This is a genomic window from Pseudoalteromonas phenolica, assembly GCF_005876835.1.
Classification (GTDB): domain Bacteria; phylum Pseudomonadota; class Gammaproteobacteria; order Enterobacterales; family Alteromonadaceae; genus Pseudoalteromonas; species Pseudoalteromonas phenolica_B.
Window position 1 is genome coordinate 1 of the sequence record NZ_PPSW01000007.1, and the last position, 115,343, is coordinate 115,343.

General features: G+C 41.0%; 84 protein-coding genes and 2 pseudogenes (1 of these 86 running past the window's edge). 41 read left to right on the forward strand and 45 right to left on the reverse strand.

Translation table 11 applies throughout. The features are described from left to right. Positions 1-178: 178 nt before the first annotated feature. Together C1E24_RS03900 and C1E24_RS03905 are read right to left on the reverse strand one after the other, a co-directional pair. Positions 179-1,759: an EAL domain-containing protein gene (locus tag C1E24_RS03900; protein ID WP_138478933.1), complete on the reverse strand. Its 1,581-nt coding sequence runs from the start codon at positions 1,757-1,759 to the stop codon at positions 179-181. A 125-nt stretch (positions 1,760-1,884) separates the two neighbouring features. Further along, on the reverse strand, positions 1,885-2,424 hold the full coding sequence (locus C1E24_RS03905) for a GNAT family N-acetyltransferase (RefSeq protein ID WP_240721934.1): 540 nt from the start codon (positions 2,422-2,424) through the stop codon (positions 1,885-1,887). 215 nt (positions 2,425-2,639) lie between these two features. Between C1E24_RS03905 and C1E24_RS03910 the strand changes: the two genes are divergently transcribed. After that, on the forward strand, positions 2,640-3,203 hold the full coding sequence (locus tag C1E24_RS03910; RefSeq protein ID WP_138478935.1) for a carbohydrate binding domain-containing protein: 564 nt from the start codon (positions 2,640-2,642) through the stop codon (positions 3,201-3,203). A gap of 78 nt (positions 3,204-3,281) precedes the next feature. After that, positions 3,282-4,565, forward strand: a complete 1,284-nt coding sequence (locus C1E24_RS03915) for an oligosaccharide flippase family protein (protein ID WP_138478937.1) — start codon at positions 3,282-3,284, stop codon at positions 4,563-4,565. 54 nt (positions 4,566-4,619) lie between these two features. Here C1E24_RS03915 and C1E24_RS03920 read toward each other — a convergent pair whose 3' ends face one another. From C1E24_RS03920 to C1E24_RS03930, 3 genes are all read right to left on the reverse strand, one after another. After that, positions 4,620-6,749, reverse strand: coding sequence for a cation:dicarboxylate symporter family transporter (locus C1E24_RS03920; RefSeq protein WP_138479619.1), 2,130 nt, complete (start codon positions 6,747-6,749; stop codon positions 4,620-4,622). A gap of 272 nt (positions 6,750-7,021) precedes the next feature. Further along, complete coding sequence (locus C1E24_RS03925; RefSeq protein ID WP_138478939.1) at positions 7,022-7,666, reverse strand: biosynthetic peptidoglycan transglycosylase; 645 nt, start codon at positions 7,664-7,666, stop codon at positions 7,022-7,024. Positions 7,667-7,932: 266 nt separating this feature from the next. Next, positions 7,933-9,312 carry a M28 family metallopeptidase gene (locus tag C1E24_RS03930; protein ID WP_138478941.1) on the reverse strand — a complete coding sequence of 460 codons (1,380 nt, stop codon included), beginning with the start codon at positions 9,310-9,312 and terminating at the stop codon, positions 7,933-7,935. A 615-nt stretch (positions 9,313-9,927) separates the two neighbouring features. Here C1E24_RS03930 and C1E24_RS03935 point away from each other — a divergent pair. Beyond that, a complete protein-coding gene (locus C1E24_RS03935) occupies positions 9,928-10,533 on the forward strand; it encodes an arylesterase (RefSeq protein WP_138478943.1) in 606 nt (201 codons plus the stop codon). 83 nt (positions 10,534-10,616) lie between these two features. On the opposite strand, the gene C1E24_RS03940 is transcribed toward C1E24_RS03935, so the two are convergent. Beyond that, positions 10,617-12,479 carry a DUF885 domain-containing protein gene (locus C1E24_RS03940; RefSeq protein ID WP_138478945.1) on the reverse strand — a complete coding sequence of 621 codons (1,863 nt, stop codon included), beginning with the start codon at positions 12,477-12,479 and terminating at the stop codon, positions 10,617-10,619. Between the two features lie 373 nt (positions 12,480-12,852). Between C1E24_RS03940 and C1E24_RS03945 the strand changes: the two genes are divergently transcribed. The 6 genes from C1E24_RS03945 to C1E24_RS03970 all read left to right on the forward strand — a co-directional run bounded on the left by C1E24_RS03945 (position 12,853) and on the right by C1E24_RS03970 (position 19,061). Beyond that, complete coding sequence (locus C1E24_RS03945; RefSeq protein ID WP_083496681.1) at positions 12,853-13,020, forward strand: DUF2986 domain-containing protein; 168 nt, start codon at positions 12,853-12,855, stop codon at positions 13,018-13,020. Positions 13,021-13,088: 68 nt separating this feature from the next. Continuing rightward, positions 13,089-14,189, forward strand: coding sequence for a hypothetical protein (locus C1E24_RS03950; protein WP_138478947.1), 1,101 nt, complete (start codon positions 13,089-13,091; stop codon positions 14,187-14,189). Between the two features lie 115 nt (positions 14,190-14,304). Continuing rightward, on the forward strand, positions 14,305-14,934 hold the full coding sequence (locus C1E24_RS03955) for a hypothetical protein (RefSeq protein WP_138478949.1): 630 nt from the start codon (positions 14,305-14,307) through the stop codon (positions 14,932-14,934). A gap of 1 nt (position 14,935) precedes the next feature. Next, entirely contained in the window at positions 14,936-15,679 is a 744-nt protein-coding gene (locus C1E24_RS03960) for a DUF3307 domain-containing protein (RefSeq protein ID WP_138478951.1), read from the forward strand. A gap of 188 nt (positions 15,680-15,867) precedes the next feature. Further along, a complete protein-coding gene (locus C1E24_RS03965) occupies positions 15,868-16,554 on the forward strand; it encodes a substrate-binding periplasmic protein (protein WP_171040763.1) in 687 nt (228 codons plus the stop codon). Between the two features lie 188 nt (positions 16,555-16,742). After that, the gene (locus tag C1E24_RS03970) at positions 16,743-19,061 is read left to right on the forward strand and encodes a collagenase (RefSeq protein ID WP_171040764.1); all 2,319 of its coding nucleotides are present in this window, start codon (positions 16,743-16,745) and stop codon (positions 19,059-19,061) included. A 121-nt stretch (positions 19,062-19,182) separates the two neighbouring features. On the opposite strand, the gene zapE is transcribed toward C1E24_RS03970, so the two are convergent. Together zapE and pulA are read right to left on the reverse strand one after the other, a co-directional pair. After that, positions 19,183-20,262 (reverse strand): cell division protein ZapE, encoded by a 1,080-nt coding sequence (gene zapE, locus C1E24_RS03975; RefSeq protein ID WP_138478956.1) that lies wholly within the window; start codon positions 20,260-20,262, stop codon positions 19,183-19,185. A gap of 210 nt (positions 20,263-20,472) precedes the next feature. Continuing rightward, positions 20,473-23,271: a pullulanase-type alpha-1,6-glucosidase gene (gene pulA / locus C1E24_RS03980; RefSeq protein WP_138478958.1), complete on the reverse strand. Its 2,799-nt coding sequence runs from the start codon at positions 23,269-23,271 to the stop codon at positions 20,473-20,475. 288 nt (positions 23,272-23,559) lie between these two features. On the opposite strand from pulA, the gene C1E24_RS03985 reads away from it, so the two are divergent. From C1E24_RS03985 to C1E24_RS04000, 4 genes are all read left to right on the forward strand, one after another. After that, positions 23,560-26,352 carry a TonB-dependent receptor gene (locus C1E24_RS03985; RefSeq protein ID WP_138478960.1) on the forward strand — a complete coding sequence of 931 codons (2,793 nt, stop codon included), beginning with the start codon at positions 23,560-23,562 and terminating at the stop codon, positions 26,350-26,352. 163 nt (positions 26,353-26,515) lie between these two features. After that, on the forward strand, positions 26,516-28,015 hold the full coding sequence (locus tag C1E24_RS03990) for a tryptophan halogenase family protein (RefSeq protein ID WP_138478962.1): 1,500 nt from the start codon (positions 26,516-26,518) through the stop codon (positions 28,013-28,015). A gap of 579 nt (positions 28,016-28,594) precedes the next feature. After that, the gene (proB, locus tag C1E24_RS03995) at positions 28,595-29,695 is read left to right on the forward strand and encodes a glutamate 5-kinase (RefSeq protein ID WP_138478964.1); all 1,101 of its coding nucleotides are present in this window, start codon (positions 28,595-28,597) and stop codon (positions 29,693-29,695) included. Beyond that, positions 29,692-30,939 carry a glutamate-5-semialdehyde dehydrogenase gene (locus C1E24_RS04000; protein WP_138478965.1) on the forward strand — a complete coding sequence of 416 codons (1,248 nt, stop codon included), beginning with the start codon at positions 29,692-29,694 and terminating at the stop codon, positions 30,937-30,939. The genes proB and C1E24_RS04000 overlap by 4 nt, the downstream gene beginning before the upstream one ends. Before the next feature lie 145 nt (positions 30,940-31,084). Here C1E24_RS04000 and C1E24_RS04005 read toward each other — a convergent pair whose 3' ends face one another. From C1E24_RS04005 to C1E24_RS04045, 9 genes are all read right to left on the reverse strand, one after another. Continuing rightward, a complete protein-coding gene (locus tag C1E24_RS04005; RefSeq protein WP_171040765.1) occupies positions 31,085-31,963 on the reverse strand; it encodes an AraC family transcriptional regulator in 879 nt (292 codons plus the stop codon). 515 nt (positions 31,964-32,478) lie between these two features. After that, entirely contained in the window at positions 32,479-38,286 is a 5,808-nt protein-coding gene (locus C1E24_RS04010) for a DNA repair ATPase (protein ID WP_138478969.1), read from the reverse strand. 216 nt (positions 38,287-38,502) lie between these two features. Continuing rightward, positions 38,503-40,665, reverse strand: a complete 2,163-nt coding sequence (locus C1E24_RS04015; protein WP_138478971.1) for a flotillin family protein — start codon at positions 40,663-40,665, stop codon at positions 38,503-38,505. A gap of 84 nt (positions 40,666-40,749) precedes the next feature. Further along, entirely contained in the window at positions 40,750-41,352 is a 603-nt protein-coding gene (locus C1E24_RS04020) for a DUF1449 domain-containing protein (RefSeq protein ID WP_138478973.1), read from the reverse strand. 32 nt (positions 41,353-41,384) lie between these two features. Further along, the gene (locus C1E24_RS04025; RefSeq protein WP_138478975.1) at positions 41,385-41,723 is read right to left on the reverse strand and encodes a hypothetical protein; all 339 of its coding nucleotides are present in this window, start codon (positions 41,721-41,723) and stop codon (positions 41,385-41,387) included. A gap of 5 nt (positions 41,724-41,728) precedes the next feature. Then, a complete protein-coding gene (locus C1E24_RS04030) occupies positions 41,729-42,415 on the reverse strand; it encodes a PspA/IM30 family protein (RefSeq protein ID WP_058031981.1) in 687 nt (228 codons plus the stop codon). Positions 42,416-42,429: 14 nt separating this feature from the next. Continuing rightward, complete coding sequence (locus C1E24_RS04035; RefSeq protein ID WP_138478977.1) at positions 42,430-42,840, reverse strand: DUF2170 family protein; 411 nt, start codon at positions 42,838-42,840, stop codon at positions 42,430-42,432. Between the two features lie 198 nt (positions 42,841-43,038). After that, a complete protein-coding gene (locus tag C1E24_RS04040; RefSeq protein WP_138478979.1) occupies positions 43,039-43,512 on the reverse strand; it encodes an NYN domain-containing protein in 474 nt (157 codons plus the stop codon). A 98-nt stretch (positions 43,513-43,610) separates the two neighbouring features. Continuing rightward, positions 43,611-43,817, reverse strand: a complete 207-nt coding sequence (locus tag C1E24_RS04045) for a hypothetical protein (RefSeq protein WP_138478981.1) — start codon at positions 43,815-43,817, stop codon at positions 43,611-43,613. A 257-nt stretch (positions 43,818-44,074) separates the two neighbouring features. On the opposite strand from C1E24_RS04045, the gene C1E24_RS04050 reads away from it, so the two are divergent. Further along, positions 44,075-44,590 (forward strand): RNA methyltransferase, encoded by a 516-nt coding sequence (locus C1E24_RS04050; protein ID WP_138478983.1) that lies wholly within the window; start codon positions 44,075-44,077, stop codon positions 44,588-44,590. An 11-nt stretch (positions 44,591-44,601) separates the two neighbouring features. Here the strand turns inward: C1E24_RS04050 and C1E24_RS04055 are convergent, their stop codons facing one another. Next, positions 44,602-45,135, reverse strand: coding sequence for a DUF6436 domain-containing protein (locus tag C1E24_RS04055; RefSeq protein ID WP_138478985.1), 534 nt, complete (start codon positions 45,133-45,135; stop codon positions 44,602-44,604). Further along, positions 45,125-46,606 (reverse strand): methyl-accepting chemotaxis protein, encoded by a 1,482-nt coding sequence (locus tag C1E24_RS04060; RefSeq protein WP_138478987.1) that lies wholly within the window; start codon positions 46,604-46,606, stop codon positions 45,125-45,127. Before C1E24_RS04060 ends, C1E24_RS04055 begins: the two co-directional genes overlap by 11 nt. A gap of 344 nt (positions 46,607-46,950) precedes the next feature. Between C1E24_RS04060 and C1E24_RS04065 the strand changes: the two genes are divergently transcribed. After that, a complete protein-coding gene (locus C1E24_RS04065) occupies positions 46,951-49,755 on the forward strand; it encodes a hypothetical protein (RefSeq protein WP_138478988.1) in 2,805 nt (934 codons plus the stop codon). Between the two features lie 39 nt (positions 49,756-49,794). Here C1E24_RS04065 and C1E24_RS04070 read toward each other — a convergent pair whose 3' ends face one another. Further along, positions 49,795-50,583, reverse strand: a complete 789-nt coding sequence (locus C1E24_RS04070) for a thioesterase family protein (RefSeq protein WP_138478990.1) — start codon at positions 50,581-50,583, stop codon at positions 49,795-49,797. Between the two features lie 879 nt (positions 50,584-51,462). Between C1E24_RS04070 and C1E24_RS04075 the strand changes: the two genes are divergently transcribed. Both C1E24_RS04075 and C1E24_RS04080 read left to right on the forward strand, forming a co-directional pair. Beyond that, positions 51,463-52,899, forward strand: a complete 1,437-nt coding sequence (locus tag C1E24_RS04075; protein WP_138478992.1) for a chitinase — start codon at positions 51,463-51,465, stop codon at positions 52,897-52,899. 261 nt (positions 52,900-53,160) lie between these two features. Continuing rightward, complete coding sequence (locus C1E24_RS04080) at positions 53,161-54,984, forward strand: PKD domain-containing protein (RefSeq protein ID WP_138478994.1); 1,824 nt, start codon at positions 53,161-53,163, stop codon at positions 54,982-54,984. 70 nt (positions 54,985-55,054) lie between these two features. Here the strand turns inward: C1E24_RS04080 and C1E24_RS04085 are convergent, their stop codons facing one another. The 3 genes from C1E24_RS04085 to C1E24_RS04095 all read right to left on the reverse strand — a co-directional run bounded on the left by C1E24_RS04085 (position 55,055) and on the right by C1E24_RS04095 (position 60,601). Then, positions 55,055-57,157 (reverse strand): cache domain-containing protein, encoded by a 2,103-nt coding sequence (locus C1E24_RS04085; RefSeq protein ID WP_240721936.1) that lies wholly within the window; start codon positions 57,155-57,157, stop codon positions 55,055-55,057. A 277-nt stretch (positions 57,158-57,434) separates the two neighbouring features. Next, entirely contained in the window at positions 57,435-59,297 is a 1,863-nt protein-coding gene (locus C1E24_RS04090; protein ID WP_138478996.1) for a S8 family peptidase, read from the reverse strand. A 203-nt stretch (positions 59,298-59,500) separates the two neighbouring features. After that, complete coding sequence (locus tag C1E24_RS04095; protein WP_138478998.1) at positions 59,501-60,601, reverse strand: MBL fold metallo-hydrolase; 1,101 nt, start codon at positions 60,599-60,601, stop codon at positions 59,501-59,503. 121 nt (positions 60,602-60,722) lie between these two features. On the opposite strand from C1E24_RS04095, the gene C1E24_RS04100 reads away from it, so the two are divergent. From C1E24_RS04100 to C1E24_RS21205, 3 genes are read left to right on the forward strand one after another with little or no spacing between them, the layout of a single operon-like run. Beyond that, positions 60,723-61,319 carry a TetR/AcrR family transcriptional regulator gene (locus C1E24_RS04100; protein WP_138479000.1) on the forward strand — a complete coding sequence of 199 codons (597 nt, stop codon included), beginning with the start codon at positions 60,723-60,725 and terminating at the stop codon, positions 61,317-61,319. Between the two features lie 8 nt (positions 61,320-61,327). Beyond that, complete coding sequence (locus C1E24_RS21200) at positions 61,328-61,546, forward strand: hypothetical protein (protein WP_346765667.1); 219 nt, start codon at positions 61,328-61,330, stop codon at positions 61,544-61,546. Positions 61,547-61,567: 21 nt separating this feature from the next. Further along, a complete protein-coding gene (locus tag C1E24_RS21205; protein WP_346765668.1) occupies positions 61,568-61,816 on the forward strand; it encodes a GNAT family N-acetyltransferase in 249 nt (82 codons plus the stop codon). A gap of 14 nt (positions 61,817-61,830) precedes the next feature. Here C1E24_RS21205 and C1E24_RS04110 read toward each other — a convergent pair whose 3' ends face one another. Next, positions 61,831-63,708: a methyl-accepting chemotaxis protein gene (locus C1E24_RS04110; protein ID WP_138479002.1), complete on the reverse strand. Its 1,878-nt coding sequence runs from the start codon at positions 63,706-63,708 to the stop codon at positions 61,831-61,833. Positions 63,709-63,802: 94 nt separating this feature from the next. Between C1E24_RS04110 and C1E24_RS04115 the strand changes: the two genes are divergently transcribed. Together C1E24_RS04115 and C1E24_RS04120 are read left to right on the forward strand one after the other, a co-directional pair. Further along, positions 63,803-64,933 (forward strand): porin, encoded by a 1,131-nt coding sequence (locus tag C1E24_RS04115; RefSeq protein ID WP_138479004.1) that lies wholly within the window; start codon positions 63,803-63,805, stop codon positions 64,931-64,933. Next, entirely contained in the window at positions 64,926-65,723 is a 798-nt protein-coding gene (locus tag C1E24_RS04120; RefSeq protein ID WP_138479006.1) for a substrate-binding periplasmic protein, read from the forward strand. Before C1E24_RS04115 ends, C1E24_RS04120 begins: the two co-directional genes overlap by 8 nt. A gap of 36 nt (positions 65,724-65,759) precedes the next feature. On the opposite strand, the gene C1E24_RS04125 is transcribed toward C1E24_RS04120, so the two are convergent. After that, positions 65,760-68,981 carry a S41 family peptidase gene (locus tag C1E24_RS04125; RefSeq protein WP_138479007.1) on the reverse strand — a complete coding sequence of 1,074 codons (3,222 nt, stop codon included), beginning with the start codon at positions 68,979-68,981 and terminating at the stop codon, positions 65,760-65,762. 292 nt (positions 68,982-69,273) lie between these two features. On the opposite strand from C1E24_RS04125, the gene C1E24_RS04130 reads away from it, so the two are divergent. Next, positions 69,274-70,251: an ABC transporter substrate-binding protein gene (locus tag C1E24_RS04130; RefSeq protein ID WP_171040767.1), complete on the forward strand. Its 978-nt coding sequence runs from the start codon at positions 69,274-69,276 to the stop codon at positions 70,249-70,251. A gap of 106 nt (positions 70,252-70,357) precedes the next feature. Here C1E24_RS04130 and C1E24_RS04135 read toward each other — a convergent pair whose 3' ends face one another. From C1E24_RS04135 to C1E24_RS04155, 5 genes are all read right to left on the reverse strand, one after another. Beyond that, positions 70,358-71,221 carry a hypothetical protein gene (locus C1E24_RS04135; protein WP_138479011.1) on the reverse strand — a complete coding sequence of 288 codons (864 nt, stop codon included), beginning with the start codon at positions 71,219-71,221 and terminating at the stop codon, positions 70,358-70,360. Between the two features lie 85 nt (positions 71,222-71,306). After that, positions 71,307-71,510 carry a hypothetical protein gene (locus tag C1E24_RS20895; protein WP_171040769.1) on the reverse strand — a complete coding sequence of 68 codons (204 nt, stop codon included), beginning with the start codon at positions 71,508-71,510 and terminating at the stop codon, positions 71,307-71,309. 283 nt (positions 71,511-71,793) lie between these two features. Further along, positions 71,794-72,273 (reverse strand): ribonuclease E activity regulator RraA, encoded by a 480-nt coding sequence (gene rraA / locus C1E24_RS04145; protein ID WP_138479015.1) that lies wholly within the window; start codon positions 72,271-72,273, stop codon positions 71,794-71,796. Positions 72,274-72,372: 99 nt separating this feature from the next. After that, positions 72,373-73,176 carry a substrate-binding periplasmic protein gene (locus tag C1E24_RS04150; RefSeq protein ID WP_138479016.1) on the reverse strand — a complete coding sequence of 268 codons (804 nt, stop codon included), beginning with the start codon at positions 73,174-73,176 and terminating at the stop codon, positions 72,373-72,375. A 144-nt stretch (positions 73,177-73,320) separates the two neighbouring features. Further along, positions 73,321-73,995: a TorF family putative porin gene (locus C1E24_RS04155; RefSeq protein WP_138479018.1), complete on the reverse strand. Its 675-nt coding sequence runs from the start codon at positions 73,993-73,995 to the stop codon at positions 73,321-73,323. Positions 73,996-74,374: 379 nt separating this feature from the next. Here C1E24_RS04155 and C1E24_RS04160 point away from each other — a divergent pair, with 379 nt between their 5' ends. From C1E24_RS04160 to C1E24_RS04190, 7 genes and pseudogenes are all read left to right on the forward strand, one after another. Next, the gene (locus tag C1E24_RS04160) at positions 74,375-76,426 is read left to right on the forward strand and encodes an FG-GAP repeat domain-containing protein (protein ID WP_138479020.1); all 2,052 of its coding nucleotides are present in this window, start codon (positions 74,375-74,377) and stop codon (positions 76,424-76,426) included. A gap of 225 nt (positions 76,427-76,651) precedes the next feature. Next, positions 76,652-77,602, forward strand: a complete 951-nt coding sequence (locus C1E24_RS04165) for a GlxA family transcriptional regulator (protein ID WP_138479022.1) — start codon at positions 76,652-76,654, stop codon at positions 77,600-77,602. Next, positions 77,599-78,834, forward strand: a complete 1,236-nt coding sequence (locus C1E24_RS04170) for a S41 family peptidase (RefSeq protein WP_138479023.1) — start codon at positions 77,599-77,601, stop codon at positions 78,832-78,834. The genes C1E24_RS04165 and C1E24_RS04170 overlap by 4 nt, the downstream gene beginning before the upstream one ends. Before the next feature lie 52 nt (positions 78,835-78,886). Then, a pseudogene (locus C1E24_RS21210) lies at positions 78,887-79,033 on the forward strand (DUF1272 domain-containing protein); the annotation flags it as partial. Positions 79,034-79,190: 157 nt separating this feature from the next. Continuing rightward, on the forward strand, positions 79,191-80,495 hold the full coding sequence (locus tag C1E24_RS04180) for a DUF2252 family protein (RefSeq protein WP_138479025.1): 1,305 nt from the start codon (positions 79,191-79,193) through the stop codon (positions 80,493-80,495). A gap of 266 nt (positions 80,496-80,761) precedes the next feature. Further along, entirely contained in the window at positions 80,762-81,346 is a 585-nt protein-coding gene (locus C1E24_RS04185) for an outer membrane beta-barrel protein (protein ID WP_138479027.1), read from the forward strand. A 240-nt stretch (positions 81,347-81,586) separates the two neighbouring features. Continuing rightward, the gene (locus C1E24_RS04190; RefSeq protein WP_276609845.1) at positions 81,587-81,886 is read left to right on the forward strand and encodes a BLUF domain-containing protein; all 300 of its coding nucleotides are present in this window, start codon (positions 81,587-81,589) and stop codon (positions 81,884-81,886) included. A 251-nt stretch (positions 81,887-82,137) separates the two neighbouring features. Here the strand turns inward: C1E24_RS04190 and C1E24_RS04195 are convergent, their stop codons facing one another. From C1E24_RS04195 to C1E24_RS04225, 6 genes and pseudogenes are all read right to left on the reverse strand, one after another. After that, positions 82,138-84,102, reverse strand: a complete 1,965-nt coding sequence (locus C1E24_RS04195) for a tetratricopeptide repeat-containing sulfotransferase family protein (protein WP_138479031.1) — start codon at positions 84,100-84,102, stop codon at positions 82,138-82,140. A gap of 107 nt (positions 84,103-84,209) precedes the next feature. Further along, complete coding sequence (locus C1E24_RS04200; protein ID WP_138479033.1) at positions 84,210-86,870, reverse strand: TonB-dependent receptor; 2,661 nt, start codon at positions 86,868-86,870, stop codon at positions 84,210-84,212. A gap of 424 nt (positions 86,871-87,294) precedes the next feature. After that, entirely contained in the window at positions 87,295-88,821 is a 1,527-nt protein-coding gene (locus C1E24_RS04205) for an LruC domain-containing protein (protein ID WP_138479035.1), read from the reverse strand. Beyond that, positions 88,818-89,216, reverse strand: a complete 399-nt coding sequence (locus C1E24_RS04210; protein ID WP_138479037.1) for a hypothetical protein — start codon at positions 89,214-89,216, stop codon at positions 88,818-88,820. The genes C1E24_RS04205 and C1E24_RS04210 overlap by 4 nt, the downstream gene beginning before the upstream one ends. A gap of 214 nt (positions 89,217-89,430) precedes the next feature. After that, positions 89,431-91,059 (reverse strand): annotated as a pseudogene (locus tag C1E24_RS04220) (sensor domain-containing diguanylate cyclase). 173 nt (positions 91,060-91,232) lie between these two features. Next, complete coding sequence (locus C1E24_RS04225; protein ID WP_138479043.1) at positions 91,233-93,047, reverse strand: cytochrome c peroxidase; 1,815 nt, start codon at positions 93,045-93,047, stop codon at positions 91,233-91,235. A gap of 430 nt (positions 93,048-93,477) precedes the next feature. Here C1E24_RS04225 and C1E24_RS04230 point away from each other — a divergent pair, with 430 nt between their 5' ends. From C1E24_RS04230 to C1E24_RS04265, 8 genes are all read left to right on the forward strand, one after another. Continuing rightward, a complete protein-coding gene (locus tag C1E24_RS04230) occupies positions 93,478-94,356 on the forward strand; it encodes a helix-turn-helix domain-containing protein (RefSeq protein ID WP_138479045.1) in 879 nt (292 codons plus the stop codon). Positions 94,357-94,437: 81 nt separating this feature from the next. Further along, positions 94,438-95,832: a S41 family peptidase gene (locus C1E24_RS04235; RefSeq protein WP_138479047.1), complete on the forward strand. Its 1,395-nt coding sequence runs from the start codon at positions 94,438-94,440 to the stop codon at positions 95,830-95,832. A gap of 151 nt (positions 95,833-95,983) precedes the next feature. Beyond that, positions 95,984-96,457 (forward strand): hypothetical protein, encoded by a 474-nt coding sequence (locus C1E24_RS04240; RefSeq protein ID WP_138479049.1) that lies wholly within the window; start codon positions 95,984-95,986, stop codon positions 96,455-96,457. A gap of 225 nt (positions 96,458-96,682) precedes the next feature. Beyond that, positions 96,683-97,810, forward strand: a complete 1,128-nt coding sequence (locus C1E24_RS04245) for a serine hydrolase domain-containing protein (RefSeq protein ID WP_171040773.1) — start codon at positions 96,683-96,685, stop codon at positions 97,808-97,810. A gap of 463 nt (positions 97,811-98,273) precedes the next feature. Further along, positions 98,274-99,977 carry an ATP-dependent nuclease gene (locus C1E24_RS04250; RefSeq protein WP_138479053.1) on the forward strand — a complete coding sequence of 568 codons (1,704 nt, stop codon included), beginning with the start codon at positions 98,274-98,276 and terminating at the stop codon, positions 99,975-99,977. 620 nt (positions 99,978-100,597) lie between these two features. Continuing rightward, complete coding sequence (locus tag C1E24_RS04255; RefSeq protein ID WP_138479055.1) at positions 100,598-101,323, forward strand: TetR/AcrR family transcriptional regulator; 726 nt, start codon at positions 100,598-100,600, stop codon at positions 101,321-101,323. Between the two features lie 12 nt (positions 101,324-101,335). Then, a complete protein-coding gene (locus C1E24_RS04260; protein ID WP_138479057.1) occupies positions 101,336-102,451 on the forward strand; it encodes an efflux RND transporter periplasmic adaptor subunit in 1,116 nt (371 codons plus the stop codon). Next, entirely contained in the window at positions 102,451-105,549 is a 3,099-nt protein-coding gene (locus C1E24_RS04265; protein WP_138479059.1) for an efflux RND transporter permease subunit, read from the forward strand. Before C1E24_RS04260 ends, C1E24_RS04265 begins: the two co-directional genes overlap by 1 nt. A gap of 611 nt (positions 105,550-106,160) precedes the next feature. Here the strand turns inward: C1E24_RS04265 and C1E24_RS04270 are convergent. From C1E24_RS04270 to C1E24_RS04300, 7 genes are all read right to left on the reverse strand, one after another. Continuing rightward, a complete protein-coding gene (locus tag C1E24_RS04270; RefSeq protein WP_138479061.1) occupies positions 106,161-106,877 on the reverse strand; it encodes an SIMPL domain-containing protein in 717 nt (238 codons plus the stop codon). A 98-nt stretch (positions 106,878-106,975) separates the two neighbouring features. Next, positions 106,976-107,845, reverse strand: a complete 870-nt coding sequence (locus tag C1E24_RS04275) for an NAD-dependent epimerase/dehydratase family protein (RefSeq protein ID WP_138479063.1) — start codon at positions 107,843-107,845, stop codon at positions 106,976-106,978. A 25-nt stretch (positions 107,846-107,870) separates the two neighbouring features. Further along, positions 107,871-108,431 (reverse strand): hypothetical protein, encoded by a 561-nt coding sequence (locus C1E24_RS04280; protein WP_138479065.1) that lies wholly within the window; start codon positions 108,429-108,431, stop codon positions 107,871-107,873. Beyond that, positions 108,432-109,133 carry an aspartate/glutamate racemase family protein gene (locus C1E24_RS04285; protein ID WP_138479067.1) on the reverse strand — a complete coding sequence of 234 codons (702 nt, stop codon included), beginning with the start codon at positions 109,131-109,133 and terminating at the stop codon, positions 108,432-108,434. Between the two features lie 123 nt (positions 109,134-109,256). Continuing rightward, entirely contained in the window at positions 109,257-109,853 is a 597-nt protein-coding gene (locus C1E24_RS04290) for a class I SAM-dependent DNA methyltransferase (RefSeq protein WP_138479069.1), read from the reverse strand. 9 nt (positions 109,854-109,862) lie between these two features. Beyond that, positions 109,863-110,261, reverse strand: coding sequence for an ACT domain-containing protein (locus tag C1E24_RS04295; protein ID WP_138479071.1), 399 nt, complete (start codon positions 110,259-110,261; stop codon positions 109,863-109,865). Between the two features lie 25 nt (positions 110,262-110,286). Then, positions 110,287-110,739 carry a GNAT family N-acetyltransferase gene (locus C1E24_RS04300; RefSeq protein ID WP_138479073.1) on the reverse strand — a complete coding sequence of 151 codons (453 nt, stop codon included), beginning with the start codon at positions 110,737-110,739 and terminating at the stop codon, positions 110,287-110,289. 138 nt (positions 110,740-110,877) lie between these two features. Between C1E24_RS04300 and C1E24_RS04305 the strand changes: the two genes are divergently transcribed. Further along, complete coding sequence (locus tag C1E24_RS04305; protein WP_138479075.1) at positions 110,878-111,555, forward strand: tRNA (adenine(22)-N(1))-methyltransferase; 678 nt, start codon at positions 110,878-110,880, stop codon at positions 111,553-111,555. A 22-nt stretch (positions 111,556-111,577) separates the two neighbouring features. On the opposite strand, the gene C1E24_RS04310 is transcribed toward C1E24_RS04305, so the two are convergent. Together C1E24_RS04310 and C1E24_RS04315 are read right to left on the reverse strand one after the other, a co-directional pair. Continuing rightward, positions 111,578-112,198, reverse strand: coding sequence for a hypothetical protein (locus tag C1E24_RS04310; RefSeq protein WP_138479077.1), 621 nt, complete (start codon positions 112,196-112,198; stop codon positions 111,578-111,580). 12 nt (positions 112,199-112,210) lie between these two features. Beyond that, entirely contained in the window at positions 112,211-113,611 is a 1,401-nt protein-coding gene (locus tag C1E24_RS04315) for a DUF1566 domain-containing protein (RefSeq protein WP_138479079.1), read from the reverse strand. 224 nt (positions 113,612-113,835) lie between these two features. Here C1E24_RS04315 and C1E24_RS04320 point away from each other — a divergent pair, with 224 nt between their 5' ends. Together C1E24_RS04320 and C1E24_RS04325 are read left to right on the forward strand one after the other, a co-directional pair. Continuing rightward, complete coding sequence (locus C1E24_RS04320; protein WP_138479081.1) at positions 113,836-114,561, forward strand: DUF4956 domain-containing protein; 726 nt, start codon at positions 113,836-113,838, stop codon at positions 114,559-114,561. A gap of 2 nt (positions 114,562-114,563) precedes the next feature. Beyond that, on the forward strand, positions 114,564-115,343 hold the start of the coding sequence (locus C1E24_RS04325) for a hypothetical protein (RefSeq protein ID WP_138479083.1). 1,857 nt of this gene lie beyond the right edge of the window; only the first 780 of its 2,637 coding nucleotides appear in the window; its start codon is at positions 114,564-114,566; the stop codon falls past the right edge of the window.

Here is a 115,343-nt window from a genome sequence, read left to right on the forward strand (position 1 = left end):
ATTGAGTATTATTGAGGATTGGTATTGTTTGCTTAACGAAGATGACATAAAACGCTGGCACCAAGACAGCCAACATGCCGTTGCGCAGCAATTGGGTCGTGATAAATGGTATAAATCTTATGTCGTCGAGGTTGTTGAGATTAAAAGACGTTATAGCTTTGACTAAACTATAAACCAATTATCGAATGGAAATATCACTCAGCAAACAAGCTTTGTGGTATTTCCAACCTTGATGTAAATACACGCCTTTATCGATCAAGTAATCGGCTTGTGCTTGAGTCTCAACGCCTTCTGCCACCACATCAATTTTAAAGGTTTTAGCAAGTTCTATCAGGGCATCTAACATAGTCGCAAGTTGAGATTCGGTGCCAATAGCCGCCACATAACTTTGATCAATTTTGATAATATCTAGTGGTAACGACTTTAAATACTGTAAGCCCGCATAGCCTGTACCAAAGTCATCTATCGCCAATAAAATTCCTTCTGCTTTAAAGTCTTGAATGGTTTGCATCACTTGTTGATTATCAAACTCTAACAGCTCATTTTCGGTCAACTCCAGTACTAACAAGGGAATAAGCTGATTTAACTCTAGTATCAGAGCTTTAGAATGCGCATCTTTTAAATGCTCGCCAGTGATATTGATATTTACTTTTTTAATTTTATGCTGCTGAGTGAGTACTTCGGCGTCTTTTATCAGTGTTTTGATGATTTCATAGGTCATCTCTTTGAGTAGATTATTGGCTTCAATGTCTGCCAAAAACAAGTTAGGGGTCAATATGCCTTCAATCGGATCATTTAAGCGTACTAAGGTTTCTGCACCGATAAAACCACGGGTTCTGGTATCCCAAATGAGCTGATAAAAATTAGTCACTTGCCCTTGGGCAATGGCATCTTTGAGCTGACTTTTACGACTTTGATAATATTTTTGATAGTTTTTAACTAATAAAAACAACAACAAAAATGTCACCCCATAAATGACTAAGCTGATAGTAGATGGCTGATAGACTTTTTTATAAAGCGCATCTTCATTGATGGCTAACAACAACGACAAGGATGATAAGTTTGCAAGAGGAGATGCCACAAGCACGTGCGACTGGCCATCATCAAACAGGCTATTTTCGAACGTAATTGGCTCATTTATAGGAAATAGCTGATTGTCTACGGGCAAGCTGTAAGCGCCCACTTTAAAAATCGGCACACCCGATTTTGAGTCGGCAATCACAATGTAGTTATAAGGTCTATCTAAGTCATCCAAGTGGCGATTTAATATAGATTGCGGTAACAGTGCGTTTATCTCATAGCCATCGGTACGGGTTTTCGCGATAACCAGCGCAGCCTCACCAATAAAGCTAGTGTGAATTGGCCCAAAGAAACGTAACTCTGCCGAACGAGCCGGCTTTGGCCCCGCGGTTTTAAGAGGGGTATCGAGCTTGCTCCAACTGGTACAAATTAATTCACCGTTTGGGTTCACTATGCCCATTTCGGCAATATTTGGAATTTTAAAGTGCGCACGGCGAAGCTCATACAAGGTTTGATCAGTGCAAGCCGCGTCTAAGTCGTCATGCTCTGTAAAGAAGTGATTAAGTTGTTCGAGCTGTTGGTTTAAATCTCGTAATAACCAATTAAAGTCAGACTGTACCTGAGTGAGCAAAGCTTGCTTTTTATTGGCTATTTCTCTTGGGTAAAGTATTGCGATGACGATCAGCATCCCTGCCAGCGCAATACTGAATGCTTTGAATTTATATCTGAATTTCGGCACTTTACCCTAACCTGACTTTGCCGCCACCTCAGCAAGCTTATTGATAACTTGCTATAACTTTGAAGGCACTGACATTACTACAGATTTATTTCAAATATATTACATTTAGGTACAGATATTTCTTGTTAGAGGATCAAAGTCATAAAACACGAGTGTGGATCAACCTCATAATCACCAAATTGGCCACATGGTTCAAAGCCATTTTGAGCATACAATTTGCGAGCAGGGGCAAAGAAATCCATGGTGCCGGTTTCTAGACTCAAACGTTTTACACCGTTGAGTTTGGCATACTGAATAACATGCTCGAGCAATTGACGACCCACTCCTGTGCCTCTATCTTTATTACTGGTGCGCATTGATTTTATTTCACAGTGATAAGGTGATAAATATTTAATCGCGACACATCCTACGGCTTCATCACCGCGCCACGCACTCCAAAATTTAATGGTCTCACTTTGTAGTGCATTAATATTTAGAGTATGCACGCACTCTTCTGGTGAGGTTGCATACATATCAATGATATGCTCTTTCAAAAGCTTGATCACTTGTCGCTCTTCAAGCCCACCTATGCGTATTTGAGCTGGTAAAAAATGAAGGGAAGCTGTGTTTTGGTAACATAATGCCGCTGTCATAATAAAGTCACTTTTAAATTTATCCGACAACATACAAGCAACTCCTAGACCATATTTTTCGCTCTGATTTTATTGAAAAAAATTCACTGCTATTTTTATATTGCACCAACTTAGTATTTTTAACTGGCTATAACAGTGCAATGGCTTTCAAAACCTTCATATATGTACTTTTCAGCCTGTCGGATTCTTTTGCTTTTTATATCACCTCACCTTTATCGTGACGTTATCAATAATAAAGGGACACTCTCATGAATAAGTTAGCTCTCGGCATAGGCGCCATACTCTCTGTTGTTTTACTTGGCTGCCAAGTTACAGACTCAACCAAACTGGATGAAACGCAATGGCGTTATGCAACCGATCCTCACGGTAGCCAAGCTATTTTGAATGGCTCACTCGTCACCACAGAGCGTGTAGAAATTGCTTTTAAACGAGTTCCTCGAGTAGACAAGCTAAACAACTCTTGGGTTGAGCTAATTTACGATTTACCAAACAAGCAGTTGCCGGAGCAGGCAAGCATTACTCTGACCTACCAAAGTGATAAAGACATGGTCATCAAGTTATCGCAAAAAGACTATGGGGGAGAAGGCGATAAAACATATGCTCATTACCAAACTGTTTTACCTGCAGCCAGTACTTGGACGACTCAGACGGTCACCCTAAATGACTTTCAACGACCGAGTTGGACACCCGCTTCTTCAATCGATAAAGGCATTATTACAAATCATGTCTCTGCGCTGTATTTTGTCCCAGACTTAACCGATGCTAAAGGTGGTGAGGCTTACATCAAAATACAAAGCGTGAGTGTTAAATAATACCTCAGGCTGACTACTTCCACATTCTATTCAAAGTTTAGTGATAATTTATTAAAAAACGCGAATTAGGGTAAGAATGTGGAAGACCAAAAAAACTATTTAAGCCGAGGTACCTGGCTACTCGTTTTCTCAATCATTTTTGGTTATGCAGCTGATTATTGGTTCAATGTCACATTAAGTCAGCATTTAGAAGCACATCAATATGGTGACTATAAAGTCGCATACAGTATCACTATGCTTGCATCAGTATTGGTTTTACTTGGTGGTGACAGACTCGCCCCTCGAATTTTATCTAAGCATATCGCTAATAAAGATAACTCAGCGGTATCAGCGTATTTAGCTTGCTATATAAAACGTGCGTTTATCATTTCAATTTTTATTATCTCACTGATTTGGTTTTTAAGTTATTTCCATGTCATTCATTTCGATGCTGATGGCCACCATGCCCTATCTTTAATGATTGTTGCAGTCCCTATTATTGCGCTGGGTGCTCTACTAAGTCGAGTACTGCAAAGCGCCAAACTACTGGCTTTTTCTAATTTACCATGGCGTGTTGCTCTCCCTCTTTTAAAAACATGCGCAGTCCTAGCGTTAGCGTACTTTTATATTGATATCAGTGTTGAGCTTGTCATTTTTGCGGGGATCATGATCGTGATTGTCATTGTGGTATGGCAAATATGGTTATTATTTCAAAAGAATATCATTACTCTCACGCCTTTTGAGCCCGCCACCTTAGATAAAACATTGCTTAAACAATCAATTCCTATGATGTTAGCTATGCTGGTAACGCTGATGTTAAATCAAACTGATTTATTAATGCTTGAATGGTTGTCAAATGAGCACGATGTTGGGCATTTTTCTGCAGCCAATACCCTTGCGCATATCATTCCTGTAACGCAGGTTACAATTGCCAGTTTATTTCTACCACTTATTGGCAGGCAACTTGATAGTAATCCAGATTTAGCTAGCAAACTTTTTGGAAAAGCACGGTTTATTACCCTAGTCATGACCACTGTAGTCGGTTCATTACTTTGGTTTATCTCTGATGACTTATTGAAGCTGTTCGGTACTGGCTATTCTGATGCGAAAAATGCCCTACTGATTTTAATTCCAAGTTATGCGATAACGGCTGTTGCGGCGATCACTGCCACTTGGCTGCAATATACAGGGCAAGGTAAGCAAGTGGTTGAGTTTGGTGTGATTGCAGTTGCGATTAATGTGATTGCCAATATGTTATTTATTCCTAAATTTGGTTTAACTGGTGCTGCACTTGCCACGGCCCTCTCATTATCTGCATGGAGCTTGGCTGTTCTTTTGCATCACCGCTTAGATAATAATTTGCTCAGTTCCGTTGAGAGCTAAGCTAAAAAGAGCACGGAATTAACTCGTGCTCTCTCTAATATTTATGGTGCTTCGCTACTCTTTCTTATCTGACTCTATCACATCATCAAGTACTGACCAGCGGGTTTCTTTTGACTGGGTTCCCTGCCCTAAAATCCAATAATTGTAGGCATTATCAATGCTGCCATTGGTTTGTTGAATAGCCAGCCAAGCATCGACATAACTCAATAAATCTAGATTGCGTTTTGCAACGGCAAAACCAACCGGGTACTTTTGCATTCCGCCTGCAGGCACAACGACACCATATTCAGGGTAGAACATGCTCCATGCAAACCCTGCTTCAGCACTAATGACTAAACCATCAAACTGCTCTGATGATTTAAAGTAATCTTGCAAAGTCGTCAGCTGTTTAAACTGAATTGAGCTGGTGCGCTGGCTCACCTGCTTTAACAAAGGGCCATATTCCATATGCGCAAAGTTTAAATCACCTGAGCTTCTAATTTGCTCAATACTTTTAAAACGCGCTAGCTCATAGTCTTTCACTAAAATTGCCAATTGCAGCTCTAACACCTTATGGCTGAAACGCACTTTTGTTAAGTCGGCTACATTTATCTCGAGGCCCGACATCGCAATATCGAAATATCCTTTATTAAGATATTCGCTCAATTGGTATTTCTTAAATGGAATAAATTCGACTTCAACATCTAAGTCACTGGCTAATTTATGGGCCAGGCTAATGTCAAAGCCTACAAGTTCATTTTTCTGATTGAAATAACTAAACGGTACGTTATCGACTACATAGCCAATACGTAGTAAGTTGCGCCTCTTAATGACGTCAATATTAGTTAAAGATAACTCACCGCTTTGGTAGGCTTTTGGTACATGGTTTAACACATGTGCTGGCACTTTGTCTGACACCACCATGTTCGCTATGACTTCATTCGCCGCTTTGCTGCTCGCAGCCAGTTGAGTATTAAAAGTAAAACTGGCCAGCATAAAAGCAGGCAATAGCGCCGATGGCAAAATCACATAATAAGCCGCTCTTAACCTTTTAAAATGCAGCTGTTTTCGACAATAAAAAATACTCAATAGTACAAAGGAAAAGATATAAACCACTGTGGTTGGCGAGACAACTTTGGCACTCAATACCGACATTGACAGGTAAAGCTGGTAGCTATCTGCAGGAATGCGCAGCGTATCAAGCATAAATGGAATAGCAATGTGCACATTGGCAAAATAACTGAGCATAGCCGACAAAGTCACGTTAGGAATATCAGTAAAGCTCACGGGGTTACCCGTTAGCCAAGCAGCGAACATCACAAACATTAAGGTGGTTAACTTACCAAGACTTGGGAAAGTATAAGCAATCGGCACTAAGACTTCGGCAATATGATCCGCTTGCTCATCAGCTCGACCAATTTTGCGTAAATGCGCTTTAATGCCTTCTGTGATAACGGGCAAAACAATAAACACGTTGCCGGTACTAAACGCCGTGATCCACGCATTGCGCATCACATAAATAAGATCTCGATATTTAACGGGGGTTGCAGCGGCCACCAGCATGGGCATAAGCACTAACATTAAATACAAACCCAAACATAATACCAGCACCCAGTAGACTTGTAAGTTATGTAGCTGCTCGACACTCAGCGTACCCGCCGTGCTGGCAGTCATAGCAAAAATACCAATCGGGAAAATCGCGATAACCTTTTTAGAGATCACCGTTAAGCCTTGCCCAACCACTTCTAAAAAGTCGAGTACCTGTCCTTTACGCTTGTTGGCAATCAGTGACATACCGAGCGCAATACAAAATATCACGATGGCTGGCACGTTACCTTCGGCCAAAGAGGCAAATGGATTATCGGGAATATATTGCTCAACAAAGTCGATTGGCCCTGCTGGAGATATCAGTGCAGGTGAAAAAAACGTGCCCGCATCATGCTGGGGCAATGTAAAAGCAAAGCACCAAATTGCAGCCAAACCTAGCACCCACAGCATGACCATGACTGTCGCTGCTTTAATTAAAATGCTGCGAACTTGCTCGGGATTAAACTTACCTAAACCAACAATTAAACTGACCACAATATAAGGAAAAATCGTGATCTGCATCAGCTTAACAAAGCCAGTGCCTATCGGTTGTAAAAATGCCACCCGCTCACCAAAAATAAGTCCCGTTGCCACGCCTAGCAACAGCGCCCAAAGCATCCAATTTCGGTTACCTAAAAAAGCCCATAAGGTTTTCACAATATCGCTCACCACTTATTATTCTTTAAATAGTTATTTAAATTTAGAAAAGGGCGGGATTATAGGAAAGTAAACTGACTTAAGAATGAATACGTGTGACCACTTTGTGTAATAAACAGAGCTTTAATGACATACGGGTATTGAATTAACAAACTTTTAAGCCTTCAGCCGTTAGCGGTTGATATTTTCTGGCATCTTGGCCGCTCACAAAGGTAAATAAGACGACATTTTCTCTATCTATCGTAAAATATATCTGTGAGATCTTTTGGAACATATAAGCCATCCAGTACCATTTCGATCCGCTTCACTCTTTGAGCATTTTTTTCTGGGGATTTTTTTATATGTAATGCATTTGGTGCCACTAACATTGCAACAAGTGAAAGATATTGCTCATCACTTAAATTAATCAGATCGGTACCAAAATATACTTCTGAAGCTTTCTGAAACCCTCTTATTCCTTTGCCTTCAAAGCCCCCCAAATAGGCGTGATTTAAGAATATAGACAACTGCTCATCTTTCGTGAACTGCTTGTCTAAAACAAATTTAGCTATCAATGTCTGCTCGATCTTTTTAAAGCCAGGGCGAAAATCATCAAAGTACATGAACTTAGTCAACCCTTGCGTGATTGTTGTTAGGCCAGCACCCGGTGTTTGAAAGTCAACCCCATCATGATTGTAAAAATTTGGATCTTCAACTTTCAGCAACATCTCTAGCCTATGTTTTGGCATGTCACTCCATATGACCTCGTGCCCGTTTAAAAAACGCTCTCTGATCTCAGGGGTTTTATCCTGCGCTTGCTTTAATAAATAAGATTCATATATGCACAAAGAAACAAACAATAAAATGATAATGGACATCCCATACTTCAATACCCTCATACCTTATCCTTAACTTAATCATTAATCTAACGCAGGAAAAAGAGCTAAGCCCTTTAAGTAAAGCTGAGTTAATTAATAGTATTATTATGCTGAACGTTCCCTTAAAGGATTCGATATGCTGAAAAAATGCATAATAAGCTATTTATAGATACCGAGTTTTTAACTGAGACAAACTTTTTGATCAAACATGAAAACATTGAATGCCTTAAGAGTATGTAATGTGGAAAAATTAAAACCTGAAGCAGATCCTCTTCAGGTTTTTTAATTTAGTCTCCAAAATCACCAGCGTGACCTGGGAACACCACTGGGCTTTCAAATCCGTCTTTGCTGACACTAGCAACACCAAAGAAGTAGTTATCAATCACCACATTTTTCAGCGTATAGCTATCAACTTTGCCAACGAACTTGCTGTATTGCCATTGCGGTGCATCAGTTAATCGCCAATAAATTTTATAACCTGCTAGCTGTGGGTTTTCTTTGTTATCTGCGAGTTGCCACGACAGTGTGGTGTCGGGCGAAACAGCCCCTTTAATACTGACTTGTGCTGGTGGCGTCGGCGCCCAAGCCATACCAGCAAGTGAGACGGCATTGAGCGCGGTTAATTTAGCAGCATAATCGAAGTTGACGCCATCAATGGTGTCACCATAGACAATACCGTTTTCGGTGCGTAAATCTTGATGTTGTCGGTTGTAGTTCTCGTTGGTTTCCATAATACGCACACCTGGAAAGCCTAAATCGTTAAATGGACGATGGTGTCCGCCACGGCGGAATCTATCTAAACGATACACCACCATGGTATCTAAATTTGGAATGTAACGGTCGGCCATCCAATCTATGTAACGGGCCAAATTGCGACTTGGTGAGTCAACTTCGCCACCACGAAAACGACGGTTGCGAATATCGTCTTCGCTTTCTGTTTGTCGGGTACCTTCGGCGAATATGCGCGCTGTAGTGTTGTTGATCACCCCATTCACGCCTTCAATGTTGCCGATCATGTCGTTATTCAATACCGCCTTTAATCGCCAGCCGTCTGCCTTTGCTTGCTTAGCCATAATCTTGCCACCGAACAAGCCTTGCTCTTCGCCCGCGAGCGCCGCATAGATAATACTGCCATTAAACTTGTATTTGCTCAGAACACGCGCGGCCTCTAGCGTGCCAGCCAAACCCGATGCATTATCGTTTGCACCCGGTGCATCATCGGTGAAGTTCATCACATCCGTGATACGAGAATCTATGTCACCCGACATCATCACATAGCGATTGGGGTCTGTTTGTCCACGCTGTACAGCGATAACACTCACCACTTCAGTTGGGTTAGGTATGCGCTTTTCACCACTGATAACATCTGATTGGTAATACACCTCTAAGCAGCCACCACAGGCTTTTGAAATAGCTTCAAACTCAGCCTTTATCCAGCGCCTAGCCGCGCCAATACCTCGAGTATCCGACTTTGTTTCTGACAACGTATGGCGCGTGCCAAAGCTGACAAGTTTGTTGATGTCTTTTTCAATATTCGCCGCCGATATGGCTTTATTGATGTCATGAAGTTTTTGTTGATCGATGTATTCTATTTGCGTGTTTGCATTCACTGTTGTCGCAACCAGACTGAATAACGATGACAGTGCAATGGGTATGAAGCTCTTCATATATTGTCGCCTTTTTTATTGTTCTAACGTTTAAGTTATGCCTTTAAGACAAGTCTCACAAGTAAAGTTACCTTGCTATACGGTAGGTTCATCCCGTTCGTTTTCAAAGTGGAAACATTTTATCGATGCACTGTCTGCATCATTTAAAGTTAATAATAAAGGATGTTTTTATATGTATTCTAACGACAATAGTTGCAAGTTCTAAAAATTAGGTGCAGATTTAGGAACTTGATAATGATTCTTAATAAACTTTTTGATAGGGCGTTTCTTTTAAATGGCAAAGCAAGTCTTTAAACCAAGCTCATATTTTTTAGCTGCGTTTTGTTTTTTGGCTTTATTGGTATTCAATATGATTGAAGATAACATTTATAGTGTAATGTTGTTTTTCTGCTTATTTTTCCTTTCTTTGCTCTTTGGTATTAACCAACGTTTTAACCTACTTAAATTTAAAGAGCAGAAAACGAAAAAGCCCACTACGTTTAACACCTTTCAATAGGTGAATAACGTAATCCTAATTGTTGCTTCTTAAAGCAGTCCTTTATATTCTTTTCAATCGTTTACTTGATGTTGCTTATATCTTGTTTAAAGCAATTTTCTCACAGCTAAGGTTTAAGCATGCCATTTTTGAAAATATTCAGCTTACTTTTCATTTTCTTTTTAACAGGATGCAGTGATGCTCCCAAGCTAACCCGTTTACAGCAGCATGATGTTATTCTGGCCTTTGGTGACAGCTTAACGCAAGGTGTTGGGGTGTCTAAGCAATATAGTTATCCAAGCGTGCTTGAGACACTCTCTGGTGTGAAAGTAATCAACGCGGGAATATCTGGAGAAACAACCAGTGAGGGACTAAATCGATTTGCCGATGTCATTGAGCAACATGCACCTGCTATTGTCATTTTATTAGAAGGCGGCAATGATATTTTGCAAAATAAGAGCCTCGATGAAACCCAAGCAAATCTCAATCACATGATAGACATAGCGAAAAGCTACGGCGTTGAAGTTGTGCTCATTGGTGTGCCTCAAAAAAGTCTTTTTTCGAGCTCCGCGCCGCTTTATCAAGCTCTAGCAGATAAACATCAAATTGTATTTGAGCCCACATTAATCGCTAAGCTAATGAAAAAGCCATCCATGAAATCTGATTACATTCACTTCAATAGGGCTGGTTATGAAACGATGGCTGAATCAATTCATCAACTTCTAAAAGACAATGGGGCGTTGTAGCCACTAGCTTTTAAACCTGCCGGATTCTAAAAACGACAATAAAAAAGGAAGCTTATCGCTCCCTTTAATGGCTGGATTTTGACTTAACTTTTTTGTGCTGTTATCCAAACATCAACATCACTTTCAACAATGGCCAGTGGGCGTGCACCTTTAAGCAAAATCAAATCATGAAACGCTTTAATATCAAACTTGTCACCAAGCTCTGTTTTTGCTTTATCGCGCAATTCAACAAACTTAATCATGCCTAGCTTATAACCTAGTGCCTGACCCGGCCATGCGATATAACGATCTATTGCCGACACCACATCACTCATCGCTGAGCCCGTCGCTTGGGCGAAGTATTCGATTGCTTGCTGACGCGTCCATCTTTTGTGGTGCAAACCAGTATCAACCACTAAACGCGCCGCTCGGTAAGCTTCTGCTTGAAGGCGACCTAAGTCACCAAATGGGTCGTTTTCGTACATGCCCATCTCGTAAGCGACTAGTTCAGAATACAGAGCCCAGCCCTCAATAAAGCCGTTAAATGATGCATTCTGACGCATTAGACCAATATCTGTTTGCAGCATATTTAACGCTATTTGGAAGTGATGACCAGGTACAGCCTCATGATAAGTCAGTGTTTTTAAGCCAAAACTTGGGACAGCTTTCATGTCTTTTAGATTAATCGCAAAAATACCCGGGCGACTACCGTCCAGTGATGGGGCATTGTAGTAACCTCCTGGCGCACCGGCTTCAACAGCTTTAGGAATGCGTTTTACTTCAACCGCTTGAGGAGGCAAAGATGAGAATAGATTGAGCGCTTTCTCTTCTATGGTTTTAATTTCACCACGTAAAAACGCTAGTAACTCTTCACGGCCTTCATCGCTGTCAGCAAATAAGAAGCGCGGTTCTTCGCTTAGTTTTTGCATGCGCTCGCCAACTGAGCCTTCTGCATAGCCGTTCGCTATTAAAATCGCATCCATCTGCTCTGAAATCCGTTTCACTTCAGCTAAACCCACATTATGGATTTCTTCTGCTGTCATAGTTGAGTCGGCTAAATAAGTGATCTCATGTTGATAAAACGCTTCACCGTTTGGCTGTGCCCAAATGCCTACTTTTGTCGGCGCAGTTGCCTCAAGGGCTTGCATATCTTTACTTACTTTAGCAAAAGCAGGATAAATCTCAGACTCAACAATATTTGCCGCTTTTTTAACTAAAACTGCTTTGGTTTTATCATCAAGCGTATTGAGCTCATTAAGTTTCTCAGCAAAACTACTCACCAATGGGTGTTCAGATGCATCTGGCGCTGTGAAATTATTTAAATATCCTAAGGTGTTTGGGAAAAGTGGTTTAGGTAAGATAATGCCTTTGCTAGCATCATCTGCCACCTTGCTGCGTACTTGCTCTGTTAGAATTGCAAACGCAGATAAACGCTTAAGATAATCCGTGGCATCTTTTTCTGACGTAACACCATGCTGATCTTTTAGTATATTTGGAATATCAATTAATGGGCCTGAGATTTGATTTACCACATACGGTAAATGCCCGCCCCACGTATCAATATAACCACCACTGAACTGCTTTTCACCCGCATAATAACGAGCTATCACTTCATTTACGGCAACATGTAAGCGGTCTTTCTCAGAGAGGTTTTTACTCTGTAATGCGTTAAGTTGCTCCGCCGCTTTGTCCATATCAATTTGCAGGGCTTGCATGCCTGCCAATGAGTAATTTGGTAAACGATTTGCGTACTGACCAAACTCAGCACTATCAAGTTTTAAAGACGTTGCTAAAGCAGGTTGATGATTGATGAAGTTTTTCGTGTAGGTATTAACCACGCTGTCAACTTCAGCTCGACTTACTTGAGCTTGTTGCGCCGCTACTGACTTTGTTTTTTGTGTTGTTTCAGTAGAGCAACCGGCGAGTACCGCACAAACGGCAAGTGCAGTTAGGGTTTGTTTGATCATATTTGGCTCCAAGGTATTCTCATCAATATCCAGATTTTATTTGCCTGTGAATATTGGTCATTTTTATTATTTAGCTCACTTTGCACATTGTATACAATTAAAGTCGTTGTGCTAGTACAATAAGAAAGTACTTGTTGCTTTTTTGCCTATTGAAAAACAGTTATACCAGCCCTCTTAATTAAGCGCTCTTTTTGAGGCAAGGAAAACTGCTCGATAGCACGGCTAAGATTTTGCTGTTTAGTTGTTCTAAATAAAAAATTTTTAACAAAGCTAGCGTCAGTTTTAGTCCCTCAAAATGATTGAGTATTATTGAGGGTTGGTATTAAAATAGCGCTCTATCAACTTAACGAGATTGGCTACATACGCCCCAACTATGAATAGACGTAAAAAAATCTACGAAAAGCTAAAGAAGAAAGACAAAAAAGCAAATGAAAAATTGCATAAGAGCAATAAACCAAAGTACATTTCTAAAGCTGAACGTGCCAAGTTAGAAGCCGAACAACAAGCTCAAACTGACAGTTCAACAGAAATTTGCGATTAGCAGTCATTCCTGTTTAATATGCCCTAATCAAAATACGTTTTATGCTGCTTTTAAGGATGAATAGCACAATGAAGTTTAGCCTCTTTTCTTTTACTTTTTTACTTATCACACTTGCATCTACCTCAGGGTGTAACAGTACTTTAGGGCTAAAAAAACAACAAACTAATCGTGCGCCTCACTGGTTTATCAAACCAGTTCATAATCAAATCATCGGATTTATTGGTGCAGCAGCAAAGTATGACAGCCTAGGTAGAATTAATATCTCTGGCAGCAGAAAAGCAGCCTTAGTCAAATTACAAAGCCATCATCAATTCGCTCTAACAGAGATAGACGCTAAGCAACTTGCAAATACCGCTAAGCTCCTATTACCTTCAGGAAACACAGTGCGGTTTATGCCTGAGTTTTTCTATCAAGGGGTTATTTATAGTTACGCAACATTAGAGCAAGATGCTTTTGCCTTGAGCCAACAACAGACCCTCACAAATTTATCCATGTGCCAATTTAAGCAATGTAATCCAACATGGCTATGTGATGAGCAAGCAAACACCATTACTGGCGTAAGTTTTTATACCAGCTCACCCCATCAGCAGCTTTCAATGGCGCAACAAAATGCCAACTTAATCGCTAATTTACTAAGCAATAGCCAAGTACGTGCAACTGAATTTATCAGCCAATCTTCGGACTCTAACTCAAATCGACACACTGTCAGTTTCAATCAGCAAAGTGATGTGAAAGCAAAGGTGGACCAGCATCATGGTATGATTTTAAATGAACTCTGTGAGTATCATGGCACGCTGATCGGTAATTTTGTATTGCCCATTAATTCAATTGAACTAGAAGAGAATTGGCAATCTCAAGCTATTTACCAAGACCGTAGTTTGATCCAAGGCAGCTTTGGTCATGATGGCGCTATCTCGTCAGATTTTTTACTCAGTACAGCCATAGAGTTAGCGATTAAAGACGCCTTAATAGAGTTAGCTAAAATCAAAGGGATCGCCATTGAAAATAACAGCAGCTTGTCATTTAGCGATGGATTTTATTTTCTCTCGAAAAGTAAAATGACAGTCAATGAGCAGGTCTCAGGGCAACTCCTCGATATCAAAATCAGCTATAAAAAAGAGAACCCTATTGTGAACGTATGGGTACTTGAAGCGAATAAGCAACTTTAAACTCAGTGTAGTGCCAGCTAAATTGCACACCAAAATGTAACTAAAGTCGGTTACATTTGAACAAGTAACCAAATTAAGTTACATTAAATCAAGTTACTCATTTTGGTTACTTCTCATGCCGATTTCACAAGAAAACTATATGGGTGTGATCACCGCCGACATTGTGAACTCACAATCACTCTGTCAAAGTGATTATGAGCAATTGCTTGTTCAATTAAAGTATTACCTGAGCGCTTTAAGAGCTGAATTTTCCGCCGAGTTTCATATTTTCCGTGGTGATAGCTTTCAAATAGCCCTGCCAAAAGCAAAAGCCTTATTCAAACAGGCCATTGCGGTAAGGCTATTCTTTATACAACAAGGTTTAGATGTAAAAGTGAGCCTCGCTCAAGGACAAATTAAGTTATCACAAGGTGGGCTTGCCACCGCAACGGGTGAAGCATTGGTAAAAGCAGGTCATGGTCTTGATAACATCAAACATCAACGTTTGGTCTATAACAATACCTGCAACGAAAGCTTTTTACTGAATATTCAATTTATTGACTTATTGCTGAGTAAATTAAGCCGTAAACAAGCCCAAGCACTACTTTTATATCTACAACAAGATAAACCTGAACATGCGCAGCTTGCTGGTCAACTCAGTACTAGCCGGGCAAATGTGACAAAATTGCTTAATTTAGCTAACTACACCTTAATTGATGCGTTTATCACCTTGAGCGAGTCTTATATTTTCAGCAAGGAGACGTAATATGGCTGAATGGCAAACACTTTTATTATGGCTAGTCATTGGCCATGTTATCGCCGACTTTTATCTACAACCCATGAGCTGGGTACATGACAGAAATAATCGGCACTTTAAATCTACTAAAGTCGTTTGGCACAGTTTAGTGCATGGTGTACTTGCATTTATTGCACTGGCAATATGGCAACACAACTATGACTTTGGGGTCGGTAGTGCAGCTTTTGGTTATGCGACGCTTGTGACTATTAGCCACTATTTAATTGATATCGGTAAATCATATTCGAGTAAGGGAGTGATACCGTTTTTACTCGACCAACTCGCGCATTTATTAGTCATTTTACTCATAACTTTTAATTTATCTGAGCCATTCCATATAAGTGAGCAGTTACTCTCATTCATTAGCACACCGAGTAATCTCATCATTGGGCTTGGCTATTTATTGGTCCTGACACCAGCCTCTGTGATGATCAGAATGCTACTTGAGCGCTGGGCATACATGGGGAATGAAGAAGAAAGCTTACCGCAAGCGGGTAATTTAATCGGGCAACTTGAGCGAGTGCTTTTATTAACTTGTATTCTGATTGATAGCTGGGCGGCTGTTGGCTTTATTTTAGCGGCTAAATCAGTATTTCGTTTTGGCGATCTAACCGCAAGTAAAGACAGAAAGCTCACTGAATATGTGATGCTAGGTACCCTCGTAAGTATATTGGTTACCTTGAGCGTGGCAGGATTAATAACAACTTTCTTATAGTCTTATAACCTAGCTCAAAGAATAATGTGAAAAAAACAAAAAGCAGACGAAGTAAACGTTTTAATAAACTATGATTAAACAAATTATAGTAAGGCTACTCTATGCTTGTAAGAATTTTCACTTTTTGTTTTTTTCTAATAGGAATACACGCTCACGTTAATGCCAAACCGAACTGCCAAAGCATCACCATGTCGGCGCATCCAAATTACCCTCCTTTTCATTGGCGCAGTGGCAACACCCTAACAGGTGCATCTATTGAACTAAGTGAACATATATTTTCAGAATTAGGCGTAAAGGCACATGTTGTTTATATGGGGCCTTGGAAAAGGGTTCTAAAAAGCGCCAAAGATGACAAAATAGACTTTATACCCGCTCTGAAAAAAACGTCTGAAAGAAGGGCATATTTAGAATTTACAGAAGAGAGCTTTGCGGCTAACCCAGTTGCTGTGTTTACTCGAAAAGGAGAAATAGCGCAACTCAATGGTCTGTGGCAACTATCGAATAGTCACGGCAGCATAAATGCAGGGGATAGACATGGTGAACAGATAGATACTTTTCTAAAACAACAACACAATATTCAGCAGATCCATGGTATTACTCAGAACTTTCAAATGTTAAAGATGAAACGAGTTGATTATGTGCTCACAGGTTTACTATCTGCCCAAAGTTATTTAAAAAGCAACGCGTTAGAAAATCAATTTGATGTTGTATTAAAGCTAAATAACTATGATGTACACAATGCCTTTACTCTACACTTTTCAAAAAAATGCCCGGAAGTAGTAAAACAGTTCAACTTACGCCTTCGTGAATTAAAACAACAAAACAAGATCACACCAGTACTGCAAGATTATCAACAGGTATGGTTATCTCTCTGATAAAAATCAGCGTTCTACCTCTTAATTTAATCCCAAATTTACTATCTAAAAACACTGAAACCCTTTGCTTTCAGAGCATTGCCTTATAATAAAAACACAACAACTGTATACAATATATATTATTCATGTTAAAAATTTACCCCTCTTTAACATCAAGCACTAAAAAACAACAAAAAAGAGAGCTAAAAATGAATAAGAAAAGATTACTAAGCTTATGTATCGCTTTAGCATTAACAGGGTGTAATGGCAGTGATAATGAGCAACCAGAGATACATAAAGTCGAAGAGCAATCTGATTCGGGATCAAATTCTGGTAACTCAGGATCAGATAGTGAAAACTCAAGTGAAAGCAGCTTTCCATACGCTGAAGAGCCGATCTTAACCTTAGATATTGTTAAGAAAGGCCTTTCAACATCAGAGCCTATTGGCTATTACATCGATCTTGAAGAAGCTGCACCAACCTTATTAGTTAGTTTAAGTCGCGGCGAAGAAAGTTTAGAACTGGGCGATCCTGATATTTACATTAAATACGAAAGCTTTCCTGAGGCAGGTGATGTCCCTGTATTTGATTGTGTGTCTTTTAATAGCCCAAATAGCCACGAAACTTGCATAATCGATAACCCTCAACCTGGTCGATACAATATTCTCATAGACGCCTATGAGGACTCGGCAGTAAATGATGCAACACTCTTTGCTACTACATCATTATTTGCTAGCAGCGAATTATGTGCTGATATGGTACAAGTGCGTATTCAAGAAACTATGAATGAAGAAGCAAGAAAGCGTATTTGTGACACCTTGATAGAAACCAAAGCTCGCTTCGAAACAGTACTTAACGACAAGCTCTCAGAGGATACTGGCGTACCTGTACCGAATGACTTAAACGAGATCACCAATATAAATATCTTTGCGAGTCTATCGAATCATATGAGCTGGGTTGAACACTTATGGGACTCAGATAACAGCAGTGGTATTTATTTTGAAACTGCGCCGACTAAATGGTATCACGACTCAACCATCCTTACTTTTAACGCCTTAGAGTGGAGCGGCGGCCGTTCAGTTGTGCGGTCACTCGCTCATGAGTATGTACACGCGCTTGATGGCCGATATAACAAAGAAGGTGGTTATAACGGCGACTTAGGGTGGTGGACCGAAGGGTTAGCTGAATATGTAGGGACCTATTACCAGCGCCCATATCAAATGTTACTCGATGCTAATCAAGAAACAAGTTACTCGCTCAGCGATATCACAACCCCTACCATTAGCTACAGCTCTTTTTATGATTGGGGCACTTTAGCCGTCGCTTACATGATTGAGCAGCACCCTGGAGAAGTTAAAACTCTCATTACGAATATGCGTGCTGGCGAATGGGAAACGGTGAGTACACAGTTAGCAGAGTTTTCAACTGCCTACGAAGAAAGCTTTAAAACATGGCGCACAACGACCTTAGTTGAGAACTTCAAAGCAAGCGCGCAGCCAATAACTTTAGGTGAAGCAATGCCTATTAACGGGCGTGGTGGCTGGGTATATAGTGTCACTCTATCAGAAGAGACACCCGCGTTAACCTTCAAAACGTCTGGTGGCTCGACCAACGTAGACCTTTGGGTGAGCAAAGACTCACCTGCACACCCAGCTATAGATCAGGCTGTGCTTTGCAGCTCAACCACAGAGTCATCCAATGAAGAATCTTGTTCGCTTGAAACACCAGAACAAGGCACTTACTTTGTCACAGTTGGCTCTGATTTTGCTGGCGCAGATATTTTAGACCTATATTTAACGGCATGTACAGGCACTGACTGTACTGTAGATTTACCAGCACCTATGCCACTGATCACACCTGTCGAACCATACCTACCTCACTGGCCAGAAAAAGGCACATTGGACAGCTGTAATTTGGTTGAAACCTATGGCCGCAGCCGCCAGCAGATTGAAGGCTTCACAGTCAATAATAGCTCTGACAAAGATATTCAGCTTTATTGGATCAACAACTACTCGGGTACTCAGCCAAGCTCTGCATTCCAAACATTAGCAGCAGGTGAGACATTCAGCGCGGATAATTGGGTGGTTGGCGATCGTATGATGTTAGGCGATGCTGCGGGTAACTGTTTAGGGGTTGCCATCGTCAACGATACTGATAATAGCTTTGAAGTAGATGCTGAGTTTGTAAAAGATGCCGTTAGCGAAGCCCCTATTCCAGTTGCAACGGCTGACATTGGCAGCTGCGAATTACTCACTACCTATTCTCGACAAAATAACTATGCGCCTGAGTTTGCAGTACATAATCAGTCTGAAACACCTGTAACACTAGCGTGGGTTAACAACAGTGATGGGTCTTTATATTATGGTAATTATGGCACGCTAGAATTTGGCGACAGTTATGCTAATAGCAACTGGGTTGTGGGCGACCGCATGGCACTGATGGGCAGTGATGGCCAATGCTACGGCGTGCTCGATCTCAATGACAGCAGTAACATTTATGTGATTGATGAAAGCTTATTTAAAGATTAACGCTTTTAAAGCACAGACCTACTTTGAGTCACCTGCAAATAGGTGACTCACACACATCAAAAGAAACAAGGATGTTATTTTATGGCAAAGCCCCATTGCAGTTCCACACCGCTGAACAGATTTAAAAAAAAGACCAGCTCTGCATTTCGACTAAACGGCTTTTGGTTCGCTCAAACGCAAACGCCAGTTGCTCTCCTACATATAACTCTGTTAGGTCACATTCAGCATCAATCACTAATAAACAATGCTGTTCATAGCACTCATCAACCAGTGCAATAAAACGTCGCGCTTCGTCATCGAATCGGGCATTTTGAATACTTGAATGTGCGCGCTGGTAACCGTCTTCGATACCTTGAGTAACGCGCTTCTCATCGGGCTGTGCGCCCATTTTTGGCACTTTGCTGACAAATATAATTCGGTGATTTTTCGCCAGCTCGATATAATCTGCAGTTGCTCTTGGGGTTGAGCACAAGGCCATAAAATCAAACAAGTAACCGTGTTCACTTTTACCTAATACTTCGACTTCTCTGCGGCATATCTCGATTTGTTTCGTTTCTAACACACCATGAGCGCGTTCAAATTGAGTTAAAAAACCAGCCTGATCCTGCACAAAGTAATGGGTGTAGTTCGCACCATGAGCAAAACGGTGATCAACCTCGCCTGCAACGTTAATCACGTCGCACTTTGCTAATAATAACGCGATGGTCGGTAAAAACCGCTCTCGTGCTAAGCCATTATGGTAAAGCTGCTCAGGATGCGCGTTTGAGGTCGTTACCAACACAACGCCTTCTTTAAATAAGGCGTCGAACAGTCTTGCCATGATCATGGCATCACCAATATCAGTGACAAAAAACTCATCAAAACACAGTACCTTGGCTTTACTTTCCCAGTCTTTCGCAACTTGCTGTAAAGGGTTAAGCGTGCCTTGAAGTGCGTTAAGTGCTTGATGCACTTGCGCCATAAAGTGATGAAAATGAAGTCTTTGCTTAGTCACCCCCGACAAATGCGCAAAGAACAAATCCATCAGCATGGTTTTGCCTCGCCCAACTGGGCCATATAAATATAAGCTTTGACATGACTTGCCCTGCTCAAGTGCATTCGCCAACGTATCTAAGGCATTCAACGCGATAATTTGGGCAGGATCTTGAGTCAGCTTTTGAGAATGAATTTGCGAAAAGTAACTGTCAGAGAGAGTTGTCATACTAGAGCGAAACAGAATAAAGATAGTCTATCGTGTATTTTACAGGTTTTGCTAAGAAGATAAGACTATTTTGACTTATTAAAAAGAAAAAAGCGCCGGGGGCAGCCGGCGCTTTTAGATTCGTATTCAAGGGGAATTGAATACCTTTACTCTCAGTAATTTAACCAGTATAGATGAAATCACTAAAAGTCCAGTAAAGTATAGGTCGTTTTACTTATACTTGACTAAGACCACTGTGCTCAGTGCCGGTACATCAATTCCCTCTGCTGTAATTTTTGTCTCTTTGACCACAGGGTCATGACCCTGTTTTAGCACTGGATGTAACTGGTAATCTTGACTTTCGACAACTTTGAATGAATTTTGTTCATTATTAGCGTTGAAGATCACCAAAATACGCGAAAATTTGTTATCTACAGCCTCACCCTGAGTATCATCTAACTGCATAACAATTAGACCTGATTGATGATTTTTATCATTCACTGATTTTTGCGTATTTAAAAATTGGACTTTTTGCTGAACTTGATCTGCGGTTGCAAGACGGAATAACTCAGAACTATTTCTGATTTTCAGCATATCGATGAACATGCCTTTTGCCAATTGAATATCTGCTGAACTCACATCATCGCGGTCTTGGTGACCTGCAAGTACCGTTTTGATTAAAGGCCAGTTATCTTTGTCTTTATCGGCTGGAGGTAGACCTACATCATAGTTATTGTTTTGCCCCGCAAAGTCTGTAGCATTAAACCAGTCGCCATAATCATAGCTATCTCGTAAAAATGACTTTGAACGTAATAGCTCAGATCCCATAGGAATAAATGGAATACCTTGACCATACATCACATAACTCATGCTTTGCGTATGTAAACGCACACGCTCAGCGGCGGTTAAATCAAACGCAAGACGGTACTGGCTGTTATCCCATAGTGTTTGGTTATCATGCTTAGACACATAGTTAATGGTGTCTGCCGGGTCTAACGCATAACCTGTAGGTTGGTCGCCATAAGGCACGTCTTTACCTAAACGCTTATCTAACCCATTGTATTTATTTGCTAAGTTATATTCAGCGAGATTACCCGCCATACCGATGCGCACTTGATCCATCGCCACAAAATAACGTTGTTTGCTTTGTGCGTCAGTTTGTAACTCGTTAGGTAATGTTAGCAGACCATTACCCACACCTTGCGTGTCACGGGTATTGTTGCCAGGGCCTCGAACTGCATCACGAAGACGATCGCTAAATGTGCCAATCTCAGTGCCACCCAATTCTAACTGACTGGCCTGCACAAATTGTGCATTATTGGCTACTTCACCGAAGTTCCAGCCTTCACCGTAAAAGTAAGTATCTGGATCAACTTCACGAACTAGCTCTCGCGCTTGTAGCATTTCAGCTTTTGGCTGATGCCCCATTAAGTCGAATCTAAAACCATCAATCTTGTAATCACGGGCCCAAGTCACCAATGAGTCATTCATCAGCTTTGCCATCATGGTACGCTCAGTTGCAGTATTACCGCAGGTGTAACAAGTTGATTGCTCAACAATACCTGTTGTTGGATTTAAACGGTGGTAGTATCCCGGCACAATTTTATCGAGCACGGAATTTTTTGCCAAACCGAACTGATGGGTGTGGTTATACACCACGTCCATGATCACACGAAAACCCATTGAATGAAGGTGTTGTACCATTTCTCTAAATTCAACAATACGCGTTACGCCCATCGAATTTGTCGCATAGCTGCCTTCTGGCACTGTGTAATGGAATGGATCATATCCCCAGTTGTAGTTATCAAATTGACGTAGCACACTGACAAGCTTTTGCGCTTTAGCTGAGTCTGTTGGATAACTTTTTAATACATCGACTACTCGTGTGCCTTTTTCCCAAGTATTTTGACACTCGTCTAATTTGGGCAGCTGCTTACACACAAATTGCATACTTGACGTATGTTCAATGACCGTTTCAGCATCTTCGTTGATACTGCCTAAATCATAAGTCGGCAGTAGATGAATGTTATTTAAGCCGGCATCTCTTAGCGCCGTTAAATGCTTCATGCCATCTGAGTTCATATCGGTAAAAGCTAGATATTTACCACGCCATGCACTGTTGCTCAGCGCTTTATCACTGGCACTAAAATCGCGAATATGGGTTTCGTATAACACATTATCTTCAGGTTTATTGATACTCGGCACTGAATGACTTCCCCATCCCGTAGGCTGCGTGGCTTTATCATTTAAGTCAACAACTTGGGCATGGCTACTGTTTGTCGATAAACTCAATGCATATGGGTCAGTTGTAATTATTGTTTCGACTTTTTTCGTTTCTGGATGATATACGGTGATTTCATACTGGTAATAATCAAGTGCAGCGACATTGTTAGCCTTTACTTGCCAAACGCCGGTGTTTTTATCTTCCTGCATCGGTATTTTATTAGCCGGATTATGAAGACTATTACCAAACGCTAGTAAAGATACCTTTTGTGCTGTAGGTGCCCACAGCTTAAATTGCACAGAATCTGCCAGTACGGTGGCACCTAGATCAGACACTTCATTGGCATCATTCGCAGTTAAAGTATAAAGCGAATCTAATAGCTCACCTTGCTGTACAAAGCTCACAAGTGCGCCTTTACTATCAACCACACTGACCTGCCCTTTCGCCCAGCTTTTAGCTTGTTGATTGGTAAGCGCAACTTTATACGCTTTAAAATCAGCTAAATGTGGATAGCTAGCCGCAACCCAAGCCGGTAATTCAACCTTAGCGAGTGCAACTTGTTGTGACATTTGTCCTTCAATTAAGGCGCTTTTTAGCTGTAAGTTAGATTGTGCAACTGAAGGCGTCAGTAATAGTAATTCTGAGGTTAACCAGTGCGCGCCATAAGTCGCTTGTGTTGCGATTTGCTCGGCTTGTTGTTCAAAAGCTTGCTGTGTGTTTACCAGTTGGCAAGCACTTAAAGATGCCACAAGCGGGATTATTGTCATTTTCGTAATTAAACCCAAAGACTTTGTTACTTTGCGCATTGGCGAGTCCCATTATTTTAAAAGTATTTTCAACTAGGTCATACGTTACTGAATGCCCTATATTTGACACAACCAAATGAATAGCTTTTGCATACGTATTCAACGCACCTAGTCTAAACTGGTAACTATGAATACGTATGCATTAACTATTCATCAACACAACACGGCTATATATTAAGCTCCGACAACCCATAACATGTTGGCATGACCGAACGATTACATAAGTTACTATAAAGTTTGGCATGTTAACGGTATAACCGAACACCTATGGCAACGGGGATAAAACAAATGCAAAAACTAAAACCAAGCAAAGTGACCTTGGCACTTTTAGCAAGTGGCTTTGCTGCAATGAGTGCACCAATGTTTGCAGCTGCGCAAGATGCAGAGCAAAAAGCACAAAAAGACGTTGAAGTTATCGAAGTAAAAGGCTTCCGCCGCTCGCTAGTTGAATCTATCAACGCTAAACGTTTTTCTACCAGCGTAGTTGAAACCATTTCAGCTGAAGACATCGGTAAACTACCTGACTCTTCAATCGCAGAATCTTTATCTCGCCTGCCTGGTCTTGCTACACAGCGCTTAGATGGCCGTGCAAGTAAGATCTCTATCCGTGGTTTCGGTGAAAATGAAAGCGGCACAACATTAAATGGCCGTGAACAAGTTTCTATCAGCGACAACCGCGGCGCTGAATTCGACCTTTACCCTTCTGAAATCATGAGCGGCGTAACCGTTTATAAAACACCAGATGCAAGCATCGAAGGTGAAGGTATTGCAGGTACAGTTAACCTACAAACAATCAAGCCATTAGACCAAGATGGTCGTATTATTCAAGTTAATGGCGTTATCGAAAAAACCAGCTTTGAAAAGCTAAACCCAGACGGTGAAGACCAAGGCCACAAGGCAACATTCTTCTACCTAGACAAATTCGCTGATGACACAATCGGTGTGGCATTTGCACTTAACACCATGAGCTCTCCAAACCAAGAAAAACGTTGGAATGCATGGGGTTACCCTGAGTTTGAACAAGATGGTAAAAAGTACTCTATCTTAGGTGGTGCTAAGCCATACGTTCGCTCTTCTGAGCTTGAACGTGACTCTATGATGTTCGTACTAGAAGCGGCACCGCGTGATGACGTACGTATGACCTTCGATGCACTATATGTAGATTTCTTAGACAAGCAGCGCCTGCGTGGTATTGAAATTCCATTTGCATGGGGCCAAGGTACTGTAAGCGCAAATTCAGTAGATGATGCGTCAGGCTTTATTACTTCTGGCACAACTATGGGTCAACGTGTTGTAGTGCGTAATGATTACAACGAGCGTGATGCTGAGATGAAATCGTTAGGTTTCAATACAAAGTGGGATGTTAATACTGACTTAACTTTAGACTTTGACGTAAGCTACTCAAAAGTAGAAAAGAAAATCGTTGGTATTGAAAGCTACGCAGGTACAGGTCGAGGCAATGACCGTGGTGAAGCTGACACACTAAGCTATACACTTGACGGTGGTAACACGGGCGCAAAATTCAATCACAACCTTAACTATGCAGACTACGACCTAATTCAATTAGGCGGTCCTTTAAGCTGGGGTTGGAGTGGCGCGTTAAATGATGCGTTCAACGTAACAGGTACTGATTTTGAAAACCAACTACAAGATGGTTTCATTAATACTCCTGAAGTTGAAGACGAACTTAAATCTCTGAAATTTGCAGCTACACAAGCAATCGAGAATGACTTTATCTCATCAGTTTCTGCGGGTATTTCATACCGTGACCGCGAAAAAGCGAAGTTATCAGAAGGTTACTTCTTAACGCTTTCAAGCTTCAAGTACCCAAGTAACACTGGCATGATGGTAGTACCTGAGCAATATCGTCTGGGTACAGCTAATCTAGATTTCATTGGCATGGGCGAAATGATTGCTTATGACGTGAACGGCCTTGTTCGTGACGGTTATTACTATGGTCTGCAAGAAAGCTTAACTAATTCATCTCACGCAACTAAGTCTTGGACTGTACGTGAAAAAGTAACTTCTTTATTTGTAAAAGCAGATATCGACACTGAAGTCGCTGACATGCCATTAAGTGGTAACATGGGTTTACGTTATGTGCGCTCTGAGCAGTCATCAAAAGGTAATGCGTTTAACACCGTGGATGGTAAGGTAGTTACTTCACCTACTGACATCAGCCATGACTATAACCATTTATTACCTAGCTTAAATTTAACGTTAAAGCTAGACGACGACCAGTCAATGCGTTTTGGTGCAGCGAAAACCATTTCACGTGCTCGTCTGGATGAAATGAATGCGTCTTTTAGTGCAACATACAATCAGCAACCTGATTCTAATGGTAACAACTGGTCAATCGGCGGTGGTAACCCAGAGCTTGAGCCAAAAGAAGCATTTGGCCTAGACTTAACTTACGAAAACTACTTCAGCAGCGAAGGCTACTTTGCAGTCGCACTATTCCATAAAGACATTACTAACTGGCACTTCGACGGTCAATATGCGGTTGATATGACAGGTGTTGCAGATCCTGCAACTGGCGCTATCCCTGCGAACCCAAATGGTACAGGTAGTGGTAAAGTAAATGGTGGTGAAGGTACGCTTTGGGGTTATGAACTGTCTGGTACATTACCTCTTAACGTGTTCTCTGAGGCATTAGACGGCTTCGGTATTATTGCAAGCTACACAGGTGTTGAGTCTGACCTTAAGAACCCTGAAGGCGCTGAATACAAGATACCGGGTCTTTCAGAAAGTATTTCAACATTCACTTTCTACTATGAAAATCACGGTTTCTCAGCTCGTGCAAGCATGCGTAAACGTGATGACTTCAAAGGTGACGTAAACGGTATCGGTTACACAGCGACTCAAGTAGACATCATGGGTGAAACAATTTGGGATGCACAAATTGGCTATGACTTTGGTGAAGGTGGCTTCAAAGACCTTGAAGGCCTATCTGTATTCCTACAGGGTTACAACTTGACTGAAGAGCCTTTCACTACGCTAAGCGGTGACAATGCGTTACAGGTACGTGATTACCAAGATTACGGCCGTAACTACTCGTTAGGCTTCGCATATAAGTTCTAAACGAGCGTGATAAAGCTAAGTTAGTTATGATAGCCCTTGCGATGAAAATCCAAGGGCTTTTTAATATGCTTAGTTTCAATGGTAAATATTAAAGCGACTCGGTAGCACCGACTTTATGTCGGGTCTAAAGCGCAGCTTATTAACGTGCTATACAGGGTAAATTATGCAAAACAAAATTAACGATGTCGTTATTGTTGGTGGCGGCACAGCAGGCTGGATGACAGCCAACTTACTCGCAAGGGTGTTAGGTAAAAGCATTAACGTGACTTTACTTGAGTCAGATGACATCGCGACAGTTGGGGTTGGCGAAGCGACTATCCCACCGATTATGCAATTCAACCAAGCCATTGGTGTGAATGAGCACGATTTTATGCAAGCGTCTAAAGCCACGATTAAGCTTGGGATTCAGTTCGAGAATTGGCTAAAACCTAAACATAATTATATGCATGCCTTTGGTAGCATAGGCAAAAACTTCCCGTTTTGCGACTTTCATCACTTTTGGTTAAAACAGCAAAACAAAAATGACCAAATCAATAACCTCACTTATTGGGATTTCTCACTTAACTACCAAGCCGCTAAACACAGCAAGTTCCAAAAGCTTAAACACCTTCCCAACACCAATTTACCGGGTATTGCTTACGCCTATCATTTTGATGCGGGGTTATACGCCAAGTTTTTAACTGAACACGGTAAGCAGCAAGGGGTTAATCATCTCATCGGCACGGTAAAACAAGTAAATCAAAACCATGAAACGGGTTTTATCGAAAGCCTATTATTAAATGACGATACCCTGCTTAGCGGCGACTTATTTATCGATTGTACCGGCATGCATGCCCTACTCATAGAAAAGACCCTCAGTACGGGCTATGAAGATTGGTCACATTGGTTACCGTGCGATCGCGCTATGGCAGTCCCAAGTGAGAACGCAGAAACGGTTGTGCCTTACACACGCTCTATTGCTCACCATGTTGGCTGGCAGTGGCAAATTCCGCTGCAACACAGAACAGGTAATGGCTTAGTGTACAGTTCAAAACACATGAGCGACGAAAAGGCCAAACAAACGCTGCTTGGTAATCTGCCGGGCAAACCATTAAGTGACCCAAGAATTATAAAATTTAGAACCGGTCGTCGCAGAAAAGTCTGGAATAAAAACGTCATCAGCATTGGTCTATCAAGTGGCTTTTTAGAGCCATTAGAGTCGACCAATATTCATCTTGTGCAAAGTGTGGCAACGCGTTTACTCAAGTTCTTCCCACACAATGGCATTAGCCAAACCTTAGTCGATGAGTTTAACCGCTTGTGCAAAGCCGAAGTTGAAGGCATTCGCGACTTTATTATTTTGCATTACAAGTTAAATGCACGAACCGATAGTGCGTTTTGGCGACAGTGTCAGCAAATGGACATTCCCGACTCACTCAATACTAAAATTGAGCTATTCAAACAAACAGGCAAGGTGCACTGCGAGCCAAACGATTTATTTACCGAAATCGCTTGGCAACAAGTCATGCTTGGGCAAGGTATTACGCCTGCTGATACCCACCCGCTGGTTGATGGGTTAAGTGACGAACAAATCGAAGATATGATGGAAAGTTTGCGAACGCTGGTCGATAAAACCGTCGAAAACATGCCAACTCACCAAGACTTTTTGTCTTCCTTAACCTAATCGCTCTCCAAATAATGCCAGGTACAGGTCACCCTTGTACCTGATAAGCACCCAAAGTATTACCAACCCGACAAAACAATTAGTATTCAAACTATTTATTTAGACTATAAGCAAGACAGATAAATACACTAACACCATGAAAAACATAAATATAAGCACTTTGACCCCTGACTGAAATATTAAAATTTCGTTACAGCACTTGCTATCAGCATATAAAACCAGTAGTCTTTTTAGCACAAATTCTTTGAGCACTAACTAATTTAACTTAAATTGTTATTTAAAAAGTTAGTCGCTTGTCAAAAAGTCCGTTACGCAATTATTCATTGCGACATGACCTTTTCGGCTCAACCAAACCATGGTTAGCCTGCCGAAAACGGTTCGATACCTTGCTACTGCGAGGATCACAATCAAATTTTTAATTATTAATTTAACCTAAGTCGTGCATCAGCACCGAGGTATTCATATCTAAGAGTCTTTGACTCACTAGATTTGCTCATCTGCGTTTTGCCCATCATGGTGTTTTCACGTCTTTAAAACTAAGCCCTATTGCGCCGGTAGGAAAAGAGGAACTTGCAGAAAATGAGTTTAACAAACACAAAAAGATTGGTTATAAAAGTTGGTAGCGCATTAATCGCGCCTCAACAAGATGGCTGTAAAGCACGTTACCTGCTTAATATTGCTCAATTTATTGTTAGAGCGCGCGCTCAAGGTGTTGAAGTTTTATTGGTTTCATCAGGCTCTGTTGCCGCTGGTGCACATCATTTTAAAAATCCAGACCGAAGTAACATCGCAATTAAAAAAGCCATGGCTGCAGCGGGTCAAATGGAGATGATGTCAACGTGGGATCGCTTTTTTGATTTTCCATCAGCACAGCTACTGATGACACACGCTGACTTACGTGACAAAGAACGTTATGAAAGTATTCGTCAAACATTGTTTAGTTTACTAAACGAAGGCATTTTGCCAATTATCAATGAAAACGATGCTGTAACAACTGAGCACTTAAAAGTGGGTGATAACGATAACTTATCGGCCATGGTTGCCGCTGCAGCAGATGCTGATACTTTAATTATTTGCTCTGATGTTGACGGTTTATATGACCAAAACCCGAAAACAAACCCTGATGCAAAGTTAATTAAAGAAGTAAATACCATTACGTCAGCGATATATGACATGACGGGTGGTCCAAATAGCGCCGTGGGTACTGGCGGCATGCGCACCAAGCTTGAAGCGGCTGAAAAAGCCACATCACATGGTATTGCGACTTATATCATCAATGGGTTTGATGAAAGTACCTTTAATGCACTACTCGATGGCAGCAATCCGGGCACTTTATTCACGCCATTTAAAAATCCAATGGAAGAAGCCCAACACTGGATGACACACACAGCAGCTGAACATGGCGAGCTGGTTGTTGAGTCTGAAGGGTTAAACCAAAGCGAGGAAATCAATTGCGAAGAGATCCTTTCTATAGAGGGTGAGTTTTCAGCAGGTGAAACCGTGCTGATCAAAAACACCAAAGGGGAACGTTTGGCTAAAGCGAGCAGTAATTACAGCAGCTGCTTATTAAACTTTGTTACACAAAACACCGATGGTATAAATACTAGCCAAATGCAAAATAGTATGGGCCCTATTATTTCGAATAACGATATTGCTGTGTTGGAGAAAAAACAATCATGAGCTTAATTACAAACCTATCTAAACAAGCGGCGAAAGCGGCAAAAGTATTGGCATTACTAACAACTGAGCAAAAAAACCAAGTGCTGCAAGCAATGGCTAATGCACTGCGTGCAGAAACAGATCATATTCTTAGCGCCAACCAAGAAGATTTAGCCAATGCCAAACAAAACGATTTAAGCCCAGCCATGATTGACCGTCTTACGCTTACTCCCGCACGCATTGAAGACATGGCGCAAGGTATCGAAACTATCGTGTCGTTAGACGACCCGGTAGGAAGAACGCGCAGCATGGGCACTCGACCAAGTGGCATCGAAATCAATAAAATGCGTATTCCTTTAGGCGTGGTATGTATGATTTATGAAGCTCGCCCAAATGTTACCTCGGATGCGGGCGCACTGTGCTTTAAATCAGGTAATGGTGTGATCTTACGCGGTGGTAAAGAAGCGCTAGCCAGCTCAATGTCCATTGCCAAGGTCATGCACAAGATTTTAGCTGAGTTTAATCTGCCTGAAGCGCTTATTACTGTCGTACCAGATCCAGATCGCGGCTTGATGATGGAGTTGATGCAGCAAAAAGAATACATAGACCTAATCATTCCACGCGGCGGTGAAGGCCTTATCAACTTTGTGACCGAAAACAGCACTGTACCTGTCATTCAGCATTTTAAAGGCGTGTGTCATTTATATGTTGATAAGGACGCCGATTTGAACATCGCAGAAGCGCTGCTATTGAACGGTAAAACTCAGCGAACTGGCGTATGTAATGCCCTAGAAGGGTTAGTGGTTCATAAAGACATCGCCGATAAGTTCTTAAATCAAGTAGCTCCTATTTTGCGGGCTGCCAACGTGAAAGTGAATGCCTGTAAACGCGCTGCAGAGTACTTTGATGACGTTACGACTTTAAACGACGATGAGTTTGGTGAAGAGTATTTAGCGCTGGAAATTGCCATTCGTATTGTTGATGACTTTGCAGGTGCAATTGATCATATCGACCAATTTGGTAGTCATCACACTGAAGTGATTTGTACCACAAACCAAGAAACGGCCACGCTATTCCAACGCAGTGTTGATGCATCTGTGGTTATGGTGAATGCGTCATCACGCTTCAGTGACGGCGGTCAGTTAGGTCTAGGCGCCGAAATTGGTATCGCAACGACTAAACTACATGCCTACGGCCCTATGGGCTTAGAGTCATTAACCACTGAAAAGTATTTAGTGAATGGTACAGGCCAAGTGAGAGATTAATTTGCTTGCAACAACATTATTTTGAGCTTGATGAATTAAAATTTTTTAAGCGCTGGTTTTTCAGCGCTTAAACGAGCTAGCACAAAGTAAAGCTAAAGCGGCTTAAATGACAAAGTTTACCTCTAAAAATGCTCCCTCAAAGGTTTCAACTATTAACGATGACAGGTATCCACCAACGTAACTGCATTTCTCCCATTGGTCTAAATGGGATTGGAAAGTAACTGACAATATCAGGTTTATCTTCATCTCTTTCAAATCCAGTAGAGGCAAACCATTCACCATATATATATCGATTCGTTTTCATTGACGTTTTATAGGTGCAAGTGAACTCGGCATATTTCCCAGCTGGCACCGTAAATTGTTCGAACTCATTTAGATGCGTATCTGTGTCTAGCTCAATGCCTAGAACATCTAAAAATTCATCACGTTGGCCATGCTGAGTTGGAAAGTAAGCCGATAACATAGATGACTGAGTAACAAGGCTTGGCCTACCCTGTTTTAGCTCAGTAAGCGCTTTATACTTTTCTGTATTGACATAAGTCTTCCAAAATTTAGGCCCTTCTTTGACAAAGTCATCAAACTCAAAACGTTTACTTTTTCCTACAATTTTAAACTCTGGTACGTCAATCATTCTGTAATTCATGCTGTCACCTGTGTGTTTTTCTATACTGTAACTGAGCCGTTTAAAGGCTGAGAGCTTTACATTATCAGACCGCACGCAACTTGGATTAATACCGTGATAATGACGGAACGCCCTTGTAAATGCGTTTGGCGATTCATAGCCATATTGCAAGGCAATCTGCGCAATATTGCTTTCAGTATGCATCAAATCTGCAGCAGCTAAGGTCAACTTACGCCTTCGAATATATTCTGCACAAGTCACCTTGAAACAAGCAAAGAACATCCGATGAAAGTGATACTTTGAGCAACAAGCTACCTTTGCAACATCTTCCAATTTGAGCGAACTTTCTAAATTTTGCTCAATGAAATCAATTGCACCAGACATTCTCTCTAACCAGTTCATTTTCATCCCCTCAAATATTAAAAACTATAATAAAGTAATGAGCATTTCACTGTCTCACCTTTTCTTGCTATTCGTCGTTTCTTAATGTTTAAAAGAACAAGTCAAAATCAATGTATTGTTTGAATTGGGATTGTTTAACGAAGTTAGGTGCTCACAAAATGGGGGGAGTAATAAGCGTTTTTTATTAATTGAACAGCATAGAAAAGAGATCTTGATAAGACTCAAGATCACGCATTTCAGATGTCATTAATTTGCTCGAGGTAAGCTTCACCATACTTTGATTAAAAGTCTACAGTGTGTTTATCATTAATGTTTCTCAATGCAGTCGAGTGAGGGCATAACCCTTTGTAAGTTTAATGTCACCGCGAATGGTAATTGCATGTCTCCACTCTTTATAGCTCTGAAAATAAAAATCAGCTTTTTCTGACACACGAATACTCATTCACACTGCTCATTCTTTGATTAAGTAAATCGATTTGTAAAAACTCAGGGGCACTTGGCCCCTGAGTTTTGTATTACAGCATATACGGGTTGTTTGAACTACTGCCCTCTTCTTTGCTGGGTAAGTGTTCAAGCTGAGTGAGTTTGGCAACAATGCCATCAAGCTTGCTTGATATTGCTGGGTCTAGCGCTTGATGTTTATCAAGATGCTGAACAAAGCTTGGCAGTGTCACTTGTAGCAACTCTGTAAGTGCCGTTAATGACTGACCTTCGCTGCTTTGTTGTTGCGACTGTGCAGTATCAAACTGAGTATGCAGCCCCTCTAGCCTTTCAACCAGTTGGCTTAACACCGCACTATGTTGTTGCTCACTTTGCTGGGCTTGTTGCTCAGCATGTTGGTTAAACTGTTTACTGTTTGCCTGTAAAGCCGCTTCAGCTTGAGACAGCCTGTGCTTGAGTGCATCAAATTGCGTGTTCAATTGCATGTCAAACTCCGCAGAAGCACTCGCCGCATTGTGCGCTTTAAAGTCTTGTATGCCCTGAGTAAGCGAGGTCACACCCTGTGTTAAGACTTTATTGAGCTGCGATGAAGACTGAGCCTGACTGTTCACTAAGGCATCTTGTAATGCTTGTAAGTCCGACGCCTTGGGTTTGCCTTCGGTATTGGCAAGCAGCGCTTGGAAAACGTCAGTATAGTTATGACTCAGCTGGGTTTTATTCAGCTTATTAGCAATCACATTAAACGCCTGTGCAATGTCCACCAGCTTATTGGCCGTAAGCTCACCACTTTGCTGACTTTGTGCAACTTGGTTTTGCAAGGTCTGATTAATACCGTTCAGGCCCTCATTAATTGCCTCAGCACTCTGTTGGTTTTGCTGTGCGCCAATTAACTGCGCTAACGCCTCTGAATAATCAAAGCTTAAAGTATCTTTGTTCAAGTTACCCGCAATTGCTGTCATAGCGTTATTTAATCTGGCTAGCTCTTCGACAGCTAGGAGCGCTGGGCTGCCTGCGTCATTCGCTCTATTGAGTCGTTCATAGTCACCACAAATTTGCGCCCAACGGGATTGCTCTTCATCCGTTAACGTACCGCGGATGGTGCCCAGTTTAAGCAAGTTTTCTTCACTGCCTTTACTGAGGGTTTGTGCTTCGCCACGGTAATGATCGCGAATAAGGTTTTCGAGTTCGTCATCGTTCATAGCTGCAACGACTTTTTCGGCCATCTTATTCATGTTTCGATAACTGCCTTGCAGTTTAAACGGTGGCTCTACGCGGTAGTCATTATCTTGTGCGGCTGAGGCAATGTACTGGGCATTCACTTTTAATACGGTGTCGCGAATGGTCAGTAATTTTTGTAACACCGAGACAATTTCGTTGGCTTGTGCTTGTGAGTAACCGTACTCTAGCTCGTTTAACGAGATATCTTCACCTTCGGCAATACGTACCAACTTGTATAAGTCTTCCATATTGCGGTTCGCCAATGGCGCTAGCACGGCATTCGAGGTCAATGCGTTTTCTACAAAACTCATGGCAAATTCTTGCTCACACCCACTGAGTGTGTCACCTAGGTTGTAGATGTCGGCACGGTTTGCCAACATGTCTGGGATCTTAAAGCTTTCACCTGACTCGGTATAAGGGTTACCGGCCATCACCACGGCAAATTTCTTACCGCGCAGATCATAGGTTTTACTGCGACCATTCCATACGCCATCAATACGACGAGAGCCATCACACAATGAAATAAACTTTTGTAAGAACTCAGGATTAGTATGCTGAATATCATCGAGATACAGCATGACATTATTACCCATTTCAAAACTTTGATTTATCTTTTCTATTTCTTTGGCTGCGGTGGCATTAATGGCCTGCGATGGATCGAGCGATACTTGATCATGCCCTATCGACGGACAGTTCACTTTCACAAAGGTTAAACCTAAACGGTTTGCAACATATTCAATTAATGTGGTTTTACCATAACCTGGTGGAGAGATGAGCAACAGCATACCCATTAAGTCGGTACGCTTATTACCACCTGAGGCACCAATTTGCTTGGCGAGGTTATCGCCGATGATCGGAAAGTAGACCTTATTAATCAGCTGATTTCGAACAAATGAACTCAGTGGTTTTGGCTTAAACTCATCAAGCTGTAAACGCGCTTTTTGGGTCGCTAAAATATCACTTTTAAGTGATTGGAATGCAGAGAAGCCAGTCACATGCTGCTCAATATAGGCATTAGTACGGGCAAAGAATGCCGCATAATCAAGATGTAAAGTTTGATCTTGAATCGTACGATGCTGTCCCATTAAACCCGTTACTTGCTCAGATACATTGGCATCGTGGGTATAAAACCCTGCCAGTTTGTCATTGCTCAGCAACACCGTAGTCGCCGCTTCAAGGGCGATGTTGATGTTAAATGTGCTGTTTTGGTCATTACTGCTTTGCATTTGGCTCTTTTGCGAATAAGCCACTAACCAACTGAATAATAATTTAGCTTTGTCACTCACATTGCTTGCCGCTTTTAGGGCATTTTGTAACTCACCCCAAAAGCCTTTGCTTTTCGCACTGCTTTGGAACTGCTCAGCTAAGTTTTTAACTTTACCTGACACAATAAACTTTGCTTCAGTGTGCTTTTTAGCTAATTCATCTAATAGATATTGTGCACTTAACTGCAGCGAAAAGTCATTAAATACCGCACAAACATCCGCAATTTGTTCTGAATACGCTTTAATGTCTTCAGCTAATTGCTGAATTTTAGCATTATAAAAAGCGGCATCATTAAACATGGTCTGCATTAAATGCGCTTGCTTGGCTGACTGCTGCAATGCTGTAAACGCTTGTTTTGACAGTTGCACTGCATAAAGCTGCGCAACAATCCGTGAACCAACCGGATAAATCTGTAAATCTAAAGCCCGCTTTTGCACTAATAGATTCGTTAAAATCGCGCACGCATCATGATCATGAATGCCCTTTTCGTATCCTTCTTGATACCTTGGCTCGGCAAATTTTTGTACCAAAGTCAGCAATTCATCTCTTTGAACCGCCTCATTCAATACATCAAAATTTAAGCCTTGCTCACCTTTATTGGCGCATGCCAAAACCTGAGCCGCCAAGTATTCACCACGATAAACATCGGCATTTTCAGAAACAAGGTTTTGCTCCCAATAGGCTTTACCCGTTTCAAGCTGCGAACGAGTTGCTTGATCTGGAATTGGCTCAAAATACTCAGTACCCGTGAGGTGCAGCATCAAGGTATCGTCACGAGGCAAAAGCGTTAAATCAAGAGCTTGTTTGTTAACGCTAAAGCCGTGCTTGCCTATGTTTACAAGGTTGCCACCTTGCACATAAATGTCTTGTTTATCACGTAGGGCACGAATGCCCTGATCTTTGCATGACTTCAGCTTAGATAAAATATCATCCGCTTTAATTTCATCGCCAATCTCTTGCAGCTCTTGGGTTAGCCCGCGTAGCTTGCTGATCATCGGATCTGACGCAAAGTAACTGTTGATCTGTTCAAGCTCAGTAAAGCTTTGCGAACGTCGAGTCACGCCTTGTAAAATACGTTCAGCGGCATTAGCAATGTTTAAAGCTCTACGCTGGCGCTCTTCCATCAACTGTTGTTTATGCGCTTCAAAGCTTTCGTATACATCGTCGCGCTTAGCCATGATCTCGGCTAAGTATTCGTCGTACTCGCTAAAGTGAGACTCAAGTTCTTCTAACTGAATTAATAGTCGCGACAGTTGTTCGTCACACTGCTCTGGGGTTTTGGCATTGTTTAAGCTGCTGGTAATACTCTGGCTAAAGAGTTTAAAGCGTGCCGAAAACTCCGCCTTAGCTTCAACAGAGCCTAAGCTCTTGCGGCGAATTTCAATGCTTGCTTTGGCACGGTTAACCAGGCCATAGACACCGCTGACATCTTCAAGGATTTGCGTGCGAACGCGGCTGTCTTCGATGTCTAAATCGAGCATGGTGTGGTTAAGTAAGTCGAGCTCTTCGCTTAGCGTATCTAGCTGAGCTAAAAAGCCATTTAACTCAGTCACCGCTTCACTTTTTTCAGAGGCAGCAGTGAGCTCATCAAGCTTGTTATGGTAAGGTGCAAGCGCCTTGTCTTGTTGTAAAAACTGCGCCGTTGCTTGACTGAGCTGTGCGGTTTTTTCATCAACGGTTTTAAGCTCAGCTTTTAAACCTGCAAGGTCAATGTATTTCACCTCTTCAAGGCTGATGATTTTGCCTTTTAATAGCTTTAATGCATCTAACCCAGCGACAAATTCACTGGTTAACTTAAAGCTATCGGGGCGAATATCGCGTAAGGTGTCGACCACAGTTTGCTTTATATCAGCAAGAGACTTTAACGCCGTTTCTTGAATTTGTTTTACTTTTTCAAATTCATCAAGCACTTGCTCTGAGGTTTCAAAAATCTCATGTATAAGCGCGGTGAGTGCCTCGAAGTCTGCTAACCAATGATATCTATCAAGCACACTCCGTGCTTGTGCGATTAAGGCTTCATAGTGGTTGATATTTGGGTTTTGTTCACTGATGGCTTTGCAAACCGAGTATAAGTCTGAAATACCACGAACTAAGTCTGGGTTACCTATTTTGCCTAGTATGCTGGTTGGTGCTGGCGCATTTGCGGCAAATTCGACAGAGCAAAATGGGCTTTGCCAAATTTGAATGGGGTGAACACGCTCAGCTTCTTCTTTATCCGCTTTGAAAGTCAGTGTTAAACCATCGTCATACACGCCATAACCATGGCAGTAGATTGGGTTTTGTAGATTCTTTTCTATTAGGTTATAGGCAAAGAGTGCGTAACGACCTTCATTTGGCTCGTAAAACACATACAGTACATCTTCACCGTTGGGTGATTTAACCTGACGATGAAACTCTAGTTTCTCGATTTGATCATCAAAGTAGCGCGTTTGACCCGACTGCAGATAGTACCCACCCGGAAAAATAATACCATGGTCATCTGGCAACTGAATACAGGCATCGCCAATGGCATCTTGGCGAGTAACCGCTTCAGTGCGGCAATTGAAAATAAAGAAGCGCCAATCTTTTTCACGGTACGGCAGCACTTTAAGTAGAATGAGTTCACCTACTTGAGCGTATTCAAGCTCACAGTCGGCCAATGACTGATTTTTATCTTCTACGGGCTCTGAATAGATCCCCTCACCACTATCGGTGTTATTTTCGACTTTAATGGTTAAGTCGCCACCTGTGGTTTCGACAAAGATTTTGTCGAGCACATTAATATGACCAAAACGGCCTTCAACATGATCGGCACGGTCGGTTTTTACCCATTCAAAGTCGTAGTCTTGCTTATCTTGTAAGTCTCGCTCACCGCGATTGTCGATATACTCAAGGGTGTTATCAGCTGCGATCTCCCAACGAAATACGCGAACATCAGTGAGTTTTTCACCAATTTGGAAGCAGGCAAATACTTTGCCCGCTTGTTGGAATAAATGCTGTAAACGGGTTTCTTTGTAGTAAGTGTATAGCTCTTCAAAGTCTCTTAAAAATCGTGGATTTGTAAGAAACTTAGTTTCGCTCGGATAAGGCTCTACTTCATAGTGATCGTCCTGCTCAACCAGTTTTTGAACAGTGAATACATCACTCACATGAATGTTTTTCTTTAATCCCAAGAATACGTTGTAAGCAAAAATTAGTTTATCGCCAATTAAGACAATGTCTCTTGGAATACAGTTGTGCTCTGTACGAACACGGGCACGGCCTTTTACTTTCAGCTCAGTACTACCAAAAGTATCAACGCGTTGTTGGTTTAAATCATCGGCGAGAGAACGTAATTGTGTACCTGAGTTACTCAATCTACGTTTAATTAAGTCATAGGAGCCCTGTTCGAGCGCAGCTTCATTTGCTGGATCTGCCATAATCTCTTTGTCCTAATAATCTTTAAAGAAGTTGCCCTCACAAAAAGGGCAAGGTACGTGTAACAAGTGAAGTGTTGTCGTAGCTGAGTATGTGTCGCCGTAAACGACGACCTACAATTAAAACCCTATTCGTCTGTAGGTTGGTGTTTAGCCCAACCTACATAGTTTTCACAAACAGTATTTTGTTCAGGGTAAACCACTCGCTACTTAGCTGCGCTAGTCTTGCTTTTCAACTTCTTTGGCATTGCCGTTTAACAATGAGCCGCCTAACATACCTAATAACTGCTGCTTTTCAGTCTCTGATGAGTTACTAAGCTGCTGCATAAGTTTGCTCATGCTAAGGTTTTTCATCGTTTCTGACGACGCGTTCGCACCCGCTAACACCCCTTTTAGGTCATCCATGATGTTTCTGTCACCGTTTAAGTGATCTTTAAACAAAGTTTGAACTGTTTGGCTTTCATCGACTAAACCATCGATTGATTTACCTACAGTAATGGCTTTCATGAACTGGTTGAAGAACTGACCGTCACCACCCATGATGTTGATATCTGCATTACCCAGAGTCTTAGATAAGATCTCAGCTTGGTTCGCTGCAATGTCTTTTTCAATGTCTAGTTTCGCAAGCGTTAGCTCTTTTTGCTGATTCAGCTGTAACGTGAAGCTCTCGTAATCACGCGCATCTTGATCCATGGCATTAAGCGCTTGTAGTTTCTCTTCAAGACCTTTCGCTTCTGCTGACATTCTGCGTTCAAGGTTGATTGCTTCTGCTTCACCTTGCTTCTCAACAGCTTCTGCCATAGCAGTTTGTACTTGTGCATCTGCAAGACCAATTTCACGCTTACCTTCAGCTTCTGCTTCAAGTTTCTGGCGCATCACGACTGCTTCTGATTCACCAATGTTACGTTTACCTTCTGCCTCGGCAGCCAATTTTTGTTGTAACACTCTTGCGTCTGTTTCACCTTGAATTGCGCTTGCTTCTGCTTTCGCTTTGATAACATCGGCTTCTGCAAGACCAGATGCAGCAATTTCTACTTTTTCAGCTTCGGCTAAAATTTTCTTAGATTCGGCTTTTTGGTTTGCAATACGAAGCTCAGCTTCTGCCATTTTCTCTTGCTCACGCGCTTTAAATTCAGCTGCTTGCTCTTTGGCTTTAGCTGACTCGATGTCTTTCACTAGTGCTTCTTCAGCTTCTGCACGAGCTCTAATAACAATTGCTTCTTTTTCTCGCTCAGCTTCGGCTAGTACTTGTACATCTTTGATACGCTCTTGCTCTTCAGCCACGGTTTTCTCTACCGCGACGCGATCACGACGTACATCTGCAATTTCTTTTTGCTCAACTTCTAGCGCTTTTTCTTTATTAATACGCAAGATAGACGTTTCTTTTTCGCGATCAATCGTCTCAATCTCACGCGCTCTGGCTACTTTTTCTTCTTCAATCGCAAGCACACGTAAACGGTTTTGCTCAGCAATGTCTATTTCACGTTGTTTATTTTGCTCTGCGATTTCTAACTGCTCGTCAGTTTTCAGTTTTGCCTCTTCGGCTTTTAAGCGCTCTTCTTGTTTTACACGCTCAGCTTCTGAGGTTTCACGCGCACGCACGGTTTCGATTTCACGTTGCTGTTTAGCTTGTGCATCTTCTTTTTGACGTTCAATTTCTAGTGATTTCTCAAGTGCTTCTTGGTTTTGGATCTCGATTTGCGCTTTCTCATCACACTTCAACTGATTAGTTTTAACATTCTGCTCTGCGGTTTTTTCGGTGATACGGCGAATACCTTCTGAATCAAGAATGTTATTAGGATCTAGCTTATTGATTGAGGTTTGCTCAAGATAATCAATGGCAACGTCTTCAAGGGTATAACCAGATAAGTCTTGACCAATGACTTCTTTGATTGAATCACGGAACTCATTACGGTGAGTAAATAGTTCTTCAAAATTCATTTGTTTGCCCACTGTTTTTAGGGCTTCTGAGAATTTAGCTTCGAATAGTTCTTGTAACGTTTCTGGCTGAGAAGCGCGTTCACAACCTACTTGCTTTGCAACGCGAAGAATATCGTCTTTGTTTTCGTTGACGCGAATATAGAAGGTAATAGCAATGTCTGCACGAATATTGTCTTTACAGATCAGGCCGCTATTTTCACGGCGCTCTAGCACCATGCGCTTGGTTGAAATATCCATCACTTCCATTTTGTGAATAACCGGGTATACAATGCCGCCTGTGGTGGTGACATCTGGCTCATTTTTCATTTTATTGATAATAAGCGCATGACCCTGATCTACTTTACGGTAGAACTTACCAACAATCATAATAACGGCAAAAATAACCGCGATTGCAACGCCAACAACTGTTAAAATCGGTCCTAAATTATTAAGAAATTCCATGTTTTCTTCCTAAATTGTGTTTTCTTGACTGGTATAAATCCAGTCTATTTTCCCAAGTGTTTAATTTTGTGTTTTAAAAGTGTGTTACCAAGGCTTTTCAACCACGGTGTAAGTGTTAGCGACATCGTTGTGTTCAATTAACACCGCAATATCACCCAGTGAGAAGGCTTTATCTTCATCACACCTAATTTCTATTAATTGCTCTGTGCCATTGATTTGAACTTTGCCCTGACCAAAGCTTGTAGTGACCTTACCTGTCGCAATGACACATTCCAGACCAATAAAATCACTCTTAGACGCAGCCTCTTTACTTTGAAAGAACTTACGCAACGGCTTTACTAATATGGCTGTGACAAGCAGTGAGACAAAAAAGCAGCCCAACATCATGGCAATACCCAGCACATAAAACATCACACCATCACCTAATAAGTAGGCAAAGAATTTGTGCGCATAGAAGCTACAGAACCAGCTAATCACAATCGCTAAACTTAGCGACACGGTCAGTGGTACGCCGCCGAACCCTAATGACCCCGAATCAGATTCACCTACATCCACATCGACATCACCTTCAAGCATGTCGATATCAGCAAACCCCAGTAAGGCAATTGACCAAAAGCCAATGACTATCAGCAATAAAGTACTGAAAATGGCTGTGGGGAAAGTGAGTGCAATGTTTAAAAATTCCATAAGCTTCCTATGTGTTTATTAATTTTCAGAGGCTAGCTTTGTTTATTTTGCTCTGTAAATTGGATCAGCAAGTCGGCCACTTGTTGCTTGATTAAGCGCTTTTTACGCGCTTCATCCGGTTCAACAATGCCGAACTGCACTCCGAGTTGATTTAGCTCTTCATCGCTTAAGTTAAAGCTCAAACGTTGTCGGGTCTTTTTTGATTTGACTTCAAGGCCAAGAATTCGGCGGATCATGTCTGAGGGGGTCACCTCATCGTCGATCGCCTGCTTCTTGATATGTTTTTGCACCTCTGAACTAAGGTCAAAGGCAAGCTGTGTTGCCCTAACCGCGCGCTCCTGCTTTTGCCAAGTATCCTTCTTGATGTTCATGGTATTTAACTATTTTTTTTCGCTTTAATGCGGGCGAGAATATCGGCGCTACTATCATTGGTTTCACCAATACCAGCGGCTTTCATTTTCTGTTCTAATGATTGCGCTTCATCGGCTAGCTCTCTTTCAGCGGCCAATCTGTCTTGACGATCAGCTTGGCGCTGTTTGATTCGTTCAAGAGACTCTTTTGCCGAAGCCATTGAAGAATCACCTGCAGTCAAAGTGTCGCTCACAGCTAATGTTGCTTGCTGTACACTCTCTGTGGTTTTAACAATACTCAGTTGGCGCTGATTTTCTTGTAGTTGCTTTTCAGCATCTTTGATCTGTTGCTTCAATGACGCAATATGCTGTTGGTACTGGCTTAGAGTGGGCGATTGCGCAGCCTTTTCTTCTTCAAACTCAGCAATTTTACCGGCAATTTCTAATGCTAATGGCTCTTCGCCTTTGTCGAGTGCTTGAGAAGCAAACTCTTCATGTTGTGCAATCTTATCTTCTAAAGTTTTGATATGACGCGTTAGCTGCATTTCTTTAGCCATTACTTCTGTTAAGTTACGTTTGGCAGCGGTAATGGCTTCTTTGCCTTCATGGATCTCTTGTTCAAAAATGCGAATGGCATTGGCATCAACAATGCTTTCACCTGCTTCACGAGCGCCACCCTTAACTGCTGTAAATAGTTTTCTTAACATGCTCATAATTAACTCTCCTTTTACTCGACAAAGTATTCGCTGACAGCTTCTAATGCATCAATAGCATTACCAGATAAAGTCACTATTTCATGACTTAGCTGCTCAAAAGTGGAATTGGTAGACAAAGCACCAAAAATGGCGACTTTATTATCTATTTTCGCAAATGCACTGAGTGGCATTGGCACATTTAAACGCAGCAAGGTGTCGTTTAAGTCTGCGCGTAATTCAGCTTTAACTTCTTGCTCTTCAAACAAGTAGCAAATACACAAAACTTGCTCATCGGTTTGAGTAACAAAAATAGGTAATTCATCGTTGCCATCAACAATGACTTGCAGCACATCTTGACCAGTACGATTGATAAAAAATGATTCGAAAGAAGCACCATCGGCTTCTTGCTTAGAAAGTTGTAGGGCGAGTTCATTGAGATCCATGTTCGCGATTCCTTAAATTTCTTTATCCTAAGAAAATAGCAGCAAGGTTTTTATCGATTGCTGCATCCTTGTTTCTCAAATTCGCACAACATGACATATTATGTCAATGCTTTTTTTATGAACAATTGAAGTTTAATTTTTACGCCTTAATGTTAGGTTAAGAATTTTTACTCTAGATCTAACCTAATTATTAGAAACCTATAGTAACCACTTACTTTCGATTGGAATGAACTTACTTGAGCTATTAATCAAAGAGTTTGCTGTGAGTTGCTCAACCCCAATCGCCCATGTTTCGATATCGTGTTTAGCTGCCACTTTTTGCATCAATAAATCAAAATCACCGTCACCCGACAACAAACAGATCACGTCTACATCTGGTGCGTGTTCAAGTATATCTATAGTGATCCCCACATCCCAATCACCTTTCGCTGAGCCGTCTTTGCGCTGAATAAAAGGTTTGAGTTTTACATTAAAACCTATATGTTTGAGGGCTTTTTGAAACTTATGCTGTGAGTCGTCGTTTGGGGCTATGGCGTAGGCGTTTGCGAGAGTAATATCACCCTGTTCAGACAAAAACTGCCAAACTTTTCGGTAATTAAGTTGGCGTGAAAACGCGTCTCGAGTGGTGTAGTAAATATTTTGTACATCGACAAAAACAGCAATTTTTTTCATTTGGCGCTCAGGGCAATTTAAAACCCCATGCTAACCAAAAACTTGCCTAGATAAAACCAAAAGAGGCTCAGTTACCTAAGCCTCAAAGCTATCATGTATTAATCACACATAAAGTAGCGATTTGTAAATGCGCAATCTTTACCATTCCAGCATGAGATAGCACCGGTTCTGCAATCTGCTCGATTTGTTGGAATACAATCAGGTGTATCAGAATTGAAGTAACCACCAGCCACATTTGGGGTAGCGGCGTTAGCGAGTACTTTTTCAGATGTTAAGTTTTTCAGCTTTTTTTTGTTCAGTTTCATAATAAATATCCTTTTAGTGCCGTTATTGGCAAAAAAAGTGTAATGAAAAAACACAGATTAAGTAAACACTCCAGTAAGAATAAGTAATTATAAAGCGAGGTAAGTTTAAGTAATTTAGTGCTATTGAGTATTCATAATTAATGAACCAATCACACTATGCAGTTTATTAGCCTTCAGCAATGCTCAAGTTAAGTTAGAGAAAATATTTTAAGAAAGGTTTATAATGCGCCGGTTTTAGTCATCAATTTAGTGTCATTATGAAAGAGCAACACTCACCTTACTGCGCCATCGGCTTATTCAACCCTAAATCACCGACGAATGTTGGCGGTATTATGCGTGCTGCTGGCTGCTATGGGGCCAATGAGGTGTTTTTTTGTGGTAAACGTTATGCCATTGCGGCAAAGCACCAAACCGATACTAAAAATGTGAGTGAGAAAATTCCGCTTACTCAAGTTGAAGATTTAACTCAAGCCGTTAGCCAAGGCATTCCTATTGTCTGTGTGGAACTTGTTGAAGGGGCAACGCCACTGCCTTTGTTTGAGCACCCAGAGCAAGCATTATATATATTCGGCCCAGAAGATGGGAGTTTGCCACAAGAAGTGGTCGATAAAGCCAGTGCGGTAGTTTATATGCCAACCACTGGTTGTATGAATCTAGCCGCTACGGTTAATGTGCTTTTATATGACCGCGCAGCAAAACACACCCAGCAGTTTAATAAACAGCAAATTTTAGATTCACGAGATAACAACAATCGACTGAAGTTTAAGGCTTAAATTACAAATATCTACACAGAGGTTAGGTTGCAATAACACCCCTGACTCTGGGATATCACGGTTGCACCAGTCCTAGCTAATTGGCTTTTTTCAATAAATGGCTCAACCAATCCATCCCCCTCAGTGCAAAACATGCCTGACGAATATGGGCCGAAATAGTTTAACTTGCCGAATTTGTCGATCACCGCAACCGCAGGTACTGAGGGAACAAACGCTTTTAGTATGCTCGGATCATCTAGCGTGACAGTGACATTGTTCAACTGGTGTTTTTCAGCAAGCATTTCTACCGAATTAATATGACTTTGCGCTACAGTCTGACAAAAGCAATCACTGCGTTGAAAATGGATCACACTGCCAGCAAGTTCTAAATTATGTTTTGATAACGCTTCAATAAATACAGTATCGAAAGATAATGACAGCGCCGACTGATGTAATACATTTTGAGGGTCAAAATGTTTGGCTTTATTACTTGCCGCATATAAGACTGCAAGTAATAAACCCGCAGTCCAAAAAATTAATAGGACTGGCAACCACTTAAACTTCAAATCGACTCATTTCCTGATTTAAGCTGTTGATTTGCTGCTGCATACTTGCAAATTTTTGTCCCATTTCGACCGTAGAACTTTGCAAGTGCTTTGAATTACTCGCAAGTGACTGAGTTGACTGAGAAATGCTGTCAGATACGGTTGTTTGCTCCTCAGCAGCACTCGACACAGATGCCATATTATCAACAATGCTTTGAATACTTTGCACAACACCTGACATCATACCTGATGCTTCATTAGCTTGCGTCACAGTACCTTGCGCTTGCTCTAAACACTTAGCCATTTGATCGACAGACAAAGAAGCCTCAGAGGTTAAAGATGCCGTGATATCACTTATTTGTTCGGCATTTTCACGGGTCTTCATAGCCAGCTTTCGCACTTCGTCTGCAACAACCGCGAACCCTCGACCATGCTCACCTGCCCTTGCAGATTCAATCGCCGCATTTAAAGCAAGTAAATTTGTTTGATCAGAAATGGATTTAATGGCGTTCATGACCTCTTCAATTTGATTACATTTGTTAGCCAGCTCGCTGATTGTGTTTGAGGTATCTGCTAACTCTTGAGTTAGAGCATCTATATTTTGACCTGAGCTGTCGATAATCGCTCTAGTTTTATCTGTGTTAATAAAGGCGTCATTGGCATTGTCATTTGCACTGGAAACCTGACCAGATACATTGCTACTAGCAACCGTCATTTCTTCTGTCGCCGTTGCTATTAAGTTGATTTGATTGGCATTATCTTCGCTAGCGCTTTGTGCTTGAGCGGTAAGAATGGCAACTTCCTCTGCCATATTTGCCACGGAGTCTGATACCTGTTTCGATTGTGTAATCAAACTAGAGAATGAATTAATCAGCTTATTAAAATCAGCCAGTTGCTCTGAGTCACTAGGCTGATAGCTGGCTAAATCAAATTTACCATTATTTGCCAAAATGGTTTTAACACTGGACGATAAATCATGTGCAGCAACCGCTTCTCGGTGAGAATGTTTTGCTACATACATCAACACGCCAGCTTCGACAACGGCGAATAGAGCATGGATCATCAAGATGTAAAAGAGCAAATGACCCTCTTCGAATATGAATACACCAGAGTCTTGAATTTGCATGGCAAAGAACAAAATATGGTGAACAGCAACAAAACCCACACTCGCCAAAATAACTTTCCAATCTCGGTAAAAGCTTAAGAATGCCAACATGACAAAGATTTCAAAGTGTAGCTCTGTTAAACCCATTGTCTGCTGAATATGGAGAGCAGCAAAAACCTGAACAGCCACACCGACGCTGTATCTAGTTATAGGAGATTGCGGCGCGCTCTTAATGAGAAATAAAGGGAGACTCAGCGTAAACAAGCCAATGACAATGGCCTCAAACCAGGTTTGAGTGAAAAAAGCGATAAAGAGGGAGAGTAAAAACTGCGCAACTAATACGCCAGAGAAGATTCTGTTCGCTTTACTTATCCATGGGTAATCCATTCCTATCTCCAATAGAGTTTAGAATATTTTAATTTAATAAGTATAAGCTACGTTTACAAAAACGCTTTGGATTGAAGTTTTTTCTTTGCTCAAGACTGTTTACTCAATATATGTTCAAAACAGTACCTGAACTAGATAAGTTGGCGAGAGTTTACTCTACTGAGCACTATAAACTCCCTTGTAATATTGGTGATGCTGATGATTGAAAATTTATTTCTGATTGATGAAGGGTTAAATAGGTTTTTGATAAACCTTGACCTATGCAAAATTACATAAAAAGCTGAAATAGCAGGGTATTTACCTAAAAATCTAGTTAGAATACGTTCCTCTTAAAGGAGCATATAATGAAAACAATACTCTCAACAATCACCGCTTTAGGTATTTATCTATTTAGTACAGATTGCTTAGCAACAATTAATACGAATAATCTCACACTAAAAAAAATTAATTCACATGAGATTAATCAATACGAAGCTACTTCTTCAAAAACTATATTAAACGCATCAACGCTCGTTTTATATGGTCGAGATGGGCTAAGCATTTTTGAAGTAACCGATGATGACTTTACTTTAAAGTCTGAATATCCTCATTTGCATTTTGCCTCAGATGCTAGAAATACCGTGGAGTATGCGCTCTCTGAAGATGGTAAGTCACTTCTGTCGGTTGATTTCTCCGGTAATATCATTGTTTGGCAGATCACTGAAGAATATAAGCTAGTTGAAAAGCAAGTCACAGAGTTTAATCCTGATTCATGGAGCACATCAGGTCAGCTAACCAGCTCTGCTTTTTATGCTTACGAAAATAGTGAAAGAGCAGTCACCAAATTCACACCTTATTATTGGGACCCTGCAAACTTTTCTATCTCTAAAGGAAACAGTGTCGCCATAAATGATGAAGATTTCGACCAAGGTAAACAGCACCATTACCCGGATTTAGGCTTGGTTTTACACATAGCTAAAGATGCGTTGGAGGTGTTTGATTTAAATAACAACTATCAAGAGATCTTTAATGGATCTTTTGATTTCAGATACCCTGGAAGGATTGCCAGTGCATATGACCCAGTAAACAATACTCTGCTCATACATAATTACGACACTGTCATTGAGCTGACACTAACAACCGATAACCGTGTGGCTAACCACCGTGAAGTTTCTCGCGAAACTTTCTTGCCAGATAATTTGTCAGTGCATGATATCTTCAGCACTGACAATCGTTTGCTTGCGTATAACTATGCACAACTTTTAGAGCTGACTTTAACTTCTGATAATAATTACGCTGCGACCGAAGTATGCGCAGGCTGTGTGCCGAGTAGCCCAAACCTTGATAAAGAAACACTTCGCCTTTATTCAAAAAGTACAAGCTTAAAAGTCAATACCATTAATAATGATGGCTCTTTTAGCTCAATAGAAAGACAAAAAGAGCAAGGCAGACTCAAAACCAGTAGTCCTGATTATTACCCAAATCTAGTAATTGGAGACAGCAGTAGCTTAAACTTCAATGGTCGATTTTTCACTTTATCTGCTCTTTCATCTGAGCGTGGACAAACATTCACTAAAGATATCCCACTGACTGATCAGCTTCATAATCAAACTACTTCGTATAAGGGTTTTTATAAATTAGGGAAGCAAGTTTTATTTGTTAAAAATGACTCTTATACATTAATTTCGACGAACGCAGACGAGACTGATTTAAATTTCAAAAAAGGTAAATTAGTACTTGAAAACAGCTCTGAACTTGCAGAGTGGCAGGCTGTGTTTGCATTAACTGACACTCAAGTCGTGTTTGTTTCTGCTGGTGACTATTACTTATTTGAAGTAATCGACGGAGAGTTGGCTTTTAAACAAGTCTTTGACTTGAATTTAGCTTCGAGTACAAGGCTTAACAAACATACAAGCTATATTGTTGATGGCATTAATATTTATGCATTTGACAGGGATTTGCAAAAATTACATCACTTACTCTTTGATAATGCTCAATTAAGCCTTCATAAAACTATCGACTTACCTATATTTACTAATAGCCTAACTGATTACTATGGAGAAGTTACTTACGTTAATAAGCGTTTTTATTTACCTGCATATTGGGGGTTTGGCAAAATAAGTGAACATGGTATCTACCGTCTTGAAGAGAGTGGGTTCGTTAAAGAAGATATTGCATTACCCAGAGTGCCAAAAATGAATCCAGCTCAGTTGAGCGACACTCAATCTTTGTGGTTTTTTGATGTTGGAAACTACGACACTTTAGATACTTATCTGCTTGATACTGAAGCTGAAAACATATTTTCACGTGTTGGTGAGTTCAACCTTTATGAGGGAAAATATGCACAAAAAAACCATTACCTACACTTTTACTCAAAAGGTACGATGGTTATCACCAATGAGTTGTCACCAACCTCTGAGTCAGTCGAGTTAACTCTAAACCAAGGCAATCCAGCTAGCTGGGATTTAACCACCTACTTTAGCGAGCAACAGCGTCAGGACCTTAAATTTGTCACAACACAAACACTACCGGGCGTGTCATTATCTGAAAAAGGTTTGTTGGAATTTGATGGTCAGCCTTCAAACTCTCAAAGTCTCATTGTCTCTGTCAGCAATTCATTGGAGCAAAGTACAGAGCTGTCAGTGCAACTCACATACAATAGTGCGCCAACAGCCATAAACAATTTAGAGTTTGCTGCGAAAACAGATGAAGAGTTAACAATCACGTTTGCCGAGCACTTTGTTGATGACAAAGACTTACCGATAATCGTTGAGTTAAATGGTGTTTTGGACAATATGACACTATCAAAAAATACGTTAACCATCACTTTCTCAGAAGCTGGCGAATTTAAATTGCCAATCACCACTTATGACATTGAAGGCGCTTCAAGTAAGCATACTTTAATGTTTAAGGTAGAAGAAAAAGAAGAAAGCTCAGGTGATTCTGGTTCTGGTGATTCTGGTTCTGATGACTCTGGTTCTGGTGACTCTGGCTCTGGCGACTCTGGTTCTGATGGTAGTAGCACAAACTCAGAAAGCAACAATAATGCATCGTCTTCCCAAAATGCTGAACAAAAAAGTGAGAGCCAAGGGGGAGGCTCAGGTGGTAGCTTGTTCTACTTACTAGGCTTAATGATCGGCCTAGTTACATTAAGAAATAAACAATCATAATCGATGGGGCTTCACTGAAGCCCCATTTCTTTTCATGCGTTAAGCAAACACTGCAACAGTTTGTCGACTTAGTGCCAAAAGCTCCCCATCAGGGTGCCAAATTTTCGCTTCTTCAATCGCATATCCATCAGCACTATTATGTGTCACCGCTTCAAAACCAAACCACTGACTCTGTTCTAATTGCACTGGTTTTAAAAATTCAATATACCAACTCATGGTACTTGCTGGTGCTGGGCGAGGATACATTTGTAGCATAGTCGGCGGCCACGCATCGCTCAATGCCAGCAATTGCAGCTCATCTTGAAAACCTTCATGATCGCCAAAACGCATCCAACCACCTAAATGTGATGTCATAGCGCCCGTAAATGGCATACCACCTTGTTGCAAGCAAATTTCAACATGCTGAAAAAACTCTGGCGTCATATTTGGAATATAAGGAATGCGTTGCTCAGGCTTAGGCGCGACTAATTGGTGGGTTTCATCATTGCTCACCAGTAACTCAGACTTACGTGATTCACCAAAACAAAATTGCGCCAGTACACAGGTGCTGCCATCTTGTTCAATACGCGCCAATACTTGAGAGGCGCTTTTACCCTCACGTAAAACTTCAACTTTAATATCGAACGGCTGCTCAGCAATCAGCGGACCGATAAAGTTTGTACTAATAGATAAGACACGACGCGTTGGTTTTACAACTTGTTTTACTGCTTGGAAAAGTAGCGCCCCAGATACGCCACCAAATGCAGTGCGGCCTTGGCACCAAGAGCTAGGAAGGACAATCCCTGACAGTCCTTGTTCTAATTGCGAGAGGACAGTTTGTAAATTCATAGTAAAAACCTAAAGTGGAATCAGATAAAATGTATGTGTTTTTTATAACACAGATAAACTGGTACGACCACACTGCAGATTTATACTACTTTCTACCTTTTCTGATTTTAAAAATCCCGTAACAAACACTGAAAATTCATCTCCATCTCAAATATAGTTTGAATTAACACAACAATAAACTAACTGTTAATATTGATTTAGTTCTTACACAGACAGACTCCCAAAACCGTGAAAGCGATGGTACGGCATTTTAGAGGATGACGATATGTGAGCTGATACAGCCTCTGGTGCACAAAACGTTGCGAATGCTTGTAATTGTGCAGGCCCTGCCACGATGTACTTTGGAAAAACCATTGTCAATACGTGAGCTGCGTAGCCCATGCTAAGAATATTGAAGTGAATAACGGATTACTTACTGAGGAGGAAGGAGATGCCCTCACAGAAGCCGCTGGTGAAAGTAATTGCGGCAAACAATCAAAAGGTAAAGGTAAAGGAAAGTAAGACCCTCCATAAGCGACTGATAAAGGGGCATTATGCCCCTTTATTTTTGCATCAAAAATCCCAAAATTCGCAATAAAAGATGCATTTTGCTTCGCACATTCAGATGCCTTTTTTTCTAAAAAATCGAAAAGCTATTAAGATCATAAGTTTATAAAATTTGAAAAGTTGGCACCCAACCTGATACATATGACTTGAGTAAATGAGAGTAAGCTAGATACCAGCACTCATTGGCAAGACCTCCCCCCCACAGGTTCACCACCAATGAGTGCTAATTTCATTTTGGTCCACATACAGGCTTGACAGCGATGTCATTTGGCGTCTAATGTTAAAAATAGGTTAAATAACCCATTTTAGAAACATGCGATCAAAGGAACCCAAATGAAAAACCATTCTCTCAAACTGCTTGCTATGCAAATTGGTTTAATTGCTTCAGCCAATGCGCTAACTATTGTTGACGATCCAAACAACCCGAACGGCTATTTATTATCTCGCGCAGAAATAAACGTAGCGCGCGATGCAAAAGCCTCAGATCCTATGTATCAGATTTGGGCCAAGGCACTAGAAACACGCGACAACAGTATTGTTGAAGCGATCACGCCTAACAATGCCAGCAACCCTGAAAACGTTAAACGAGTGGAACGTGTGTTTGGTCAGCAAGAATGGGATTTTTTAACGGGTATGGCTGCCCCTGAATATACTTATACGCGTTTCTTGCGTGCCATAGGTAAATTCCCAGCATTTTGTGGTGAATATACAGATGGCCGTGATTCTGATGCCATTTGTAAGAAGTCTATCATCACAGCATTTGCACACTTTGCACAAGAAACTGGCGGACATATTGCCAAAGACAATATTTCTGACAACCCACAGCAGTTAGAAGAATGGCAACAAGCGTTAGTACACGTGCGTGAAATGGGTTGGTCTGAAGGTCAACCTGGTTACACGACAGGGTGTGGGCAAAACGACTGGCAAAACCGTCGCTGGCCATGTGCCGATGGTCAAGGCTATTTTGGTCGCGGTGCTAAACAACTTTCTTATCACTTCAATTACGGTGCTTTTTCCGAGGTGATGTTCAATGGCGATGCGACTGTATTGCTCAACAACCCAGGTTTAGTTGCAGACTCTTGGCTTAATTTAGCTTCAGCTATTTGGTTTTTCTTAACGCCACAGGCTCCAAAACCTGCCATGTTACATGTTATCGACCGAACTTGGACACCTTCTCAAAAAGAGCTGGCAGCTGGTATTGGTTATGGGTTTGGCACAACCATTAATGTGATCAATGGGGGTATTGAATGTGGTGAACAGAATCGTACTAAAGGTCAACCTGTTAACCGCATTCGTTATTGGGAAGGCTTATCAAATTATTACAACATTCCAATTGAAGCTGACGAAGAAAATACCTGTTGGCAGCAAACGCCTTTTGGTAGCTTAAACCTAAACGGCTCTGCCGATGTACTTTACACAAACTGGGAAGCTGACTGGACTTATCACTCAGACCGCCCAGGAGGTCAGTCATTCGAGTGTAAATTAGTAGGTTACCAAACTGCTTATTCCGCACTTGTACCAGGCGACTATGAAAAGTGTGTCACTAATTTTTATCAATCTCATGTTAATTGGCCAAATGTAACTGTGGTTGAAAAACTTAACCCACCTAAAGACAAACCGCCAGTGGGGGGAATTGCGGCATGGGATGCAACAAAAGTTTACCTAAAAGGTGACAAGGTCAGCTTTAATAAAGCAATTTACACCGCGAAATGGTGGACACAAGGCGACCAACCTAAGGCTGGTAGCGGACCTTGGGCGCTAGTCAAATAAGCCATACTCGCCCGTATTAATCTATAAGATTACGGGCTGACACTCAATTAAACTACCCGAAAGGTGATTGATATTTATGTTATTAATCACCTTTTTTATTGCCTTGTTTTCACCACATTAAAAAAATCGACTGCGTAACCACCATCCAATGTAAAATTAAGGTTAAAAATTTCTTAACATTTATTTTACACAACAATCAATATGCGCTACTTTTATTCTCGGTTCCCAAAACCATAAACAAGTAATTGTAAGGATATGATAATGAAAGCACGCCACATCTTGCCGCTGTTAAGTGCGGTTTCACTGTCTGTAGCAGCTCAAGCGCCACTGACAGAAACACAAATGATGAAATACACATCTCAAGCGCAAAAAACCACAATAGGTAAAGCTGCACAGCTTAACCTGCCGCTTAACAGTCAATTTGCAACTGCAAATACCGTGAACCAAACGGTCATTACGCAAACGGTTTCACACCCAAATGCCAGTTACATCAAGCTGCACTTTAAAAATATCAACTTACAGAATGGCGGCAAACTTGTCGTGCGCTCTGAGGATGGTAGCGAGCGTTATGAATACACTGAGTTCAACATGAGCACAGCAACAAAAGCACAGGGCGATGATGGCGTTTCATCGTTTTATGCTATGTCAGTCTCAGCAGACAAAGTAATTGTTGAATACACGCCCGGTCAAATTAATCATACCTTTGCTGCACAAAGCCAAATCTCACTGGCAGATGCTGAAATCGATAGTTACTTCCATGGCACAGAAAATGACTTCACTCCGTCTATTGAAACCGATGTAGGTATTGCCTCTACTTGTGGTGCGATGGAACGCCGAGACGTGCAGTGTTGGGCTAATTCAAACCCAACAGAGTTTGAACGCTCTCGACCGGTTGCCCGATTACTTATGAACGGCAGTGGCTTATGTACTGGCTGGCGAGTTGGCAGTGATAACCGCATGTTCACCAATAACCATTGTGTGGAATCTGCATCTGAACTGGCAAATACCGAAGTCTGGTTTAACTACCAACGCACAAGTTGTGACGGAAATACGCTAGAAAGTGTTGTAAAAGTCACAGGTAAAGATCTATTAAAAACCGATTACACCCTCGACTATACGTTATTTACCATTAATGATTTCGCAAAAGCGGCACCATTTGGTTATTTTGGTCTAGATGTACGTGATGCAACACAAGGTGAGCGCATTTACATTCCTCAGCATGGCTCTGGTAATCCAAAAGAGCTGTCGATTGAATCTGACAGAGACAGCAATGGTCTTTGCTCTGTAAACAACGCAAACGCCAATGGCCGTGGCACAGGTACTGACTTAGGCTACTACTGCGATACGATTGGCGGCTCATCTGGCTCTCCTGTACTTGCTGCAGCAACCAACAATGTTATCGCACTTCACCATTTAGGTGGATGTACTAACAAGGGCGCAAAGATCAGTTTAATTTGGCCTCAGGTTTCGAGTCATTTCAATGGTCAAGTACCTTCTGGTGATAATGGCACGGTTGATCCGCAACCTATTGCAGACTTCGATATTAACTGTAATCTACTGAGCTGTAGTTTTGATGGCAGCCGCTCGACTTCGCCAAATGGTGCAATTACGCAATACGAGTGGCAATACGGTGATGGCTCTGCCAACGGTTTTGGCACGAGTGTAAGCCACACTTACGCTGTAGCGGGTCAATTCTCTGCAACGCTCACCATCACTGATGAAACTGGCGCAACAGCAAGCAAAACTTACACACTCGCTGTTGACGATGGTACAGACCCTAAGCTACTCAAAGATGGCGTAGCTAAGACTGGCTTAAGTGGCGCTAGAAACAATGAACAATTCTTCTATTTTGATGTACCTGCTGGTATGTCTGGTGCCACCATTGTGATAACAGGCGGTACAGGTGACGTTGATTTATATGTTCGTAAGGGCAGCGAACCAACTCGAACAACTTATGATTGCCGACCTTATCGCTGGGGTAATGAAGAGACTTGTACTGTGAGTTCAGGTGCAGGTAGATACCACGTTATGCTTAGAGGCTATAGCGCTTATAGTGGCGTAAGCTTAACGGCGATAGCTAACTAATTTTATTATTAACAACTGCTAGTAAAGGCGACCATGAGGATACATGATCGCCTTTTTTGCAATTAGAGCTTTAGTAATAGGTCAGTATAGTGATAACAAAAATTGAGATTGTCATAACAGGCCAGAACCAAATATTGGCTAGACGTTTGTATATTCGTCCATCTCCGGTCTCTTCTTTCGCCTTGTAATATTGATGTGCTATCAACATGAACAATGAAGATACTAAATAAAGTAAGAAGTAAAAGATTTCAAAATAGACGACCTCATCAATTTGTAAGTGCTCTCGGATACTGTAATGGGCAAGTAAAATCGTGAAAACAACTGCGGTTATATTGTTACGCAAGTCACCATAAGGTGTGTATTTCATACTCACAACACACGCATATAACAGGCATACCATGACCATCACAGGCAAAAGCGTTGTCACAAATGGGCCGATAAATTCACGTTCAATATTAATATTATAGTTAAGCTCAGGCGCGACATTTTGGTTATAAAAGGTATCAAGACCAAAATTAGTGTTGTAACTCTCAAATCGATACTTGAAGTAACTGCTTTTTAACTGCCACTCATCAAGCACTATATCGGGAGATACAGCTGGATTATCCATCTTTGACAGCTTTTCATACGACTCAAGATCTGGCACTAAAATGACATTGCCGCCCATATCTGCTTCATTAAAACTCAGCTCTATGCTCTTATGATCAAACGGGTATTTGCTGTAATCAAACTGCTGCCTTGTTTCTATCGAAAAACGCCAACCAACTAAAACACCCCCATCTTTTAAATCTTGTCGGTAAGCCTCTTCAACTTTGCTGCTAACGGTATGATTAAAAGCCAACTTAGGCTCAATAAAGGCTTTCTGAGAAGCGGTTAGCTTTTGCCAAGCATGGCCTGTCAAGTGCACGTTATTGGCATTTACAAACTCAAGTGACTCAACATACAAACCCGTTGCTACATACTCAGGCTGCGCAACATGCATTGTTTCCATCCTGTCACTGTAGCTCGTTGAAAACGCCTCTCTTTGTGCTTGTGTTGTGATCACGACATTGTCAGCGCGTTCAAGGGTTTTAAAACTCCTAGCAAACTCAAGTACAAGCGATGTACTTAGTATCAGTGTCACTGACAGCAGCACATTGTTTTGTGTCCAAGTCAGTTTTCTTTGCTTCGTCATCAATAAAATAAGAAAGATAAATGAAGCTGCGCCCCAAGCAATAATATCAATATTATTTTGACGGCGTTCGTCTCTGTCCATGTAAAACATGTCAGAGGACATCCGAGTTATCAATGTCCAATTTGTGTGTGGAACTTTAGTACAAGCGGCATAATGCTCGCTATTATCAAGGGTTTCACCATTAAAAAACAGGTACTCTAAATCGCTTTCAAAGCACCTTGATATTTTAGAGAGATAAGCAAACTCAGTTTCTGACACTAAGTCTTGTAAGTTTTCCATTTCTCTGACGTGGCTAAATACAGGATGAGAGATTAGGTTTTGTTGCTTAGAAAATAAAATACCATAACCACCTAAACCCAAATCAAGCTCTTTGAGTGAAGCAGTTAAATGATCCAACGATATATCAGAGGGCACCACTCCCACTGGCATTTTCCCTTCTCGTTTGGCATTTTTATATTGATAAAAAGGCACTGAATAAGTCGTCATCAACACATTGTTTTGCGGCTCATAATAAGGTTCAGTCCAGATAGGCCCCTCTTTTAACGGCCTGTGATACCAGCTAAATTCTTTATAAGGTTTGTCATAATCAACCAAGTTATATTTACGCTCGACCCCCGTTAACCTTTCATAATAAGGGCTAAAATAGCGGATATTTGGCTGGTATTGATAAGGATGAAAGGTCACATTTAAAGAATAAATATCTTCGTTGACGGCAAACTCGTCTTCTAACAGCTTTAACACAAATGTTTTATCTGGCGTTGCCGTCACTTCACGGGCAAATCTATCAACACTTGTCATGATTTTTTCTAGTTCACTACCCACTTCTGCCGCGGCATTTAAAGTCTGGGTTTTGACTTGCTGACGAACGGCTTCACTAAAAGACCGTGTCTGCTGGATTTGATAAAAGCTATTTAAGATAAAACCACAAACAGAAATAATTAAAAATAAAGTCAAAAGTGGTTTCGTTAATTGGTTATCCCAGGGATCTTTTACACGCACGCTGTTTTTCCAACCTGTGTTTAAATTTTCAAAAATATTAATTCACTAAACTTCAGGCGATATTGCCCTATCAAAACAAGTTTAATATGGAATTAAGGTAGAAATATGAAGCCGAAACAATACATATTGTTAACATTTTAACTAAAACAGAGAAATAATTTGAGTTTTGCGCAGACTTTTATATGAAAGGGTTATCAAAAATAAAAAGCGCCTAAAGCAAACTGCTTTAGGCGCTTTTACTTAACGACTTAATTAGTTGGGTTTAAAACGTTTAAATTTAGTAGCTAGCTTGAAGCGTCAAACCACTATACGCACTGTAACCACGAAGCATGATGTAATAAGTTCCGCCCGTGCCAGAGCTCAAGCTACAGCTTTCAGTGTTACCGTTACGGTAAGGGCGACAGTCATATGTACCCGTTGTTGGTGCTGCCCCTTTACGAACATAAAGATCTGCATCACCAGAACCACCTGATGTATTTACGCTTAGTGTAACACCAGCAGGCACATCAATCGTGTAAACTACTTCAGAGTTACGTGATCCAGAAAGACCTGTTGCTGGTACACCATTATCAAGGCAGTTCGCGCCACAGCCACCACCTGATGAAGTTTGTGCTACCAGCGATACACCAGAATACGCACTATAACCACGAACCATTACATGCCACGTACCAGCTGCTGGGTTATTAAAAGTACAGGTTTCTTCATTACCGTTTTTGTATGGACGACAGCTGTATGATGATTGTGTAGGCTTAGTACCTTGTTGAACATAAAGGTCTGCATCACCCGAACCACCAGACATATTGAATGTCACTGCTGAAGTATTAGCAGCTACCTCAAATGTATAGAAGTTTTCTGTGCCCGTAGCACCTGAAATACTTACTGCAACACCGTCTTCTAATACTGGGTCTGGGTCAACAGGGTCAACCGGACCGCCATCGCCAGCTAGGCTGTAAAGAAGTTCATTTGGTGAACCTGATTTAGCATCACTCACTTTATTTTTCGAACTACGACTACTTAAAAGTGAATCAATTTGAGCAGGTGAACGCGTACTATCTTCATCTAGATATAGTGCTGCAACACCAGCTACGTGAGGTGCAGCCATTGATGTACCACTAATCGTATTAGTTGAAGTATTAGAGTTGTACCAAGCTGATTTGATGCTTGAACCCGGTGCGTAAATATCTAAACAGCTACCATAGTTAGAGAAGCTTGAACGACTGTCACTGCTCGTTGTTGAACCAACTGTAATTGCATCTGCAGCTCGTGCTGGTGAATAGTTACATGCATTTGAGTTGTCATTACCAGCTGCAACAACAAAGGTTACGCCAGCTGCTACCGCAGAATTAACTGCATCATCAAGTGCTTGCGAAACACCACCACCTAGACTCATGTTTGCAACAGACGGGCCAGAAGCATTGTTTTTAACCCAATCAACACCTGCAATAACGCCTGAGTTAGTACCTGAACCTGTACACCCTAGTACTTTAATACCAACGATATTCACATTCTTTGCAACACCGTACTGGCTACCGCCAATTGTACCCGCTACGTGAGTACCATGACCGTTACAGTCTGTTGCATCTGCATCGTTATCAACGAAGTCGTAACCATGTGATGCTCGACCACCAAATTCATTGTGAGAAATAAGCACACCAGTATCGATAACATAAGCCGTTACACCCGCACCGTCATAGTCATAATGATAGTTTGAATTAAGCGGCAGTGAGCGTTGGTCAACACGGTCTAAACCCCAAATTGCATTTCCTTGATCAACATTGGTTGCAGCTAAAGGAGACACACTCACAATCTGATCTTGCTCAATATAGTCAACATCAGGGTTATTCAGTAAGTCTTGAACTTGGTTTGCAGATGCATTCACAACCACACCGTTTAAAGAACCAGCAAACTTGCGTGATACATCTACGTTATAGCTATTTACGAGTTTTTGGCTGGCCTGCTCAGCATAACTTGCTACTGCATCAGCGCTTTGAATATTTAAAACCGAAGGGGTTTTAAATACTACAATGTATTGATTTGGAATGGCTTTGCTTGCAGAAACTTGTTTTAGTTCTGCTTGAGCTAAAGCTTGACCAGATACAATTGCACCGATAGCAAATGCTAGAGTCGATAATTTACGCATAATGATTCCTTTTACTTTGTTGTTTGATTAAAAATCACTCAAACCATAGCGCAAGGAATCTTAAAGATCACATTTTATTTACATAAATTTAAACTTTCTCATCTTTAAATTCGTACCCATAACTTTACATTTAGCAATTTTATTCATTAGATTCAATTGTTTAATTTAATAAATTTGACACAATCAACATTGTTAAATTTTAGTTACATACTTGGTAAAAGTGGCTTCCACCAATAAGTTTGTACAAATTGCTTATCTGAATTGAAAATTTCTCCGGTTATTGGTGTTCTAATCACTGCATTATGCTCATCCGCCGCTTTTGACACTCGCTCCAATGGTTCGAACCAAGCATGAAATGCTAAATCAAACGTGCCATTGTGCACCGGCACCATCACTTTACCTTGTAAATCAAGGTGTGCTTGTAAGCTTTGCTCTGGTGTCATATGGATATCGGCCCAGTCTTTATCATAAGCGCCCGTTTCAATAAAGGTTAAATCAAACGGACCGTACTTCTCTCCAATTTTCTTAAAGCCATCAAAGTAGCCGGAGTCACCACTGAAATAAATACTTTCTTTAGCACCTTTGATCACCCAAGACCCCCACAGGCTTTTATTTCCATCCGATAAAGCGCGGCCAGAGAAATGCTTAGTTGGAGTAAAAGCGACCAGTGCACTATCTGTTTGTAGTTCTTGCCACCAATCAAATGACAACACTTTTGACGGCTCTACGCCCCAGCGCGATAAATCAGCTTCAACCCCTAATGGCACCAAAAACAGCATGGTTTTATCGGCCAGCTTCTTAACACTGGCTTTATCTAAATGGTCGTAATGGTTATGAGAGATAAGCACTTTATCTATCTCTGGTAGATCATCAATGCTGATAGGCGTTTGCTGAAAACGTTTAGGACCCAAGAAACTAAATGGTGACGCACGCTCTGAAAATACAGGGTCAAGCAGCCAAAATTCACCATACACTTTAAGCAAAATTGACGAATGACCAAGCTTAACCATATGGATTTGATCATTCGAAAGTGCCTGTAACTGTTCTGTACTCAAGGCTTTCAAAGGCAGTGGCTGGTCTGGCACTGCATGTTTTTTCTCTTCAGTGATATAGCGACCGATTAGCCCTAGCATTTTGCCAAAACCATTCGCTTCCATAATGTCGTCGTTATGAAACTTACCATTATGATAATGGCTCGACCCTTGCGACAAAGTTGAATCTTGTGTTGCTAATTGATTATTCACTGAACATGCTCCCACTGTTAAAGCAATAAAACCTACACCTAACCATTTACTGATTTTCATAATGCACCAAACTAAAGTAAACTATACGGTGTAGTTTTTCACTAAAAATATAAAAAGTAAACTACTGAGTGCAACTTTTTTAATTTGTATTTAGAATAAGGCAATTATCGAGAGGAAAATTATGAAGTTATCTGACCAAAAAAAATTGCACATTTTAGCTGCCGCAGAGCAATTGTTTTACGAGCAAGGCGTCGATGCCACCAGCATGGATGACATAGCCAAACTTGCCAAAGTATCAAAACGCACAGTTTATAATCATTTCGATACTAAAGATCAGCTGTTTCACGCCATTTTATTCAAAATGAAAGACGAATTAATGGCGACCGAAGCTGTGGTATTTGACCAAAGCAAACCCTTACATGCGCAATTGCAAGCAATTGCAGAGCAAGAAGTACAGCTACTGACTTCAGACAATTTTTTACGCATAGCAAAAATTGCCTTTATGCAGATGCTAAAAGATCCAGAATTAGTCTCACAACTTGGTAGCAACAAAGTGGGCTGCATGACTTTTATTGAGACCTTCTTGAAAGATGCCGTCGATACTAACGCATTAGACATAGATGACGTTGAATTTGCTGCAAAACAGTTTCTTTTTCAGCTTAAGTCGTTTATTTTTTATCCTTACTTATATGGGTTCGAAAAGCCAACGCCTGAACAGCAAAAACATATTATTGAGCAAACAATTACTATGTTTTTAGCACGATATACAAAAGACTAAAGGCCAATATGATAAGAGCAATAACACGCGCAGATTTTTCAGCATTTTGGCCGACTTTTAAGAGTATTATTCAAGCACAAGAAACCTATGCCTTTGACTCAGATATGAACGAGTCGAGCGCATATTCACTATGGTGTGAAACGCCGCTAAAGTCTTTCGTTTACGAAGAGCAAGGACAAGTACTAGCGAGTTATTATTTAAAAGCCAATGCCATGGGGCCAAGCTGACACATTTGTAACTGCGGTTATATGGTCTCGCCTCTCGCAGCGGGAAAAGGCATTGCCAGAGAACTTTGTGAGCATTCTCAAAACACCGCCAGAGCACAGTGTTTTAAGGCCATGCAATTTAATTCGGTGGTCTCGAGTAATACCGTTGCCGTATCGCTTTGGCAAAAGCTCGGCTATGAAATTATTGGCACAATACCAAAAGCCTATAATCATCCGAAGTTAGGTTATGTTGATAGCCTCATTATGTATAAATGGCTCAGTGATGAATAATCCGTAAAACACCTTTAAACAATAAACTTATTCAACAAGCTTTGCTGTGACTTCACATCACCAAGTAGTTGTTCATTTGCGGTAATCTGTTCGTGCGCAAAACTGTCTACTTGTTGGCTGATATCGCGAATACTAATGGTATTTTTGTTAATGTCTTCAATCACCACACTTTGCTCTTCAATGGCTGCTGCAATTTGAATATTACGATCCATTATTTCTTTCACTTCGTTCGATATGCTCTCTAAAGAATCACTGGCAATTTGTGTATGTTCAACACAGCGATTTGCCTTATCTTTGCTCTCATCCATCGAAGTTTGCACTTGCGAAGAATAGTGCTGAATTTGCTCTATCATAGATTTAATTTCAGTGGTCGACTCTTGCGTTCTTGAAGCCAGTGTTCGAACTTCATCGGCTACGACCGCAAAACCGCGGCCTTGCTCACCTGCTCGTGCGGCTTCAATTGCCGCATTAAGTGCTAATAGATTGGTTTGCTCTGCAATACCGTTGATCACAGATAGAATTTGTTCAATATTATTGCTGTAAGAGGCCAGTTCACTACTGAGCTGTTGAGCTGAACTAATAGACGCCGATAACTCCACAATATCTTGGGTTGTTTTTGCAAATACCTGCTTATTCTCATCTGCGGTTTTATTTACTGCGGTCACAGAAGTCGCTGCATCTTGAGCACTTGCAGCAATATCCGATGAGGTCGTACTCATTTCATTCATTGCTGTCGCTAAATTATCTATCGACAAATATTGCTGATTCAGAGACTCAGATGACTGCATTGACAACTGCGAAGCATGGTTGCTTTCTGAGGTGATATTCTCAGCTTTGTGCTTAATGTCTGACACCAACTGTTGCAAGTAAGATAAAAACTGGTTGAAGTTATTTGCTACAACCCCGCACTCATCTTCAGTTTGCACATTTAAACGACGAGTCAAATCACCGCCGCCACTGGCGATTTGGCCAATTGCACTTTCTAACGTATCAAGCGGACTCAACAGGTGTTTAGCAAGTTTTCTTAATAGAAATACACACAGCGCAATACTAAACACCGCGAAGATAAATGTACGACTGGTAAAAGTAGACAAAGACTCATACACCAGAGACTTATCAAGCAACACAGCCAAATACCAATCAACCCCTGCACTGTCATCAAGCGGAAAAAAGTAGGCCAGTTTGTCTTCGCCTTGATGACTCAACTCTAAAATTTCTCCTTGTCTATTTGGACCTAGTTCGTACACTGCTTGGCTAGACTTACCATTTAAACTGGCATTAGGATGGGTAATAATCGTGCCTTGCCCGTCAACAATAAACGCAAAGCCGGTATTGTTAAAATTAATCGTATTCACACTATCTGCGATTGTTTGCAAAGACAAATCGCCCCCTATCGCCCCTTTAAAACCTCCGCTATTAACTGAAGTAACAATAGAAACTAAAAGCTCCTTCGTAGCTGCATCAACATAAGGTGGTGTAAACACTACGCCTTGACTGTTTTTAGCTTGTTGATACCAAGCGCGCTCGCGAAAGTCGATCTCTGGTGGGTTCACACGATTTTTGTTATTGGAGCGAAGTCCCTGCTCGTCAGCCAAGGTGCCAAACACCAACAAAAACTCATTTCTAAGCGCATTGTTTTCGAGGGATTTCTGAAAGTTACTTTTTGAAAAATCAGCTTCAAGCTGATGCTTTAGAATACGAACTTGGGCTGCTTTCCCGGCCATCCAATTACTGATACTACTACTGAGTAAAGCGGTATTATCGACCACATAGGCCTGTGTTTTTTGCTTTAAGCTATTTTCAACCAAAATATATGTTGATAGCGCCAGAAGCGAAATCACCATAAAAACAACAACCCCAGATACCACCGAAAACTTAGATCTAATCTTCATTTCTCAGCCTTATTCGAATTAAGCAAGAAAGCCATTAGCATTGTGTAAATATAAACTATACTCAAAAAAACACGCACTTTTGCAGAGAATTCTTATGAGAAGCATTGCTTTTGTCACCGCCTTGTTAAGTCTTATCTATGCAGTAAACGTATCAGCAGCTTCGAATACACAAGACGAAATAGCCTTGTTGAAAGCGCAATTAAAACTATTGCAGCAAAAAATAGAAGCGCTAGAAAAAGCCCAAAAAAATCATCCGGTAGCCGAAAAACCAGCGCAAAAACCGAGTAAGGATAAAACTGGAAAGGCTAAGCCTGACAAAGACCTAAAGTTTTACGCCACTATCAGACCAACTTACGGCTACATTGATAATGCAGGTGAGAGCACCACTGACGTCAGAGATGCGTTATCACACATGGGCGTTAAATCGACTCACCAATTCTCAAATGAATTTAAAGCCACACTTCATGGCGAATGGGGTATAGATTTATCTAACAACGGAGATTTTGGTAAAGCAAGGCAAGTATATGTCTCGCTCGATACACCGCTCGGTGAGGTAGGCATAGGTAAACAGCGCCCCGCACAGTACTTATACATTGCTGAATATATTGATATTTTCAACCATGCGAGTAGTCCATTTGCCTACGACCCCGAAAGCATTTTCTTCGTGAACAACTTTCTCACCTACTCAAAAGAACTCGGTGATTTCACCTTCAAAGCAGGCGCGCAATATGACGGTGAAAATGGCGATAATTATTCAGACTTATTTAACGCAGGCCTAAGCTATGATGTCGATAACCTACATCTCGCGATGACTTATCAAAATAATCATGTGTATGACGCCGAAACACACTTAGGTGAGAATCGTATTTTAGCCTTTTCTGGTGCTTATACTTTCCCGTCAGACCTCTATCTTGCTGTTGGTTATCAAGATAAAAGTTACGATCGCATCACAAGTAATGACCGAGATGGCTCAACATTCGATATCTCGTTAGGCTATCCAATCTCCAAGCACTATAAACTTAAGCTCGGATACTTTGATTTCGACGACGGTCTAGATAGCAGTGGCAATGGTTTTGACGGCTATAACGTGACGCTGGAGTGGCTACCGGCCAACAAACTACGCTTTCATTTAGAGTACTTAACGAAGGACTATGCCAATAGCACAGGATTTGATTCTATTTCTGTGGGCTTTAGATATGACTATGTGAAGTTTTTAGATGAGTAAAAGCAACCTATTACTATTGCTACTCTTTTGCTCATTGCTTTTATCAAACATCAGTGAAGCAAAAGCCGTAAAAGTAAAAGTAAAAGTGATTGTTGACGAGGATTACCCCCCTTATAGCTATGCGGTCAATGGTAACCCGCAAGGGATTTACATTAATCTGATCAGAAAAGCAGCTAATTTACTGAAAAATGACTACGATATTCAGTTTGAAGCGATGCCATGGAAGCGAGCTTTAAAGGAAATAGAATTAGGTCATGCTTTTGCAATTTTGCCTCCTTATATACACAGACAAGCTCGCCCTTATATCGGTCCATACTCAGTCACGTTATTAACAGAGAGGGTTGTCACTGTTTGTCACCCAAATACACATTTGCCAGCACTTTTAACTCCAAGCAATCTTGATTTAAAAGACTTCTCTAACAGAAAACAGCTAAACGTGGGTATCAATGCCGGTTATCTGATGTTTGATGACAGATATAAAGCTTTAATAAAAAATGGGGCTATTAAAATATGGGAAAACAAAAGTACGCAATCAAACTTGCAAAAATTAATAGAGAAGAAGCTCGACTGCTATGTGAATGATAGTCGAGCAATACAATTTAACTTGGCTCAAATGCCCAGTGCACTTGATATAAAGTTTGTTGAAGTTGATGAGATAAGTCGTCAAACCGCGCATATTGGCTTTAGTAACAGTGAACATATTAAGTTTGCTTATAAAGAAGATTTAATACATAAACTCAACCAAGCAATCTTAACCATCAAAGAGCAATACCCTGAGTTCAAAGATTAAAAAGGGGCTACTCGCCCCTTATAAGAATAATGACTCTTAGTCTCTAAAGTTACTCGGTGCAGGTGGCACGACAAGCGGCTTTTTAGGGTTAGCTTCTAATTCTTTAAGAAGCTCTTTAACTGCGCGCTCTACCGATGGGTCTTTTCCTGCATGAATAAGCTCTGGACGATCGACCACTTCTATATCTGGTGTTACACCTTCATTCTCTATGATCCAGTTGCCGTCGTTGTCAAGAATACGGAAAGTCGCAGCAATCACTTGCCCACCATCAACAAGGTATGGGTTGCCAGAAATACCAATCAAGCCACCCCAAGTTCGTGTGCCAATTAACTTACCAAGCCCCGCTTGACGGAAATAGTAAGGTAATGCATCACCTCCAGAACTCGAATAACCGTTAATTAGCATAGCTTTAGGGCCGTCATGAGCAAATGCTGGCGTTTTAGTTGGCTCAACACCTCGACGTTTCCAGTAATTTAATGGCTTGCGAGATAACCAGGTAATTAGATGTTCAGGAATAAAACCACCGCCGTTGTAACGATCGTCAATGATCATCGCCTCTTTTGTCGTTTGTGGCATAAAGTTCTTGAATAAAGAGCGGTTACCTTCGTAATGTGTATTTGGTAAATGTACATAACCAATCTTGCCATTTGATAACTTGCTGACGTATTCAGCTCGGCTGTTCACCCAATCTAAATAACGCAGGCCTTGCTCACTGGCTACAGGTTTAACTGTCACCTTCCAAGCAGCATCAAAACTCGGTGAATCAGACAGCATTAGCTCAACTGGCTCACCCTGAGTATTTTCTAGCAATTCAAAGAAGTTACTCACTTGATCTACTGCTTGGCCATTTACCGATAGAATGAAGTTTCCTACTGAAGCATTAATGCCTGTTTGACCCAGTGGCGAGCGGAAGTCTTCATGCCAATCTTCACCTTGATAAATCTTGTTTATCTTCACAAAGCCAGACGGGTGACTTTCAACTCCAGCACCTAATAAACCATGCTTTTTACGTTCAGCGGTAGGCGCATCGCCCGATTGAACATAAATATGACCCGCATTAATTTCACCTGCGATTTCGCTAAGCACATAATCTAAATCAGTTCTGTGTGCTACCGCATCCGCCATTGGTTGATAACGCTTTAAAATTGCATCCCAATCTTGGCCATGGTGATTTTCATCATAGAACCAATCGCGCAATGTACGCCATCCCTCCACATACATTTGCTGCCACTCAACCTTAGGATCAATTTTTAAATTCATCTTCGAGAGATCGAGCTGATTCGCTTTAAGATCTTGTTTTGCTTTCGGCTTGATAACACTGATGCTTTTACCTGAGCGAGCAATGATGTGTTTACCATTCGTCGACACTTTATACTGACTCACGCCAGACGCGACTGTAGCCACTTTGCCATCAGGCTTGTTCGAAATAAGCTTAAGTGCACCACCTGATAGCGTTAAAACCCCGCCTTCTACACCCGTTAAGCCGCGATAATTTCCTGCTGGTGCATTTGTAGAGACGACACGTTTCATAAAGCCTTGAGGCTCAAGCGCATTCGTGTTTTCTTGTTGAGATTTATTTTCAGTCTCTTCAGTGACAATGCCCGCTTCATCAGAGCTTAATGCGTTAATGGGTGTGATTTGATTATTCACAGCAACCGCATAAACTCGAGTGGCACGATTAAACATATAATCAAACTCATACGAGCTGAACGTTAAGTTGTAATCACGTTCAGAGCTGAAATACAGATACTCACCGTCAGGAGAAAAAGTCGGGTTACTTTCAGATGTCATCTCATCTGTTAAGCGTGTTACCTTCTGTGACTCAATATTGAAATGAAATAACGATGAGTAGCGGTTTTCGTTATTTTTTACATACACAATATCGTTTGAATTTGGCGACCAAACATATTGAGTAAGACCGTTTTCATCAAACTTTGCTACATCTATTTTTGTTTGTTTGCCAGATGCGATATCAAGTAACCAAAGTGTGTGGTTTTTATCTGCAAAAAGTAGTTTGCTGTTATCAGGTGACCACTTAGGCGTGAAACGCCAAATTGTGCCATTACTTGTTAACTGCTTAACTTCATTATTGTTAGCGCGGTCTTTAATATAAATCTCGTACTCGCCTGTCACATCGCTCATATAAGCGATATATCGACCATTTGGCGACCAACTGGCTTCTATCTCACGGCCTTCAGGCGTGTAGCTTAAGTTACGAGTCGGACCTTGTTTTACAGGTACTGTGAATATTTCACCACGGGCTGTAAACACCGCGCGATTGCCATCATGAGAGATGTCCATCGAGTCAATAAAGTCACTCACATTTTTACTGTAAGGCAAAGTGTGCTCTCTGATCCCCTCCACATTTATCTTTAGTTTCTCAGAGGACTTTGTCGCTTCATCGAAACGGTATAGATACCCACCATTTTCATAAACAATCGCATCAGGACCCGCAGAAGGCCACAATACATCGAAGTCATCATGCGTTGTCATTCGAACTGGTGACTTACCTTCACGATATTTATATAAATTTAGGGTGTAGTCTCTATCTGAAACGAAATAAATACTGTCATTTACCCAGGTAGGCTGTTGATCTGTAGCGCGATGAGACGTAAGTTGTTTTGAAGTATTATTTTCTAAATCATACACCCACACATCTTGAGCACGACCACCACGTGAGCGCTTCCAAGTTCTAAATTCTCTGTCTATTGGCGTATAAACGTATTTACTTCCATCAGGAGAAAGCATGCCCCCACCCGTTTCAGGAATTGCCATCGGTTGCTCTAAGCCCCCTTCTGCTGGCACAATGTACGGACGACCCATTCGCTTACCCCAAGGGGTTCTATTTGCTCTAAATACGATATTTTTTCCGTCTGGCGTCCAGTCCATAACACGATAATCATAACCACCTCGAGGTGGCATCGGGCCAACATCATTATAGTAAGTTAATTGTTTCAAACCTGAGCCATCACGGTTTATTACATAAACTTGGCGACTTCCGTTGTACTGGGCTGAAAATGCAATTTTACTCCCGTCTGGAGAAAACTTAGGAAAAGTTTCGAACCCCTCATGATGAGTTAAACGTTGGCTTTTTCCAGTCTTGGTATTAGCAACGTAAATGTCACCTGCATATACGAATGTGACATGCTCTTTATGAATATCAGGGAATCGTAAGATACGGGTATCTTGCGTTTGAAACGCAGAAGCCAAAGGCGCAACGACGGCAGCCATGGCCAAAACAAGATTTTTAATTTTCATTCTTCGCTCGTTTTCATAATGACTAATGTTACATAATAACATTTAAGTCTGCTGTGAAAGCTTTTTGAGATAAATTGGTTGTGACAAAATGTAACGATTAAAAGTGAGTTGATGCTCCCTATACTTCTTGCCCATGTAAAAAACTCAACAGTAAAATTTGCTTAACTGACTATGATTAGTAATATGGCAAAAAAGATATATCTTGTGAGTAATCATGATTAGGGTTTTCGTTTTTTTCATTCTATTTTGTTTTTTGCCTAGTTTTTTCGTTCAGGCAAATCAACTTAATGTTATGTTTTTGAACCCGGGTCACCCATCAAATAATCCAACCGGACATTTTTGGCCGAATGTTAATTACTTCATGCAAGAAGCTGCTGATGACTTAGATATCAACCTCACTACCATTTATGCCAACCGCAATCATATTTTAATGAAATCTTTTGCTACGGATGTGATAGCTAAAAAACCAGATTATGCGGTTTTGGTCAATGAGAAAGGGGTCGCGGTCAAATTGGTTGAAGAGATCACCAAACATAAAATTCCAGTATTTATGTTGCTCAATGACCTCTCAGATGAAGAGCTAAGCTCTCTTTCTGCAGAGCAGAGGCAATATTATGCGGGCAGCTTGATCCCGAATAATTTTGACGCAGGCTTTTCTTTAGCAGAACAACTCCATGACGCATTAGTCACAAATAAAACCACACACGGCAAAGTCAATGTGCTTGCGCTTCATGGTGATACAACCTCGCCTGCTTCGGTTGCTCGAGCTGAAGGACTCAATAGCTTTTTGAATTCACACCCTGAAGTGCACTTAATAGATAGCACAGTTGCACACTGGTCAAAACAACAAGCTTATGAAAAAGTAAAAGGTATTTTGAAGCATCAAAAAGTCGATATCATTTGGGCAGCCAATGATGCCATGGCTTGTGGCGCAACCTCTGCAGTAGCCAGTTACAACCTGTTACCAACAATGCGAATTGGCGGTATAAACTGGGATGACGATATTCCTGAAGGAAGATTAGCCGTGTCTGTTGGCGGCCATGTCACGCTTGGCGCGTATGCCATGGTTATGATCAAAGAGTTATCTGAAGGCAAAAGGAAACCAGAGAGAGTTGAACATTCGATTTTTCAACACAGCAACATCAAAGCCTACCAAACCTTTATGTCGGCTTTGCAGCAAAAGCGTTTTAATCAGTGTAACTTTGCCGACTTCTTAAGTGACTCAGACATCAAACTTACATTTTCTATCAACAATTTGATTTGTGAGTAGCTAACAAAAAATGCGTGGATTGAATAAGTTTTCTTTGAATTGTCTTACCCAATCTGCAAGATGAAAATAGAACCTAAAAATTAGCGTTCACCATTGATGGCCACTATTATGCAGGTATGATTGCCTTCTCAGAATAATCATTTATCCAAACATACTTGTGTGAATAATGCTTCTTATTATCAAAGAAAATATTGCAATTTTTAAGGCTTAATATTTCAGATAGGTTTCCATCCACAATGACTGTATCACTTATCCTAACTTTCCTTAGAGGCAAGTTGGATATGCCTTTGATGCTGTTTAAAGAATGGCACTTTTCTAAAATAAGAGATTCAATACTTTTGATACAAAACACGGATTCCAGATTCTCAACTTTCTTACATGTTTCTAGTCTCAACTCAGACAGGTCTATAAGCGCTAATTCCGAGATGTCTTTTAATTTACTGCATCTATAAAGCATTAAATTTTTGAGTTTTCCAAACTGTTTAATACCGTTAGTAGACTCTATTGTAGCTTGTACTAACTCAAACCTATTCAGATTAGGCGAAGTTTTGAACTTGGATAAATCTTTATTTTTGTATTTGTCTATTCTCAATTGCAATAACCAACCAACTTGATGCAAGCTTTCAAAACAAGGACGCCAATCAATTTTTACAACTTTCAAGTTAGTAAGCTTCTCGAAATTAAATCCTTGTTTCACACCTAAGCATTCTAACTGCAAATACTCCAAATCTTGTAAATCTTCAATCATAGCCAAGTCTTTTATCTCATCGTCCATGAGGTATAGACATTTTAAGTTTTTAACTTTCGTTAAAAGACCTAATTCCTGGCTCTTCCATCCCAACCTTTGATTTAGCAAAATAGATCTGTAATTCTTTGCGTTGATAAAGTCGATAACACCCATTGTCAGAGGCGAAATTAAATTCAGCCTTGGCTCAGAAAGGTAGTCATCTTCGACAATTATATATTCCATTATTTCTTCAATCTCAAAAATATAGTCACGGAAAAATATTAACTAACTACGATTTCAAAATGAATAGATTAAATGAGCATTTTTGCTAACAGCACTCCTCAGTTTTACTGATCACCACCCCATGTTCATCTGCATACACCCAATCATCTTCTGACACCTCTGCACCGAGAAAAGTAAGCGAGCTTAACACACTACCTAAACCTTGCTTTTTGGTTTTACGCGGAACGTGCCCTAATGCCATAACAAAGAAGGGAAATGTTTTCACAATGATGGGAGTCGCATCTTGCAATTTGTATCTTTGAAAACAGGAGCTGCAGACAACGCCCTTTCCCCTTGTATCACGCCTGAAAATAAGTAATTGATGAGTAATGCGATCGCATGGATGCGAGCCAAGCGATGATTTCGCCAAGGATGGCGAATACATTGCGGTTACGTTCACATCAATTAGTTATTTGAAGATTTAGCGAGATATAGGGGCGCCGTGGGAGTCCAGAGCGAAGGTCGCACCCGAGCGGTCGGCGGCAGCCGCCCTTTGGTTGCCGTCGCCAATGCGACAACAAACCAACACACCTCTAAACCTCCATTTTACTAATCACCACACCATTCTCATCGGCATACACCCAATCACATTCTGACACCTCTGCACCGAGAAAAGTAAGCGAGCTTAACACACTACCTAAACCTTGCTTTTTGGTTTTACGCGGAACGTGCCCTAGCGCCATGACACAAAATGGCAATGTTTTTAATATTTCTACATCGCGAACACAGCCGTTTACGATAATGCCTGACCATTGGTTTTTAATGGCAGATATAGCCAAGTTATCACCAAGAAAAGCGAATGATTTAGAGCCTTGAGCATCAACAATTAAAACCTTATTGTCGCCAGGTTGTCTTAAACACTCGCCAACTAGGCTGTTATCTTCTGGGCAACGAATAATCACGGCTTGGCCTTTCATGTAGCGTGATTTGCCAAAGTGTGACAAGCCATGCTCCATAACTTGTAAAGTATCGCCGTATTCGTCGTAAAGATCAGGGGTCGTAAAAACAGACATTTATGATTCCAATTTAAGTCAAGATAGTACTTACTTAAGCAGTTAAAATTAAAAATTCACAATCTCTTAAGCAAATAACGGCTATTCATAGAATGCATATTATTGGTGGGTGCAACGGGCTTCTAGCGAGAGTTCTTGCTCTGAAATTTGTGTGATAGTTTCTAGATAACGCTCTTTGATGGGTAAATCCAAGCCTTTTGAATAAATTTCGTCAATTGCACTTTGTAGTTGAGTAACCAATGTTTGAGGCACCCTCTTATTTAAAGCCAAATAATTTCCACCTAGTCGAGGATCATCTATATAGTAAGCTGGAACAACCTGCTCAGGTCGAAGTCGATAATTCTGAATGTGGAATTTCAAGCTATTCGCGGAGGCAATAAACAAATCGAGTTTGCCCTCAGTAAACGCTTTTATTTCTGCAAACTTTTCAGAAAAAAGAATGTAATTTATATGCTCTTTAAATCCCCACTGCTTGAGCACTTCTTCATATGCATCGCCTTTATGTAAAGCAACCGTGTAATTTGCCAACTCTTCTTTGTTGTTTATTTGAATATCATCGCGTTCAGTAAGTTTATAAAAGCACCCAGGGCTTGAAATAAGTGGCCCAACCCATTGGAATTGCTGTTCACGGCTTGGCAGCCTAGATGTGGACACTAGACCACTATGCTCATGTTTTAGGCTCAATGTCATCGCGCGCTTCCAAGGGTACAATGCAAACTTGCATGTTAAATTTGCCATTTTACAAGCCATAGCCACAATATCGGCATTCACGCCAACGACAACGCCTTTTTCTAGAAAGTTATAAGGTGGAAACTCTTCGGTATAGATGGTGAGCGATTGCTCAGAACCAATAGCATAGGTCGAAGCAAACAGCAGAGCAATACAGCACCTTTTTAACTTCATCAAGCAACACCTTAGATAAAAATAAGAGTATGAAAAACTTATGTTTCAAGTTTATGTCTAAATTTAAGCATAGGAAGAAAATAGAGAATTGCCATTTCCTGAATGAATTATGGAAATGGCCGTTAAGTGAAATATAAAGGGTGTTTATAAGCTAAAGGTTTTGCCTACGGTAAACAAAATTGTCGAATCGCCATAGGTGTCGAGATCGGTGTCTTCATAACCCAAAGATAAGTCCCAGCCACTGACCGAGTAATTACCCGTCACTCGCCAATGTACGTAGTCATCGTCAGTTCCTTCCCAAGTCCATTTATCATCATCCATACTCATGGAGTAATCGATGCCGACATCAACCGAGAATGACTCGTTTACAGGGAAGTTATGAGTCAACATCACAATGCTATGGCCTGCACCTGTGCCAAAATAGTCCCATGCATACCAAAAATTAAGGTTAGTGTTACCGTAATTAAACTTTGCATAGGCTTCTGCATAGTTATAGCTAGAGCTCACATCAGCACCATGGTAGGTGTACTGCGCAATACCGACATCTAAATTAAGCACATCATTCAGAGCCGTGTAGTAACCTACATAACCATCAAACTCGATGTTGGTATCTTCGCCAAAATCGACATTTGAGCCCCAGACTCCTGCATACCACCCGATATCTCCCGCCCAATCAAAGCTTGCCTGAATGGCAGGGTCTTCTTGAGTTTGACTTACCCCATTAAACAAATAATCAGACACACCCGTCACTGTAACTGAGGTATCAGCCAAAGTCGGAAAAGCGCATAAACACAGTGTATATAAAATCGATTTTTTCATTATTGAACTCTGAAATAATTTTCCTTTATGAAATGAGATTAGTACAAAAATGACTGCTGTAAACAAATGAACAGACTATTTCTAAAACAGAAACACTTTACCTTTAAGTAACATTAAGCAATACCTTGTTGCTAATACCAAAATATCTACACTTTTAATGTGGTTCATACTTAACCCTGTTTTTTGTAAGGTTAATTGCATTTTATGCGGTAAAAGTTTGGCACTGGTCTAGTGTTATAAGGCTAAACAAGATGCAGGTTGTTTGTGATGTAAAATCAAAACCTACTTAGTTGGAAAGATTTTTTAAGCAACTGTACGGACACTACAAAGGAGCTACGCGCAATCATAAAGCAGCCACATAACTGTGGGGGGTTTTAAGATGCATCGTATTTCACTCAAACTGAGCATTTCTCTTGCATTGCTCGGGATCAGTTCTATTTCTTATGCTGCAGAGCATGAAATCAGTCTTACAGAGTACTTCAATCAAAATGTAGGTATTAACCCTATTGGTACTTCATTTGATGCTGCCGACGTGAATGGCGACGGCTACTTAGACATCGCTTACTCAATTAATTATCAGGGTATTACCTATATTGGATTGAGTCGATCTGATGGTACATATTCAATCCGTCAAGTTGCTTGGTTTGGGGCTAACCCACGCTTTATGGACTATGACAATGATGGAGATTTAGATGTCGTGCATTACTACGGCGCTATTAGTCCTCACCGTATCTTAGTACATATTAATCAGGGTAATGGAAGCTTTGCTGGCACCACATCTATACCTGTTTCTCAAACGCCTTTTGCTATCAGTGTTGCTGATATGGATGGCGATGGCGATACCGACATCATTTATGGTTCTGGTCGAGCTGGGTACAAAATATTTGCGCTTGAAAATACCGGGAATGGTAACTACATAGAGCATACCTTAGTCACTGATGCGCGCTTCGACCACAGTAACTTCCAGCTTGCGGACTTTGACGGCGACGGCGACTTAGATATGTCAGTGGCTATCGGTCGCTGGTATACCCATGTTTCAACACCCATGGTGTGGAGAAATGAGGGTAACTGGACAATGAGCCCAGCTTACACAGAAGATACCGCTTCACAAATTTATGCCCATTATTACCATAGTTCTGGTGATGTCGACGGTGACGGTGATATTGATATTGTAATGACCGGCTATGAAGCTAATTCTAGAGTATCTAACGCTTACATTTTTGAAAACGATGGTACAATGAGCTTTACCCGTAAAACGATGTTCGCTGAAGAGAACCGCTATTGGGAAGGGAATGTTTTAGCAGACTTCGATGGTGACGGTGATTTAGACTTTGCAACCACAGACGGCGCTAATCGCAGTAGTTGGATAAACCCACCCGCCCTATTTTTAAACGATGGTAGCGGTAATTTTAGCTTTCATTGGAAAGCGCCAGATAGAGATGCTGTTAATTACCCGACTATCTCATGGCAAACTAAAATGTTCGCCTTTGATATGGAAGGTGATGGTGATTTAGAACTCATCACAGGTGGTTATTATCGAGGTTATTGGTATGGCTTTAATGAAGCACCCGTTTCTGTCGATAAAGACAGCGATGGCGATGGACTCTTAGACTCAGAAGAAGAAGCCCTTGGCTCTGATCCTAACAACCCAGATTCGGACGGTGATGGTATCAACGACGGAGATGAAGTCGCGCAAGGTTTAGACCCTACTTCAACCGACTCTGATGGTGACGGCGTCGATGACGACCTTGATTTATTCCCAACCGACGGTAATGAAGCCTACGACTATGACGGTGATGGCATTGGTGATAATGCCGATACCGACGACGACAACGATGGTGTAGATGACAGCCAAGATGCTTTCCCATTCGATGCAACTGAATCTGTAGACACCGACGGTGATGGTGTGGGCAATAATGCTGATACCGATGACGACAATGATGGCGTTGATGATAGCAATGATGCCTTCCCACTTGATAGCACAGAAAGTGCAGACTTTGATGGTGATGGCATAGGTAACAATGCCGACACCGATGACGACAACGATGGCGTTGACGACAGCAATGACGCATTCCCATTTGATGCCACAGAATCAGCTGATTTTGACGGCGACGGGGTAGGCGACAATGCTGACAACGATGACGACAATGACGGTGTAACCGATGATATAGACCAATACACAGGTATGGTTTCAGGTAATGTCGATCTCGGCACCGGTGATACAGGTATAGCAGATAGAGTAAACAGTAATGGCGTACCGCTCAGCGTATTACTCGCCGATGGTATGAATGCTTGCTCAGCTACTGCGAAGAATCATGGTAAGTATGTAAGCTGCATGGCCAAAGTGCTTAACGCACTGAAAAAACAAGGACTCATCACCGATGAAGAAAAAGACCTGCTACAAAGCATGATAGCTTCGAATAAACGTTAAAATTCTCCCTTCCCCAATCGCCCCGCTCGTCGGGGCATTTTTTTGTTTTGATTAAAGCGAATACATAGCAAAGTTCAACACGTACAAATAGCTCTCTACTAAATTTATTCGTTTTGTCGATCACACACAAAATGTCTTTTTTTGTCGCTTTTATGTTTTAACCGGCACCACTCATCGCGTTAATATAAGTTTATTCCCTGAGTAGAGGCTTAAAGAACAAAATATATGACCATCAGACAAATCTATTTCATCGCCGATGGCTTTCAAGCCCTTGACCTCTTTGGTCCACTTGATGCCTTTATGGAAACTAACAGCATCCAAGCCAACGCCTATCAGTGCAAACTGTTAGGGATCAGCAAACAGCCTGTGCAAACCACTTACGGGCAGAGCGTGTCTGTCGATTACTCTCTAAGTGATGAGTTTGAGTATGACGATTTGATCATTTGTGGGGGCACAGGCATGCGTACCTTGCAACTAACTGCAAAACAGCTCAATGCGCTTTCTGACATAGCTAAAAAAGCAAAACGTGTCTTTAGCATTTGCACCGGGGCGTTTATTCTCGCCAAACTCTTTGATGATAAAGCCCTTACGATTACAACACATTGGCGTCATTGTGAGAGCCTAGCGAAGCAGAACCCAAATAAAACCGTCACGCCAGAGCCACTCTTTATTCGTGATGAAAAAATATGGTCATCAGCCGGTGTGCTGTCTGGTGTTGATTTAGCTCTCGCTATTATTCGCGAAGACTATAGCAATAGCATGGCTGCTAAAGTCGCTAAAGACTTGGTGGTGTATCTGCAACGAGCTGGCTCACAGCAGCAATATTCAGATATTTTAGCGCTACAATCCGGTGAAAGTTTAAAGCTCTCGCCATTAATTGATTGGTTAAGTACGCAATTAGATAAATCTGTCACCGTCACCCGCATGGCTGAGTTTTGTAACTTGAGCGAGCGACAACTCACACGTTTATTTAAACAGCACCTTAACTGCACACCCAGCCATTATTTTCGGGTACTCAAACTTAATCACGCCAGAGATTTACTCTGTGAAGAAAACATCAGCCTGCAATTTATCTCGCAAAAATTAGGCTTTAACAATTACGACAGTTTTCGTCGTGCTTTTATTAAGCAATTTGGCCTCTCACCTTCACAGTATGCTAAGGGCACTCACGCATGAAATTAGTTTTTAGATTACTCGTTATCGCTTTGTGTAGCTTTGCCACCTATGCAGACACACTCTCAATTAAACAGCAGCAAGCTTGGCTAGAAGACATTAGCTTTTTTGAAAACCAAGTCAGAACCAAGCATATTGAACCGTTTCACACCCTTGCTGAGAGTGACTTTGCGAGACTTTTAAAAGAACTTAAACAAGACTTACCACTACTCAGTGAGCCTCAAGTAGAAGCGCGACTAATGGCAATAACGGGTGCCATTGGCGACGGACACACTAACTATTTTATGATGTCAGGGCCTCACCAGCACTTTCCTGTTAGGTATAAATTCTTTGATAATAAATTACGCGTCATTGATACAACCAAGCCATATCAGCACCTTATCGGCGCTGAGCTCAAAACCATTAATGGCTTAACCGTTGAAGCACTCTTTGAGTTAATCACACCTCTGTTGCCCGGCGTCGATAACCAATTTAGCGCCAAAACCCGCTTTGAATACTACTTAACGTTACATAAGCTCTTACTTGGTCTTGGCTTTGTAAAAGATAATGCTGTTGCAAATTTCGAATTTCAACTTAAAGGTAATTTGCTTATAGAACAAATAGCGCCTATTGAGATGAGCGAATTTGCCAAACTCAGTTCCGCTTTTAAAAGTCACTCAGATAAATTAAATATGCTAGATATTGGCATGCCAGGTATAAGCCTAGGCTTGTTAAAAGATAAAAAAATCGCTTACTTTAATTTTAACGCCTACCCCAGTTTTGAGCAGGTAATTTCAGAGTGCCAAGCACTGCAAAAGCAATTAAAGGCTGCTAAATCAAAATATCTGATTATCGATTTCAGAGGCAATGGCGGCGGCAGTTTTTACACTGGTTTGGCTTTTTCATCTTGTCTGTTACCTCTAGACCAATTTGATTGGAAAACAGGTGTGTTTGTTCTCACAGATGAACAAACTTTTTCTGCGGCAATGAGTAACACCGTACAGTTTAAACAAATTCTCAATGCGCGTATTTTCGGCACGCCAACAGGTGGTGATCCAAACCAGTTCTCCGAAAGCTATCGCTTTGCTTTACCTAACTCGAAAAGAAAGTTAAGTGTATCAAAACGCTATTACCCGTTTCTTTTTGACAATACAGATGCTGTGTACCCTGATGTGTTGATTGAAACTTCATGGCTAGATTACCAGCAGGGCAACGACCCTGTGCTCTCAGCGGTACTGGCTGAAATTGAAAAATAGAGAACAACACATGCTCCAATTAAAACCCAATTGCGAATGATGCGATAAAGCTTTACCTGCCAATTCAACTGAGGCGATGATCTGCAGTTATGAATGCACTTTTTGTAGACACTGTGTAGAAATTGAATTTGATAATGTGTGTCCCAACTGCGGTGGCAACTTTGAAGCAAGGCCTATTCGCCCTGTAAAAGTTCGCTGAGCAAACAGAGTAAGGGCTAGCACAATCTTTTAATTTCACTGCAAGACATTGAGCTAATTTCTAATATTGCGAGCAATGTATTTATAGTTACAATGGCAATAAATACATTGCTCGCAAAGTCATGAACTGTGAGTAAACGTTTATCAAAGGATTACTCATGGACAGACAAGAAACGCTGCTTCAATATTTCAAAGAGCATGATGGGTGCGCGCCTTCTTCTGAACTCTCAAAACACCAAAAAATGGCCAACAGCCCATTTCAATTTTTACGTGGCTCAGCACCACTTATGTATCGTGATTTGGCAAGCCACATAATCACTTTGCCTGAGCCCTTAGAAAATATCCCGCTCACTACTATTATGGGCGACTGTCATACCAGTAACTTTGGTTTTTTAAGTGAAGAAGGCTCTCATGGTGAAACCGTGGTGTTTACACCCAATGATTTCGATGACGCCTGCTTTGGCCATGCTAGTTGGGATTTATTCAGATTTTTAGTCAGCCTGCCACTGGCACATGCCGAAGCAGCTCAAATGCAGGCTGAGTCTGACTGCGAAAAACTCAAAGCAAAGCCCCTTGCTGATGAACAACAAATATATTCAGCACAACAAGCCTTTTTAAGTGCTTATATCGAAACTTGTCAGCGCTCATTAGAAAAGAAGAACGACAGCCAAACTGCACTTACTGAATTTTCAAAAGGTCATATTTTGCACAAACGCTGGCAGAAGGCGCTTACTAGGGTAGTCGGTGGCGAAGCCTTTATGACTAAAAGCACCTTGGCTAAAGAAGTCGATTTAGTGCAATGGCGTTTTAAGCAAAACCCTGAGAAGTTTATTCCTTTGCCTGATAACATCTATGAAAACCTGTATATGCAATTCAGGCCTTTTATGGACGATGAAATACTCGACATAGTAATGCGTCATAACGCGGGCACAGGCTCGAATAATTTAGGTCGCTACTATGTTTTAGTAGGCCCAAGCCAGCCCCATGATGCAGCTAAAACACATATTGTTGAAATTAAACAGCAAAGAGAAGCAGCGCCAATTAAGTACTTTCCAAAGGTATCAGTAAACAACCGACTCTCTGCGGCGCATTTAACAGTAAACTGCCAAAGGAAAATGCAGCGCCGACCCGACTTAATTCTCGATGATGCAATTTGGCAAGACAAACATTGGTTACTTCGCTCTCGCCACCATGCCCGTGTTGGTATAGATTCAGAGCACTTTATGTTAGGTAAAAGAGCAGCAGAAAAAGGCGGCGTTATTCAGTATGCGCTGAGCTGTGGTGAAGCGCTGGCACTCGCGCATATGCGAGGAGATCGCCGCTCTATAGACTTCCAAAAAGCTGTCGTTGCTTGCTTACCTAACCAATTAAAGAGTTTAATTCGAACAGCAAATAATTACGTTGGGCAAGTTATTAATGACTTATTAATAATGAAAAACTTGATGGAAGACCCAAATAGTTAGGACTTTATAAAAATACAGCTATGTTTTATCACCGAAAATACTTCTTTTAAATATATTGGTTGGTTGAACTATTAACATTTCAACCAACCAATATAATTAATGCAAAAATCAAAATTAAAACAAAAACTTACAATTCTGTGCTTGCTGGAAGGTTTCCTTCATCTCATTATAGGGACAAACCTAACGCGTGTCTCTTCAAGTAATCCAAAAAACCAACATCGCTTTCAGGTTTGATTGACTTTTAAACAGACAAAAGGATTTTTTATATGAAAAAACGACTTATTCCTTCCATTTTATGCATAAGCTCACTCTACATTTCTTCAGCACAAGCCGAAAATAACTGGTATGCAGGTGCATCATATGGGGGCCAAGAAATTTCTATACCAGGTAGAGACTTTAATACAGCTGGGTTAATCGCTGGTTATGAATTTAATCAATTTATAGCTTTAGAAACAAGAATTTCAATTGGAACATCGGGCTACTCCAGCGTTTACTCAGGTACAAAAGACAAGTACAGTGAAGATATTGATAGTCAGGGCATGTTTTTGCTAAAAGCCTCTTATCCACTACTTGAAACACTGAGCATTTATGGTTTAGTTGGTTACACAAGTACAAAATTAGAAATAGAAGGGGTCGGTGCTTACAACGATATAAACGGCAATATCGTAGGAAGCTTCCAGTTCGCTAATACCGAGACATTTAATGGAGCAAGCTATGGAGTTGGCTTAGATTATCAAGTTACTGATTCAATAAGCATATTTTTTGAACACCAAGTCCTTCCTGATTTTGATCCTGCTTCAGTGTCTGAAAGCTGGAAAGCATCGACAATTGGGTTCACTTACGCATTTTAGACTTCCAGTGCTGCTCTGTAGGTTATGCATTCATATTTAAAACATAACCTACTTCTTCCATGCTTTTTTCAATTACTCTCTTACCGACTATTCTAACATTATAAATAGTTAACCCTGATCTATTATGCTCATCGAATCCATTTATACCAGTAAAGCATTAGAAACTGTTTCTTGGACAGAGTTAGAAGTTCTCAGGTACGAGTAGCAAAATCATCTTGAAAAGATTAACGGCATGCAGCTCTGCTTTATGATGGAAAGCATTTTATGCAAGCTTTAGAAGGCCAAGAAAACAAGGTGCTCGAACGGTTTGAACTGATAAAATCAGATCTCAGACATAACTATTCTGAAGCCTTGATGCAAAACCCTATCGACAAGCGAAATTTCGATGATTGGGCAATGGGGCTAACTACTTGCGATGAAAAAGCGCAACTGCAAACTGTGACTAAATTAAGAGGTAAAAACAGAAAACCACTGAGTTGTGAGTTACTTTATGTTGTTGCCCATAACGAAATTACCGTTGAAGATTTAAATAAAACTTAGCTCTCCAAGCTGAAGTGCTCTATCAATCAATAAGCAATGGTTCGAATTCAATCATAAAAAAGCACTAAAGTTAATAAGAGCTCAGGATATGTTGTAATCCCCCTTTACAGCCTTATTTCTCGATAGATAAATGCTGTCGAATGGCTAACCTCATTAACCCTTATTAGCAGCTATCTCCTTATAGGATTCAGCATTAATAAAGTAAAATACAATAGAAACGGTGCAATGAGAAACCTCGCACCTATACTTAACTATAAAGCATGTTTTAACTCACCTAAATATGGCGTATAGTTTTTCCACTGCAATAAACCTGACTTTGAAATAGGCGCTCTTACTTGCTGTGCACTCGGCGTATGAACATTTCTTTTTGTTTTATAGAACTCTAAACATGATTGCTCAAAGGGTAAATTACAATATGCAAGGATCTTTCTAACTTGTGCTTCGAAATCATTGACTAACTCTTCATGCTGCACTTTTAAAACTTGGCCAGGTAACACCGTTTCCCAATGTGCCATTAACCGCTCGTAATCTCGATAATATTGCGCAATATCGGTTTGGTTATAGCTAAACTCATGACCTTCGCCAAACAACTGTTTAAACCCACTAAAACAACATGCCATGGCCTCTCTTCTGGCATCGATAATTTTAGCATTTGGTAAGATCAACTTTATCAAGCCTATATGCATAAAGTTATTAGGCATTTTATCAATAAAATAAGCAGCCCCTTGGCGATAGCTTTGAGTCTCATCAATATACTTTTGTCCCAGAGCCTTTAATTGACTAACGTCTAGTTGCGACAAGTTCTTTGGGTATAGAGGCTCTCCCGATGCTATTCTGCCCCTTAACTTTAATACCATTGCCATAATATTATGAAGCTCCATCGTGCCATCAACTTGGGAGTGGGAGGCAATAATTTGCTCTAACAAAGTCGAGCCAGCCCTAGGTAAGCCGACAATAAATATAGGTGCAGGATCTGAATAGCCTTTATCAGCTTGCGCTTCAAATAGCCCTTTATCACAATATTTAATTTGATGGTCAATCAGTTCAGAAGTGCGCGATGCTTGATAATCAATACTCGCCCGTTTGAGCGCATTGCCCTGTGCATAGTACTGATAAGACAGCGCAAACTGTTTTGTATCTTCATAAGCTTTGCCTAGCGCAAAGCTTATATGAATGCGATCTTCTTCTTCTAAATAAGGGTTATCTAAGGCTGCTTTCATGTTATCAAGTTCAGCCTCTGTGAATGTATAGGTTTTACTATTTGCTAAACTCCAATACGCATCACCATAATCTTTTCGTAAAGTATGTGCCTGCTGATAACAAGAAACAGCCTGCTCAAAATCACCACATGTTTTGTAGGCATCTCCCAATCTCACATGTATCCCTGCTCTACTGGGCTGCTGCGCGAGTATCTCTAAGTAAATCGAAATACCGGCTTGAACTTCACCCAAGCTGACTAAACAATGCGCCAAAGTAGCTTGCACCAAGTAACGCCCTTCAGAGGGTTGTTTAAATTTTTCTAAAAAGGTTGTTGCCTGCGCCTTAGCTTCTGTAAACTTACCTAGCCGACTTAACAGGTTTATATACTGCGCCAATGCTTGTTGATTATCAGGGTATAATTCAACACAACTTTCTAGCAAAAATTCAGCATCATCAAATACTTTTAGCTTTGCCCCTATCTCAGCAAGTAAACACATACCATCGGGATGATGTTTGTGTTTAGCAACAAAACTGCGGCATAGTTGCTCAGCCTTATAAAGCTTGCCTTCATACATTAGATCCATTGCACCGAGCAGTGGTTTTGGCAATTTTGATAGATTAGTTAATTGCCCTTGTGCCGCGACTAAACCAGAGTGGTTCGTTGTCCTATAAAGGTTTATTAGCTGCTGCCAAGAAGAAACCAATGCTGAATTGAGTGCAACTGCTTTTTGGAAAGCCCCAATCGCACGCTCTAATTCTGACAGTTTTTGAAAGTTGTAGCCTAATTCTTGATAGCCTCGGCCATATCCCGGCGTTAGACTTAATAAATGCTGCGTGGTTTCGATTGCCTCTTGATACGAGCCTAAATACCTCTGAGCAACTGCTTTCAGATAATACAATTCATGCTTTTCATTGTTTTTTAGTGCTTTACCGTCTAAAAACTTATCATTAATGGCACTAATAACCCCCTTGAAATCTCCTTTTTGCAGAGAACTTTTAAGCTCTTGAACAGTCATTATAATTATTACTTCCTATGCATATTCATAATAAAGGGGCAAGCTCAAAGCTTACCCCTTTTAAGGTATTTCTACCATGCAGTCATGGCAGACTAAAAATCAATCATTTACATAAACTGATAAGAAAAGCGCATACCAATGGTTCTTGGTCTATTCGTCACAACTTTTGGTGTGAACTGCTGCTCATCAATATATAGTTCTGCACGTTTATCAAACAAGTTATCAATAAATAGCTCAGCCTTCCAATCTCCATTGGATACCCCAAAGCTTAAGTTAGCGAGCATATAAGCATCTGCAACATAGCGACCACCAGCAAATTGGTTGCCCTGACTGTCATTAAAGTCTACCCCTTGGTAAACGCCAGCAGCAGCTTCTTGCTCTATCTTCAGGCCAGTACCTGTTCCATAGACCAGTTTATGTGTATCTTCAGATACATATGCATTCATAAACATGCCTGACAGTCTTTCACCCGTATAAGAAAGCGCGCCATTTACATAACCTTCCCAGCCATTATCAAGCTCGTAAAAATATCTAGCTTGTAAGTTTCCTGAAAAGTCTGCCGAATAAGGCAACGAACTTCCAACCGGTGCAGAAATGTTTTGCATCGTCGAATTAAGTGAGGTGATTTCTGTATCTAGAATACTAAATGCACCTGAGAACATGAGGTTATCGGTGGCCATCCAAGTGAAATCGGCATCAACACCACTGATATCTGCAGAGCCAACGTTATCGGTAAAATAGAAGAACGCGATATTGGTTGGATCAAATCGAGACGTTTGTAGATCCGAAATTTCAGATGTGTAAGCTGTCGCATTAAAGCGGACAACTCCATCAAAGAAATCACCTTTCATACCGAGTTCGTAATTTTCGAGTGTATCGGTGAGCGAGTATACGGGTATGCGATAGCCCTCAAATGCCGAACCTGACGTTTGATTACTTGCCAGCGCGCCCCCTGTTCTTGCCGTCACTGGTGGTCTGAAACCTTCTGAATATGTCGCAAAAAGCATCACATCTTTTGTAGCTTTCCAATCTACTGAAAATCTAAATATGGTGTCATCTACTGTCAACACACCATCACTATCGAGCAAGTCTGTTTCTAATTGGCCTGCATCAATGGCGTTTAAAATAGCCTGGCCTTCGTCTTCGCCAAAAAAGTTAAGAATATCTTGGTCGCTGCCACCAAAAGCACGGATCCGCTTTGTTACACCTCCGTCATTTGCTGATGACGTTGCCCCCGTGTATATGTCTTCAATTTCATACCACCTAGCACCGATACTTGCCGTTACTGTCTCACTGAGGTCATATTCAAATTGCCCAAATACTGCAATTTGATTAATTTCATGTGTTACATCATTTACGAAACTGACTTCTGGCGCAAATGGACGACCACCATTATTCGTACCTTCGCCAGTAATGACACGATTAAACCCATCAGGGAACTTGCCTTTCGCGCCAAGCTCAAACTCACCTACAGTGCCTAGCTCTTGGGTATCATAGTAAACACCGGCTGTTACACGCCAAGGGTTATCAGCAGAAGTATTAAAACGTAATTCTTGCGTGAAACGAGAAGATTGCGTGTCTTCTTTATAATATCCTGAAGGGTCAAAACATTTTTCTTCTTCAGGTGCGCCGCCATAACTACACGCGTAATAAGTTGCAAATGCGCCGCCATTTGTATAGCCAATGTAATCAACGGTAGCGTCTATTTGGCGATCTAAATAACCACCAGCATAAACTACATCCAACTGCTCTAAGCGGCCTTCTACTGTCCAGGTCGTTAAATCAAATACATCTTGGTTTGTTTCGGGTTCAAAACGGCTAGTACTTTCATCATCATTATAGGAAGGATCAACTGCAAACACCCCTTCGGTTTCTAATGTTTGCGCAGTATGTTGAACAACAACCTTCCAATCATCATTTACAAGATATGATAAGCCTACTCGTACACCCGCATACGTCGCATCATTAAAATTATCTTCAACTAAATCTGAGTTACTCGGGGACTCAATAGGAGTATTACTAGGATCGGCTAATTTACCAAGTGATACACGATCTAAATGCACTGCACTGCCAACATAGCCCCCTTCTCCCGGTACATTTTGCACGTTATCAATCCAGCCACCTTGGTGATCTGTATAGCCTACAACACGAACCGCAAAATCATCAGTAATTGGGAGGTTAAAGTAGCCCTCAACAGAATTACTCATGTCGCCACCTTTAGTAAAGCTGGTGCTCATATCAACACCTGCAGCAACACCTGAGTGGTCTGGTTTCTTAGAAATAATACGCACAGTACCAGCTTGAGAGCTTGCTCCAAACAAGGTACCTTGGGGACCTGGTAAAACCTCAACCCGCTCAATGTCGGTTGCATAGATATCTAAGTTACGCCCTTGCATAGACACTGGCACTTCATCTAAATACAAAGCTACAGAAGGCTGTAAAGCTTGAACTGAAGATACGGCGATACCTGTTTGTGATGTCGCTGCACCACGAATATAAATTTCGTTTTGTCCAGGACCTGTACCTTGGAAAACGACATTAGGTAAAAACTCGATATAATCTTGGAAACTGCTTATCCCAAGGTTTTTCATTTGCTCTCCACTTAATGCGGAAACTGCAACGGGCACTTCTTGAATATTTACTGAACGCTTGGTGGCTGTAACTTCGATTGTTTCTATTTTCTTTGCATCATCTGCAAAAGCAACCAAAGGCGTTGTTACGACAAACAAACATGAGATTGCCTGAGCCACTTTTTTGAGTTTAAACATAGATATCCCTTATAAAAAATCACGCTTTTGAATAAGTTAAAATAATTAATTAGAGTTGTAATTAGTTTAGGTCAAATAAATGACTAGTAAAGAGGTTTTAGCTTATTGTTAATAAAATCGAAGGTTACTTTCCAAAAGCGTAAATATTTTATTAAAAATAGAGATTAAGAAGGCATAAGTAGAAAGTTGATAGGGCCCAGATTTGTTTTAGCTATTATCGTAAATAAGATACAAGTACACCATAATAGTTAGAGCAGTAATAAGAAGGTGTTTAGCTTTAGAGTATGACTTTTCTTCTTCCTCATCGCTTTCAGAAATGAAATGCGCTACGAAACAAAATAGCCCCGTAGCCTATTTCTCATCAATATGCCCAGATTTTGCTGCAAAACACTCAGTGAATGCTCGGATTTCCTGACTCATTTAATTACCATTTCCAGAATGCCTTACCTATGTTCTTGGTTTTATTGGTATCTGGAGACATGTACCAGGTTTCATTTGTTTGATTAGGGCTTAGTGTGTAATTCAAATAATCAGTATATGCCTCTCCAATATCGACACCTTCTAGAGGTGGATAAAAATCATCTGGGAAAATTAGTGCATACGGATAATTATTTTCGTCTTTGAAATTACTGGTATCGCCGAAGTTTGCTGAACTAGCAATACGTGTCACTTGTCCTGGTAAGTGAATTTCTTGACCTGTATTCAGAACATGAAGGTATGGGTCATAAGGTGGTTGACCTAAAGCACTAGCAGGAAACGGCGTATCTAAATTAAAGGTAAATGAAAACTTTTTGCCCTTGATTTTTTCGACATCGCTCAGTGTATTCACAAAGGCTTGGTTGCTAAGATGCATTAGTGATTTGCTGTTAGCTAATATCTTCACATCAAGCGCATCATTTACCTCAGTAGTAATTGGGAAACCATTTAATTGCTCTTCACTATCTTCTTTAAACATATTCATGGTTAAGTTACCAGATACCGACTCATTAATAGGAATATGTAAATACCAATCATGATCGTAGCTTGCCCCTCTCGCTATCATGTAACCTGTCGTTATAATTGATACAACTTCTAACTCACCACTTTGATCATTGTTTCTAAAACCAAAGCCAACTCTGTAACCTACCAAAAGGTCATTAAAGTCATAATCGCCTAAATTGGGGTATTGATCTTCATAGCTCACTACAAAAAAACTGTCGCTGGTTGGATAATATAACCAACTGTCTACAGGCTCAGTCACTTGGCTTTTAGCAATAACAAGTGGCGCTTCATCTACGCCTATTTGAGCAAAGTTTAAAAAAGACACATCATTGGCGGTTAAAATTGCAATATCTTCAGGGCCATTTGAATAATCATAAAATGCTTCTGGATCGCCAAGCTTGTCATCGGTTTCTAAGAATTGCAGTGTAAGTGAAGCACGTTGAACATTGGTTAAATCAAAAGATGTCCCAGTACAAGCTTCAGAATTTATTGGCATTGTCATGGTACCACCAAAATCTGAGCCAAAGATATCCCCATCTGTACTTGGGGTGATATGGCTACTTCCTGTTGCACCAATTAAAGTGTAGTACTCAGAACGTTGTGAAGCACCTTTTTTCATTAGCATAGCAGCGGTGTTGGTCGTAAAAACGTTACAAGTCACAACTTCAGAACCCATATCAAACTCTAGTACCGCACTTTCAACTGCCACACCTTGTGTCGACGCTTTTTCGGTACCATTGGCAGCCTCATTTACATCGATAGCAAACACAAGATTACCCGCATTTTGCTGCTTATAAGCTTCTAACATTTCGCCTGTCAGATCTGATTTAAAAGTACTTCTGGCATGAGGTTTAAGAATATCGACCACACCAAAGCCTTTATTGATTGTGTCTTTGAGTTTGATACTCTCAAGAGCTAGAGTAAACGCGCTCATCATTGATAAAGTACACGCTAAAGTTAACATTTTCATAGCTCATACTCCTTTGTAATTTGCGGATCGGTCTTTAAAGTCGAAAACACATCATATTTAACTTTGCTTACGTTGTTAGGTAGATAGAACTCAAAACTTGGTGAATTTGGCACTTTTCCTAAAAATAAGGTTTTATTATCCGGTGTATAAATTTTCAGAAAAACCGTCTTAGCTTCAAAACCCAAACCAGAGATATCAATCTCCATATTCTGAGATTTAAACTGCGAAAACTGTGCATTATCTGGCGCTTTATTATCCGATAATTTATCTGATTGAGGTTGAGGCTGCGCTTGTGTTGATGACGCTGCTTGACTAGGTTGAGGTGCTTCAGTTTCTCCGCCACCACCACATGCTGTAAGTAGTGATAACATTGACATGATCAGTATACGTTTCATTGGCTTTCTCCAAAGACGGTGATGCTTTAATCAACCAACTTTCGTACCAACAAAAAAGTGATATAAATCAATAGTGAAATACTTGAATAGCTGAGAATTTTGCGTTCTGAATTGCAATTTGCGAATAAAGTAAAAACTTAAGATCGCCAAATAGGAAAATTATTGAGTAGCATCGAGAAACTCAGTCAATAAATCTTTACACAATACCTAAAAACTAAATGCCATTTAAGCCATTGTAGCTTTTACTCACCAGCGTGTTTCTTCCATTGTCTTTTGCTTCATATAGTGCCGAATCAGCGATGCGAAACACCTGCTCAATATCAAACTCATCTGGAGCATTACAGGTTGTTAAACCTAAAGATGCTGTTAAACATTCAGCTGTTGTAGACTTTTCATGGGGTATTTTTAGTTTCATCACTGCTTACCTTAACTTATCAGCAACGAGTATTGCTTCTTGTGCATTAACTTGTGTCAGCAAAATAGTGAATTCTTCTCCGCCGTATCGCGCTACCAAGTCCATACTTGAACGTGTGTTTTCGCTAAGCGACTCTGCGACTTTGCAAATAACCTCATCACCTCCTTGATGTCCATAGTGGTCGTTATAACCTTTAAAGTGATCAATATCTAACATAATCATACTAATGGGAAATAAAGCTGGTTCACGCTCATTAGCAAGCACCTCCAAAAAAGTCATCAAGGCTCTGCGGTTGGCTATTTTAGTTAACTCGTCTGTGTCGCTCAGTTTTTGCAGTTGTTTATTTGCTTCAACTAAAACAGTTTTTTGATTATCAACGGTCGCAAACAACCCATCAATTAGGTGTGCTAGATGACCAATTTCATCCTGTCTTTTTATATTGGTCTCTTGCGAAAAATCGCCCTCTTTAATCACCCGATAGACAGTTTTTCTTAATGAGCTAAGCGGGCTAACTACCACTTTATTAATCAGGTAATAAATAAACGCGAGAATAAAAATCGAGCTAATTAAAGCAATTCCCATGGAGTGCTCTACTAACTGATCAGCGAACATACGTTTTGGCTTTAAATAGGCCATTACAAGTTCAGCATTACCTAAAACATCATTAAAAGAAACATATATCAACTCATCCTGAGTTCTAATAGTGGGATAGCTTTTATATTTTTCAAATGGAATTATTAATTTATCTTTGGGTATCTTTGAGTAACTATGTAATTGAATATGTCGCTGCATTAACTCGGTGAGTTGCAGACTGACTTTAAAATCTAGATAGGTCCAAACCAGCATATTACCGTAAACTTTTCCAGTGCCTACCGAGGGCATAATGGTACTACTTACAAACAGAATTAAGTCTTCTTTATACCTTATTAAACCTGACTTAAATTGTAGCTTTTGTTGCTCTAGAGGTTCTGAGCTTTGAACAATTAAAAATTGTGCTTTTTGCTGTTCAGAGGCAACTTGAAACAGCGAGTCCGAGATAACATCTCCATTGTTTTCTAACGCAAAGTGACTGATAGCTTTCCCTTTGTAATCATAGAAGTGCATACCATTCAAATTAAGAGACTGTAGGGATTCTCTAATGTGATAATTTTCATATAAAAACACTTTATCTTCGCGCTCGATGGCTCGAGTCATCTCATCCCATACGGCATTGTCATACACCAGCCTTTGCATTTCACTTTGGATCCGTGCAAACGCAGACCCTAATTTTTTGATGTCTTTTTTATCATTCTCAACTTCAAGGGCCATGAGTTGAGGTAAAGTCCAATGATAGCGGATCAACAGATGGACAGATGAAAACCCAATTAACAAGAGTGCAAAGAGCAAAAATAACTTTAAGCGGAGACTTTTAATTATCAGGTTTCTCATACTTTACATAAGGACTATTGGGTAATTAGGTTCGAGTATAAGTATAGGTTTAATCAGTTTTTTTGCTGCAATAGCAATAAAAAAAGGTGCAGAAATGCACCTTGTCTTGCTTACTTGGTATATCCACAATGTAACCTCTAAGAGAAGCCACTCAGTAGACATTCATTCCTTATCTAGAGCGTATTACCTTCAGCATCAATCGCATCAAATTGATGACCATCGGGTCCACCATCTCGTGGCGGTATCAACGCTTTAATTTCATTACTGCCAGCCATGGCTTCTGGATCAGTCAATGAGCGTAAAAATGCAGCTAATAAGCTCACCTGTTGTTCGCTAAACCCTCTAATTATTGCATCATCACTTCTATCAGATGCAGCGCGGTTTTGCGCATTAAGGTCTAGCACAAATGTGCCAGCTTCACCCACGACTTCATCACACTGTAACTCACTCAAGTGCTTAAATTGCGGTAACTGACACGTTTCTTTTTCTCCATAAAATCGCTCTAAAGATCCCGTGACATCTGAGTAGTGCTCAATCACGCGTTCTAGTGACGCAAATACGCCTTTGTCTCCATACGGTGCTGTTATACCGACATTAAGTAGACTTGGCATTCTGAATTGGTTTTTCGCATTGCCATCGGCGACACCATGGACACCAATTTGCGGGTAAAGTGGCCCGCGCGTTCGCTCTGGGGTGAACATCGCGCCATCATGGCAATTGGCACATCCGGCACCGGTATAGAAAAATAATGCACCACGTTTTTCATCAGCAGTTAATTTATCGTGATCGCCCTGCACATAATCAAAGAAAGGATTGTCTATAAACATAAATGACGCCTGATATGCAGACATAGCACGAGCTATTCTCATAAAACTAACTGAGTCGTCACCAAATGCCTTTTCAAATAGCGGCTTCCACTGAGTCGATAATCTAGCAGCAATGAATTCGCGGTAGGCTTGCGGTGATTGAAACCCACTTGGGTCTCCCATTTCAGCAGCGGCAGTAATTGGGAAGTGTGCTTGCGCTATCAATAAACGTAGCGGATCGTTTGCATCCACTTGTGCGTTCATTGCACGAGTTACATCAAGCTCAGGGGTTTGAATAGGTGCTGTTGAAACTAAGCCAACTTCACTATCACGGTTGGCTTGTCTAAGTTTCACACGCTGATCCCAAAACATACTGCCAACCCAAAGGGCTGAGTTACACACCGCTGGTGAGGTTCTGCCCACCGCAGGTACTGTACTGCCATCGGTTCGACCTAACCCCATTACATCTGGGTTTTCAGCATTCACACCAATTGACAGAGAAAGTCCGTCACTACCACAGCTTTCAGCTGGATGATGACATGATGCGCATGAAGTATCGTGGTTCTGGCTAAGCGCTTTACTAAAGAATAAGCGCTTGCCTAACTCAATAAGCTCTCTATCTTCTTGCCGGCGATAGCGAGCAACATATGCCTGTAAGTTTTCTAATTGTGGGGCAATACCTGCACTATCAAGGACCTTGTCTAAACAGTCATTTAAAGCATCATCGACAATCGCTGTCACATCGTTGCTGCCGCAATGGTCGCTTAACCTTTCAATACCAATTCGGATCACCGAACCATTTCTCAGGCCATCATTATTATCATGCGCTAAGGTTTTAACAGTATCGCTATTCGAAGCTAGGCTTGTGATCTTGCCACGAGCCACTGCTTGAACATGATAAGTGTGTTCCACGCCGGGTGACGCCGTTGAGTCGACAAAAAAAGTCATTGCAGTGCGACCAATACGCTGACCATCACGAAAGACTCGATAGGCACGTATTCCCGATACACCTTCTGGTGCTTGCCAACTTAACCCCACTTCAGTACTGGTGTGTACTTTGGCGATGAGTTCAGTCGGTGCGCTCGTTTCTATTGATGTACTTGCATTTACGAAAAGTGCGGCGCTAAACAAAGATGCGTAACAGAGTTTAACTAAACCGCTTTGGTGACCTTGTCCAAACATGTGTTTTCTCCTCAGTTGCTTACTCCTGTAAACAACTTTTGAGTGTTTGATTACACGTTTCCTTAATTGTGTAAATTCGATATTTATTATTATTCAGTTTAAGTTCATAGGGTTATGAAATATTAAGCCACTTATAAGTGCCCCAATTGTTAAGCTAAACATCAATTAAGGAAAAAATATGAATAAATTAAAATTAAAAAATAAAAAAGGACTAGTTTTAATAACTCAATGACACATACCGTAACGATTTATCAATTTTAAAATGCAGTCAGACCCCTTATATTTACTTAACTAAACTTACTATAAGCCCTGCAAGGAAATTGAATGTCGCAGGACTTAAACACAACGCTCACTGTTGTTAATATTTTATCGTTTGGCAGCATGGCATAAGCGATTGAGTCTGTTTTATATATCCGATGATAGGTAAATAATGGTGCAATCAAGGGACTACTTCGATCTTCCTCCCCCTGCTTGGTTATCTCATTCGGTAGAAGTATTTTGGTGCCAAAAGCTTTCAGAGCATACGTTTTTTATCCCGCAAGGCGTCTTTGATTTACTTTTACACAGTCAGCCTATTGCCTTTTCGAAATTTGATAATCAATTACCTATCAAGCAAGTTCCCGCTGGTACATCAATTCTTGGTCAACAGATCAGTGCATACACACTCTATAGCAAACATCCGCAGTGGATTTTTGGCGTGAGACTAAAACCTTTTTCATTTCTAAAGCAGCAGTTTATGTCATCGCTTGAAGTGAAAAACACCATAGAATCAATCACGCAATTACTCAGTCATTCAGGCTACTTAAACGATGTTTTACCGCTATTAACTCAATTAAATGAAAACCACATCAACATACAGATGCAGGTATTAATAGAGAAAATAACGCCTTGGCTGCATAGCCAATTTATTGCCAATGACTATGTTATCTCTGAGCCTTTAAGAGCTGAGACCAACGCCATATTAAATGCCCGAGGCGATATAAAAATTTCCGACATGTGTGAGACGTTTTCAATAAGTAAAGTCACACTCAGACAGCACTTTCTCGATAACATTGGCCTATTACCCAAAGAGCTCTGCAAAATTTGGCGTTTAAACAACTTTTTACTGCACAGCCAATCGGCCACACAAACACTCACCGAGTCAGCAATCAACGCCGGTTATTTTGACCAAGCTCATTTAAATAGAGAATTTAAAAGCCTGCTTGGACAAACACCCAAACGCTATTTAAACTCAACTGAGCCACATTTGAATCAAGGTTTTCAAGCAGCAATCAACAATCGATTCATAGGTAAATACGACCCTTTTTGAGCTTGCTTAACTTTTTTACAATTTTTACGTGTACGAACTTGATAGGTTTTTCTTAACAAGAACACTTTGTGAAAAAATGCTATGACATCATTTAAGAAAACCGCACTTTCTATTGCACTCTTCATTGGCTTAAATAGCCAAACAGCGCTAGCCCAAGCTATTTCAAAAGCTGAAAAACAACAAGTTATTGATAAAGTTAGCGAATTAATGGCTGAACATTATGTTTATCCTGAAGTGGCAACAAAAACCAACCAAAAGTTAAAGCAAGCTTTTGAGCAAGGTGAATTTGCAGCCCATACTGACAGCGAAGAATTTGCCAAAGCACTCTCGACTTGGTTAGAAGAAACCGCCCAAGATCGTCATCTAAGAGTTCGAGCAAATCCGGTCAATCAAGAAGTTAAAGGTGCAGAATCTCGTTTGCGCGATAGCTTGCTCAACCCCCCTCGCTTTGGCTCACAGAACAAAGGCGTGGTTGGCGCAAAAGTACTTGAAAATAATATAGGCTATATGGATTTACGTGGTTTTTATCGCTTAACTGAAAGCCAGCCATACATCGACTCGGCAATGAAGCTACTGGCAAATACTGACGCCATCATTATCGATTTACGTAAAAATGGCGGCGGCTCACCAAGAACAGTGCAATATTTGTGTAGTTACTTCTTTGATGAACCGCTGTTACTAAACAGCTTATATTACAGAGAAGACAACGAAACCATCGACTACCACGTTTTAGACGAAGTCGCTGGTGACAAACTGCCAGATGTACCTCTGTATGTGTTAACCAGTAATCGCACCGCGTCAGCGGCAGAAGAATTCAGCTATAACATGCAAACCAGAAAACGCGCCACTTTGGTGGGTGAGACCACCCGAGGCGCGGCGAACCCTGGTGGTATGTTTACCGTCAACGATAACTTTAGAATGTTTGTCGCAACGGGTGCTGCCATAAACCCTGTCACCAAAACCAATTGGGAAACGGTTGGCGTAGTGCCACATGTTGCAACAGAAAAAGATCAAGCACTCGACAAAGCCATTGAGCTCGCAAGCACTGAAGTCGAGAAAAACTGGCAAGCTCTTAAAACTCAGCGCGAGCAATCGCTCGATAAACTGCTCGCACTGTTAAATGATGTAAAACAATCAGAAAAATCATTAACTGATTTAAGACAAGGCTATCAAAAGCAAACTAAAGCCCTGTTGAATACACTCAACCTCACAGATAGAGAGCTGGCAAACCTAGCGTATGACAGCTGGGAAACTTCACCAAAATACGCCGTTTTCTTGTTAGAAATTGCAGTCACTTTTAACGAGCAAGAAACCTTTTTATACGAGTACTGGGCACGCGCTTTGGCAAAAATGGACCAACTTAGCGAAGCTAAAAGCGTCATTGATATCGGGCTATCAAAAGTCAAAGGCGAAGAGCATGTAAAGATGCTTAAAGAGACCCTTGCCGAAATCACGGTTTCAAAAAACAAGCTTTAGTCAATCGCTAAAGCACTAACTGTACACCAAAGCCAGCAGGATGCTGGCTTTTTTCATCGATTTAACCTGACACTTCACTTTGCACAAGGTGCTAGACAATTCATTGATAACAGCTAAAAATATCACGCATCACTTTATAAGGTATGTCACTATGCATCTGTTCAAAAAAATCGCTGTTATTTCTACTTTATTACTGACATTTGCTGCAAACGCAAAGATGTTATCGATTGGCGATAACATCGAGTTTCCAACACTTAACGACCAATTTGATCAACCGCATTCATTCAAGCCTAGTACTCAGTGGCTAGTTCTAGCGCATGATATGGACAGCAGCCGCGTAACGCGCGATGCGTTTGCAGGGCAAACCAACGAAACGCTACAACAAGCCAACATACAATACTACGCCGATATTAGCGGTATGCCGGGACTAATTAGCAGCTATATAGCAATTCCAAAAATGCAAAAGCAAAAGTACAACATCGTACTGGCCAAAGAAGATGATGAACTGGCATTTTTGCCAAGCGAAGATGACAAGGTCAGTATTTTCAAAATTGAAAATGGCAAAATCGTAGAGTTTATTACCACCGACAGCGCTGACGTTTTAAAGAAAACCGTACTTAAATAATCGAATAAGAACCCCCTACTCGTTCTTATTTTACTATCAAATGCAATAAGGCAGATCTGCTCAGCCTTATTGCATACCCTTCGTATAATACCTCTCTCGCATTCTTTGAACGCAAACTCTAGCCCTGCATTGGCTTTCTTAAACATCTAAGTTAATTCAACATTTAAACCTTTTACTCATTCTTATCGTCTAATGAATGATTTTGATGATTGTAAAAGGAAAACAATGAACCGCTTAATAACCCGCACCATACCGTCTATATTAGTTGCTTCATTAATCTCAGTCTTGGCCGCATGTAAAAGTCATGATGCAATAAATTTTGAAGCAAATACAAAAGATGAGCTTATTGAATTTATTGATGGAAATGCTGGACAGGTCGTCTCAATTTCTGTGGTAGATGCAGACAAAACGTACCAATATCACTTAGGAACCTTAAGTAATGGTGAGACGCCTAATAATCAAACACTTTACGAAATTGGCTCAATCACCAAAACGTATACAGGGTTAGTTGTTGCGAAAGCCATTCAGGACGGTAAAGTTGAGCTTGATAAAGATATTCGCCAATACCTTAAAGATGACGAATACAAAAACCTAGAGCTCTCCAACCGATATATAACTTTGCGACACCTTTTAACCCACACCAGTGGGCTACCATATAGTTTTGCTGTCAGTCGCGAAGATATAGAGCAAGGCAGATATTTTGAAAAAATATCAAAATACACCAGAGCCGATTACTTTAACGACCTTAAAGCAGTGACGCTTAGCTCTATACCTGGCGAGGACTATGTCTATTCAAGCGTGGGGACTAATTTAGCGGCTTATATTGTTGAATCAGTATATCAAAAACCCTTTGAAACACTTCTTACTGACATAATCACCAGCAAATCTGGAGAGCTGAATACTAAATTCAGACGCGCACATTCTGAGGTGAGTAAAGTTACAATCGGGTCAGATGGAAACGGTAATCAGATGCCCTTGGCAAGTGCATATTGGTATGCAGGCGGCGGGTTAACTTCAGACCTTGAGTCCATGACACATTATATGCGCCATCAATTATCTTCAGAGCCTGAAGTCGCTATTTCTCATCAACTTGTGGAACAAAGTTGGATGGGTCAAGGCACAGCGTTTTATTGGAATACAACCCAAGATGATTCAAATGAAATCATGCTATATCAAAGTGGCGGCTCAATGGGCACGTCTAGTTGGCTAGCTATTTATCCGAAGCAAAATATTGGTATTTTCATCGTCACAAACTTAGCAAAAAGCAATACTCAAGAAGCACTAGAAGCCATTTCAGAGCAGGTTTTTGACCATTTAATCGCATATAAAAAAGCCATAAAGCCAAATTCATAAATTTGGCTTGGTATTCTTCTATGCGAATATTAACAGGCAACTATGCCGCAAATAAATTCTCAATTATTTAATTACATGAGTTTAGTTAAAAAATTTCCACATATAACTTGCGTTAGCAGAAGTTAGTCTTCAAAGATAATACAAGTAACATTTGGTCGCACTTTACGTATTTAAAAGTTAAAAGCTGACTTAGCGCAAGATGAACATTACATTTGTATTTAGACTTTGATTTCATTTGAGTAAAGTTTAAGTATTCAATAACTGCTCAACCTTGTTGAAATGCCTTTTCACTTAACCCATTAGTTCATAAAACATTGATTTAAATATCATAAAAATATAATGTTAATGAAGTCAACAGGAAAAACAGGGCTTAGGTTACCCTGTCGCGCCCCAATCGGATAGCGTGTCAGCATAACGCAGCTTTTTATGTATTGCACTCTAAAACCAATGGAATAAAATTTAGATGAAGATTGAATCAATAAAAATCAAAAACTTTAGAACAATTGATGAAGAATTAACCATTGATTTGGATGGAAGCCTAACTATTGTTGGCCCTAATAGTAGTGGTAAAACAAACATTCTTAAAGCTGTCGAGATGCTTTTTACTGGATTTGAAAATAAGAATAAGTACTTATTTGAACGTGACTTCCCCAAAAAACTAGATAGTGGTCAAACATCTCTTGTCGGGACATTTGTACTGGATGATGAAAGTGAAGAAGCTTTAAAGCTTTATAATGATATAAATTTGTGTTTAGAAACACCTAAATCTTTATCTCGAAGTATAAACGTGTATTTAACATTTTCACGTTCAGGAAAACCAATTTATAGGCTTTTTGTAGGTGAAAAGCACAACCCTAAAAAAACAAAAGAGTTCAACTCACTTCAAAATAAGCTAATAAACATAATCCTAGATTCATTTGTATGCCACTATGTTTCATCTGTAAAAAATACACATGAACTATTTAATGAACTTCTGCTTCCTTCAATTAGATCTTCAATATCTGAAATTTTGGGAGAAAAGCTGCCCGAAATTCATCAAGGGCTAGATGAAATTTCATCTACCATTGATAAGCAACTTGATCTAGTCGGTTTAGGCCATATACGTGCTCAGTTTAAATTACCTAACAACACTCTCGAAAATATATTATCTTCATTCGAGTACCATCTCTCCGATCCAGTGGAAACAATAATTGAAAGTAAAGGAATGGGCGTTCAGTCTGCTGCAATATTTGCTGCTTTTTCTTGGATTACTAAAAGAGAACGAGATTTAGGAAAAAGATCTATATGGTTAATAGAAGAACCAGAATCATACTTACACCCGGAACTTTCCTCCTCATGTAACCTAATGCTTAACAGCTTATCGGAAGAAGGTTATTTAATAAGGACTACGCATAGTCTAAAGTTTGTCCCACAAGACCCTAAAAGAGTTATTGGTACTGAAGTTGAAAAGGGTTACACACGAACTAGAACCTATGACACATATACTGAGTCAACAAAATCCATTAGAAGTGCACTCGGAGTCAAATTCAGTGACTACATGAATTTGGGTATTTTAAATATTTTTGTTGAAGGTAAAACAGATCGTGAGCTATTCCAATGGGTTTTGTCGAAGTTACAGGTTAAAGCAACTGGAAAATATTCATGGGACAATGTCAGAAATGCTGAGTTTATAGATTTTGGTGGAACTTCTGCCCTAGAAGGGTTTATGAAAGCAACATATGAATATGTGAGCAAAGAAAGAGCTACTGTAGTTATCTTAGATGGTGATGACGCAGGTGATAAAACGAGAAAAAATCTTCAGGGCTTTTTTGGTAAAAAGGGTATTAACTTTGATTTTAATAAAGAATTTATAATGCTACCGCAAGGTTTCGCTATAGAGGGATTGTTCCCTGAATCATGGCTGATTGAAGCAAATCGTGAACACCCGAATTGGTTTTCTGGATTTTCGCTAGATATGCATAATAAGTTACTCCCATTTACGACAAAAAATGAGAATAATAAAGGCCAACTAAGAGAGTACTTAAAACGTAAAGCTGAGAGTTCAGAAAATGATGACTGGGCAAGCTCCTTTATAACACTTTTTGATTTAATTGATTCTTCTTTAGAAAAGACCAGCGAAAAAATAAGTGCTTCTTTAAATCAGGGAGATGAAGCCGCTGCAGCTTAGTTTTTCAGTATATAAAATGTGTTCATGAAATTGTTACATAATGGAAAAACTAAAAAGGCATTAAAAATGACACCAAATTGTAAGCTGAAATTGATAGTTTCAGCCATTTAGAAATTGTTTTAACTTAGTAAATAGTAGTTAACAGACAAAAAAACTCTTAATCAAGATACAAATAGCAAGAGCAATCGCCGTTTATTGCTCTTGCTATGCCTTAATTTATTACTATAAAACAAACAGTTACTACATAAAACAGCACTTTTATACCTCTCTTAAAAACTTTCAAACAAGTCCTTGACCTTAGCCTTACTCGAGGTTTTAGAGTACAACCCGAGTTCACTTAGTAAGCTTAGCTTTTCAGTCACTCTGAACTTGTTTCAGGGTCTATGAATAACTAGTTGGATCCCGAAACGAGTTCGGGATGACAGCTAAACAAGCTCGGGATGACAAGATAAATGAGCATTAGATTAACTCTCTGAGTTTACTTAATAAGCAATTTTTAAAATCAAATAAGTGGGATTTATGACCTGTCATTGGTTGACAAAACCCCAAACAAAACTAGAATAACCACATTCGAATACCATTCGAATGTGGTTATTCTAAAAATTTAAGAGATATGAAGTATGGCGCCAGCACCAAAATTTAGCCCTGAACAGCAACAAGCAATGATCCTTGATGCGGCTGTTCAGTGTATTCAAGAGTCCTCAATTACCGATTTCACCATGGCAAAGATTGCCCGCCTTGCAGGCTTGTCGATGGGCTCTGTATATAAGTTTGTTCAAAGTAAAGAAGACATCGTACTTGCGCTTGCTTTTCAATCGTTTAGACATGCCTCTGCGGTATTCGAGCGTGTTTTAAAACTTCCTCTGTCTACCCCAGAGAAAATGCTGGCAATCACTCTCATTGCACCTAAAAAGCTGCAATGCTTTGAGTTTGATTACGAGCTGCAGTCTTACGCAACCAACGAAGCAGTGATCAAACGTGCCTCTTCACTGTGGTCAGGCAAAATGATTGAAGCCTGTAACCTTTGTGAGCAAGGATTCAAGCTTGCCATCATGGATGGGATCAATGCGGGCGAGCTCAAAGATGTGCCTAATTTAAGTGAGGTCATTGAAGAGATTATCGTTAGCGGCTGGGCTCTAACCGTGGGTTACGAGCAAGTTATACGCGTTAAGCAACAGCAACAGATTATCGAGGGTACAGCTTCACTACTAGAGCCAATTGCCTTCAACGCACCAATTATTCGCAGCACAATTCGCCTTCTCAACAGTTATCCCTGGCAATCTCCAATCACGCCAGATTCTCTTGAGCGAATTGAGCAAGCACTTATTAATTTAGAATTACGTTAAGGGAGCAACACTATGAATATTACACGCTGGATTGTCAGCATTGTCATTATCTTTACGGTTATAGGCGGACTAGGACTTACCAAGTTTAACCAAATTCAAGCCATGATCGCATTTGGCGAATCTTTCCCTGAGCCTTCTGCGTCAGTGACTAGCGTTTACGCTGAAACGATTGAGTATACGCAAACGAATAAGGTGATCGGCCAGTTAAAAGCACCTAGCATTATTGATATTAGCAATGAGTATCCGGGCCCTATCAATTACGTTGGCTTTAAACCCGGTGACATTGTTGAAAAAGGCCAAGTGTTACTTCGCTTAGATACCAGTGTCGAAAAAGCACAACTTGCTGCTGCAAAAGCGCGTGTTACTTTAGCCGAATCAACCTATGCGCGTGTAACAAAGCTGCTGCAACAAAAGCGTATTAGCCCAGATGAAGTCGACAAAGCCCGCGCTGACGTAGCCGTTGCTAAAGCCGAAGTAGAAAACCTCAATGCCGTTATTAACAAAAAAACCGTTACCGCCCCTTTCAAAGGCCAAGTTGGCCTTAGCCAATATCAAGTTGGTCAACTTATCGATGCAAATATTCAAATCACTACCTTAGTTGGCCTGAACGATACTATTTGGGTCGACTTCTCTGTGCCGCAAACTCTTCGCCAGCCTAAAATCGGCGAAAAAATGAAAGTCGCACTGGTAAATCAAAAAACATCAGAAGTTGTAGCAAAAGTAATCGCTAAAATGCCGATGCTAGATGCCAACTCTAGACAACAAAGCTATAGAGCTGAAATCGAGAATCTAGATGGCGCACTCAGTCATAACCAGATTGCCAGCGTGCGTGTGCCGCTATACACAACCAATGCGGTTGTCGTGCCAACCGCAGCCATCACTCGCAGTCACTTTGGAGAGTTTGTCTATGCACTTGAAAAAGATGAACAACAAAACTGGCGCGCAAAACCGATTAAAGTCACATTAGGTGAAAAGCTGGGTGACCAACAAGTTGTACTGTCTGGCCTAAATGGCGGTGAATTTATCGCAGGCGAAGGCGCATTTAAATTAAGAGAAGGTATTTTGGTTTATACCGCGCCATTCGATGAGCAATTAGCCACGACGGACGACAACACCGGAGGTCAGTAATGAGTGCATTACATGAAAACAAACCTTCTTTTATGGACATTTTTGTCAATCGCCCCGTGCTAGCGATTGTACTGTCAGTATTGATCATCTTGGCAGGCCTAAACGCCGCGCAAAAAATTTCAGTACAGCAATATCCTAAGATTGAAAGTGCGTCATTGGTTATCAATACCGTGTATACAGGTGCGTCTGCTGATGTCGTCAAAGGCTATGTGACAGAGCCAATTGAACGCGTAACCTCAACCGTACCCGGCGTTGATTATGTTGATTCAGTCACCACTGCGGGCTTTAGTAAGGTCACAGCTTGGCTTGAGCTAAACCATAGCACCACAGATGCGCTCGCTGAATTAACCACTAAGCTCAACCAAATTAAGTTTGAGTTACCAACAGGGGCAGAAGATCCCGCTATTCAAATTGTGCGTGCCGATAGCCCATATGCCGTGTTCTATTTAGATGTGCAGTCGCAAGGCTTACCGCGCAGTGAAGTCAGTGATTATCTTATTCGCAATGTTGTGCCAAGCATGAGCGACATTGAGGGCGTGCAAAAAGTCACCCTTGAAGGTGGCCGCGACCCTGCAATGCGTATTTGGTTAGACGCAGATAAACTCGCTATTTATAACTTAAGCGCCAGTGATGTGTTTGCTGCACTTCAAGCAAACAACACCATTGCGACATTAGGTTACAGTGAAAACAACCGTCAACGCATCGATTTAATGGCCAATACTAGCCTGAAAAGTGTTGCTGACTTTGAAAACCTAATTATCAAAGAGCAAGACGGCTCGCAACTTCGCCTTGGTACGGTTGCCGACATCGAAATCGGTGAAGCCGAAGGTATGGTTACTGCACGTTTAGATTCTCATGACACCGTTTTCTTAGCGATTTGGGCGCTGCCTGGTGCGAATGAAATCGACATTGGTGACGCGCTTTATGCCAAGTTACCGCAGATCAACGATGGTTTACCGAATGGTATGAATATCGAAATTGGTTACGATGGTACGCTTTACATGCGTGACTCAATTAAAGAGATCTTCACGACGCTTGCCGAAACAGTGCTACTTGTAGGCATTGTAATTGTTGCCATGATGGGCTCTTTCAGAACTGCCCTTGTGCCATTGGTGACCATTCCTATTTCAATTTTAGGTGCCATCGCCGTTATTTCGATGATGGGCTTTTCATTGAACCTATTAACCATTCTAGCCATTGTATTATCGGTTGGTTTGGTGGTTGATGATGCCATTGTGGTGGTTGAAAACGTGGCGCGTCACATGCGTGAAGGCAAACCTCGTTTGCAAGCTGCACTTATCAGCTCGCGTCAATTATTAGTGCCCGTCATTGCCATGACATTAACCCTTGCTGCGGTATACGCCCCCATTGGCTTCTTAACAGGTTTAACTGGTTTCTTATTCCGTGAGTTTGCATTTACTTTGGCCATTGCGGTATTGATTTCGGGCCTAGTGGCTATCACGCTGTCTCCGATCATGAGTGCTTATGTCAGCCCTGAGGGTGGTAAAGAAGGTAAGCTTACACGCAAAGTAAATAGCTATTTCGATAAGCTACAGAGTTTTTACTTCAAGTCATTAGATAAGTTGTTTGCATGGCGTCCACAAGTGTTCTTCATTGCCATTGTGTTCTCTCTGTTGTCTGCCCCCTTTTATTTATTGTCGCAAAAAGAGCTTGCACCAGTTGAAGATCAAAGCAGTATTCAAGTCGTGGTTGAAGCGCCACCTGAGTCTTCTCAGGCTTATACTTCAAGCCGAATGAATGACACAGCAAAAGTCATGAATGAAACCGAAGGCGCTAAATTCACTTGGCAAATTATCACTGCTGCCGCAGGTTTTGGTGGTGTTGAGTTAGCTCCTTATGAAGAACGTGAAAACTCGGTTCATGACTTATACTTCGACCTATTTGCACGCCTAGGTAGTGTAAATGGTTTAAGTTTGTTCCCTATTTTACCAGCTTCATTACCGACTGCGGGCCAGTTCGATATCGAAATGGTAGTCAGAGCCAATGACGACCCTGTAGCAATGAAGAAATATGCTGACGAGATCATCGCGAAAGCGAATGCCAGTGGTAACTTCTTGTTCGTGAATACCGATTTAAAAATCGATTTACCACAAGCAGAGCTAGAAATTGACCGAGAATTGATTGCAGATTTAGGCTTAAACCTGCAATCGGTAAACGAGCAACTGAGCATTTTAATGTCGAACAATTTTGTGAATTACTTCAACAAAGATGGTAAAGCGTATCGTGTTATTCCAGCAGTTGATAACGGTGACCGTTACAACCCTGAAAACATCTTAGATATGAAGATCCGCACGGACTCTGGTGAGCTTATTCCTGTGTCAGCATTTGCGAGCTTAAGAACTTTCACAAGCCCGCGCGTATTGGGGTCATTTAATCAGCAAAGTTCATTTAGGATCTTAGCGGGTGTTTTACCACATGTAACCAAAGAGCAAGGTTTAACGGCCGTTGAAGAGATTGCAGCAGAAATATTACCTGCAAGCTACTCAATCGACCATGCCGGAGAATCGCGCCAGTTACGTAAAGAAGGCAATACCATGGTTGGCGTACTGTTAGTGTCGATGATTGTGGTGTATTTCTTACTGACGATTCAGTTTAACAGCTTCCGCGACCCACTTGTGGTGTTACTGGGCTGTGCGCCATTAGCGCTTGCAGGCGCCCTAATGTTGCCGTTTTTACAGCTTACAACGATTAATATTTATAGCCAGATTGGTCTTATTACTTTAATTGGTCTGATTGCTAAGAATGGTATTTTAATCGTTGAGTTTGCCAACCACCTTCAGTTCGAAGGCAAGTCGAAACTTGAAGCGGTTAAAGGCGCTGCAGCGACACGTTTACGCCCAATATTAATGACAACAGGTGCAACTGTGCTTGGTCACTTCCCATTAGTATTGGTTACAGGCGCTGGCGCAGAAGCACGAAACAGTATTGGTATTATCTTAGTGGCGGGCATGTTGATTGGTACCTTCTTCACGCTGATTGTATTACCGCTACTTTACCAAATGTTGGCAAAAGACCACCGTGGTGAAATGGAGACTGAAGCCTCATTAACTGAGACTAAGTTTGCTAATTCATTGTGATCATGATGTTTGCGTGGGTTTACCCCACGCAAACACACTCAAAAAAAGTGCGATATAAAATCGCGCCTACTGAAACCACTAACCTGTTTTTTTGAATGTAGGTCGTCGTTTACGGCGGCAAAGTATTTATGCTCCGGTAGCACCGACTTTATGTCGGGTAATTTATTTCGCCATGGTTTGAATATTTTGTCGGGCTAAAGCCCGACCTACAGCGTGAAATTTCCACACGCAAACATAATCAAAAAAAGCGCGATGTAAAATCGCGCCTACAGAAACCACCAGCCTAGATTATTGCCTGTAGGTCGTCGTTTACGGCGACAAAGTATTTATGCTCCGGTAGCACCAACTTTATGTCGGGTAATTTATATCGGTATGGTTTAAGCTTTTTGTCGGGCTAAAGCGCGATGTAAAATCGCGCCTACAGAAACCACCAGCCTAGATTATTGCCTGTAGGTCGTCGTTTACGGCGACAAAGTATTTAAGCTCCGGTAGCACCAACTTTATGTCGGATAATTTATATCGGTATGGTTTAAGCTTTTTGTCGGGCTAAAGCCCGACCTACAGCGTGAAATTTCCGCAAGCAAACACAATCAAAAAAAGCGCGTATAAAATCAATCGGACAAATAATATTCAACGGTCGACACAACGCGAACTTTCTTAATATGCGGATTATTTCTGTCTCGTGCCGAAATACTAAATTGGCCTTGCGAGGCACGTTTAATCTTACCTAACTTGCTACCTGAATCTTCGGCAAACTTAGTCGCCACTTTACGGGCATTTTTAGTCGCCTCTTCGATCATATCAGGCTTAAGTTCATTCAAGCTGGAGTAAATATATTCAGTTTGAAACTGATAACTACCCGAGGTAAACACGATACCTTGTTTACCCAACTCAGACAGTTTGCCCATGACGTTTCTTACCGCATCTAAGTCTTGCGAATAGACGGTAACGTTTTGCTGCGCGGTATAACGAAACTCAGCGCGGGCATTATCACCCCATTGCTGCGCCGACTTGTCAGTAACCGACGGAGAAGTAAACGAGATATCTTCAGACTTGATGCCGTTCTTTTCTAAAAAGTCTTTGATGTGGGCAGTTTTCTCATCAAGTGATTCATACAAAGCTTTTAAGTCATTTTCAGCAGCGCTAAATTGAATTGGCCATATCACTACATCAGAGAGTACTTCACGCTCAGACAAGCCTTTTACGGTAACGGTGCGCTCATATTCTTTAATTGAAATTGCCGCATTCGAGGCAATAACCGCAAATAATGTCAGGCCCAAAAAGATCCCTGCGGCCAAGAGGAGGTTGTTGTTTGCTTTAGGTTGCATCACATGTCCTTAAAATTTTGTTATTTCTATTTCAACAGGCTAAATCATAGCTCAGCTAACTTAACGAAATATGAGCGATGAAGGCTTAAACAAATAAATTAAATAGGAAAAACTTCAGCCAACTCATTATCAAGCATGTCGATTACTGACTCAAAACCATGTTTTGGTCGCCAACCCAATTTTTGCTGTGCCGCAGACGAATCATAAATTCGGTCTAGTTGATTGGGTAACGTCCATCCTCGCTGTAAAAACATCTTCGCCAATTCTGGGGCTTGCTCTTTTATTAAACCTGCAGCGTCATTAAATAAACGCGGGCAATCCGATGCTTTAAACGGCGTTTTACCTGAGACAATAAAACGATTAAACCCAGCAAGTCTCGTGTCTAACGCCGCTAAATGTGCACTTGCAACATCACGTGCGTCGATACCCCGAGTAAGTCGATATACCGCCATTAAGTCGGCCGGCTCAGGAAAACAGCGAGACATTTGTAGTACGGTCACAGGCAGTTTAAAAACATCTGAAATACTTTTCAGCTTGTCTTCAGCAGCAATTTTACTGCAGTGGTAGATAGTTTTTGGCTGTGGAGTGATTTGCTCATTCACCCAGCCAGCGGTGTGTTCAGGGGTCGATGCATGGCCATACAGTGCGGTGGTACTGGTGAAAATAAACTGCTTTACCCCCTGCTTGATGCCCTCAAGAGCTAATTGCTCTGTGGCATCCACATTAATAGATTGAAACTCGTCGTCAGATAATAATCCGACATGGGGCGCATGTAAGGCTGCGGTATGAATAATGACATCAACCCCTTCGAGAGCTTCCTGGATCAGCGTTTTATCGCGAATATCACCAATGAAATCGGCGGTAGAGCAAGGTGTTTTATCTAGGCCTACAACTTGATGAATGCGCATTAACTTAATATAAATTGCACGTCCTACTCTGCCCGCAGAGCCCGTCACTAACACTTTCATGGCTATCTCTTATCTAAAATGACGATCACTTGCCGTTGTCATGCAACCAATCGCATATTGTGTTTTGTATGGACGCAATTGTAGCAACATTTGTGATGAGAAGGTCACTCGATTGACGAACTTGATTGGCTGCGGCAATGTAAACCGCTCGTAAGTGGTCGTCATACTTTCGCAAATAGTTACTGAGGCTTTTTGTTGGGTCATTGCTATATTTGAGGTGGCGCTGGATCACTCTTAATAAACACACTTCCATAGGCATATCGAGCATGATCACATAATCAATTAAATGAGCGATTTCAGCCCTCTCTCGTCCAAAGGGTTCTTCAATAAAAATCATAGGCGAACCACATTGTGCTTTTAATTCACTGAGTGCTTTGGTGAATCTGGGAGACTTTATTTGCGAAACATTTGCACCTTGATGCAACCATGCCTTCATATCTAAAGGGTAAGTATTTGGCTCAACAAAATCGTCGAACAATAATGTCGGGCTATCAAATACTTCACCAAGACGTTTAATGACTGAGGTCTTCCCTGCGCCAGATACTCCGCTAAGGGCAATGGCTTTTGCTTGTTTCATTTTAAGCATTTAAAACGTGTCTTTTAACGCAAACGCGACGCCTTGCTGGGCATGAATTTCGGTAGTGTCATACAAAGGAATGCAGGTACTCGCTTGATTAACCAATAAGGCAATTTCAGTACACCCTAAGATCACAGCTTGTGCACCTTGTTCGTGAAGATGGGTAATAATTTTGAGGTATTGCTCTTGGGAAGATTCATTGATGATCCCACGGCATAATTCATTGTAGATCACCTGGTGAACAACCTCGCGGTCACCTTTGTTCGGCACAATAACTTCAATATCAAACTCTTCCTGCAGACGGCCTTTGTAAAAGTCTTGTTCCATTGTGAACTGAGTACCTAATAAACCAACCTTTAAAATACCATCTTGCACTAAACGCTGTGCTGTGGCGTCAGCAATATGAAGAATAGGAATGTTAATTTGTGCTTCTATTTCTGGCACTACTTTATGCATGGTATTGGTGCAGATCATCAAAAAGTCTGCCCCGGCACGTTCAACTGACTTTGCGGCATCGGCGAGAATCACTGCGGTATCGGCCCACTTGCCTTGGTGTTGTAACTGCTCAATTTCGTCGAAATTAACACTATACATGCAAATTTTTGCCGAGTGTAAACCGCCAAATTTAGCTTTAATACCTTCATTTAAGGCCTTGTAATAGCTTGCCGTAGACTCCCAACTCATCCCACCTAAAAGGCCTATTGTTTTCATTGTGAGTGCTCCTGTTGATATATTTTTATACACTCACTTTTTCAGAAAATGTCTTAAGCAGCAACCCTATTTGTCTATAGCTCAATTCTGTCTCTTTGTTCTTGACTTTCATTTCTAGGCTTTTTATTTCTGGGCAATGATATAAGTGTGCAACTCTGGATATTGATCGAACTCCAGATGCTTAATGGTACAACCCAGTTCCATTAATAACGATACAAAGCCATTTGTACCTAAAGAAGAGTAATAAACCTCAGGACCCATAGCGCAGTTAGTATGTGCACCTTCTGACTCAGTGCCACCAAACGAGAAAATAAACACACCACCCGCATTTAAACTGTTGACGATTTTAGTAATAACATTGCGCTGCTCACTTAGAGGAATATGCCAAACACTGTCCCATGCGGTAATAAAGTCATATTTATGGGGTAAGTCGTAACTGCATATATCAGCGTGAACAAAAGTAATGTACGGGTGTCGCTGTTTTGCAAACGAAAGCATTTCTTCAGAGACATCTAGACCTGAAACATCAAAGCCTGCTTTTGATAACAACTCAATAAAACGCCCAGTACGCCCACAACCAATATCAAGCGCTTTGCCTCTGTTTTGAGTAAAAGCAATGGCTTTCTCATGCTGCGCAATACCGTTAGACATATTGAAAGTTTCGGCAGCCCAGCACTCGGTTATTTGATCATAGGCTTTGCCTATTTCTTCAGGTGTCATCACATAGCCTTATTCATTGGCAAATTCTTTTAGTGCTACCAACGCCTGCTTTACCTTGTCGGTTTGCACAAAAATATGGTCGTGAAAAAACGCCGCCACTACATTCGCGCTAATACCATGCTCTGCCAGTTTGGTGGCAACGGCAGCGGTTAAACCCACGGCATCTAAGCTGGAGTGTACAGTTAAGGTGATGAGTTTAAACACACCATCAAATTCTAGGTTAGCTTGTTCTGCTTGTTGTTTTTCAACAATGACAGTAAGCCCTTCTTGCTCTCTAAAAGTTGCAATTGGTTGTAGAGAAACAACCTCTAAAAGCGCTTTCTCGACGGTACAAAACACAAACTCCCCAGCTTGTAATTCAGGTGACATGCTTTGTAAAAGTGTATCTAACTCTTTAATGCCAGACATGTTTTCTCCTTTATAAATCAACTTACTACAATGTTGACCTTTTCAATGACATTGGCACAAATCGTATGCCATTAAACTCACCTTCTTGCTCCGTTATTTCAAACCCATGTTTTAAATAAAAATCGACGGCATTAATTGCTGAGCGTAGTTTTATCTCTTGCGCATCAGTTGAATCTAGTAATTGCTGCAGTAACTTTTGCCCTATACCTTGCCCTTGCGCTTGATGCGACACAAACAAATGCGTGAGGTAATTTCCGGCTCTCATTGCGGCAAAGCCTAGCAGGGTATCATTTGATATCGCTTTTACAGTAACAAAGTCATCGTTATCGAAGGTCGTTTTTATATCGGGTAGTACGCGAGTCATGTACGCTTGTTTGCCTTGGTCGCTGAAATGCGGCAGCACAGCAGCCTTAGACACGGCTTCGACTAATTTAGTGATAGCGACTAAGTCTTCGTGATTAACTCTCTGAATTTCCATATTATCTCGCAAAAGTTTACGCTGTATTTACTGTGAAAGAATAAGCACCTTAACACTAAATCATTTAGATACTCGCCAAAATTTTTAAACGCCTTACAATAGCGTGTTTTGTTATGTTTATACTCTCAAGGTTACATTTTGAAACTCAGCAAACGCTTAAAATTAATCAAGTCTATGGTGCCACCTCACTATGACCATATTTGGGACTGTTGCTGTGATCACGGTTATTTAGGTGCAGCACTTTTAGATAGTCAAAATGATGAAACCATTCATTTTGTCGATATTGTACCTGAGCTAATGCAGAGTCTCGAAAGTAAGCTGAAAGCGTTTTATGACGAGTATAACTGGCAAGTTCATTGTTTAGATGTGTCTCATCTGCCTTTGCAAGACCATAAAGGCAAACATTTAGTGATTATTGCTGGCGTGGGTGGCGATTTAACCACTCAATTTATATCAAGCATTAATTCGCAACATCCAAACTTAGACATTGATTACTTAGTTTGCCCCGTGCATCATTTATTCACGCTAAGAGCCAAGCTTAATGAACTAAAATTAGGTTTAGTTCAAGAGGCTTTAGTTGAAGATAACAAACGTTATTACGAAGTCATGTTGCTGTCATCTGAATCAAACAACCAGCCTGTCTCGGCGGTCGGTGAGCAGATCTGGCAAGCTGACAATGAAGTACAACTCGAAATAGCCGAACGATATTTAAAACAAACGCTCAGCCACTACCAACGCATTGCAAAAGGCAAAAATAACGATGTGGCGCATATTATTTCTGCTTACGAGCAAGTTAAGCCAACTTTAAGCACTTAGCCATTAATCAACGTAACAACCATCATAACGACATAAAACTAATGTGCAGCCCAATGCTATTTTCAAAGCCTTCATCATTAAAATAATGACTATAGCCAAATTGCACATGAATACGACGGGTGAACTGGTATTCAATAAACGGCTTTATGTAGCTCGAGCTTTTGAAATTATCGAGCTCTTGCTCTTCACAGCTGCTACAGCGGAAAATTGATCGGCTAATGTTGTTATAACGATAGCCGCCAAGTACACCTATGGTGAGGTTCTCGACTAAGTGATCTTTTAAAATCAAACCCAATTCGCCATAAATTGAGGTACCCGTCACACTCGATTCTCGACTAAGCTTCTCTCCGGTAACGGCGTTTTTTACATCCTCACTAAACGGGTTATCATCTTCAATGTACACATAGTCTAAACCGATGGCGAACTGGTAAAAGCTACGCGGTTCACCTTTGTAATAAATACCAATGGAATGGGCTATATCATCTACTTGCATATCGAGCTCAGTGCCTTCATTAATGTCATTGACACTCAAAGCCTGATAACTAAAGCCATAAGAATAATTATAAAAATTAACGTTTTCGGCTTTGCTTACACCACTTAACAACAGGGCACCAGCAAATAAAGCATGTTTAGCGTATTTCATACTGCTCTCCTTCTATTTGGTATTCGCAGCACAGCTCTTTACAGCATGCACAAAGTGCTTAACGGTGCGAGCGCTATAAAAAATAATACTGTTCTGATATTCGTAGTTATAACTGCTGTCTTCAAATTTATTATGCGGTGTGCCACTCCAAACCTTACCCATAGGAATATTTGGGAAAGCAAAAGGGTTTAACGCAGGCTCCTCACAGGCAAATTCATTGTTGGCTTGTAGCTCTTTAATGCTGGGTAATCGCCAATTTGAATTTGGATTTTCATCATTGAGCGTAGCAACATATTGATAAGCTTGCTGCCAATCCATGAATTCGGCTTCACCTTGTTCGCAGTCTTGACCACTTAACCCAGCTGCGCAATGCTTCCAAATGAGCCCTGTTTGTTTATCGAGAATATTGCCTTGGTCGTCTTGTAAATAACGCTCAGCGGGGCTGGTAAAACTGATTTTTTCATTACAACGTTGCTTAGAAGCAAATTGCTGACGATTCACCGCGGTGATTTCTGTGTCACTCAAGGAGCTAGAGAATGCATAGAGGTTGGGGGTGCCTCGCACTGCACGTACCATTCTTGGCTCTGAGCTAACGCCCCCTGCAACACGGCCATAACTAAAGCCAACCGACCATGCACTATTAGAATCATCCGCATCTAGGTTACTGGTCCAGTAAAAACCCAGTTTAGTATTAGGGAAGTAATCTGCATCAATACTTGGTTGAGAGCGCCCATAATGCACCAAGTCTTGTAACTCAATTTTGTTAGGCAGTCGCCAATCATCAAAGCCACAGAGTTTTTTGGTATTGAGCTTTTCAAGGTAACTTTGCGTGTCGCAGTTATCATCGCATACGCCATTATCTGCGGTTGAGTAGTCTGGTAAGTTTTCATCAAACCAAGAGTAAGAAAAGCTGCTGTCTTGCGGTAAACCAGAGCCTTCCGGGCTCTTAACTTCCCAAATTAGGCCGGTGACATTATCAAGCACACATTGCCATTGCTCGGCATCAGCCGCTAACGGCTGACCTTGCGCATCTAGCTTGGTGTAATCAAAGCTCGCATCACCCGCCCCAACTTTCAGTAAGTTAGCTTGTGTATCTCTGCCTGTGGTGCAGTCTTGGTTGAACCCCGACTGTAAATCACATTGCGGTAAGTTAGTGTCAGGATAATCCCCCGCAAACGTCACGCCGGTATCGTTATAAGGCGACACAATTTCATCACAGGTGCATTCACCGTCGCATTTTGCAATTTCAATTCGCGCTAAGGGTGCAGTTGTATTTGCATTTTGCGAATTTCCCGCTGAGTTTGAAGTCGTATTATTCGCTGTCGTTTGTTTATTTTCAGCCACAGGCTCATATTTACAACCCACTGTTAAGACCAGTAAAACCAATATTGGCGCAGTTTTCAGTAAAATCATGGTCCATATCTCATTTGTGCCTATTCAATAAAAACTAACGCTCAATTTTCATACCAAAAAAATTGCGCACAAAGTTTGCAATTTCCTCAGTTAATTTTACAACTTAAGTATATCGATCAGGATTTGATGTAACTTAAACCTTAGTTAAGAGGTTTCATTACCTAGGTTTAAGTTAAGCAGTAATCCACCGCGCTTATACTGCTAGACCACAAATAGGACTTATTATGGAAACTGTCGACCCCCTCTTAATTGCGTTTTTACCTAAAGACATCCGCTCGATGTTTTTTCCTTATGCCAGCGTACAACTTGGTGCTTTGATCTTGAACTTGCTGATGGGTTTTATTATGGCGAGTTTGATTGGCTATCACTTTAGAAAGTACGCCAGCGCATTTTGTAATCGCCAAGACTTCTCTCGTCTGTTCCCGCTGCTTATGCTCACGGTTATTTTGATCATCACTGTGGTCAAAGCATCGCTTGCTTTAGCGCTTGGTTTAGTTGGTGCATTATCGATTGTGCGTTTCAGAACGCCCATCAAAGAGCCCGAAGAGCTTGTTTATTTATTCTTAAACATAGGTGTAGCAGTGGCCCTTGGTGCCGGACAAACCCTTGCAGCCATTGTCGCTTGTGTTGTGACTCTGTTATTAGTGACTTGGGTTAAGAAGCGCCACAGTAAAGATGTGCAAGAGAATGGTTTATTTCTATCACTCAACTATCGCAGCGATGACCCCGATGTGAACATTGCTATTTCGGATGTAAAAAACATTTTAGAGCAATATGTTGATCGCCTTGAATTGCGCCGCTTTGATACTGGCGAGCAACACTTCGATGCCGCTTTCTTTATCTCAATCAAAGAAGCCAAACAAATCGATGAGTTCATGCATGCATTGAAGCAAAAGTACCAAGGGATCAACATTTCACTGCTTGAGCAACATAATATTGCGGGAGTGTAGTTATGAGACTCGATACGCCTAAAGCCGCCTACACCCCACCCGAACGCAAGGCGTTTATGCTGGGCGTGTTAATTCTTATATTACTGTTAATACCCTCAGTGAATGCAGTAAAAATAGCTCTTATTCATAACGGCTATGTTGCCCACTACGAAGATGGTAAGAGCAAACTCATGCAATTGGTGCAAGACATCAGCCTTGCACCTAAGCGCCTGCTGACTGCCGATAAAGACTTGCCTGTTATCAAAGTCGATATTAAATATCAGGACTGGCTCAAACTTGAACAAGATAGAAACAACGCGCTTAAAAACGGCATCATTGCCGAGCAGCGCAATCAAGTGAATGCCACCCTTTATTTAAACCAACAAAAGTACTTTGCCAAAGTGCGTCTTCAAGGTGACATGCTTGATCATGTTAGCAACGACACCCGTTGGTCATTGCGCTTTGAACTGAAAAAGAAAAAAGCCTTATTTGAATCTAGAAAATTTGCTTTAGTAGCCCCTAATGTGCGCATTCATCAAGGCCCTAGCTTATTCAGTAAAACGATGGAGTTGGCTGACTTTGATATTATTGCGCCTAAAAACATTCCAGTTCGCGTCGTGCTAAACGGTATCGATTGGGGCACCATGTTTGTAGAGCAAGCCTTTAGCCAATCACTACTTGCTGTGAATGATCGTACCGAAGGATTAATAGCTCGACTCGATATACATGAACAAACTCAAAATAGTGCCGGTGAGATCACGCGCGTGCTTAAACCTCGAGAGCTGCAACGCGGCACCATTCTC

Bases quoted from the DNA above. Each gene is read 5' to 3' on its own strand.
- C1E24_RS04005 (WP_171040765.1), bottom strand. From the start codon at position 31,963: ATGAACTGGTTAGAGAGAATGTCTGGTGCAATTGATTTCATTGAGCAA.
- C1E24_RS04245 (WP_171040773.1), top strand. From the start codon at position 96,683: ATGAACCGCTTAATAACCCGCACCATACCGTCTATATTAGTTGCTTCA.
- C1E24_RS04035 (WP_138478977.1), bottom strand. From the start codon at position 42,840: ATGGATCTCAATGAACTCGCCCTACAACTTTCTAAGCAAGAAGCCGAT.
- C1E24_RS03940 (WP_138478945.1), bottom strand. From the start codon at position 12,479: ATGATCAAACAAACCCTAACTGCACTTGCCGTTTGTGCGGTACTCGCC.
- C1E24_RS04170 (WP_138479023.1), top strand. From the start codon at position 77,599: ATGAAATTAGTTTTTAGATTACTCGTTATCGCTTTGTGTAGCTTTGCC.
- C1E24_RS04135 (WP_138479011.1), bottom strand. From the start codon at position 71,221: ATGGAATATATAATTGTCGAAGATGACTACCTTTCTGAGCCAAGGCTG.
- C1E24_RS03905 (WP_240721934.1), bottom strand. From the start codon at position 2,424: ATGTTGTCGGATAAATTTAAAAGTGACTTTATTATGACAGCGGCATTA.
- C1E24_RS04320 (WP_138479081.1), top strand. From the start codon at position 113,836: ATGGAAACTGTCGACCCCCTCTTAATTGCGTTTTTACCTAAAGACATC.
- C1E24_RS04165 (WP_138479022.1), top strand. From the start codon at position 76,652: ATGACCATCAGACAAATCTATTTCATCGCCGATGGCTTTCAAGCCCTT.
- C1E24_RS04120 (WP_138479006.1), top strand. From the start codon at position 64,926: ATGAGTAAAAGCAACCTATTACTATTGCTACTCTTTTGCTCATTGCTT.
- C1E24_RS03955 (WP_138478949.1), top strand. From the start codon at position 14,305: ATGCCGATTTCACAAGAAAACTATATGGGTGTGATCACCGCCGACATT.
- C1E24_RS03990 (WP_138478962.1), top strand. From the start codon at position 26,516: ATGCAAAACAAAATTAACGATGTCGTTATTGTTGGTGGCGGCACAGCA.
- C1E24_RS04130 (WP_171040767.1), top strand. From the start codon at position 69,274: ATGTTTTTGAACCCGGGTCACCCATCAAATAATCCAACCGGACATTTT.
- C1E24_RS04315 (WP_138479079.1), bottom strand. From the start codon at position 113,611: ATGATTTTACTGAAAACTGCGCCAATATTGGTTTTACTGGTCTTAACA.
- C1E24_RS04280 (WP_138479065.1), bottom strand. From the start codon at position 108,431: ATGCTTAAAATGAAACAAGCAAAAGCCATTGCCCTTAGCGGAGTATCT.
- C1E24_RS04020 (WP_138478973.1), bottom strand. From the start codon at position 41,352: ATGGAATTTTTAAACATTGCACTCACTTTCCCCACAGCCATTTTCAGT.
- C1E24_RS04270 (WP_138479061.1), bottom strand. From the start codon at position 106,877: ATGCAACCTAAAGCAAACAACAACCTCCTCTTGGCCGCAGGGATCTTT.
- C1E24_RS03935 (WP_138478943.1), top strand. From the start codon at position 9,928: ATGCCATTTTTGAAAATATTCAGCTTACTTTTCATTTTCTTTTTAACA.
- C1E24_RS21205 (WP_346765668.1), top strand. From the start codon at position 61,568: ATGGTCTCGCCTCTCGCAGCGGGAAAAGGCATTGCCAGAGAACTTTGT.
- C1E24_RS04210 (WP_138479037.1), bottom strand. From the start codon at position 89,216: ATGAAACGTATACTGATCATGTCAATGTTATCACTACTTACAGCATGT.
- C1E24_RS04155 (WP_138479018.1), bottom strand. From the start codon at position 73,995: ATGAAAAAATCGATTTTATATACACTGTGTTTATGCGCTTTTCCGACT.
- C1E24_RS04300 (WP_138479073.1), bottom strand. From the start codon at position 110,739: ATGGAAATTCAGAGAGTTAATCACGAAGACTTAGTCGCTATCACTAAA.
- C1E24_RS21200 (WP_346765667.1), top strand. From the start codon at position 61,328: ATGATAAGAGCAATAACACGCGCAGATTTTTCAGCATTTTGGCCGACT.
- C1E24_RS04185 (WP_138479027.1), top strand. From the start codon at position 80,762: ATGAAAAAACGACTTATTCCTTCCATTTTATGCATAAGCTCACTCTAC.
- C1E24_RS04250 (WP_138479053.1), top strand. From the start codon at position 98,274: ATGAAGATTGAATCAATAAAAATCAAAAACTTTAGAACAATTGATGAA.
- C1E24_RS04240 (WP_138479049.1), top strand. From the start codon at position 95,984: ATGCATCTGTTCAAAAAAATCGCTGTTATTTCTACTTTATTACTGACA.
- C1E24_RS04225 (WP_138479043.1), bottom strand. From the start codon at position 93,047: ATGTTTGGACAAGGTCACCAAAGCGGTTTAGTTAAACTCTGTTACGCA.
- C1E24_RS04285 (WP_138479067.1), bottom strand. From the start codon at position 109,133: ATGAAAACAATAGGCCTTTTAGGTGGGATGAGTTGGGAGTCTACGGCA.
- C1E24_RS03920 (WP_138479619.1), bottom strand. From the start codon at position 6,749: ATGCTTTGGGCGCTGTTGCTAGGCGTGGCAACGGGACTTATTTTTGGT.
- C1E24_RS04065 (WP_138478988.1), top strand. From the start codon at position 46,951: ATGAAAACAATACTCTCAACAATCACCGCTTTAGGTATTTATCTATTT.
- C1E24_RS04070 (WP_138478990.1), bottom strand. From the start codon at position 50,583: ATGAATTTACAAACTGTCCTCTCGCAATTAGAACAAGGACTGTCAGGG.
- C1E24_RS03930 (WP_138478941.1), bottom strand. From the start codon at position 9,312: ATGAAGAGCTTCATACCCATTGCACTGTCATCGTTATTCAGTCTGGTT.
- C1E24_RS04110 (WP_138479002.1), bottom strand. From the start codon at position 63,708: ATGAAGATTAGATCTAAGTTTTCGGTGGTATCTGGGGTTGTTGTTTTT.
- C1E24_RS04075 (WP_138478992.1), top strand. From the start codon at position 51,463: ATGAAAAACCATTCTCTCAAACTGCTTGCTATGCAAATTGGTTTAATT.
- C1E24_RS04040 (WP_138478979.1), bottom strand. From the start codon at position 43,512: ATGAAAAAAATTGCTGTTTTTGTCGATGTACAAAATATTTACTACACC.
- C1E24_RS04030 (WP_058031981.1), bottom strand. From the start codon at position 42,415: ATGAGCATGTTAAGAAAACTATTTACAGCAGTTAAGGGTGGCGCTCGT.
- C1E24_RS04115 (WP_138479004.1), top strand. From the start codon at position 63,803: ATGAGAAGCATTGCTTTTGTCACCGCCTTGTTAAGTCTTATCTATGCA.
- C1E24_RS03960 (WP_138478951.1), top strand. From the start codon at position 14,936: ATGGCTGAATGGCAAACACTTTTATTATGGCTAGTCATTGGCCATGTT.
- C1E24_RS04100 (WP_138479000.1), top strand. From the start codon at position 60,723: ATGAAGTTATCTGACCAAAAAAAATTGCACATTTTAGCTGCCGCAGAG.
- C1E24_RS04230 (WP_138479045.1), top strand. From the start codon at position 93,478: ATGGTGCAATCAAGGGACTACTTCGATCTTCCTCCCCCTGCTTGGTTA.
- C1E24_RS03965 (WP_171040763.1), top strand. From the start codon at position 15,868: ATGTCGGCGCATCCAAATTACCCTCCTTTTCATTGGCGCAGTGGCAAC.
- C1E24_RS04295 (WP_138479071.1), bottom strand. From the start codon at position 110,261: ATGTCTGGCATTAAAGAGTTAGATACACTTTTACAAAGCATGTCACCT.
- C1E24_RS04180 (WP_138479025.1), top strand. From the start codon at position 79,191: ATGGACAGACAAGAAACGCTGCTTCAATATTTCAAAGAGCATGATGGG.
- C1E24_RS03950 (WP_138478947.1), top strand. From the start codon at position 13,089: ATGAAGTTTAGCCTCTTTTCTTTTACTTTTTTACTTATCACACTTGCA.
- C1E24_RS03945 (WP_083496681.1), top strand. From the start codon at position 12,853: ATGAATAGACGTAAAAAAATCTACGAAAAGCTAAAGAAGAAAGACAAA.
- C1E24_RS04260 (WP_138479057.1), top strand. From the start codon at position 101,336: ATGAATATTACACGCTGGATTGTCAGCATTGTCATTATCTTTACGGTT.
- C1E24_RS04125 (WP_138479007.1), bottom strand. From the start codon at position 68,981: ATGAAAATTAAAAATCTTGTTTTGGCCATGGCTGCCGTCGTTGCGCCT.
- proB (WP_138478964.1), top strand. From the start codon at position 28,595: ATGAGTTTAACAAACACAAAAAGATTGGTTATAAAAGTTGGTAGCGCA.
- C1E24_RS04050 (WP_138478983.1), top strand. From the start codon at position 44,075: ATGAAAGAGCAACACTCACCTTACTGCGCCATCGGCTTATTCAACCCT.
- C1E24_RS03910 (WP_138478935.1), top strand. From the start codon at position 2,640: ATGAATAAGTTAGCTCTCGGCATAGGCGCCATACTCTCTGTTGTTTTA.
- C1E24_RS03925 (WP_138478939.1), bottom strand. From the start codon at position 7,666: ATGAGGGTATTGAAGTATGGGATGTCCATTATCATTTTATTGTTTGTT.
- C1E24_RS04060 (WP_138478987.1), bottom strand. From the start codon at position 46,606: ATGGATTACCCATGGATAAGTAAAGCGAACAGAATCTTCTCTGGCGTA.
- C1E24_RS04025 (WP_138478975.1), bottom strand. From the start codon at position 41,723: ATGAACATCAAGAAGGATACTTGGCAAAAGCAGGAGCGCGCGGTTAGG.
- rraA (WP_138479015.1), bottom strand. From the start codon at position 72,273: ATGTCTGTTTTTACGACCCCTGATCTTTACGACGAATACGGCGATACT.
- C1E24_RS04160 (WP_138479020.1), top strand. From the start codon at position 74,375: ATGCATCGTATTTCACTCAAACTGAGCATTTCTCTTGCATTGCTCGGG.
- C1E24_RS04290 (WP_138479069.1), bottom strand. From the start codon at position 109,853: ATGACACCTGAAGAAATAGGCAAAGCCTATGATCAAATAACCGAGTGC.
- C1E24_RS04010 (WP_138478969.1), bottom strand. From the start codon at position 38,286: ATGGCAGATCCAGCAAATGAAGCTGCGCTCGAACAGGGCTCCTATGAC.
- C1E24_RS04000 (WP_138478965.1), top strand. From the start codon at position 29,692: ATGAGCTTAATTACAAACCTATCTAAACAAGCGGCGAAAGCGGCAAAA.
- C1E24_RS04080 (WP_138478994.1), top strand. From the start codon at position 53,161: ATGAAAGCACGCCACATCTTGCCGCTGTTAAGTGCGGTTTCACTGTCT.
- C1E24_RS04235 (WP_138479047.1), top strand. From the start codon at position 94,438: ATGACATCATTTAAGAAAACCGCACTTTCTATTGCACTCTTCATTGGC.
- C1E24_RS04045 (WP_138478981.1), bottom strand. From the start codon at position 43,817: ATGAAACTGAACAAAAAAAAGCTGAAAAACTTAACATCTGAAAAAGTA.
- C1E24_RS04200 (WP_138479033.1), bottom strand. From the start codon at position 86,870: ATGTTTAAACTCAAAAAAGTGGCTCAGGCAATCTCATGTTTGTTTGTC.
- C1E24_RS04310 (WP_138479077.1), bottom strand. From the start codon at position 112,198: ATGAAATACGCTAAACATGCTTTATTTGCTGGTGCCCTGTTGTTAAGT.
- C1E24_RS04015 (WP_138478971.1), bottom strand. From the start codon at position 40,665: ATGGAATTTCTTAATAATTTAGGACCGATTTTAACAGTTGTTGGCGTT.
- C1E24_RS03985 (WP_138478960.1), top strand. From the start codon at position 23,560: ATGCAAAAACTAAAACCAAGCAAAGTGACCTTGGCACTTTTAGCAAGT.
- C1E24_RS04195 (WP_138479031.1), bottom strand. From the start codon at position 84,102: ATGACTGTTCAAGAGCTTAAAAGTTCTCTGCAAAAAGGAGATTTCAAG.
- C1E24_RS03970 (WP_171040764.1), top strand. From the start codon at position 16,743: ATGAATAAGAAAAGATTACTAAGCTTATGTATCGCTTTAGCATTAACA.
- C1E24_RS04265 (WP_138479059.1), top strand. From the start codon at position 102,451: ATGAGTGCATTACATGAAAACAAACCTTCTTTTATGGACATTTTTGTC.
- C1E24_RS04205 (WP_138479035.1), bottom strand. From the start codon at position 88,821: ATGAAAATGTTAACTTTAGCGTGTACTTTATCAATGATGAGCGCGTTT.
- C1E24_RS04150 (WP_138479016.1), bottom strand. From the start codon at position 73,176: ATGAAGTTAAAAAGGTGCTGTATTGCTCTGCTGTTTGCTTCGACCTAT.
- C1E24_RS04275 (WP_138479063.1), bottom strand. From the start codon at position 107,845: ATGAAAGTGTTAGTGACGGGCTCTGCGGGCAGAGTAGGACGTGCAATT.
- C1E24_RS04090 (WP_138478996.1), bottom strand. From the start codon at position 59,297: ATGCGTAAATTATCGACTCTAGCATTTGCTATCGGTGCAATTGTATCT.
- zapE (WP_138478956.1), bottom strand. From the start codon at position 20,262: ATGACAACTCTCTCTGACAGTTACTTTTCGCAAATTCATTCTCAAAAG.
- C1E24_RS04255 (WP_138479055.1), top strand. From the start codon at position 100,598: ATGGCGCCAGCACCAAAATTTAGCCCTGAACAGCAACAAGCAATGATC.
- C1E24_RS04095 (WP_138478998.1), bottom strand. From the start codon at position 60,601: ATGAAAATCAGTAAATGGTTAGGTGTAGGTTTTATTGCTTTAACAGTG.
- pulA (WP_138478958.1), bottom strand. From the start codon at position 23,271: ATGCGCAAAGTAACAAAGTCTTTGGGTTTAATTACGAAAATGACAATA.